Below are 106,234 nucleotides of genomic sequence, written 5' to 3'. Positions count from 1 at the left end.
CTGAATTTAAACGGAATGAGCCCGGTACAATACCGAGCTCATCACACTAATCGTTAATTCTTAAACTCGTCCAACTTTTGGGGTTCAGTCCATGACTACCCAGTTTTTTGAAAAGTGTAACTGGCATTATTGTTTTAAGGCAGATCATTGGTTATAAACCAGTTGATCTGCCTTTTTACATTTAATAATGTCCCAATGACAATCAGAAATATTCCCGCAGTTGCCTGCCTCTGCATATTGCTTACTGCAGTTGGCTGCAATAACAAAGAATCAAAACAGGAAGAAAAAGAAGCGTCGGCGAGCGCCAGCGATACAGTCGTTACTAAAACCGATAGTGTTGCGCTGCCCGCGCCATTTGCCACAGAATCTGCCGACAATCGGCCGGATGAAGCGGGTTGGCCTGACGGGAAAACGCCAGTTGCTCCGGCTGGTTTTACGGTTGAGAAATATGCGGATGAGTTAAAAAATCCCCGCTGGACTTACATTGCGCCCAATGGTGACGTGTTTGTGGCCGAATCCAACACAAAGAAGAGCGCAGACAGAATTACGCTTTTGCGCGACGTAAACAAAGATGGCAAACCTGAGCTGCAAGAGATTTTTATGGAAAAATTGAAACAGCCGCTGGGAATGCTGATCCTGAAAAATTACTTCTATGTGGCAAACACAGATGGCGTTTACCGCTATCCATACAAAGCCGGCGAGACGAAGATTACGGGCAAAGGCGAGCGGATTGTGGAATTGCCTGCGGGAGGATATAACAACCATTGGACGCGGAATTTGCTTGCAAATGCCGATGGTTCAAAGATTTATATTTCAGTAGGTTCGGCTAGCAATGTGGCGGATCACGGCATTGACGAGGAAAAACGCAGAGCCAATATTTTGGAAATTAATCCGGATGGAACAGGCGAAAAAGTGTTTGCGAGCGGACTAAGAAATCCGGTTGGTATGGACTGGGCGCCCGGGACGAACACGCTTTGGAGCGCTGTGAATGAGAGAGATGAGCTAGGCGACGACCTCGTTCCCGACTATGTTACGAGCGTAAAAGAAGGCGGATTTTATGGCTGGCCTTACGCTTATTTTGGCAAAAACGAAGATCCGAGAAGAAAAGGTGAGCGCCCGGACCTCGTTGCTAAGACGATCGTTCCAGATGTGCCTGTGGGTTCACACACGGCGTCATTGGGTTTGGCATTTTATGATAAAACGAAATTCCCTGCCAAATACAGAAACGGCGCATTCGTGGGGCAGCATGGTTCTTGGAACCGTTCACAACTGGCTGGTTATAAAGTGATTTTTATCCCATTCAAGGATGGAAAACCAACAGGTAAACCGGAGGATTTTTTGACAGGGTTTGTTGAAAGTGAAAAGAAAGTTTACGGCCGTCCGGTCGGCATTAATGTGATGGAAGATGGGTCAATGCTCGTATGCGACGATTCGGGAAATACGATTTGGCGCGTAAGTGCAAAATAAAATCGAGTTACAGAAGGAAGCAAAACGGCCTGGTTGTGAAATCAGGCCGTTTTTTTGGTTGATTTGCACACATTGAAAAATTAAACTTAATAATGCTTGCAAAAATATACCAATTGGTATATTTTTGTGTCGTTAATATTGAAGCGCATGAACAAAGCAGAAAAAACCAGACAATTTATCATTGAAAAAACGGCTCCGATTTTCAATGTCAAAGGTTATTCCGGCACTTCGATTAACGACATGATCAGCGCCACGGGACTTACCAAGGGCAGCATTTACGGAAATTTTCGCAACAAAGATGAGGTTGCACTGGCTGCATTTGACTTCAATTTGAAACAAATGTTTAGCGCGGTGCAGGCAGAAATGGCAACCAGAAAAACGGTTAAGGAAAAGCTGCTTGTGTATGTGGAGATTTATGAAAACTTCCTAACCTATCCTTTTCCCGAAGGCGGCTGTCCGATATTGAATACGTCGGTTGAAGCAGATGACACGCATCCGGAATTGCGGGCGAAAGCTGCTGAGGCCATTTTTACATGGAAAACTAAAATTGAAAATTTGATTAAAAAGGGCGTCGCAGATAATGAGCTGAGTGCTGCACTGGATCCCGATGAAGTCGCAATTACACTAATTGCATTGGTGGAAGGCGGCATTATGATAAGTAAAGTGACCGGGAAGCTGCAATACAGAAGGGCCATTATGAAGGCCGTGAAAAAGATGATCGAAGCATTATAGCAAATTTTTTTACACCTAAATATACCGATCGGTATATTATATATTTTATGAATCAATTAAACAAAAGAAAAAATGAAAACGACTGGAAATACAATCCTAATCACCGGCGGAAGCGCTGGAATTGGCTTCGCAATTGCACAAGCTTTTTCTGAAAAAGACAATCAAGTGATCATCACGGGCCGAAATGAGGAACGTCTGCTGCAAGCTGCTGCAAAATTAAAAAACACAACGGCGATCGTAAGTGATGTTTCAAACAAAGCGGATGTTGAAAAGCTGATTACAAAGCTGCAAAGCGATTTTCCGAACCTTAATGTGGTCATCAACAATGCAGGAAAAGCAGAAAGCTATTTGCTCGACAGTGAAAACGATGCTTACCAAATCGCGGAAGAAGAGATTTTGACCAATTATCTGTCAATCGTTGGATTAAACCAGAAGCTTGTCCCTTTACTAAGCCAGCAGGATGATGCTGCGATTGTGAATGTGTCCAGCATTGCAGCTTTTGCGCCCAACCATGTTATCCCGACTTACGCTGCAAGCAAGGCTGCATTGCATTCCTACACCCAGTCATTGCGCCTGACATTGGCCAAATCGACGGGAATTAAAGTTTTTGAATTGATGCCGCCGTTGGTGAATACAGATTTTTCTCAAAACATTGGCGGTGCAAACGGCATTCCTCCGCAGCAAGTGGCTGATGATCTTATCGAAGCCTTTGAGAATGATACATTTGAAATCCATGTTGGCCGGACTGCACAATTATATCAGCTGTTTCTGCAATCGCCGGAGCAAGCACTGTTGGCAATGAACCCGGGCGTTACAGCCTAAAACTGAGCACCAAGATGAAGAAAAAAATCGCCTTCGCAGCCATCATGGGAGTTGTTACTACGGGTATAATTTCTTTCAGTTTGGTTTCTATAAATATTGGATTTGTTGCCAATTTTTTGGTGATTTGGCTGAAATCCTGGATTATGGCCTATATGATCGTTATTCCAGTGATACTCACGGTCGGTCCAATGGTTGAAAAACTGGTGGAAGCCTTATTCAAAGATGCAGTGACTCAGGAGTTTGACGATTAATTTCCTGATGTCGTCGAAAAAATTTCAAAATTGTTTATGAAAAGAGTTGTTGTTACAGGTTTAGGAGTCATTTCTCCCCTCGGAAATTCGGTTGATGAATTTTGGGAAAACATTGTCAATGGTAAAAGCGGTGCTGCTACCATTACGAAAATGGACGTTTCGAAGTTTAAAACGCAATTCGGATGCGAAGTCCGCGACTTTCATCCGGAGGAATTTATTGATAAAAAAGAGTTAAAAAAGTTCGATCTGCACACGCAATATGCCATTGCAGCTTCGGACACAGCGATTAAGGATGCCGGACTCGATTTCAGCACGATTGACATCGAGGACCGTTATGATATGGGCGTTATCTGGGCGACCGGAAATGGCGGAATGGGCACTTTTGAAGACCAGTTGCTTGAATTTCATGCAGGCGGAGGCGTGCCGCGTTTCAGTCCATTCTTTATTCCAAAAATGATCGTGGACATTGCTGCGGGCGTTATTTCTATCCGTCATAAATTGCACGGCCCTAATTATTGCACGGTTTCGGCTTGTGCCTCGTCCAACACAGCGGTTATCAGCGCATTTGATACGATCAAAATGGGCAAGGCGAAGATCATGGTCGCTGGCGGATCAGAAGCAGCAATCATTTACTCCGCATTGGGCGGGTTCGGCGCTGCGCAGGCACTTTCCAAAAGAAACGATGCGCCTGAAAAAGCATCGCGTCCGTTTGATAAAGACCGGGATGGTTTCGTCATGGGCGAAGGCGCGGGAGCATTGATTTTGGAAGATCTGGATTATGCATTGGCAAGAGGCGCGAAGATTTATGCCGAAATTGTTGGAGGTGGAATGGCAGCGGACGCTTATCACTTGACAGGCACGCCACCCGACGGCATGGGCGCAGCATTGGGTATGAACAAAGCTTTGAAGGAAGCGGAAATTTCACCCGATAAAATCGATTATGTGAATGCGCACGCAACGTCCACCGGACTTGGTGATATGAGCGAGTTGAACGGCATTAAGAAAGTTTTTGGCGATCACCAGGTTGCGATCAGTGCTAGCAAATCAATGACAGGCCACTTATTAGGCGCCGCAGGAGCGGTTGAAAGCATCATTTGTGTGCTGGCAGTGAAGCATGACATTGTTCCCGGCACCATCAACACCGAAACGCTCGACGACGCGACTCCATCGGGAATGAACATTATCTTGGGTGATTCTGTGAAGCAAACCGTCAATTACGCGCTGAACAATACATTCGGATTTGGCGGCCATACGGCAACTTCAATATTCAAAAAATACACGGAATAGCAAATCCGCTATTCCGTAATTTCCGAAAGGATTTCTACAACCCCGTTTTCATCGTTGCTTTTGGCGATGAAACGGGCTATTTTTTTGACATCCGGATGCGCATTGGCCATCGCATAAGCATAATGTCCCTTTTGCAGCATTTCCAGATCATTCAAATAATCTCCGAAAACCATGGTTTGGTCAAACGAGACATTGAATTTCTTTTGCAAAACTTCCATTGCTTTGCCTTTATTTGCGTCCTTATGCGAAATATCGAGCCAGATCGGGCCTGAAATTTTCACTTGCAGCGTGTCTTCAAAGTGCTTGTAATGCGGATAACTGTTCTCCTCCGAACCCGCAAGATCACAAAGCGTGAATTTCAAAAATTGGTCATCATCAACTTCCGTCAGGTCATCGACAACTTCGTAACGTTCGAAATACAGTTTGAGATGGTTTAAAAATTCAGGCTCGTCATTTTCAACGTAAGCTTTTTTCTTGCCACAAATAACGGCGTAAGTGCTGGCAATGGGACGCGAAATTTTAACCAATTCCTTCACAATGTCATGGTCAACAGCTTGAATGTGAATTTCTTCATCATTAAAAACGACATAACTGCCATTTTCAGCAGCAAAAATCACCTCGTCTTTAACCGTGTCCAGTGCTTTGGCAAGATTAAAATACTGGCGTCCGCTGGCTGCCACAAAAATGACTCCATGATCTTTTAATTTCCTGAAAACGGGGAAAAAGGATTCATGTATTTCATGGTCGGAATTCAAAAGCGTGCCGTCCATGTCCGTCGCAACCATCCTGATATCGGAAAAAGTCATAAATTTCAATAATGTTAATTACACCAGTCAAGCCAAATATTCCCGCTTAGGTTCCGTTTTTTGCACTATTAAAGCTTCAAAAGGTGAGAATCAAATGATTTTTGGTGCCTCCGAACCTGTAAAAACATTTTGCTGTTCCTTAAAAACATTATATCCGCTCCTGATTGACACATTTTACAAGCTCCATGAAATTTTCAAAATACTATTTAGCAGCCTTCATTTCTTTTGTGATCTGGGGTTTTTTTAGTCTTGCTTTAAAGCCTTTGAAAGCGTACGCTTCGCTTGACATTCTGTTTTACCGCGTTTTTTTGTGCGCAGTGATCATGGCCGTGATCAGTCTTTTTGTTCGGATAAAAGTGTTGAAGGAAAACATCGGCAAATTCAGGCAACTGCCTGCCAGTGAGAAGCGAAGAGTTACAATACTCACATTTTCGGGAGGCTTTTTATTGACTGCCAACTGGTTTTTCTTCATTTACGTCATGAACCACATCAGCGTCAAAGCGGCCTCTTTTGCTTATCTGGTTTGTCCCATCATGACCACCGTGATTGCCTATTTTGTGTTAAATGAAAAGCTGAGCAAATGGCAATGGGGTGCTGTCTTATTAAGCGTTGTGAGCTGTATGTTGCTGTCGTTCAATAACATTTCAGACATTGCATACAGCCTGATCGTCGCTGCTTCCTATGCATTCTATCTGGTGAGCCAGCGGAAAAACACAGGTTTTGACAAGTTCCTGATCCTTACTGTGCAAATTCTGTTCTCCGCATTGCTTCTAGCGCCGTTTTATCCGGTTTACAGCGAGGCGCTGCCCATGGAGTTTTCATTTTACGCGCTCATTTTCCTGATTGCGGTGCTGTTTACAATCGTGCCGTTGTACATGAATCTGTATGCATTGCAAGGCGTGAATTCGTCCACAATGGGCGTTTTGCTTTATATCAACCCGCTGATGAATTTTTCGATTGCATTAATTTATTTCCACGAGCCTATCAATGCGATTCAGATCATTGCATATTCGTTGATTTTGCTGTCGATTATAATTTTCAACGAGCGCTTTATTTTCAAAAGGCGCGCAGCTATGGTGTAACTTTCTGATAAGCGATCGATTGGATAAAGCCTTGAAAGTGAGTGCTTTTGTCGAGCACAATATATCCTTTATTTTGAAAGTGTGATTCCATATCCGGCAATGTGCTGGCCTCCACATTGCACACTGTTTTGAAAAACCAATACATACATTGCAGCAAGGCCTTTTGCCAAATGCCCTTGATTTGGTTTTCAATGTGAAAATCAACGAAAAGCCACGTCCCGCCAACGATTAATAATTTGTGAAGCTTCAAAAAAACTGCTTCTGCGCGTTCCGGCGCGAAATTATCGAATAGGAACGGCGTCATAACGACATCAAACGTTTCATTGGATTCGAAGTCTTCAATCGGCATGTGAATGAAGTGAATTTTGTTTTGCCTGACATTCCTTTTTTTGGCCAGCAAGATCATTTTGGCAGAAATTTCAACATACGAAATATCGAGCCCGGAAACGTGGACTTTTGCCAATTCATCTAATATCCAACCCGTTCCGCCTCCGACAATGAGCAGTTTGCACGGCGCGGAAATCTGGGGAAGCAGTGCCAGTTGTGCATTTACAATGGACTTCCCGAACACGAGCCTGCTGAGCGTGTCATAAATCCCAGCGATCCGGTCGTAGGTGTTTGTCATCAGTTGGATTAATGCTGTCCAAAAACAATGCCCGCAATGCCGCACATCGCCTTTACAAGCAATAATCCGTCAATCACGATTAGATAATATAAAATTTTGCGGGGCTTATTGAGTGAAAACGCGACAATGAGGAGGCAAACGAACGGGAGCATGTTCAGCAAAACCGTAACCGGACTGAAATTTCGATAGGTTGCAAATGTGAGGAATGCAAGCAGGCCAATCAGGAGCAACGGAACGAGGACATAATAAATGGTGCGCTGCAACCCGAATGTCACGGCAAAAGTTTTCAGCTCAATGTTGGCGTCATCTTCATAATCTTTCATGTCAAACATGATGGCATTCACCGTGCAGAACATCCAGTTTTTCAGGAAAAGCCAGAGCATTAATGTTGGCTCGGCAATGGTGATGCCGTGTTCAATGCGGAGCATTGTAACGGGGAAAAGATTGACGCATCCGGCCCAAACGAAACCAATAACAAATGCCTTAAACCAGCCCGTGCGTCTCAGATTAAATGAAATGATTGATTTCGGGAGCAATCCGTAATACAGCATTGCAGCCAACGGAACCGTGAGAATTGCCAGCCAGTAATGAGCGGGCAATGCCAGCATTTTGGAAAAATCTTTTAACAAAAACCAAAATCCAAGCGCTATGCAAACCGATATAAAAAACCATTGACTGCCCTGCACAAACGTGTAATGCATTCGATACCAAAGTGTTCGCGGATTTTGAGAAACCACATTCCCGGCCGGAACGGAATATGCTTTGGTGTAATAAAAAACGGTGGCGCTGAAAAGGAGCAGATAATAAGCAGGGGAATTGAGCGGCAGGTTAAGCTGAAATGCAGTTTCGAATGACAACGCGACCGCCAAAAGGCCGACGAAGTAATTGGCAAAAAACACAAAAGACACCACTTTATTAACCATAATCCTTTAAAAAAACCGACCCGAATGCGGGAACCTGCTCCTTAATGAAACAATGGAAATATCAATTTAGAATTTTCCAAGAGGCTATTTAAACCATCGCGGCTATTTCATACATTGAGAAACAGATCAATTTCTAAACCAACATTTGCATGAAGAAAATCTCCTCGCTTTTCCTTTTGTTTTTTGCCTTGCAGATTCAAATTGGATTTGCCCAAAGTAAAGATCCCGTTGTTGAAAACATTGTTAAAGAAGCAACGGAAAACTCACAACTGGAAAAACTGGCGCATGAATTAATGGATGTCATCGGGCCAAGACTGGTGGGCTCGCCGCAAATGATGCAAGCGCACGAATGGGCCGTTGCCAAATACAAAGGCTGGAATATTACAGCAAAAAATGAAAAATGGGGCGAATGGCGTGGTTGGGAACGCGGCGTGTCGCACATTGATATGGTGGCGCCGAGAGTGAAATCATTGGAAGGAATGCAGCTCGCATGGAGCCCTGGAACGGGCGGCAAAACGGTTACTGCCGAGGTGATTATCTTGCCAGACGTCGCGGATTCGCTGGCTTTTCAAAAGTGGCTGCCGAGTGCGAAAGGAAGATTTGTGATGATCAGCATGAACCAGCCAACGGGCAGGCCCGATTACAACTGGCAGGAATTTGGCACGAAAGAGTCTTTTGAAAAGATGAAAAAGGAGCGTGATGCACAGACTGAGGCTTGGGCAAATCGCGTCAAAAAAACGGGTTATGCAGCCCGAACATTGCCGGTTGCATTGGAAAAAGCAGGTGCAGCTGGGGTCGTAATGTCTTATTGGTCAAAAGGTTTTGGGGCTAATAAAATATTCGGTGCTTACACAAAAGCCATTCCGACAGTTGACATTTCACTTGAAGATTACGGTTTGCTTTATCGTTTGTCGGAGTCAGGCCACACGCCGAAAATCAGTGTGCGTGCGGATGCTAAGGAAACGGGCATCAGCCAGACCTTCAACACAATTGGCGAAATTAAAGGAACTGAAAAGCCAAATGAATATGTGATCCTGTCTGCACATTTTGACTCATGGGACGGTGGAAGTGGTGCAACGGACAACGGAACGGGCACAATTGTGATGATGGAGGCAATGCGGATTCTGAAAAAAGTCTATCCAAATCCAAAAAGAACCATCCTGGTTGGACATTGGGGAAGCGAGGAGCAGGGACTGAATGGTTCGCGCTCATTTGTGGAAGATCATCCGGAGATTGTGCAGAATATTCAAGCGGTTTTTAACCAGGATAATGGAACGGGCCGGGTTATTAACCTTTCGGGTCAAGGCTTTTTGAATTCCTACGAATATTTAAGTCGCTGGCTTTCAAAGGTTCCGGAAACCATTAAAGCGCCAATTGAGTCTAAATTCCCCGGGACACCCGGCGCAGGCGGCTCTGACTTCGCGTCATTTGTGGCAGCAGGCGCGCCCGCTTTTTCACTGAGTTCGCTCAACTGGTCTTACGGCACATACACCTGGCACACCAACCGCGACACGTATGATAAGATCGTGTTTGACGATGTGCGAAGCAATGCGATTTTGGCTGCGATCATGGCCTATCAAGCAAGCGAAGATCCGAATAAGACATCGCGTGAAAAAAGCATATTACCGCTGAACGCGAAAGGCGAACCGACCGCGTGGCCCGAACAAAGGAAAGCCACAAGGCGCGGCGGACTGGATTAATTCGCCCGATACATTTATTCAAAGCAAAGACTTATCTTGTCTTTGCTTTTTTATTTATCCCCGCACAATACAATGTTAATAAAACAAATTTGGGAGCCGCAGGAAGACGTGCTGACAATCCGCTCTTTTGAGCAAGGCTTACATCCTGAAAATCAGGCAATGTTTGATGGCGAAAAAGGCGAGATGTGGTGGTATTCAAGTAAGGAGCTTTGGGTTGGATTGGGAAAATCACCCAGACTGCCCGTGCTGATCAAGATCTTTCGCACTGTATTCTTCAAACGCAAAAACCGCTGGCCTGAGCACATTATTCTCGACGCAAGAGGCCGGAGCGCGGATTGGATCGAAAACGTGATTAATGGCATCATTTTGGGAGGTTATAACATTCAATTATATAAAACTGATTTTCAAAAGCTTAGCGCATTCTTCGAAAGCGGGACACTTTCTATTTTAACCGATAATGATTCTGCTAGTCTGGACCGTTCATCGGAAATTGCGCAGAAAACTGCGTTGGTGCAAATGCGAATTATGAACCTGATGAATGCGCCTGCTAATTACAAAAATCCTGAAATGCTGGGTGAATGGGCCAAAGAATCGGGAGCAATAAACAATTACAAAGTGACTGTGCTGCATAAAAGCGATCTGGAAACGCTGGGAATGCATGCTTTGCTCGCAGTTAGCAAAGGAAGCGAGGCGCCGCCAGTCATGATCGTCACGGAATATGTGCCCGAACATTATACCAAAACAGTTGCCTTGGTCGGCAAGGGCGTGACATTTGACACGGGTGGGATCTCGATCAAAACTTCGGCCAATATGCACTTGATGAAAAGCGATATGGGTGGCGCTGCGGCCGTTCTGGGCGCAGTTGAGCTGGCTGCGCAATTGAAAATTCCGGTGCGTGTGATTGGTGTGATTCCTTCGACGGAGAACAGCGTGGATGGACTTTCTATGAAGCCGGGCGATGTAATTAGCTCTTACTCAGGCAAAACCATCGAAGTGATTGACACAGACGCGGAGGGCAGGCTCATTCTCGCGGATGGGCTGAGTTATGCCGTCAGGGAATTTAAACCGGACGTGGTGGTGGATCTTGCAACGCTCACGGGCAGCGTTATTCAGACGCTGGGATACGAAGCCGCCGGACTTTTTACACCAAACGATGAGTTGGCAGCAGCATTGGCAACAGCAGGCGAGCAAACCGGCGAAAAAGTCTGGCGCTTGCCCGTTTGGGACGCATATAAAGAAGAAATCGCCTCGGACATTGCTGACTTGAAAAATTACCACGGAAAACCGATTGCCGGGGCAATTGTCGCTGCCAAATTCCTGGAAGTTTTCACGGACGAACATCCGGCCTGGGCGCATCTCGACATTGCCGGAACGGCCTTCGGAGACACGGAATATGCACCCGGAAGAGCGGGCACGGCTTATGGCGTCCGCTTGTTGCTGCATTATTTGTCGGCGATAATTTAAATGGCCCTTCCCTTGCCAATTTGGTTCTTTTTAATCAATTTGGAGAAGCAAGTTTTGTAATGACTGTTCAAAATTTGTGTCGTTAGTTTTCACCAAAGCCAAAATTTATGACCCAAACGCTTACATTTCTTTGCATTTCAACGTATTTCAAGGGTAACGATTTTCTGAGAGCCTGCAAAGCTGCCGGTAACACGGTGTTTTTGATCACGGCCAAAAAATTAGAACATAAACCGTGGGCCCGGGAAGCTGTTGACGAGTTTTTTTATGTGCAGGAAGGGGAGGATGGGACTTACAACATGACCGAAATCATCAATGGTCTTGCTTACGTAATGCGCAGTCGCTCCATTGATCGCGTGGTGGCGCTGGATGATTTTGATGTAGAAAAAGCGGCGCATATTCGCGAATATTTCCGAATTCCCGGCATGGGTCAAACGACCGGGAGATATTTCAGGGACAAGCTGGCAATGCGCACCAAGGCGGCAGAATCGGGGATTCTTGTTCCAGGATTTTGTTCGTTGTTCAATGATGATGCAATTAATCAATTTATTGAAAAATATCCTGGCCCATGGATGATCAAACCCCGGTCAGAAGCCTCTGCGACAGGCATTAAGAAAATGCACGACGCCACGGAATTGTGGGAAACCATCCACCAGCTTGGTGACAAAAGGCATGCTTATCTTGTGGAGCAATACAAGCCAGGGAATGTCTATCACGTCGATTCTATTTCTTACAACGGCCGCGTTATATTTTCGTGGAATAGCAAATATCTGGCGCCGCCATTTGATGTTGCCCACGGCGGAGGCATCTTCCGGTCGGTAACCGTGCCATTTGACTCTTCCGAAGAACATGCATTGGAAACATTGGCGGTTGATTTGTTAAAGGCCTTTGGACTGAAACACAGCGCATCACATACAGAAGTGATTCGTTGCCATGACGACGGTAAATATTATTTTTTGGAAACATCCTCCCGCGTAGGCGGCGCAAATCTTTCGGAAATGGTTGAAGCCTCTTCTGGCATTAATCTCTGGAAAGAATGGGCGCGGATGGAGACTGCCGAGGCAAAAGGAGACAATTATAAATTGCCGCCGGTAAGGAAGGACTATTCCGGAATTATCATCTCGCTAGCCCGCTACGAATGGCCAGATCTTTCCGTTTTCAATGATCCTGAAATTGTCTGGCGTATGGAAGAGCCTTATCATGTAGGCCTGGTCGTGCGTTCCAAATCCCGCGATCGCGTCATCGAATTATTGGATAAATACGCGGACATCATTCAATCCGATTACCACGCCTCCGCCCCCGCGTAGGACCGTCCTACGCATTGATTGGCAGGTTTTGGTAACTTGAAGTCCCATAAGAAAAAAAACGAAATATTTTATGAAAGAGCTGTGACCTGATTTTGGTTGGTCCGTCTAAATGCGTGAAAGTTATGTTCTAACCAAATGCATTTATGAAAGAGAAAATAAAATCAGACGAATTGGTCCTGTCAGTCAAGCAGCTTATCCAGGAAAGCAGAAGCCGAGTTGCAGTCGCTGTCAACGCGGAAATAACGACGTTATATTATGAGATTGGTAAAAGAATCAATGACGAAGTTCTGAGGCATGACCGGGCTGAATATGGCAAGCAGGTTATCACCCAACTAAGCGCTAATCTCAGCTTAGAATATGGAAATGGTTGGAGTGAGAAACAGCTACGGCATTGCATGCATTTTGCCAATGTATTTCCGGACAGCTCAATTGTCTCCGCACTGCGGAGACAATTGAGCTGGACACACTTAAAGCTCTTAATTTACATTGAAAACGATCTCAAACGGGACTTTTACATAGAGATCTGTCGCCTTGAAAATTGGTCTTCGAGGCAGTTACAAGAACGAATCAAATCAATGCTCTTCGAGCGGACTGCGATCAGCAAGAAGCCGGAGGAAACAATCATCAATGATCTCAATCTTCTTAAAACCAAACAGAAACTGAATCCTGACCTTGTTTTCAGGGACCCTTATTTCCTTGATTTTCTAGGTTTAAAGGACGCTTATTCCGAGAAAGACCTGGAAACCTCTATCATTGTTGAGCTTCAAAAATTTATTACAGAAATGGGCAGTGATTTTGCATTCCTTGCCCGCCAAAAGCGAATTACTGTCGACAATAGCGATTACTTTATTGATCTGTTATTTTATCACAGAAGATTAAAATGCCTTGTTGCCATCGATTTAAAAATGGGCGCGTTTGAATCGGCCTTCAAAGGTCAGATGGAATTGTATTTGCGTTTTTTGGAAAAATACGAACAGGTTGAAGGTGAGAACGCACCCATTGGTCTCATTCTATGCACCGGAAAAACGGAGGAGCATGTCGAACTCATGCAACTGGATAAAAGCAATATCAGGGTTGCGGATTATCTCACAGAACTGCCTTCGCAAGCACTTTTACAGGACAAGCTGCACCGCGCAGTAGAAATCGCTAAACAAAAACTCACGGCAACTTAAACGCCTGTCGGCCTAGTAACAGCCATTCGCCTTTGCTTTTTTGCCAAACCATGAAGACGCCGAGTTTTACGGGAGCGGGATCTTTGCCCTTGTTGTGCGTGTCGCCGATGAGCTTGTGACGGACAAGGGCAACGTCACCTGAAACAGAAATAGTTTGTTCGGAAAGATCTATTTTGGTGAAGTTCGACTCCTCACTGACCAGTGCGCGAATGAATTCTTTCCGGTCTTCCAAAAGCCCGTTGGAATGTCCGTAAGTTAGTGAAGGCGAGGTGAGTTTGGTTAAATTCTCTTCCGTAGGCTCCAATATTGCAGAACGGAGTTTTTCAACTGCGGCTGCAACGGCTTTTTCATCATTGCTTTGCGCAAACGCAAGCACATTTCCCAGCAAAAGAAACGCAGCCAATAAAAGTGTCTTTTTCATTTGTAAAAAATACTGTTGTAAGTGATTAGGTAAGGCTTTTGCTAAATATCAACACGTTCCATTTTGGGAGCGAACAAATGCATTACACCCCAGGCGAGCAGATAAGCAAAGCCGCAAATGATAAAAATGAGATTATATCCGCCGCCAATATTGCCCGCAGCTTTGTAATTATCAAGGATTATCCCGACTAAAAGCGGAAAAAGAATGCCTCCTACTGATCCCGCCATCCCGCCAATGCCAACCACCGAGCTCACCGCTTTTTTGGGAAACATGTCCGACGCTGTGGTAAAAATATTCGCACTCCATGCCTGATGCGCAGCAGCCGCAAGACTTATTAAAATTACCGCCTGCCAGATATTTGTCGTGTATTGGGCCAGCATAATCGGCGTGACAAGGAATGCAAAAATGAGCATTGACGTCTTACGCGCGCGGAATACAGGCCAGCCTTTTTTGATAAAATAACCAGACAGATAACCGCCTCCAATGCTCCCAATCGTGGTTGCGGTGTAAACGATCACCAGCTCAGGACTTGGTTTTGAAAGGTTAAGTTTGAATGCTTCCGCGAAATAGGAGGGAAGCCAATAAAGGAAAAACCACCAGATCGGATCGGTGAGCATTTTGCCAAAAACGAATGCCCACGTTTGTCTGACTTTGAATAAATCGAGCCATTTTACAGGAGCTTCTTTGCTTGTGTCGGGCTCATTGTCGCTGTGAATGTAATCGAATTCCGACTGGCTGATTCGCTGCTGCCTGGCCGGCACTTCATAATAGCGAATCCAGAAGAATAGCCATACAAAACCCACTGCTCCGGTGATCAGGAATGCTTCCTGCCAGCCATATGCGCCCAAAATCCAGGGAACCATAATCGGCGCGACAACCGCTCCAATGTTCGCACCGGAATTGAAAATCCCAGTCGCCAAGGCGCGTTCTTTCTTCGGAAACCACTCCGCAGTCGCCTTGATAGCGACCGGGAAATTGCCTGCTTCGCCCAAACCAAGCAATGCGCGCATCAATCCAAAGCTGAATGTGCCTGTTGCGACGGCATGCAACATGGCGGCAATGCTCCACACGACGACCGAAATGGTGTAACCCATTTTGGTCCCGATTTTATCAATGATCGCTCCGAAACCGATGAGCGAAATCGCATAAGCTGTTTGAAAAGCCATTACAATGTGGCTAAAATCCGATTCTGACCAATTGAAATCCGCTTCTAATGTTGGTTTTAAAAGACCGAGGACCTGTCTGTCCAGATAATTGATTGTAGTTGCACAAAACAGCAGCGCGACAACCCGCCACCGATATTTGGTCATTTGGTTCTCCATGGGAGGATTACGAATTTAAATTTGGCTGCTTTTAATGATAATCGTATGAATCAAGCATATTCAAGTTTGCCTAAAAACTCTTTCAATGTTTCGAGCGCACCGTTTTCTTTGAGGGATTCAAGATAGGTGACGACATTTTTGTGTAAATCCTCCGATTTTGAAAAATCTTTTTGCCAGATGGATGTGTCTTTCAAAATCGTCCTGACCATTTCCGGCAACGAAGCCATTTGCCATTTTTGGTAAAAATAAGCGGCTTTCTGATCCTGGATGAGATAGTGTTGCCCATTTGCTAAGCCATAGTAATGATCGCCTTCTTTCCTTACGGCCTTCATAAAAAAAATATAAGCGGCAATGCCAAATGTGATCCGGTCCGGAAAAGCGCCTTGCGTTTGCTCAAATTTTATAAAAACAGGCATCACCCGCGAAAGCATTTTGGCAGAGTAATTCTGGCTGATATTGAGCCATTTATGCCGAATATGCGGATTTTGAAAACGCTCCACAACGCGACGGCTGAACTCCAGCGCTTTGTCGGGCGACACGGGATATGGAATCGCTGCTGCAATTTCCGTTTCCATCAGATTGGTCAGATAAGCATTGAAAAGTGGATTTTCCATTGCTTCAAAAACTGTCCTGAAACCGCACAAATGCGCCAATCCGCAGCCCAATGTATGCGCGCCGTTCAGCAGTCTGAGCTTTAATTCGCGATACATTTCAATGTCAGGCTCAATGATCAGCCCCTTATCAATGCCGTAAAATGACAGCTTTTTACGAACCCTGGCATCGCCCTCAATCGCCCAGAGATGATAATGTTCGGTTGTGATGAGCAAGTCATCTTGATAACCAAGCTCGTCGTTCAGTTTTTTCAGAATTGCCTCATCCGGCTTTCCTGGCACAATCCTGTCCACCAGTGAGTTGCAAAATGAATTGTGGTTTTCAAGCCAATCTATGAATGCAGCTTCCAGGCCATTCCGATGCGCCAGTTCGAGCACGATTGATTCCAATTTTTTGCCATTATCCGTGATCAGCTCCGTGGGAATGATGACCACGCCATAGTCCGGACTTCCACTAAAAGCGACGTAACGGGCATATAAAAACGCAAGCAGTTTTCCGGGAAACGAAACCGGCGGCCATTGGTAAATGTCATCTACAACAAGCTGAATGCCAATCTCAGTCGTGTTGGAAATCACAATGCTTATCGCAGGATTTTTGGCCAGGTCAAGCACCAGCGACCATTGTGTTTTTGCTGATAAAACCCTGCTTATAGCCGAGGAAATGATGTTTTCTTCCTTCACTTTCCCGCTTTGAGTCCCTCTCACGCAAATCGTGTAAAGATTATCCTGTCGTTCAAAAGCTTTCAAATCGCCTTCATCAGTGGATTTAACGACAACAATACGGCCATTGAAAACGCCTTCGCGATTGGCCTTATCGATGAAATAATCGGCTAATCCTCTCAGAAAAGCGCCTGTGCCGAATTGTAGCACTTTTTCGGGCAGCTGAAAAATGGCATCATCCGGCACAATCAGCCCCGGCTGGTTTCTTAGCTGACCAAGATTTTCACGAAAAAGACGGCCCATAGGTTTACGGTTTTACTTTTTAACAACCTGTTTCAACAACCATTCGGCCAGATCTTTGCCAGCTTCGAAATTTTCAAAGCTCGTATCGATCCTGCGCCCATCCACATATTCGTTGTAAAGCCATGGGTCACCGACGGCAAAAACAGTTCCTTTTCCATATTTAGCAACGCCGCAAATAACATCTCCCTGATCCGTTAGGGCGGATTTGGCAGGGCCCGACACGAGCAATGGCGAGAGTTCCTTAATGTAGATTTTGTTAGCAGTTTTGAAAATGGCTTTACTATCAGCCGGAATCATCAATTTACCCTGCTCAAACTGCGTTCCTTGCACCATATTGCGGTTTTTACTGCTGAATTGCATGCCGAATTTACCGGCAAGTTCATTGAAATGCTGAATCTCACAATTAGCAGTGTCATTCGCCATCATCACCAGCACGCCGCCCGCCTTAACCCAGTTTTCAATCGCCGTAATGTCATTTGGTTGGATAAAATTGGGTGCCGACGTCTCCTTTTTTGTGTCAGGATCAACAATGATATAAACGTCTATTTCTCTGAGATTTTCAGCCGTCGGAGCCGTCGAAACGGGCACCGTTTTTGCGCCTAACTCTCTGAATGTGTTGCCCCAAAGCCAAAAACCTGAATGCAATTTATCTTCCCAAGTGTAGTGAAAAGGTTCATCCGAACCGTCAGGTTGCTTTTTAAATTCGTGATTGAAGTGATAATCTAATCCGACCGTCTTGTTTTTACCAACAGCATTTTCGGCGGCAATTTCCATTTCAATGCTGGCAAAAATGAATGGGCCAATGCCTTTTAAATCATTTTTACGAATCGGCTCACTAAGATAATAGGCATAACTTCCGTCCCGGTAAGGCGTTCCGCCCAATCCGCCGACGCTGACCGTTTTGTTCAAGCTTAGCAAGCCATCTGCCTCTTTTTCAACAAATTGCTTCAATGCTCCGGCATAACCGCGCTTTGCGTTGGCTGCAAATGACGGGTCAATGTAACCCATTCGCGAAGCTTTTGCCAATGCGTAAATGAACATGCAGGAAGCGGAAGATTCAAAATAGTTGCCCTCCCTGTTTCCTTGGTCAATCACCTGATACCAAAGGCCAGATTCCTTATCCTGATATTTTGCGAGCACTGGCGCCAGCCTTTGCACATATTTGATTAGTTCAATTCTCTTTGGATGGTTTTGCGGGAAATAATCCAGCACATCCACCAATGCAATTGCATACCAGCCGATGGCGCGCGCCCAGAAATTAGGCGAGCGACCGGTCGTTTTGTCAGCCCATTTTTGCTCACGGCTCTCATCATACGCATGGTAAATCAGCCCCGTTTTTTCATCGACCGCATATTTTTCAATTAATGCAAACTGGTTGGCAATGTCATCGAAATGTTCGGGGTGTTTGAAGAGCAAGCTGTATTCGGCAGCGAACGGCTCGGCCATGAAAAGGCCGTCCAGCCACATTTGATTTGGATAGCGTTTTTTGTGCCAATAACCGCCTTCTTTTGTCCTCGGTTGCTCTGATAATTGCTTCCAGAGCAGATCAGCGGCTTTTTTGTATTTTTCCTTATTGGGCTGTGTTTGTTGATAAAGTGTCAGTAATGCTCTTCCAGTGGGAATGTTATCGATGTTGAATTCGTCGAATTTGTAAGTCCGAATGTTGCCATCTTTGTCAACATATTGGTCAATGTCCTTTCTAATGTATTCAAAATATTTGCCTTCGCCCGTCCTTAACCAGACTTTTTCAATCGCTTTCAGCATCAATCCCTGCTCGTAATCCCAGCGGGTAAATGTGTTTTTCCCAACCAGAATAGAATCCTTATGACGCGCCATAAATGAATCGGCCATCTGCCTTGAAAGCGGAATGTCCTGCGCGAACGTTTGCGCCACAACTAGCAGCACAAAGAGAAAAAGTGCAAAATGGTTTACAGGAAGGAAGCGTCGTTTCATCAGGAACAAAGGAATTATATTGTTGGCGTTTTGACAAAATCTGCCCGCATTGGATTGAAAATGTCCACGAGTAAACCTGCTTCCAGGCACAATGCCCCGTGCACCACATCGGGCGGAATGTAATATGCGTCGCCGCCCTTCAGAATGCCCTTCTTTTCACCAATGGTTATCTCAAATTTCCCGCTTTCCACATAACTCATTTGCGTGTGAAAGTGGCTGTGCAAAGTCCCTATGCCGCCTTTTTCAAAAGCAACTTTCACCATCATCAAATTATCATCATAAGCCATAATCTTGCGCTTCAAACCCCCACCAAGTTCCTCCCATGGAATGTCCGCATCATCAATAAACTGCCTGCCTTTTACGTCTATCATTTTAAATATTTCTTTGAATTGTATAGCTGTTTACCGAAAAATTAGTGTGATGCGCCTATTGCTCACTTCCGACATTTGTTATAGATAAAGTCGCTAAACTAGCTCAAGCATCCTTATTATAAATCACATATGACAGAATTTGCAGAGGTAAAAAAATTTTCTATTCCGGCTCCAAATGATTGGACCTGCTTCGGATCACCAGTGCATTTCGAAAATTTACCGCAAATACACAAAGACCAAATTTTTTTCTTAAACATTAATGCGTCGAACCAAGTTTTAGATTTTTTGAGGAATTCCGGTATGATAAATGGGTATGGCCAATCTAAATACCATCCCTTAACATGGCAACCATTTTTGCCGACCTATTTTCAATCAATTAAGAAACTGTTTTTATTATACAATGAAAAGGAAGTTAAAAAATGGTTGTTCGACAGTCACATACGCTTCAAGCAAAATGTGTTTTTAATTACGGACTCAGAATACGTTGTTTTTACTTCTTGGAAGATTATAGTGAAGTATTCCAACATAATCTTTGCAAAAAATTATGCTATCGTTTTTGACGAATCTAGAAATTGGTGTCTCTACAATGGTAATGGTCAACTTTATTTTGGTGAAAATAATATGTCGTACAAATCAGCAAAGGCCAAATCATTTAAAGTCATAGAGTCTTATAATCTTGCAAAAATTGGGCTCTTAGTTTCTTTTGATTGCGGTAATGCTTTATTAAAAAAAGATGATATTCTATTTTCGAATTCCACAGCATCCGAATGGACAGTGATAAAGGAATATAACCCAACTGCCGATCCCTCAACTTTATTTCTGCATACAAACAATGTGAATGCTAGGGGTAAATTTTATTTACTTATGGCAACTGGAGGCAATCACAGGCCGACAAAAGGCGAAATTTTGCTGCTAAAAGATTGATCCAACATAAACCACTTATCTAATTTCACTTATCGCCACCGGATCCATGTCTGTGTAATCGCTGTTTTCGCCAGCCATGCCCCAGATGAAAGAATAACTGGATGTGCCGCAGCCTGAGTGAATGGACCAGGGCGGGGAAATGATCGCTTGTCGGTTGGAAAGCCAGAGATGTCGTGTTTCCGAGGACTCGCCCATTAAATGCAAAACGCGCTGATTGTCAGGAACATCAAAATAGCAATAGGCTTCCATGCGCCTGTCGTGAACGTGGGCCGGCATGGTGTTCCAAACGCTCCCCGTGTTCAAAACCGTCAGTCCCATTACAAGTTGCGCACTTTGAATTCCGGCTGCGTGAATGTATTTGTAAATCGTCCTGTGGTTGGAAGTTTCCATACTGCCCATCGTTGTCGGCGCGGCGTCTTCTTTTGTGAAAAGTCGTGCTGGAAAGGAGGCGTGTGCGGGCGACGACAAAAGATAAAAGACGGCTGGATCGGCTGCATTTTCGCTCGAAAATGTAACTTCTTTGGTCCCTTTCCCTATGTAAACGCAACCCAGTTTGCTGATTTCAAAACTGTCATTTTCCGTTTTGACAAACCCTTTGCCTCCAATATTGATAACGCCAATTTCCCTTCTTTCCAAAAAATACGCTGCTTTCAGCGAATCGTAAGTTTCCAGTTTCAGCTCGCCATGAACTGGAATTGCTCCGCCTATCATGACGCGGTCGTAATGCGTATAGACGAAGCTTATTTTGTCATTTATAAAAATGTTTTCTATCAAAAAATTCTCTCGCAAAGCTTCCGTATTCATCTGGGAAACTTCCTTGCGGCTGCTTTCAAATCTTATTTGCATGGGTTAAATGTTAGCTGCGTTGATAATTTAGATTTTGGGCTAATCACCTACCCATCCATCCGCCGTCCACTGTTAAAATGGTGCCGTTGACATAGCTGGAAGCGTCAGACGCCAGAAACACGGTCGGTCCTTTGAAATCTTCGGGCATGCCCCACCTGCCTGCTGGAATGCGGTCGAGAATGGATTTGCTTCTCACCGGGTCGTTGCGCAAAGCTTCCGTGTTGTCGGTGTTGATGTAACCCGGTGCTATGCCGTTGACGTTCACGCCTTTGCCTGCCCATTCATTGGCCAGAGCCTTGATCAATCCGCCAATGGCGCTTTTGGAAGCCGTATAACCCGGGACATTGATGCCACCCTGGAATGTGAGGAGCGAGGCCGTGAAAATGATTTTCCCATATCCACGCGCAATCATTTCTTTCCCAAATTCTCGGGATAAAATATAAGGTGCATCCAGATTGATATTGAGCACTTTATCCCAATAATCATCCGAATGCGAAGCGGCGGGTTCGCGGAGAATGATGCCTGCGTTATTGACCAGAATATCGATCTGCGTGTGCGCGCTTTTGACATTTTGAATGAATGCATAAATGCTCTCGCGATTGCCTAGATCTGCCTGAAACGGATAAAACTTTCTCCCGGCAGCACCAATGGATTTTTGAATGTCGCTGTTCTCGGAAACTTGTGAAGAGGAAACGCCAATGATGTCTGCGCCAGCTTCTGATAGCGCCTCGGCCATTGCCTTTCCGATTCCGCGGTTATAGCCGGTTATAAGGGCCGTTTTTCCGGTCAGGTCAAATAATTTGGATATGCTCATTTAAATAGATTGGCAAATTGTGTTATTCGGGGTAGACCCTAAAAATTGCGTCGATCTTGGTAGACCCTGGGCCATGGCAGTTTAGGCCGAATAGTTAGAATTATCAAATAATGGATTGTCTTTTTTTGTGCAATCGTTATCGGGAACGTTATCAGTTGCCATGCGGCATCAAACAACTCGGGTTCCGTTTCCATATTCAGGCCCATTTTTGTACATTGACTTGATGTTGGATAAAGTATATTTAATCAAACATTAAGTTGGAATAAACCAATTTTTCTTTGGAGACTATCACAATCAAGGACATTGCCAAAGCGCTGGGACTTTCGACTTCAACGGTTTCACGTGCGTTGCGCAACAGCTATGAAATTAATCCGGAAACCAAGAAACTGGTGATGGAATATGCGGAGCGAATGAACTATCGGCCCAATCCTATTGCGCTGAGTTTGAGGGATAGCAAGAGCAAGTCCATTGGGGTTATCATTCCCGAAATTGCCAATCATTTTTTCTCGCAATTGATCAATGGCATTGAATCGATTGCATATAATTTGGGATATCATGTTGTGATTTTCCAGAGTCACGAATCTTACGAGCGCGAAGTTGCAAACACGAATTATCTCGTTTCCAGGAAAGTCGACGGCCTGCTGATTTCCTTATCGAGTCTTACCACAAATCTCTTCCATTTTCAGGATCTCATGGAGCGGGGTTTGCCCATAGTTTTTCTGGATCGCGTGCCGAATGAAATCGAAACGCATAAGGTCGTTGTTAACAATTTTTCAGGGAGTTATCAGGCGACGGAACATTTGATCAAATCGGGCAGGAAACGCATTGCGCATTTGACGAGCCCCATTTATTTATCCATCACAGCCGAGCGGCTTGCCGGTTACAAGCAGGCATTGGAAGACAATGGCATTGCATTTGACGAGTCGTATGTCAAATATTGCTATCATGGCGGCAAAGTGGTGAGTGAAAATGAAACGGCCGTGCAGGAAATGTTGGAACTTCCGGAGCCACCAGACGCGATTTTTACAGCCAGCGATCGCCTTACGACGGGTTGTATGGCTGTTTTACAAAAAAATAAAATCAAAATTCCGGAACAGATTGCCATTGTTGGTTTTACCAATATCAGTGTTGCCGAGCTTTTGAACCCGCCGCTTACGGCCGTGGTGCAGCCCGCCATGGAAATGGGTCAACAGGCTGTTGACCTTTTGATCAGGCTCATTGAGCATCCGCAGAAAACAAATGTTTTTGAAACAAGATCGCTAAAAACATCGCTGATCATCCGCGAATCTTCGATTGGAAAACAGGAAATTTAGGGAACATTAATTGTTTTAATCAAATGATCAGTTTGGCTATTGATGGTGCATTGTTCAATTATCGGGTGGCCGGGGTTGCTGTGCTGGAAGGGAAAGTGCTTTTGCACAAAACGCCAAGCGATAATTTTTGGAGCCTTCCGGGCGGCCGCGCGTCACTTTTTGAGTTTTCGAAAGACACATTGGTCAGGGAAATGATGGAGGAAACGAGCATGCATATTGAAGTGCAGGAATTGCTCTGGATCTCCGAAAATTTCTTCATTTACAATGGCACGAAGCATCACGAGCTGGGTTTTTATTACAAAATGGCAATCACCGATTTGAAAGATCAGCAGGATTTTATCGGTGTAGAAGGCGACAGCGAGTTGCTTTTCAAATGGCATCCCATTGCCGACATTGCTTCCATTCGCATTTATCCCGAATTTTTAGCAGAAGAATTATCTCAAAATTCGCTTCGGGTAAAGCAGTTTACGTCGGATTTTCAGAATTTGGATCGGCTGTAATTTGGCCAGGGAATGAATTCTTGCATGTTGACAAATCCCGGAGGGATGTGACGACATACATATTGTGGTGGTAAAATTTCCGGGAAACGGTGTCGCTAATCATTCGTAATGCCTGTTATTCTTATATTTGAAGGTTACGGGCAACTGTCCCGCACACATTCATTCACTTTCCTGATCTTTTATGCTTGCAAAGGCTGCGATTCGCTCCAAGCTTCCCCGCGTTGGGACAACGATTTTTACCAAAATGTCAAAACTGGCCGAAGAGCATAAGGCCATCAATCTTGCGCAAGGATTTCCGGAATTTGATTGTGAGCCTGCATTGCAAAGGTTGGTTACCAAATATTTATCCCAAGGCAAAAATCAATACGCGCCAATGGCGGGCGTGATGAAATTGCGGGAAGCCATTTCAAAAAAGGTTTTTACGGCAACCAACAAAGAATATCACCCTGAAACTGAAATAACGATCACTAGCGGCGCGACGGAGGCTTTGTATGTTGCCATAACCGCCGTCGTGCATCCGGGAGACGAAGTGATCGTATTTGAACCTGCATATGACAGTTATGTGCCTGCTATTGAGCTCAATGGCGGAACGCCGGTGTTCGTGACATTGCATCCGCAATATGAGTCGATTGACTGGGACGTTGTTCGTTCCAAAATCAGTCCCAAAACGAAGGCAATAATCATCAACACGCCGCATAATCCAACTGGCAACGTTTGGAAACTGACTGATTTACAGCAATTAGCGGCACTCGCCGAGAAACACGACCTGACTGTGATCAGCGATGAGGTTTATGAGCACATTATTTTTGACGGAAGAGAACACATTTCTGCTGCCTCTATTCCGGCGCTGGCCAAGCGCACATTTCTGTGCGGATCATTTGGGAAAACTTTTCATACAACCGGCTGGAAAATAGGTTACTGCCTTGCTCCCAAAGAAATGTCAGTAGAATTTAGGAAAATCCACCAATTTCTGGTTTTCAGCGTGGTAACGCCCATTCAGTTTGCATTGGCCGATTATCTGGAAGATCCAACGCACTATCTCGGCCTTTCGGCTTTTTATCAACAAAAGAGGGATTTGTTTATTAATGCAATTAAGGACGTTGGATTCACTTTGCGACCTTCGGAAGGAAGCTTTTTCCAGAATGTCACTTACGAAAATCTGACCGATGAGAATGACCGGCAACTGGCTGAAAGACTGACCATTGAAGCTGGCGTTGCATCCATTCCTGTGTCGGCGTTTTATGATCAGGTGACGAATTATCAGACGCTGCGGTTTTGTTTTGCCAAAAACGATGAGACACTTTTGCGGGCAGCTGAATTGCTGGGCAAAGTGACTTGGTAAGTGAATTCGCGTCCCGCTATTTTTTGAATAAAAGCGCGCGGATCGGCTGAATTTTCGTGATAATCAGCGTTGGAATCAGCAGAATTAAGCCGGAAATAATGACCGTTATGACATTGACCATGATAAAAATCGGCCAGTCGAACACGATGGGAACCGTGTCCATGTAATAATTGGTCGGATCGAGCGCAATGACGCTGAATTTGTATTGGATCCAGCAAACGAGCAGACCGACAATGTTTCCGATGATCAATCCGCGTCTCACCATATAAAGTCCAACGCGCAGAAAAACCCTTCTGATTTGCTTGTTTGGGCTTCCCAATGTTTTCAAAAGCCCGATTAACGGCGTCCTTTCCATGATCATTACGAGCAAAATCGAGATCATGTTAAAGCATGCAACGAAGAGGATAAGGCTGAGGAAAACGGCTGTGTTGCGGTCTAACAATAGCAGCCAGTCAAAAATTTGCGGAAAAAGGCTGGTTACGCGCTGCAAATAGAAAGTTGGCGGCAATAACCTTCTGAGTTGCGCCGCGATTTCATCTATTTTTTCAAAATCGTTTAAATAAACTTCATAAGTGCCTATGGTGTCGTGTCCCCAGCCATTGAGCCGCTGAACGAGCGTAATGTCGCCAATGATCAGGTTGTTATCGAACTCTTCCATCTGTGTATCATAAATGCCTGATACAGTGAGCTTACGCGGTCTTGGCGGGTTTTGCAGCGAATACATAATCACGTCGTCACCAGCTTTGAGGCGCAATTGCGAAGCGATTTTTTTACTGATCAGGATTTCCGAGGAATAGCCATATTTGATTGAAGTCGAATCTTTTCCCGATATCAACTTTCCCGAAACCATGCTTTTCCGAAATGTCGCCCAGTCATAATCCTTACCAACGCCTTTGAGCACAACGCCTTTGATTTCATCCGTCGTTTTCAAAATTCCTGATTTGTGCGCCACGGCTTGCCAGCGTTTGACGCCGGGAATGGTGGGCAACAGGTCTGAAACCGGGTTTTTAATGCTGAGCGGGCCCTCTTCGTAAGTGTTCCCTACTGAAAAAGAGGCTATATTAATGTGCGCACCGAAAAGAAAAATCTTCTCCCGGATGGTTTGCTTAAAACCCAGTAAAACCGAAAATGCAATAATCCCAACCGCGACCCCAATGGCAATGCTGGCAACTCCAATGCGTGAAACTGTGGCAGAAAATGACCCCGCTTCGTTATGCCGGATGCGTTTTGCGATGAATGAGGGGAATTGCAAGAGGAATCTGTTGTTTAATTTTTATGTTTGGCAAAAATAGGGAAAAACTTTGCCGGTATGCACACGCATTTTTTTATTAAGTTGCCGGCACAACGTTTGTGGGAAAGGTCGAACGCGTTCCATTAATCAGTACAGTTTTTATGCCATTGATCAAAGTAGCTTCCGGAGTAGTGAATCAAACGCCTATGGCGTGGGAAGGCAATACGAGGAATATCATAAATGCAATAAATGAAGCAAGAAGACAGCAGGTAAGTCTGCTTTGTTTGCCGGAATTGTGCATTTCGGGTTATGGTTGCGAGGACTATTTTTTCGCGCCCGATCTTGTAGAACAGGCGCAGCAATGCCTGCTTGAAATTGTCCAGGAAACAGCGGGAATGCTCGTTGCAGTGGGCTTGCCAGTTCGGCATAATGGCAGCATTTACAATGCGGCTTGTCTAATTTCCAACAAGCAGATCCTTGGTTTTTATTGTAAACACAATCTTGCAAACAATGGCATTCATTATGAAGCACGGTGGTTTCGGCCGTGGCAGCCGGGCATTGTAGAAAGCATTGAGGTGAATCAAATGTTGTATCCGATCGGTGATGTCCTTTTTGATATTGCTATCGGTCCGGTTCAGGGCGGCTCTAATAATGTTAAAATAGGTTTTGAAATTTGTGAAGACGGCTGGGTTTCCAATCGCCCCGCGCGCAGGCTTTACGACCGGGGCGTTGACATCATCCTGAACCCGAGCGCCAGCCACTTTGCGTTTAACAAGTTTTTGACGCGTGAAAAGCTGGTTGTAGATGCGTCGCGCGCATTTTCATGCAGTTATATTTATACAAATTTGCTTGGTAATGAGGCGGGCAGAGCGATATATGATGGTGATTCCATGATCGCGTCCAACGGCGATTTGCTGGCTTCAAGCCCGCGGTTCAGTTATGAGGATTTTTTGATCACGACAGCCATTATCGACACTGAAAATACGCGCCTGAGCCAGGTTCAAAGCAAAATTGCGATTGGCACAAAAGACAGAACGTGGCGCGTTCCCGGGCGGTTCGACTTCCCGGACATTGATCCGATTCTATCACAGGTTCCTGACATTGAGCCTTTTGAAAAAGGCGGCGCTTTGAAGGAAGAGGAGTTTGCGCGTGCAGTTTGTCTGGCTTTATTTGATTATCTGCGAAAAAGTCGCTCCAATGGTTTTACGATTTCCCTTTCAGGCGGCGCGGATTCGTGTGCTTGCACTGCGCTTTGCGGACTGATGATCAGGCTGGCGGATGAAAGCATTGGCATGGACCGGTTCAAAGAAAAGTTATCTTACATTAAAGACATCCAGTCTGCGCAAACGGAAGAAGATCTGGCACTGGTGTTGGTTCACAACATTTATCAAGGAACGGAAAACAGCTCGACGGACACATTGGAATCGGCGCAATCGCTTGCAGAATCTATTGGCTCAACATTCTATAACATCAATATCAATGGCCTTGTCGAGACTTACAAAGGGTTGATTGAAGAGCAGATTGACCGCAAACTGACCTGGGAGCAGGACGATATTGCTTTGCAAAATATTCAGGCGCGGGTGCGTGCGCCGGGCGTTTGGTTGCTTACGAACCTGGCCAATCACCTGTTGCTGGCCACTTCAAACCGCTCGGAAGTGGCGGTGGGTTATGCGACAATGGATGGCGACACGGCTGGGAGCATTAGTCCGTTGGCTGGCATTGACAAGCATTATTTGCGTCAATGGCTTCGGTGGCTGGAAACGGCAGGTTGCGAAGTAAAAGGCAAGCATATCAAAATTGAAGGCCTTAGGAAAGTAAACAGCTTGCAGCCAACTGCTGAACTGCGACCGCTTGCGCAGACACAGACGGATGAAGCGGATTTAATGCCCTATGAATTTTTAAATGTGCTGGAAAAGCTTGCGATTCGTGATAAAAAATCTCCGCTTGAATCTTATCGGAATCTAATCGTTAGATATAAAGGACTTTATACAGCAGAGCAAATTTTGGGTTGGACCGAGCGTTTCTTTAAGCTGTGGAGCCGGAATCAATGGAAACGTGAGCGTTATGCGCCTTCTTTCCATTTGGATGACCTGAATCTGGACCCAAGAACGTGGTGCAGGTTTCCGATCTTATCAGGCGGTTTTGAGAAAGAATTAAATGAGTTGCGCGAACATGCAGGCGGTGGCGCGTCGCAGAACGGTCGGAAGCGAATCGGTTTCTAGTAAGATATATTGCAGAACCGGATTCCGGCCTGCACGCCAACCCAGCCATATTCGGTGCGAGAATTGTTGGGTTTACCGCCAATCCAGATCGGCTTGAAACTGGCCGATTTGTCCGTATCCATCAAGCCGGATTGATCTCCGGCGAGCAGATTAACCGACGGTCCGGCGAATAAGGCGAAGGTTTTCCCAAGTTTTTTCTCAATTGCAATGGTTCCTCGGAACAGGCCGATGCCAACGTCTTCGATTTTCTGATCTTTGAGAATGACGAGATTAGCCGTGAAATCTGCATTAAGGGCCCAGCCTTTGCCTAATGCTTGCGCAGTTCCAAGTCCATAACCGAGCGTTACGAGCGGCTTATTGTCAAGCAAGCCATTGAAACCCAGATTGAAAATGTTGTAAAATCTGCTCACGCCCGTTTTGAATGCTGTGCCGAAATAATTGAATTCATCAGTCGAAAATTCATAACGCCGATAACCGTCCAATCTGACATAGCTGAGAATCCCGAATGGAGCCGTGGCCGAGGATTCAGCATAATTTACAAATCCGATCTGGTGACCGCTCCGCACCGTGTTAGCATAATTGTAGCCGAGCGAAAGTTGGTAACCTTCCAAATTGCCGACAATTACATTTCCTACGCCAGCAACTTGGAATCCTTTGAAATTTTTCCCGACATAATTGATAAAATTGGTGCCTTGAAAACCGTTCACGCTGCCTAGCGTGAGGTTGAGGAAGTTCGCATATTGAAAGCCGCTCACATCTTTTCCAACAATGTTACTGACTCCGGCCAATTGAAAACCGTTGACATTGCCGCGAACGACATTCAGCAAGCTGCCGACTTCTAATTTGTTGACCCCCAGTGAATAACCTGCAATCAAGTTGATTGAATAATCGTTGACAATGTTTCCGCTCAATTCATGGTTTGTTCCCAAAAATGGCAAAATCGATGCCTGGAAATGCCTGTATAACGTGTCTTCAATGTTCCTTGTGTGAATCGCCTGCTTGGCCGACGCAAATGCACTTACGAAGCGGCTTTGCACTTTTCGATAAGTGGTTTTGAACTTCTCTGATTCCCGGGCAACATTGAATTCAGGTCTGCCGCCAGTTTTTTCAGGAATTGTATCAGCCTCTGAGTCAGCCACTGCCACGGCTTCAAATTGCGGAATTGCTACTTTGTGGTGCAGCGAATCTTTCCTCGAAACAGCGCGGGCCGACTTCCCCGAAAGTGGCTTTAATGTGTCTGGGCTGAGCTTGATTTGTAAATATTTATCCTCTCTGCTGGCAATTGAAATGGTTTTTCCAATGTAATCTTCCTTTCTGACTTCGAGCCGGACGGCAGTTAACGAAGCTGGCAAGCGGATTTTGTAATAACCATATTGATTGCTGACGGTGGATGCAAGCGTCGCAGCTTCGTAAATACTGGCATTCGCGAGTTTTTTGCCCGTCTTCGTATCAATGATGTAACCGTTTAGGTTGAAGTTTTCAGGTTTTTCCTCAGCAGGTGCATCAACTTTTTGTAAAATAATATATTTACGACGCTCCTTGAATGTGACTTTATCTTTGAAAATAGCGGTTAAAATTTCTCTAACACTTTGATTATTTGCCTGAATAGAAACTTTGCCTTTCACATCGATCATGTCCGGGCTGTAAGAGAAACTGAACCCACCGAGATCGCCGATTTTTTGCAGCGTTTCATCGAGCGGACGATTGGTAACATTGAGTGAAATCCGCCTTTCTAGCAAATCCTGGCCATTCGTAATGCAGGCAATGCACATTAGACAAAGCATCAGAAGGCTGGTTTTAAAATCCATCGCCTCCCGAAACTTTGTAAAGCTAGAGATTCTGTTGACAACCATTTCCGTCAAGCCAGTAAGTTTTTCCTTCTTTTCTGAGGTCGAGATCCAGCGTTTCGGCAATCACCGAAAGTGTCGCATCCACAGGCTCTTTTTCGAAGCGTATCGTCAGCCTGCATTGCGCAATCTGCTGATTCGACAACCTGACATCAACATGGTAACCGTCTCGAATTGAGGCGATAATCTCGTTAAGGTCGGCTGCCGTGAAGTCGTAAACCTGCGTGCGATAGCTGAGCACATTCATGTTGGCTTCGAAGCTTCTGATCGTGTCGGCGAGCACTTCTGCACCTTGTCCTTTCACAAGCTGAATTCTTTTAGAGGCTTTGCTAACTTGCACCTTGCCCGTGGAAACGTCCACACGAACAGGCGATTTTTGATAAGCCTTAACATTGAATGACGTTCCTAAAACGCGTATTTCCGTTCCATTGGCGTCGATCACGAAGGGATGGGCGGCGTCAGGTTTTACATCAAAAAAAGCCTCGCCCTGCAAGGAGACGGTTCGCAGGTCTCCATCAAAATTGGCCGGATAAGTCAAAGAAGAATTGTAATTGAGAAAGACTTTGGTGCCATCAGGCAGCACTTTTTCACTCGTATTATTTGCCGTTGCGATCCGCTGCTGGTCGTCCGACCCATTGGATTGGAAATAAAACCAACCAAACGAAAGCAGTATTAAAGCAACAATTGCGGCGGCCCAGAGGCTTAAAGGCAGTTTCCGCTGGATGGTTTTGGGTGTAAATTCAATTTCACGTGCTGCTGGTTTGGGAATTTCGGGCAAAGTTGCTGGTGTCGGCTTCGCCATTTTCAGCTTCATTTTATTCCACGCAGCGTCCGTGTCAACAGGAATATTCGTCTTCGCGGCATGAGCAGAATGGTCCCAGATCAGCCTGTAAGTGGCGAGCTCGCGCTCATGCAGCGGCGACTGGGCTAGCCAAAGATTAACGTGTTCAATTTCTTGTTCGGAGGCCGTTTCTGCCAGATAACGTGCTAACAGCTCTTCCGATATGTGTTCATGAGATGGGTTCATGTTTACGATCTGGTTAGCTGTTCAACAATGAAAAAAACTGGCCACAACATTCCAGGAAGATAATCCGCCAATTCTACGCGCAGTATTTTTAGTGCTTTACCAATCTGGTTTTCAACCGTTTTGATTGAAATGCCAAGCTGCTCTGCAATTTCATGATATTTTAATTCTTCGAATCGGCTCAGTCTGAAAGCTTTCTGACATTGTTCCGGCAATGTGCTCACTGCTTTTTCAATTCGCTCTTCCAATTCATTCGCATGGATGACTTCTGTAACCGATTCATAAGATTGCGCGGCAAAATTTAATGTGTGCTCCTTATGAACCTGCCGGACAGACGCGTGCTTGAAGCGGTTCAAGCAATGGTTGTGAACGGCCCGGTAAAGATATGATTTGAGTGAAAGTGTAATTTCAAGATCCTCGCGCTTTTCCCAAATCGTCAAAAAAACGGTCTGTACAACCTCTTCGGACTCTTCTTCGTCTTTGAGCAATGTGCAGGCATAATTACAAAGCCGCTGATAATAATGCCTGAAAGTCTGCTCGAAGGCTGGTTCATCACCGCGCCTTATCGCATTGACAATATCTGGGTCGGAAGCGTACACAGATCTGATATTTTGGTTTTCGGCCAAAAATAAAAAATCTCTGTCGATTAATGGTTCCCGATAAAGAATTGCTGCCGATCCCAATTGATAATGTGCTTTTTCATATGACAACTGGCCGCCTTGATCCCCCTATGTGAAAAAAAGATTTTTATTTGGATAGGGGGATGGATGGGGCCAGTTGTCTCTAACCAAACGAAATCAAGTCGTTTATTAGCCATTTTTAAAATTTACAGTCTATTAGCCATGAAACAAATACTTTTTTCTTTGTCCCTTGCTCTCTTTGCTTTTGTCTTCCAAGCCTGTGTTTATGTTGAGTCGGAGGACGACATTCCGCCCCGCGGACAAAGCACGCGAACCTATGATTTCCGCAATTTTGATGAGCTGGAAATGGGCAGTGCTTTTCATGTGAATGTAAAATCGGGCAGTTCCTTTTCGGTTTCAGCAACGGGCGAACTGAATGATCTTGATGATTTGAATGTGTTCGTTCAGGACGGTAAGTTGGTCGCGCGTTATGATGGTCCGTGGCGCAACCGCAAGAAAATGACCATTGATATTACAATGCCGGACATTGAGGCAGTTGATTTTTCGGGCGCTGTTCGGGCAAGGATAGAAGGTTTTGAAAACCTGCCTGGACTCGACATTAAGTTATCCGGCGCCACCAAATGCGACTTCGAAGGCTCAGGAAGGGAATTTAAATTTGACCTTTCGGGCGCTTCTGAGCTTAATTTGTTCGGTGAAGGCAAATATCTTGACGCCGAAGTTTCGGGCGCTTCTGAATTAAATGCATTCGACATGAAAGTGCAGGAGTCGGAATTAGAAGTGTCTGGGGCGAGCAATGCGAAGGTTTGTGTTTCCGAATTGTTGAAAGTTGACGCAAGCGGCGCGAGCAGCGTGCGCTACAAAGGCAACCCCGATCTCGACAAGAAAACTTCGGGCGGCAGCACAGTCAGACAGGATTAAGCGCTATTTGATCATTCCATATAGCGCACGCGCCTGACTTTTGGACATGCCGTCAAAATGCCACCATTCAGTCGTATTCGTCGTAAATCCAGCCTGATTCATCACTTTTCTGAGAATTTTGCGGTTGCTGATCTGCTGAGACGTAAGCTTTCCTTTTTTCAACATTTCCTCTTCAGAACGCGGATAGGCAAGGGGGCCAAAGAAATCATATTTGGTCCCCATATCCAACGGCTTTCCATTTCCATCCACAACGGTAAGGTCAACGGCACAGCCGAAATTGTGGTTAGAACCGATTTTCGGATCGGCAACGTACATTTTCTTGTCTTTTGCAGGAATTTTCAGCTGATCCAGTGCATTCCAAAGGTCATATTGCACTGAGTTTGGACGTGCTGCGTCATAAATCAACAATGTAAAATTCGGGTGTGATTTCTTTAAAAGTGCATTGGCTTTTACCAGCCTTTTGCCCATTTCTGGTTGTATATAAGCCCGGTTCAGATCTCCATAAACGTCTTTTCCAATGAAGTTGTCAGTCGTAGAATATTTAAGCTCAACTTTGATTGACGGATCTAATGTTTGAATATCCACCAATCCCTGCGCAATAATTTTTTGCTCGACATCGGCAATGGATGACTTTTTGCCTTGTGCTTTCGCGTTTTGTAAACAGGGGAAAAGGGGGCAGAGAATCAGGAATAGGCTTAAATAACGGAGCTTTTGGGGCATAAAAAAATGAATATCTTTTGCGATAAGCTGCAAAGATATTCATTTCTGTAAACGGGGTGAATTAGTATCGTTTGATGTTGATGCTTGTTAAGCCGCCTTCAAAATGGATAACGATCTTTTTATCAGCGCCTTCAAAGCCAGCTGAGCGATAAAGTCCGTTGCTAACTTTTTCCAAATCATCCATGCTTTTTGCGTTCAATGCGCCATCCATATGCATTTCGCAACCCACAGATCTGGGCAATTCAAGCGTTATCGATGCCACTCCAGCTTCAATGTCGATATTGGAATTGGCCACTTTGTCGCCCATTTTAATATCCATATCGGCAACGCCCGTGCTCACTTTCAACTTTTCAACTTTGTAATTACTAAAATCAAAATTGCCTTTTCCTGCGCCAATGCCAAGGTCAATGTTCCAAACCGGCTTCTCGTTCAATTGTATTTTCGCCTGATTTGAAATTTCTCCGTTTTTGATCTTCACATTGCCGTCTTCCATTTTAAGGTTGACCGTTGCAGAGTTGTCCAGCTTGTTAATGGATGTGTTGGACAAAAAGCCTACTACTGTGCTTTTTGTGCTCGCTTCGAACAACTTGGCCGTGTTGCCATTGAGCGTGAAAGATCCCGCGCCTCCTTCAAGATGAAAATTGGCTTTTTGAATAAAATCTTCCATTTCATACTTGTAGTTGCCATTGATAGGCCTGTTTTCACTCCGATTTTCGCTGTCATTTTCGTAGTCCTCGTCTTTGTCCTCGTCATCGTTGTTGTCATTATTATCGTCGTCATTGTCATCGTTGTGATAGCCGAAGTGACGGTCATTATCGTCATCATCCCAATTGAAGTCCCAGTTGTCCGCGTGCCGGTCGAATGCCCTGTCCGTTTTGTTAACAATGCCGCCGAGGACCGCAAGTGAGATCAGCAATCCAACCAAGCCTCCAAATCCTCTGCTCTCATTGCCTGTTGCCAATAACAAAGCTCCCGCAACGATCAGTAATACAGGCCAGTAAGGCAAAATTTCATCCCAATTTACATTGAGGAGGTTCATATTGCGAAGGAGCCAAAGTATCCCAAGTATGACCAGCAATCCACCCCAAACTATACCGCGTGAATTTTTCATCGTTTAAATGTTTGATCGGTTGGAGATATCAGAATTTATAAAATTGCGCAGCAGCAAAAGTCCGCCGGTTGTGATCAGGATAATGGGCCAGAAAAAGCGGCCAAAATCAAATGCAGTGAGTTCTTCGATTAAAAATAAAGAGCCTGCGATAATGAGGATCACTCCCCAGAAAATATTTCGAAAGTTCATGGCTATGTTTAGTTTAATGTGAAATTGATGGTGTTAACAGCTTGATTCTAATTTACTTTAATTACCTGGTCGTCGTCGTTATCCGGCTTTTTGTAATCAGGGTCTTCCGGAAAGTGTGTCGTGGTGACCGTGGACGCCGTTGGTGTAAATGGTGTATATGGTTCGGGCTCCGGATCGGGCGTGATTGGCGTCACAGGCGGCGTTGTCGGATAGACAGTTGTGTGGCCATGTTGTTCTTTGTCACGCTGGCGAAGGATCAAAAACGCACCAATTGCAATGAGAACGATCGGCCAGAAGTATTTTTTAAATTGATACCAAACCGGGAAATCATCCACTAACATGACAGCTCCAAAAAATATCAGCACACCGCCCAAAATCATCACCGTTTGATCCGACCTCTTTTTGTCCGCAGCAGGATCTACTGTTTTGGAAGCATTTGAGTCAAAAATTGGTCTGGACGGATCAGCGTCAAATGAGGTGTTTGTGGTGTAAACGGCTCCGACTGGCCCGGTAGGCAACACTGCCCATAAAATAATGTAGATAAATGCAGTCATTCCGAATGTCGGCGGAATAGGCAAGAGCAGCATTATAACGAACAGCACTCGAACTATAACAACGTCAATTTGAAAGTATTGGGCGATTCCGGAAGCAACTCCTCCAAAAACGGCCTGGTCAGGTATGCGATGCAATCTCTTTTCCATGATAAGCTTAGCGTTTATTTGTATTCAAAGGTAGTAGGTAATACAAGATACTGCAAATCGGAAAATTATTATCGGTAGGAGGGCGTGTTGAGCGGATTTATTTGAGGAGAACTATTAAGATTGCTTGTTTAAAAGGCGTTTTCAGCCGAGTTTATTGCTCTTCCAATGCTTCAAGAATGTCCATCATACTGCCAAAATCTTTGTATCCTGGCCTGATTTCGTCGCTTCCGCGCAAGGCAATGCCAATATTGGGGAATAACTCGGTTAGCGCACTTACGGTGTATTCATTGTCTAATCCAAAGCCAATCAAAATTGGATATTCGCTGCCCAGGTTGCCAAGCACTTGCATCCAATCTTCCGTCAATTGCGCTTCTTTTTCGCTTTCGAGAAGGAAGTGAGAGACTTCGCCATCATAACGGCTCAATATCGAATTGATTTCGTCCGCTTCATAAAGATCTACGCTTATCCTTAAAATCAGCGGCAGATTCAATTCACTTTTGAGATAATTTAAAAGTCCCGGCGCTTCCACCTGAACAGAATGCACAGGATAATTGGCAAGGGTCTGAATGATTTTGCCTGGGTCGGTTTCGGAAGTTTCGGCGACGAGGTTCACGCCAGCCAGCCAGGAACAGATGTCTTCAAACTTTTTTGGAGAAATATAATTTGGAGAATCTTCGTCAATTGAAAAACCAAGCATTTCAACACCCATCCCCGCACAATAACGCGCATCGGACAAATTGGTAACGTTGCTGATTTTTACTGTTCTGGTAAGCATTGGAAAAAAAATTATATCATCTACATTAAAATTGTATGTGTCCGGCGTGCAATTGTTCAACAGGAAAAATGAGGTCCCAGTTCTGTCCCCAAACCAGCGTGCCTTTTTCAATCTTGAATTTTCTGAAATGTTCCTGATTCCTGAACTTATTGTGTTGCGGATGCGCATTAGATTTCAAGAAATCTTCAAAGTCAACGATCTGTTGAGTTCCATCATTGAATTTGACCAGCACTTTATATTCAGAAATATATTCGGCATCAATAACCCTAATAACCAGTATCATAGCTTCTTTGTTATCTTAATTATTGGGACTTTCTTTTTCAATACAAAAAAATCTGTCCAGCGATTCACAATGATTTCCGCATAAACCTCAATCACCTTTCTTGCCTCTTTGTGTTGCATGGCCGGCAGCGGATCAATGCCTGGAACCAACCTTTCCCGTACGTCTTTCAATTTCCCTTCCTCGAAAAAAATCTCGAAGATTGTCTCATACTCGTTATATGAAACGTGCAGATGGATTGGTAAATGATCGTTCGAGTAGAAATAAAAAACAAGTCCAAAATATTCCAGGATCTTAGGCATATCAATATCATAGTGTGTTGGTCAAAATTACTTAAAATTTACAAAAAATAAGGACGATGACTTTCAGACCCGGTGAGTCTGTGTCATTGTCCTTATTTTTTTAACGCACTAGTGTCGGTTACTTAGCCGAAAACCGATATTTGGTTGTTGATTTGTAAGTTTCTCCGGGTTTAAGCTCGGTGGATGGGAATTGCGGTTGGTTTGGGGAGTCGGGATAGTGCTCTGTTTCCAGGCAGAAACCGAAACGCTTTACATATGTTGCGTTTTTCCCTTTTAATGTTCCATCAAGGAAGTTGCCGCTGTAAAATTGAACGGCCGGCTCGGTCGTGAAGGCTTCCAAAATCCGCCCGCTTTCAGGATCTTTTGCCGTTGCAAACAACATTAAGCCTGGTTCTGTGCGTTTTAGCACCCAGCAATGGTCATAGCCACCGCCGTTTTTGATCTGCTCATCTTCCGTTTTATTAATGCCAGCAGAAATTTTAGTGGACTTTCTGAAATCAAACGGCGTCCCTTCCACGGCACGCAGTTTTCCGGTTGGAATCAATGTCGTGTCAACCGGCACAATGCTGTCAGATTCAATTTTGACTTCGTGATCCAAAATGTCCCTTTTCAAACCTGTCAGGTTGAAGTAGGAATGGTTAGTAAGGTTTAAAACCGTTGGTTTGTCCGTTGTGGCAGTGTAATCAATGCTGAGCGAATTGTCGTTATCTAAAGTGTAAACCACTTTTACGGTCAAATTTCCAGGATAACCTTCTTCCATATCCTTGCTTGTGTATTCCAGTTGAAGGCCTACGGTTGAATCTTTGTTGATTTCAGTTGCTTTCCACAAAACTCTGTTAAAACCCTTGGTGCCGCCGTGCAAGGAGTTCGGGCCATTGTTTATGGCAAGTTTGTATTCTTGACCATTCAATTTGAATTTTCCTTTTGCAATGCGATTTCCATAACGGCCAACCAATGCGCCAAAAAACGGATTTTCTGCCAAATAAGGCGCCAGCGAATCGAAACCCAGCACAACATCCGCGAACTCACCTTTTTTATCAGGGGCCATGATCTTTGTGATAATGCCGCCATAATTCGTGATGTTCACTGTCATGCCTTTTGCATTGGTCAGTGTATAAAGGTCTGCCTCCTGGCCGTCAGGAAGTTTGCCGAAGGACTCTTTGGAAATCGTACTGATCATCTCTTCTTTGTTTGATTTGGAGCAGCTGAAAAGGAAAAAACTGGTCAGCGCAGTGAGTAAAACGAATATTCTTTTCATATTCAGCAATTGGATGTTGGTTCTGGTTAAAGGAGTTTAGAGGATTTCCTCGGTTCCTGTCGTAATTTTCACTTTGTAGCACGGAAGGTCAATCTGATATGCTTGCAGATAGGCTGCCTTCATTTTTTGTTCAAAATCATCAACGGCTTCTTTTTTGACCAAATTAATGGTGCAGCCGCCAAATCCGCCACCCATCATTCTGGCGCCAAGTACCGCAGGATCATTGATGGTCTGATCGACCAGAAAGTCTAGTTCAGGGCAGCTCACTTCATATTCATGCTGCAATCCCTGATGCGTTGCATACATTTTTTGACCAAATTCAACAAGATTTCCTTCCACCAAAAGATCGCATGCATCCTGAACGCGCTGGATTTCTTCTGTAATAAATTTGCATCTGCGATTTACAGGATCACCCAATTCATCTTTGTGCTCGGCGACGATTTCAGGCGTAACGTCGCGAAGGCTTTCAATGTCAGGATAATATTTCTTCAAAATAGAAATGCCCTTCTCGCATTCCAGTCGTCTTGTGTTGTATTCCGAGCTGGCCAGAGAATGCTTCACGCTCGTGTCGCAAAGGACCAGCAAATAATCCTGCATTGGAAATGGGAAATATTCATATTCCAATGATCTGCAATCAAGCCGGATAACGGATTCTTCCTTTCCAAATGCAGAAGCAAATTGGTCCATAATGCCGCATTGAACGCCCACATATTCGTTTTCCGCCTTTTGCGACATTTTTACAATATTGAACCGATCAAGTCCCAAGTCAAACAGCTCGTTTAAAGCAAACAAGAGACAACATTCCAATGCTGCAGAAGAGGATAATCCAGCGCCAACTGGCACATCTCCGCCAAATGTTGTTTGAAAACCGCCGATTTTAAGCCCTTTTTTATAAATCTGCTCAATAATCCCAAGCTGATAATGCGACCAGGCTTGATCCGGTTTGGAGAGGTCGTTAACATTGAATGTGTACGTTTCATCAAGATCCGCTGCATGCAAAATGACCTGATCATCTTCCCTCGGTTCAATGACGAAATAAACTGCTTTGTCAACGCTCGCGGGCAGCACAAATCCATTATTGTAATCCGTATGCTCGCCAATCAGGTTAATCCTTCCCGGCGAACGGAAAGTTCTTACTTTATCCGGATTTGATGTTTCACCAAACTTTTGAAAATACTTTCCCTTAATCCCTTCAATGATATCAGCTTGTTGCATTATGTCTAAATCTGGTGTTATTAATAGCCTTTGAGCAAATTCACTTCATTCACAATGTTCCCGCCATTTTCCATCGCAAAGATGTTGTTCAGGAATAAATCCACTTTCCCAATGTGCTCATTATTATGCCCGCCTCCGGTGTGTTGCGTGAGAATTACATTCTCCATTTGCCACAATGGGCTGTCTCCGGGTAACGGTTCTACTTCGGTTACATCCAGAACTGCGCCATCGAGCTGACCAGAATGAAGCACTGCAATCAGCGCTTGCTCGTCTGTTGTGCTGCCTCTTCCCACGCTTGCATACACGCTGTTCGCTTTCATTTTGGAAAAAAATGCCTCGTCCACAAAACGTTGCGCCGTGCCGGGAAGCGTGTTGATGACCAGATCTGCGTAAGGCAATTCATTGTATAAATCCTCTTTGCTGTGCAAATCTGCCTCCGGAGAAGTCCGTGCCATTAAATGCGTAGAACAGCCGAAGCCTTTCAAAATCGTGTTCACTGCCAATCCAATTGTGCCGGCACCTAAAATGATGACATTCTGCTGGTAAAGGATTTTTAGCTCAGCACGAAGCTTAGCGCCCACCCATTCCGATTTTTGTTTAAGCAATGTAAGCGTGTCCAGTCCGCGATACAATGCGAGCACACCGCCTACAATCGATTCGGCGCAAGGCCTTGCAAACCAGTCGCCCATATTGGCAACTTTTACACTTTCATCAATTTTTACGACAGCATATTGGTCAAATCCTGCTGAGTCCAGCTGCCAGAATTTCAGATTGGGCAATGCATCGGAAAACCATTCGATCGGAGGATTACCCAGAATATAGTTCGCATTTTTAAACTCTTCCCGGCTTTCTGCTTCGCTAGTCGTTTCGGTCCGGAAATGAACAATGTTTTGGGGTTGCAATGCCTCGCTGAGTTTGTTTCTGAGCGATTCATCCAGCATGGAATAGCAGTAAATGATCATTTGTTGTTTTTGGTTAAAGAAACAAAGTAAAGAGTTTTACCTGTGTTACGAATGCTTTTGGTTTTTAATCCTGGCCAGAATTTTCTTCCCTCTCGCACGGAATGCGGGTTTTTCAAATTCCATCGCCTCTTCAATAATTATGCCCAGTTCATTTCTAATCTCCGGATAAATTTTTGAGAAATTGTCGAGAATTGTCAGGGAAAATACGCGGATGGCGACAGGAATTTCTCTGTTTTGGATAAATGCAAAACAAATGTCCATCACTTTCCCATGCAGTTCGGCAGGAATTTCAATTTCCTGCAAAATGCGCACGCTGTTGCGGATCACGGCATCGTGGACATCGGTGCGGGGAAGCATGTCAACCAGCGTGTTAATGTGCGGTACAATCATGTCCGGGCGTTGCCGTGCCGCGATGCTCACGCTTAATGCCGCCCGCTGTGCCAGTCTGTAATCATTTGAAAGAAAGCAGTTTATGAGTTGCTGAAAGTGAGCACTGTCAAGGCAGGCATATGCGGCAACTTCCATTGCCCGCCGCTTGGACTGCATGGGATCATTCATTAATGCATTTCGAATGTTCATTTTGACGCTGGCTGGAAAAATCAAATGCTCCACCAAAGCGTGGCGGAGCATTTAAAATAAACGATTTGCAAAGTTTTACTTGTTGTCGCCAACCATATCCTCAGGTTTAACCCAAGCGTCAAATTCATCCGGGGTCACATAACCCAATTCAACCGCTGTTTCCTTCAAAGTCGAACCGTTTTTGTGAGCGGTTTGCGCAATTTCGGCAGCTTTATAGTAACCGATTTTGGTGTTTAGAGCGGTTACTAACATCAACGAATTGTTCACATGCTTTTTAATATTTTCATGCAGCGGTTCAATGCCCACAGCGCAATTATCATTAAAGGAAACACAAACATCGCCGATCAATCGTGCGGAATGAAGGAAATTGTAAGCCATTAACGGTTTGAAAACATTGAGCTCAAAATGGCCATTTGATCCGCCAATGCCGATCGCCACGTCGTTGCCCATCACTTGCGCAGCCACCATTGTCATAGCTTCGCATTGTGTTGGGTTCACTTTCCCGGGCATAATAGAACTTCCAGGTTCGTTGTCCGGAATGTGGATTTCACCAATTCCCGAGCGCGGGCCAGAAGAAAGCATGCGAATGTCATTTCCGATTTTCATCAAACTAACAGCGACCGTTTTCAATGCGCCGTGTGCTTCTACGATGGCATCATGTGCTGCCAATGCTTCAAATTTATTTTCAGCAGTGATAAAAGGAAGATTTGTAAGCGCTGCAATGTGACGGGCAACGTTTCCAGAATAACCTTCGGGCGTATTAATCCCCGTTCCCACGGCGGTTCCACCCAATGCGAGTTCAGAAAGGTGCGAAAGTGTATTGTTGATCGCGCGCAAACCGTGATCCAGCTGCGAGGCGTAACCCGAAAATTCCTGTCCCAATGTCAGCGGAGTCGCATCCATAAAGTGCGTGCGTCCGATCTTAACCACATTCCGGAAAGCCTCGGATTTGGCCTTTAAAGTGTCCCTTAACTTGGTAATCCCGGGAATGGTCACATCAACCAAAATCTTGTAAGCCGCAATGTGCATAGCCGTCGGATATGTGTCATTGGACGACTGCGACTTGTTAACGTCATCATTTGGATGCAGAAATTTTGTCTTGTCACCCAGTTCACCGCCTTGCAGCACGTGACCGCGGTAAGCAATCACTTCATTACAATTCATATTCGACTGCGTTCCCGAGCCCGTTTGCCATACAACCAATGGAAACTGGTCATCCAGTTTTTCCGCCAGAATTTCATCACAAACCTGACCGATCAGGTCGCTTTTTTCTTTTGGAAGAACGCCCGCTTCATAGTTGGTGATCGCTGCGGCCTTTTTCAAATATGCAAATGCCTTAATAATTTCCTTAGGCATCTTGTTGATATCCTGCGCAATAGGAAAATTTTGGATCGAGCGTTGCGTTTGTGCGCCCCAGTATACATGGGAGGGCACCTGCACTTCACCCATGGTATCTTTTTCTATACGGTATTCCATTTTTCGATTAGTGAGAATGAACAATGCGGATTAAGCGGTAAAGTTAGGATTGGGCGCCAAGTTTTTGGTGTTTTTCAAGGATAAATGTTTCTTACGCGGAAAGAATGGCTTGCTTATCTTTTTACAAAACACTTTTTCATTCAAATCATGAAACCAAAACTGAACATTTACCCAAATTATGAAGCGATGAGCCTCGCCGCTGCGGAGCGCGTGATGGCCTTACTTTCCAAGAAACCGAATGCCGTCATCTGTCTGCCGTCCGGCAGCACGCCGCTGGGCATGTTCGAAATTTTGGTTTCCGAGAATCAAAAAGGCGCAACGGATTTTTCGACATGCATTTTTATCGGCCTCGACGAGTGGATCGGTTTCGGTGCGGATGATGATGGCGGTTGCAGGAATTTATTGAACAAAGATTTTTTGAAACCAATCGGTTTACGAGAAGATAAAATCGTCTTTTTTGATGGCAAAGCGCATAATCCGGATGAAGAATGTGCACGCATTAATAAAGTGGTTGCTGGCCTCGGCGGCCTTGATCTGATCATTCTGGGCGTGGGCATGAACGGACATTTGGCGCTTAATGAACCGGGCACGCCGTGGGACACTTACGCGCACGTTTCGGAACTTGAAGACATTACTAAGGAGGTCGGACAAAAGTATTTCAAGCAATCGACCATTATTAATAGAGGAATCACGGTCGGCATCCGGCACATTATGGAATCGAAAACTGCCATTTTGATGGCTTCCGGCAGCGCAAAAGCGCCTGTTGTAAAACGTGCATTGGATTTTCCTGTCACCACGAATTTCCCAGCAACCATCTTGCAGAATCATTTGAATGCTGAGTATTTACTGGATGCAGACGCTGCAAGTTTGATTGAGCAGTGACCATTTTTGTCCAACAAAATACACTTTTGGGCACATTGAATTGCTTTTGAAATAGATATTTTATCCCTTCACTTTATCAATTGAAACGGCTTTCACTTAAATCGGCGGCACTTTTAGCGGTCCGGGAGTTTTGGTTTTAACTTTACAACGTTCTTTGTGAACGCCCGTCAATCGGGGTAGTGGTTTTCGCTTTTGGAGCCCTCATCCAAACAAAGCAGAAATTAAAAAGGAACCGTGTGAAATTCACGGGCAGTCGTGCTACTGTAAGTATCGGTCCTGTAATCGGCAGGACAAATTTTTACCCTCGTGTCCCATTGCCTCACGGCGAGAAGGGCGGTAAAAATGATACAAGCCAGGAGACTTGCCGCTACGCTCAATGGCTATTTCCTCACGGTTGGGAAATGGTTAAGCATTGATTTACAAAATATCACGATGAATTCTTAATGAAGGAGCAGTTCTTCCCTTTGGGGAAGAAATATGCTACGATGTAAGCATTCAAAATGATGTTACGTACTGATCAGCAAGCCTTTATTTTTCATTTTCTGTGTCAGGACGGGGGTGTTTTCAAAGGGTTTTTATTAACTCTTAAACACAAATGTTATGTTATCACACAATCTTGGTTATCCCCGCGTGGGAAGTCAGCGTGAGCTCAAAAAAGCCAGCGAACAGTTTTGGGCAGGTAAAATTGACAGGGACGAGCTTCAAAAAGTTGCCCGCAAAATCCGCCACCAGAATTGGGAAACCCAGAAGAATGCAGGTCTGGACCTCATTCCTTCCAACGATTTCTCACTGTATGACCATGTTTTGGACACGTCGCTGATGGCAGGCGCAATTCCGGAGCGCTATCACCAGTTAATCGACGGCAAATCCAATCGCGAGCTCGACCTCTATTATGCGATGGCGCGTGGCGTGCAGCGCGACGGCCTGGATATCAAGGCAATGGAGATGACCAAATGGTTTGATACAAATTATCATTATCTGGTTCCTGAGTTTGTAAAAGACCAGAAGTTCAGCCGCTATTCTGATAAAGTGATCATTGAATTTGAAGATGCGTTGCACAAAGGGATTTTGACAAAACCTGTTCTCGTTGGCCCTGTTACATATTTGCTGTTGGGAAAAGAAAAGGAAGCGGGTTTTGATAAAATTGATTTGCTGGACAATCTTTTGCCGGTTTACATTTCAGTTTTAAAAGAACTGGCTTCACGCGGCGCGGAATGGGTGCAACTGGATGAGCCTGCGCTTGTGCTCGACCTCACAAACAAAGACAAGCTGGCATTGCAGAGCGCATATGCGCAAATCCGGGAGGCGCTTCCCAAACTGAAAATTCTGGTTGCGTCCTATTTTGGCGCGTTGGAGGATAATTTGAGCATTGCAACCAGTTTGAACATTGACGCATTGCACATCGACCTCACGCGCGGCGCTGAAACTTTGCCTCAAATTTTGGCTGATGAAGCATTTGTAAATTCCACAAAGAAGCTTTCGCTTGGTGTTGTCGATGGGAGGAATATCTGGAAAAACGATTTTGCCAAATCACTTGAATTTGTGAAAAAGGCAATTGAGGTTTTGGGTGAAAACCGTGTGATGATTGCTCCTTCATCTTCATTGTTGCACAGCCCGCACGATCTGGATCTGGAAAAAAACGAATCGGTTTTAACGCAGGAAATCAAAAACTGGATGGCTTTTGCCAAACAGAAACTAAGTGAAGTGACAGCATTATCACAACTGGCTCAGACGGATTGGACAACTGATCAGTCGTTTATCGAAAATCAAAAGGCCATAGCAAGCAGAAGAACATCCACATTGATTCACAAGCCGGAGGTGAAAAATCGCGTGGCTAGCATAAGCCAGCATGATTTTGAGAGGCAAAATGCTTTTCAGGTCCGCCAAACCATCCAATTGGAAAAATTAAAACTTCCGTTGTTTCCTTCCACAACAATCGGCTCATTCCCGCAAACGGACGAAGTGCGCCAGTTGAGAGCTAATTTGAAGAGCGGCAAACTAACATTGGAGGATTACGAAACCCGCATTAAAGAGGAAATCGTCAGCTCATTGCGCTGGCAGGAAGAACTTGGCATCGACGTGCTGGTTCACGGGGAGTTTGAAAGGAATGATATGGTGGAATATTTTGGCGAAAGCCTGTCCGGATTTGTATTTACGCAAAATGGCTGGGTGCAGAGTTACGGCAGCCGCTGCGTGAAACCGCCTGTTATTTTCGGTGACGTTGAACGTCCGGGCGCAATGACCGTTAAGTGGTCTGCATTTGCGCAAGCCAATTCGGAGAAGTTGGTAAAAGGCATGTTGACAGGGCCAGTTACGATTTTACAATGGTCATTTGTGCGCGATGATCAGCCAAGAAAAGACACTGCTTTCCAGATTGGCCTGGCCATTCGCGACGAAGTTGTTGATCTTGAAAAGGCTGGCATTAAGGTGATCCAGATTGACGAACCGGCGATTCGCGAAGGTTTGCCATTGCGCAAATACGCATGGCGGAATTATCTGACATGGGCCGTGGACGCATTCAGGCTTAGTGCGGCGGGCGTTGCAGATCAGACGCAAATTCACACGCATATGTGCTATTCTGAGTTCAATGACATCATTGATTCGATTGCTGCGATGGATGCGGATGTGATTACCATTGAAACTTCACGGTCACAAATGGAGCTTTTGGATGCTTTTGCAAACTTCAATTATCCTAACGAAATCGGTCCCGGCGTTTATGATATTCACTCGCCGCGCGTCCCGACGGTAGACGAAATGATTGTTTTGTTAGAAAAGGCATTGAAGGTGATTCCATCCAGAAATCTGTGGGTTAACCCCGATTGCGGACTGAAAACCCGCAAGTGGCCGGAAACCGAAGCTGCATTGAGAAACATGATCACGGCAGCAAATCTCCTGCGAGAGTCAGTTTCAGTTGAACAATAAATCATGATAAGAGAGAGTCAGGAACCACAATTCCTGACTCTTTTTTTACATTTGCCTGACTAAAAACGTACAATTTTGACATTAGAAGAAAAAATTACCGCCTCCGAAGCCCGTGTTTTCAAAACGGTTTTCCCCAACAACACCAACCACTACGACACACTTTTTGGCGGAACAGCCCTGTCAATGATGGACGAAGTCGCATTCATTGCTGCCACACGTTTTTCGCGGTTACGCTGCGTAACCGTCTCTTCCGACCGCATTGATTTTACGCACCCGATTGCAGCCGGAACCATCATTGAATTGGTAGGAAGAGTGGAAACGGTTGGCAACACGAGCATGAAAGTTCGTGTAGATATATTTGTTGAAAAAATGTACGAAGAAGGCCGCGAGAAAGCGGTTACCGGCATTTTCACCTTCGTCGCTCTTGACGAGGATTTGAAACCGACCAAAATTCTGGTGTAGAAGTGCACAGCATGTTAGTACTAGTTTTAGATATATTTGAAAGTTTTCTACAAAAATATTTGACTATTTAGAGATTTTTCATAACTATACTGTCGGTTTGGTTAGAATGTCTTGGCATGTTGTGTAGGAAATTAGTGCTTTCGTTGTCGTTCATTGGATTGTTGTTGATCTTTTCGGAGTTGATTTTCAGAGTTTCGCTCGTTTGCTTCGGATATCCGTTCTTGCGTCCGGCGCAGTATCTTGAAAAAAAATATTATCCATTCATGCAGTCCATTGAAGAAGCCAGGATGGAACGTGGGGCAGACACCCGGAATATTTTGATTCTTGGCGGCTCAGTGGTTAACACGCATTGGTCAAGATTGGAAATGCGGCTGGACACACTTTTTCAGAGAGCTTATCCGGAAATCAGGAAGTTTAATTTTTACAATGTGGCAATGCCAGGTCACAATTCGCTCGACAATTTGATCAAATACAAATTGTTAAGACATCAAAAATTTGATCTGGTGATTTATTACGAGGCCATCAACGAGAACCGGGCTAACAATATTACAGCTGACAGATTCCGAGGTGATTACGGGCACATCAAATGGTATGACGAGATCAGTTTGCTGGTCAGCCATCCAGAAATGAACATTACGATAATGCCCTATGCCATTCATTTGCTTTACAGGAGTGTGCGGGACAAAGTAAGCAACAGATTATATATCAGTAATGATCAGGTGGATCCCAATTATGCTCGTTTTGGAAAAGACATTAAAACGGCTTCCACGTATTATAACAACATTAAGGATATAGCCAGCCTTGCCAGCCAAAAACATGATCCGTTGCTCCTGGTAAAGTATGCTTCCTATTTTCCCGATGGCGTAAAGCTCACGGGTGGTTCTGATGACAAAAAGTATTTTACGCCTTGCTATGTCACGTCACCGGTCACAACCTGGGGTGAGCCGGAGCACGTAAGGCGAGGCATCCTGACACACAATGAAATGCTCATGAAAGTCCAGCACGCGCATAAAACCTATTTTTTTGATATGGCACAGGCTTTGCCAAGGGACTCTACCATGTTTTGCGATGTGTGTCATTTGAGTGAAGCAGGCGCCCAGTATTTTGCGAAGGAACTTTCCAATTATGTAATTTCACAGGGAATATTCCGTTGAAATACCCACGCCGTTTAATTGATCTCTTTTCATCTCTTTTACGTAGATATGTATAATACCTAAACTTGTGCTAGCTTTGCGGTCGATTTGAGCAAGGGAAATACATTCATATTTCTATATATAGCTAATAATCAGTGTTATGGGAAATTTATTGAGAGCAACACACTATTGCCGTCTTGTATAAATGCCTCCGTAAGATTTTTCGTAATGGTAATTATAATTAGGTAAATGAAAATTTTAGGTATTTCAGCTTTCTACCACGATTCAGCAGCAGCTCTTATTGATAACGGAGAAATTGTTGCAGCCGCTCAGGAAGAGCGCTTTACAAGAAAAAAGCACGACCCCGGTTTTCCGTCCAATGCAGTCGCATTTTGCCTCGAATACGGCGGACTTACAATCAATGAATTAGATGCAATTGTCTTTTATGACAAACCGCTGCTGAAATTCGAAAGACTCCTTGAAACATATTATGCGTTCGCCCCGAAAGGAGTCAGGTCATTTCTCACTGCAATGCCTGTCTGGATCAAAGAGAAGATGTTTTTAAAGCGTTTGATCAATGAAGAGCTCGTTAAACTGGGTTATGACAAGAAGAAAAAAGTTAAGCTGTTATTCCCGGAACATCACCTTTCCCATGCCGCAAGCGCATATTATCCATCTCCATTTGAAAAATCGGCCATTCTTACTATCGATGGCGTAGGCGAGTGGGCAACTGCGTCTATTTGTTTGGGCGAAGGAAAAGACATTAGCATTCTCAAAGAGCTGCGTTTCCCACATTCATTAGGGCTTCTATATTCTGCATTTACATATTTTCTGGGTTTTCGGGTAAATTCAGGAGAATACAAATTGATGGGCCTCGCTCCTTATGGCAACCCAACTTCACCCGATATTAAAAAGTACGAGGACATCATTCTCAAAGAACTTGTTGAATTAAAAGAAGACGGCTCCGTATGGCTTGATCAGGAATATTTTGATTACGCAACAGGCCTGAAAATGGTCAATGAAAGCAAATGGGAAGCACTTTTCGGTTTTAAAACAAGAAGACCGGAAGATCCGCTTGAACCCGTTCATTGCAACCTGGGTCTGGCAATTCAGAACATTACCGAAGAAGCGGTGATCAGGATGGCCAAAGAAGCGAAACGTCTTACAGGAGCAGATTATCTCTGCATGGCTGGCGGCGTTGCGCTGAACTGTGTTTCCAATGGTAAGTTGCAGAAAGCCAATATATTCAAAGACATTTTCATTCAACCTGCCGCGGGTGACGCGGGTGGCGCGCTTGGCGCAGCCCAGGCGGCATATCACATTTTCTTCGGGCAAGAAAGAAATATAACCTGGAAAGCCGACGCAATGCGAGGTTCGTATCTCGGACCAACTTTCTCCGATCTGGATGTTGCGCTGACAGCAAAAAAATACAAAGCCGTTTACACGCATTACGATAATTTCAAAGAACTATCCGTTGATGCAGCAAAGCTACTTTCCGAAGGAAATGTGGTGGGCTGGATTCAGGGTCGCATGGAGTTTGGGCCGCGCGCACTGGGTGGCCGAAGCATTCTTGGTGATCCAAGAAATGCGGAAATGCAGAAAAAGCTTAACCTGAAAATTAAATATCGCGAGTCATTCCGTCCGTTTGCACCCTCTGTTTTGGCGGAAGATTGTGCAGCATATTTCGATTACGAGGGAATTTCGCCATATATGCTTTTGGTGCACCCCGTTGCAGAAGGACGCCGCAAGCCGGTTCCTGCCAATTACGGCGCAATGGACCTCCGTGAAAAGCTTTACTTCGAACGTTCCGACCTTCCTTCAATTACGCATATTGACTATTCTGCACGCATCCAGACAGTCCACAAAGAAACCAATCCGCGTTATTATGAGCTGATTGACGCTTTCAAGGCGCTTACTGGTTATGCCGTTATCGTTAATACAAGTTTCAACGTCCGCGGGGAACCGATCGTTTGTACGCCAAACGATGCTTACCGTTGCTTCATGCGTACGGAAATGGACTATCTGGTTGTTGGTAATTTCATTTTTGATAAAAAGCAACAGCCTGAATGGTTGGAGAAGGACAATTGGAAAGAAGAATTTGTACTCGATTAATGGCCGAATTTCAGTAACACACAATGACGTCTAAAATAGTCACAAGCGTAATCCGCTTATTATTTCTTGCACTGCTTTTCGTTTTCTTGTTTTATCCTGACAGATTTTACATCAAGTTCGAATATCCCGGATTTCCCCAGGCAGACAGTTGGTATGTTCGACTCGCTAAGTTTGCATTCTGGTTTCTGTTCATCATTGAAGTCCTGAGAATTTTCTATTATGGAGTTGTAAAAAGCAAAGCGAAGGGAATTCTTGCAAACATTGTCACCATTACGGTTCCATTAATCGTGACGCTCGTCCTTCTTGAAGTCGTTTTCATGTACATTCCGCAAAGCCATGAAGGCGTGCTTTCCAAAGCATCGCAAATCTGGTGGGAGAAATACTGGAAACCGATCAATTCCCTTGGTTATCACGATAAAGAAATCACGAAAGCCGACGGTAAGAAACAAATCCTGGTTATTGGAGATTCCTTTGCAGCAGGACATGGATTAGAAGATGTTAATGATCGCTTTTCCAATCAATTAGAAACTTCACTTGGCGCAGATAAATATTCTGTTTACAATCTTGGAATGTCTGGCGCAGACACACGCGACGAGGCAAAAAGGCTCGAATCATTTCCTGTCAAGCCGGACGTCATTGTGTTGGAGTATTTTCCGAATGACATTGAGAAAGTCGGCCGCGAAAAGGGCTTATCGCTTTCGGGTGCAGAGCCATATGCCGATTTGAAAGGCCCGATGACCACATTGGTCAAGCGTTTTTATTTGCCAAACTTCATTTACTGGCAACTTCCCCACACCGGTTTCAGCACGTTCGAGAAATTCGTACAAACTGCTTACACCGACACAACAGTGCTTAATGCCCACCTTCGCGATCTTTCAAAAATGATCGATTACAGAGATAAAACTGGTGCGAAAATGTATGCGGTGTTTATTCCATTTCTATTTCAACTTGACAAGAGTGCCGGTTATACTAAACCTGTTGAAGAATATTTGCGATCAAAAGGCGTTACGGTGGTTGGAATTAATGATGGTGTTGCAAAGATTCCTGAAAAAGAGCGTGTTGTAGGAAAGAACGACGGACACGGCAGCGCGACATTGAATAAGCTTATTGCTGAACGATTGGTGGATGCTATGAAAAGGCCACAAAATGCACTTGCAGAATACAAATAAAATTATTGAAATATTTTTTTAGACTTAAAAAAACGAATACAATGGATTTCTTGACAGACTTGTTTGCCTTTATGAAAGAGCGGAAAAAATGGTGGTTAGCTCCTGTAATTGTTGTGTTGCTCCTGATTGGTGTGCTTATTGTAATCGGAGGAGGCTCAGCGGTTGCTCCATTTATTTACACATTATTCTAGTCTGATCAGCAACTAGATTTTTAGCTTTTGCAGTGGTTTTGAATTGATTACTTGGTTTCGAACCACTGCATTTACAATCTTCCAATTATTCAAATGAGTGAATCTGATAAGGCCAAAGCACAATTGGTCATCGTTACCGGACTGGTCGTTCTATTTTTTGTTTTCAAATCACAATATTTCCTGATTGCCGCCGCCGTTGTTGGCGTATTAAGCATTGCAATTCCAGCCGCTGGCGACCTGATCGTAAAAGGCTGGTATAAAATCGCCGAGATCTTGGGTGCAATCAATGGGCGAATACTTTTATCGATCGTATTTTTCGTTGTCTTGTTTCCCGTTGCTATCATCGCGAAATTGGGCAAGAAAAATCCGTTGGCGCTGAAACGCGAAGCGAAAGATTCAGTTTTTGTAGAACGAAATCACAAATATGCAGCGAAAGACCTTGAACAGGTTTGGTAAGCTGATATTAGGATCTTATAGGCCCGGGCTTTGTCTCGGGCTTTTTTTTGCGGCATGCCCTGTCATATAATAACTGCAGCATTCCGTCTTTCAGCCCAACGTCCGGCACGTGGATCACAGTTGCGCCAGCCCATTTCATCGCTGAAGTATATATATCACCGGCGGGCACAATTACATCCGCACGATCCGGATTAAGTTGCAACTTGTTAATGCGCTCTTCCAATGTAAAGGAAGCAATGTAGTCACGCATTCTTTCGATCTCGTCAAGGCTTGTCGAACTTTCGGATAATTTGGATGATAAGTCGAACAGCTTATTAATGTTACCACCCGTTCCGACAGCTTCAATCGGCAGCGTATAATCAACATATTGATTGATCCACTCCTGAATTTTTAGCCAGGAATTTTTCGATTCTTTTCCTTCCAAAAGCCTTACTGAGCCTAATTTGAATGACTTTGCAGCAATTTTCTGTCTGTCTTTATAAACATTAAGCTCTGTGCTTCCGCCGCCGACATCAATGTGAATATATTGTCCGTCAGCGAGTGATTTCACAACGACATTGTTTACGAGCTCAGCTTCCTTTTGTCCGTCAATAATCTGAATATGAATGCCAGTGCGTTGCTGAATGTGCTCGCGAACTTCCAACCCATTCGCTGCTTCCCGCATTGCGGAAGTGGAGCAGGCCATATAATCATCGACTTCGTGGAGTTCCATAAGCAGCTGGTAAGCCAGCATCAGCTTCATCATTCGGTCCTCACTGCTGGGACTGATTCGGCCTTCTGTGAAAACATCATGACCAAGCCGGAGGGGAAAGCGGACGTATTCTACTTTCTTAAACCGGGAAACACCCTCGTCATGCAATACCGAAGATATTTGCATACGAGCACCATTGGATCCAATATCGATTGCTGCGAATTTCAAAAGCTAGGTTGTAATAGGGGAGAAAATAAAGCCAAAAATAGGACTTTAAGGAACAAGATTCTATTTATTATTCCTGAAAGTTCGAGTCAGCCAATTACATTTTTCCTCCTATCTGATACATTAACTTCACTTTTACGCCTGGACCAGTGGTTTGACTTAAAGGGGTGAGCTGATTGAAATAAGTGTATAAATAGCCTTCTGCCTGAACCACAATTGGATACCAGGTTTTTTCAAGGCCCACGGCAAAGTTGACCGAGTTAACAACGGGCACATCGGCTTTTGCTTCGAAATGCTGCGTGAAATATTCATAGTTTGGCGCTTTGCAATCAAACGAAATCTTTTCTTTCGCGGACACAGTGATGTTTGTGCCTGCCGAAGCATAATAGGCCCAATTATCTTTGATGCTGTTCCGGAATGCAACGGTCAGCGGAATTTGCACAACCGTTGGATCGACTTTAATGTTATAAACCTGAAAGGCAATTGGCACTTCTCCCGGATGGGCTCCACGGAAGTCACGACGGCTTTTTTCTCTAAATAATTTTTCGTTGAAAAACTCCATCGGCTTCACTTTGAGCCAGCTTATGCCCGCCGAAATAGAGAACTTCTTGGAAACAAGCACTTCACCCGTGACACTTTTCGTTTTGCCGACCTGATCATTAGAATAACCCACGCCAAAGCGATAAGGCACTTTCAGATTCAGTTTTGGAATCACATTTTCTGCCTGTGCAATCTGCTCCGTTTTCTTTCCGGAAGTTGGCGCTGTGCTTGCTGTTTGCGCATTTCTTGCCATTAATGCTTGTTTGTACTGGCGATGAGAAATGCGATTGACGAGGTTATATTTCATTTTATAAGCCTGCGCACCACCAGCATTAAATGCCAAAGCCCGCTTCAAATCCAGTTGCACGTTGGTCGCCGCATTGTCTTGATCTTGCGTCGATCCAACCTCCTTTGCCACATTGTTAGCATTCGAAATAGACGGATCATTTGTGATCAATGCTGTTCGTTCACGTTCACTGGTTATGTCAGAAACCCGTTGTGAGAGTGTTTCAGCTGTTTGGCCTGTATTTGTTTGATTTACAGTGCTTTCATGTTTTGCAAAAACAGCATTGGACTGAACTGCAATCAGATTCTTGCCAGGCTGCTGTTCCGTTGAGGCAGATTGCTTTGCAAGACTTGCATTGGGCAGATTATCAGCCTGTTGAACCAGATCTGCTTTTGAGACAGCAACCAACTCACCGGTTTCTCCTGCCTTTTGAACCAAATAAACGGTGTCCGTCTTTTCAACGGGCGTGTTTTTAATTGCCTCAATCTGGTGCTGAAGATTTTTTACATCTGCCGTCAAGTTATTGTTTTGGTTGCGCTGGCTTACATACATAAACGCCATCACCGTCGAAACCGAAGCTGCGGCGGCGTACCCGATCCATGAACTATGTTGTTGCCAGAAAGTCGGTGGACTTTGGGCTTGCATATAATTTTGCATGTTAGCCCAGTCTTTCTCCTGAAAGTCAGGTTCAATACTTTCTAATTTCCGGCGTATAGTATCCTCAAATTTATTAGTTTTCATTTCCTCTGAATGACTTTACGGCCCAATCACTTGGGAAGAGATTTGGGTAATATTGTTTGATCAAATGCTGCAAACGTGCCCTTGCACGAACATAATGGGAGCGAACGGTTGCCTCGTTGATTTGCAGCAAATCTGCTATTTCCCGATGGTTATAGCCATCGACTACATATAGTAAAAACACATTTTTGTAAATAGGCTTGATCTTTTGGATCAGTTCAAGGATCTCATCCGCCGTGATCTGACTGATGATGTCCTCTTCAAATTTGGGATAAGGAGCGTCTTCCAGGGCAATCACATCTTCGCTGTGCTTCTTGTGCTTGCGATAATAACTGATCGCCGTGTTCACCATGATCGTTCTCAGCCAGGCTTTGAACGGGTGATTGGAATCATATTTACCTAAGTTATTAAAAACCTTCAAAAAACCCTCATTCAAAACTTCCTCCGCCTCTTCGGTTGTAGATGTGTAGCGCAGACAAATGCTTTTCGAATAGCCAAAAAACTGCTTGTAAAGATGTCTTTGTGCCTGATGATTGCCTGCAATGCACGCAGCAACGACTGTATCAAAGTCGTTTTCGTTAAAAGATATTTTTCTTCCGAAGAGCAAAGTTAGAGGATCAGTTTGTCAGGGATTGATTGCTTAATTAGGATTACGGTTATCCCGATAATTATGTTGCAAAAATTATCAATTTAAATTTTAACCCGCTATAAATCAGTCTTAAAAAACGTTAAGAGCCTTTTTTGTTAAAAAATGAACAGTGAAATGCAACAGCCGTAAATCCGCGGGCGTAATCCTAAAAGAACAGTAATTTACATTCACAAAAACCCGTGGATAAGACTATGAAGAAAATTTCTCTTTTGCTGATTATGTTTGTTGCTGTGTAGATCACAGCATGTCGCCAATTATGCGGGAAGCACAATACAAGTGGCGGCGACGAATGCGGATGGCGCTTACTTTGTCGCGATTTCAGTCGATAATGCTGTGAAGGTTTTGCTGTTCAATGCAGATGGCTCTTTTGATAAAAAATTGGAGAAGCCTTTTAAACGAGGTAAAAAGCATTAAAAGTTTTTGTTAGGGGTGAGTTGGAATACGGCCTGGAATTTCCGGCGCCGTATTTATTTTTTTTGGACGTGCATTTCCAATGCCGACGAATTTTTGATTTCTCCCATTACAAATAAGCTATGCGTGCTTCCGATATTTTCGAGTGAGCCAAGCTTTTGCATTAAAAACTGCTGATACTGAGACATATCGTCGACCACGACTTTCAGTAAAAAGTCGTAATCACCTGAGATATTAAAGCATTCCATCACTTCCGGCATTGCCACCACAGCCTTCACAAATTTTTCTCCCATAGATTTCGAATGCTCTTTCAATGCAATGTTGCAGAAAGCCATCAGCTTTTTCCCAACCTTTTCACGGTCGACCAGGGCGACGTATTTCTTGATGATCCCTTCTTTTTCGAGTCTTCTAACACGCTCATAAACAGGTGTGTATGATAGGTTCAACTTTTCCGAAAGTTCCCTTGTTTTCAGGGTGGCGTCCTGTTGCAGATAATGCAGGATTTTGGCATCCGTTTCGTCGGGATTATACATAGATAGAATATCTTAATTCACTTTTCGAACCGGGCGAATATAGATAAATAATTTATCGATTTAAAAGTCAGTAGACTATTAGTCTGAATTTTTTGATTTTTTTGAACAAAACATCTATTTAGGTTAAATTTGCTTTCCAAGTTGAGATTGGAATAATTCCGCACAACATTATTAGCTAACACAAATACGATAAAATGGTAGCAACGCAAAACGCAAACATCCGTGAAATCCTGAAAAGTCGCATTCTTGTGCTTGACGGCGCTATGGGAACGATGATCCAGCGGTATAAACTGGAAGATCATGATTACAGAGGCGAGCGTTTCAAAGACTGGCCGCGCGATGTAAAAGGCAATAATGATTTGCTTTCGCTAACTCGGCCAGACGTTATAAAAGCCATTCACGCCGCATATTTTGACGCGGGAGCTGATATTGCTGAAACCAACACATTTTCAGGAACGACCATTGCCATGGCCGATTATGGCATGGAAGAGCTCGTTTACGAGCTTAACTTCGAGTCGGCCAGACTTGCCAGGGAAGTTGCAGACGAATTCACGGAAAAAGATCCTGATAAGCCACGTTTCGTTGCGGGTTCGATAGGGCCTACTAACCGGACTGCGTCACTTTCGCCGGATGTAAACAACCCAGGTTACCGCGCAATCAGCTTTGATCAGCTTGTAGAAGCTTATTATGAGCAAATTAGAGGCTTAACGGACGGCGGTTGCGATTTGCTGCTGGTTGAAACCATATTTGACACATTGAATGCAAAAGCAGCGCTTTTTGCAATAGATCAATTTTTTGTTGATGCCAGAAATGGCAAAGTCGAGCGGCTGGAATCGTGGAGAAACACGCCGGGCGAGGCATTGCCTATCATGATCTCAGGCACAATTACAGATGCATCCGGACGGACATTATCGGGACAAACGACGGAAGCATTCTTGACTTCTGTTTCGCATTTGCCGTTATTATCTGTTGGCTTAAACTGCGCATTAGGAGCAGATTTAATGCGGCCTTATGTTCAGATTCTGGCTAAGGAAGCGCCATTTTTCACATCGGCGCACCCCAATGCTGGGTTACCAAACGAAATGGGCGAATATGACGAGTCCCCCGAGCAAATGGGCGAAGTTATTGACGGATTTTTGAGGGACAATCTGATCAATATCATCGGCGGCTGCTGCGGAACAACGCCCGATCACATTCGCGTTATTGCGGACCTGGCAGTAAAGTATAATCCTAGGACTTTGCCATCCAATGAAACGGTCATGAAATTATCTGGTTTAGAGCCGGTTAAGATCAATCAGTTAAGCAATTTTGTGAACATTGGTGAGCGTTGCAATGTGACCGGGTCAAAGAAATTTGCCCGTCTCGTGCGTGAAGGCAAGTATGATGAGGCGCTTGCCATAGCCCGCGAACAGGTTGAGAGCGGCGCGCAGGTGATTGACGTTAACCTGGACGAAGGGATGATCGACGGTGTTGAAGCAATGAAGACTTTTGTTAACCTCATTGTTTCCGAACCCGACATTTCCAAAGTGCCGTTAATGATCGATTCTTCGAAATGGGAAGTCATCGAATCGGGACTTAAATGTGTGCAGGGCAAGTCAATCGTGAACTCCATTTCTTTGAAAGAGGGCGAAGAAAAGTTCAAGGAAGCGGCGAGAACCGTGTTGCGCTATGGCGCCGCGACGGTAGTAATGGCGTTTGACGAACAAGGTCAGGCGGATAATCTGGAACGACGCATTGAAATCTGTTCCAGAGCTTATCGCATTCTGACAGAGGAAGTTGGGTTCCCAGCCGAGGACATCATTTTTGACCCAAATATCCTGACGGTTGCGACCGGAATGGAAGAGCATAATAACTATGCGGTGGACTTCATTAATGCCGTTCGCTGGATTAAAGAAAACCTGCCGCATGCCAAAGTTTCAGGTGGCGTTTCCAATGTTTCTTTCAGTTTCAGAGGAAATGAACCTGTTCGCGAAGCCATTCACACTGCGTTTTTGTATCATGCAATCCGCGCGGGAATGGACATGGGAATTGTGAATGCTGCGCAAATCGGCATTTATGATGAAATCCCGAAAGATGTTCTGGAACTGGTTGAGGATGTGCTGCTTAACCGCCGTGCTGATTCAACAGAGCGCTTGGTTGCTTATGCAGAAACAGTGAAAGATAAGGGGAAATCGCAAAGCGGCCCCGATCTTTCATGGAGAGAATTGCCGGTTAAGGAGCGGATTTCGCATTCCTTGGTAAAAGGCATTTCGGATTACATTGATGAGGATACGGAAGAATGCAGACATTTGTTTACAAGGCCATTGGAGGTGATTGAGGGCCCTTTAATGGACGGAATGAGCATTGTTGGCGATCTTTTTGGAGAAGGAAAAATGTTCCTGCCGCAAGTTGTAAAATCGGCACGCGTGATGAAGAAAGCCGTGGCTTATTTGCAGCCTTACATTGAAGCGGAAAAAAGCGAAGGGAACAATTCAGCCGGTAAAATCTTGCTCGCAACGGTGAAAGGCGATGTCCACGACATTGGGAAAAACATTGTAGGCGTGGTGCTGGGCTGTAACAATTACGAAATTATCGACCTCGGCGTAATGGTGCCGACGGATAAGATCCTGGCAGCTGCCATTGAGCACAATGTGGACATTATCGGTTTGTCTGGATTGATCACGCCGTCGCTGGATGAAATGGTCGGCGTCGCAAAAGAAATGGAGCGCCGGAACTTCAAAATGCCACTTTTGATCGGAGGTGCTACGACTTCGCGTATACACACGGCAGTTAAAATTGACCCCAACTATTCAGGTGCTGTGATCCACGTTTTAGATGCTTCAAGATCCGTTCCTGTTGCTGGAAAACTGATTCAAAATGATCAGAGTCAGGCAGATGTGTTGGCGGATATTAAGGCTGAATACGCAAAACTGCGCGAAGATCACGCAAAAAGAGGCGGCGAAAAAGCGCACGTTGCAATTGGAAAAGCGCGTGAAAATAAAGCGAAAATTGATTGGAGCAGCTTCCAGGCAACGAAACCACAGTTTTTAGGAACAAGGGTTTACGATGATTACAGTCTGGCCGACATTGCCAAATACATTGATTGGACGCCATTTTTCCAAACATGGCAGTTGCACGGAAAGTATCCAAAGATTTTCGAAGACAAAGTCGTAGGAGCAGAAGCAACGCGCTTATATGAAGATGCAGCCGTTCTTTTAGGAGAGATCATTCGTGATAAAACGTTGAAAGCAAAGGCTGTGATCGGTTTTTGGCCAGCAAATGCGATTCAGGATGACATTGTTTTGCATCATTTCGAAGAAGCCACGCGCGAAGTGCCTTGCGAAAGACACGGTTCGCACCAGCATATCGAATACAAAATAAGCCAGCATGCAACTGAAAATCTGAATGCGGGTGAACTGGTTGCGGATACGGCTGCTGTTTTGCATCATTTGCGTCAGCAAAGCCAAAAAGCGTCGAATCTTGCCAATTACTGCTTATCCGATTTCGTTGCCCCGCTTGAAACAGGCCAAACCGATTACATTGGCGGTTTTGCTGTCACAGCCGGAATCGGCATCGAAGCACTTTTGGATAAATATGAAAAAGACCACGACGATTATAATAGCATCATGGTGAAAGCCCTGGCGGATCGTTTGGTTGAAGCATTGGCTGAACTGATGCATGAGCGTGTTCGCAAGGAGCTTTGGGGTTATGCCAAAGACGAGACATTGAGCAACGAAGATCTTATCAAGGAAGGCTATGCCGGCATCCGACCCGCACCAGGTTATCCCGCCTGCCCGGACCATACAGAGAAGCGAATGTTGTTTGACTTGCTCAATGCCGAACAGCTAGGAATTACATTAACAGAAAGTTTTGCAATGTATCCGGCAAGCAGTGTAAGCGGTTGGTATTTCTCGCACCCTGAAAGTCGCTATTTCCCTGTGGGTAAGATATTTAAAGACCAAGTTGAGGATTACGCCCATAGGAAAAACATGCCTTTGGAAGACGTCGAAAAATGGCTTTCTCCTGTTTTGGGATATTAAAAATTTCATAATTAAGGTTCATTGGGAGGACAAGGCAACTTGTTCTCCCATTTTTATTGGCTTTCTATATACTTTTCTTTGTCAAATCCCGTAATAAGGGTGTATAACGTGCTGTAAACAGGTATAACTACGCTATTTTTTTAAGTTTTAACATTGAATATTTGTCTAAGAATTTAAGTAAGCGTTTTAGTTTATTAGCCATGAATAGAAATATTTCCGTTTTCATCTTACTCATCCTCATTGCTTCGTCATTTAAGTACAGAACAAAGACCCGTGAGCAAGTTTTACCATTAAATCCGATCAATCTGCAAACCGTATCCAATATCGGTTTGCAGCAAAAGGCTTCTTTCTCTGACGTTGTTGCAAAGTTGCAGCTTGGCAATCAGGAGTTTGCAGAAGGAAACCCTTCAACCTACAAGTCATTATGGTCGCGGACTGCGGAAGTCACCAACTTTTGTGGAATGAATGCACAGGAATCAAAAGGTTGGGAAGCAGTGGAAAAGAGCCTCGATGCATTCAACAAAAAGATTGCGGGCAACAACCTTTACAATGTTGAGAAAATTGCGAGCAGTGCCAGCGCCGAACAAGGTTATGTGCTGCAAAAAGAACATTACATTTTAGCAGACGGAACCAGCCTCAACCTGCATGTAACAATTGTGTTCCATCGCGAAAAAGACGGGTGGAAAATCATTCATCGTCACTCAGACGAGTTAGCGACTGCACCCGAGCCAGTAATCGCTGCCAAATAATCTCTGGCTTAATCTCCTATATTTTACAGATTTCGCAGCTTCCAATTAATTTGTTGTTATTTTGCACCTTTTTGACAGGGGCGACTTAACAATTTATGGAAAGATTTACGGGACTACTGGGTATCATATTGATCCTCGGCGTTGCATTCGCGATGTCGAATAATAGAAAAGCAATCAATTACCGGACAGTAGGCGTGGGGTTGGCACTTCAATTTGGTCTCGCCGTTTTTATTCTTCGTACAGAAACCGGACAAGCCATTTTTCAATGGTTAGGAGACAAAGTTCAAAAATTACTCTCCTTTTCGGACCGTGGAGCCGATTTTGTTTTTGGAACACTCGTCCGTCCGGAATTAATGCAAAAGGCATTTGGCCCCGGAAACGACTTCGTCTTCTTTTTCAAAGTAATTCCAACAATCATTTTTGTTGCTGTTTTGGTAAACATGCTTTACCATTTGGGCATTATGCAGCGCGTGGTTTCTGTCATTGCACGCGGTGTTTACTGGCTTATGGGCGTAAGTGGCGCGGAGGCATTATCCAATGTTGCGAGCACATTTGTGGGTCAGGTGGAGGCGCAGATCATGATCAAGCCTTACTTGAAAAACATGACCAATTCAGAGCTAATGGCTTCAATGACAGGAAGTTTCGCTTGCATTGCTGGCGGCGTTATGGCCGTTTATATCTCATTGGGCGTTCCTGCTCCTTATCTGATCGCAGCTAGCTTAATGGCGGCTCCGGGCGCATTGGTTATTTCAAAAATCGTTTTTCCTGAAACGGAACATTCGAACACAAAAGGCGTCGTAAAGCTCGAAATTAAAAAAACGCACGCGAATTTGTTAGACGCAATTGCTGCGGGAGCTGGCGAAGGTTTGAAGGTTGGGTTCAATGTCATTGCTATGTTAATCGGCTTTATTGCATTGGTCGCTTTGCTTGATTATTTGCTTGGTTTAATTGGCGGATTGTTTGCTTTTCCTCAACTAAGCTTCAATTTCCTTCTTGGAAAAGTGTTTTCCGTTTTTGCCTGGGCAATGGGCGTTCCGGGAAAAGACATTGAAGCTGCCGGTTCGTTAATGGGGACGAAAATGGTGATCAATGAGTTTGTTGCTTATCTTGATCTCGTAAAAATGAAAGACACTTTGGACCACAAAACCATTGTCATAACGAGTTTTGCGTTGTGTGGTTTTGCCAATTTCAGCTCCATCGCCATTCAGGTGGGAGGAATCGGGGAGCTTGCTCCTTCCCGCCGCGCCGACCTGGCACGACTCGGCTTTAAAGCGCTTATTTGTGGAACGTTAGCATCTTATATGTCGGCGACGCTTGCAGGGTTGCTTTTGTAAAACCGGCTTCATAAACCGCATTGGCATGGATATTTGGGTTTAGCTGCTATATTATCAAATTGCAATAGTCAGAAAAGCAATCATGAAGAAAATAAAGCTGTATTTCTCAATCCTCCAAGAAAGTTTCAGTGAATTTATGAATGACAATGGGCTGAAACTGAGTGCCGCCCTTTCATATTACACCATATTCTCGTTAGCTCCTATGTTGCTGGTCATCATTTCGGTGTTCAGCATTTTTTTTGGACGTGATGCCATTCAGGGCGAGTTGTTTGGACAAATCCGGGGATTGGTTGGAGCGAATGCAGCGATACAATTACAGGAGATTCTCAAAAATGCCGAACTTTCTAACAAATCAGGAATTGCGGCTGCGATTGGGATCGGGACGTTACTGATTGGTGCAACAGGAGTTTTTGCGGAAATGCAGGATTCGATTAATTACATCTGGGCTATCAAATCCAAACCCAAAAAAGGCTGGCTTCAATATCTTAAAAACCGCCTCATTTCCTTTTCCTTAATTCTTACGCTGGGTTTTCTCCTTGTTGTTTCACTGGGAGCAAGCGCCTTGGTGGACGTGCTTAGTAATCGATTGGAAAGATACTTTTCCGAAGGCTCTGTGGTGCTCTTTTACATTGTAAATCTTGCCCTCGTTCTTACTATTATCACATCATTATTCACCGTGATTTTCAAAGTCTTACCGGACGGGGAATTGAGATGGAAGGAATGCATTGTAGGCGCAAGTTTTACAGCCATTTTATTCTTGGTCGGCAAATTTGTAATCACCTTTTACCTCGGCCAATCTGACTTAGGAGCAGCTTATGGCACGTCGGCGTCCATTGTGATCTTGCTAACCTGGATTTATTACTCGTCCATTATCCTTTATTTCGGAGCTGAGTTTACCAAGGTTTATGCAAAACAGGACGGCGTTGGGATTGCTCCAAATAAACACGCCGTCCTGGTTATAAGAAAAGAACTTGACGAAAAAACGGGTAAAGTAATCGTCGATTAAGGTTGCTTACCGAATGACCAATTTGAATGGCATTCTGGTTTGCGTTCCGCCCATATTCATTAATTTTTTATACATTTTGGCATAAGGAGCAAGTTCGCCGAGCGCTTTGGTCGTCGCTTTTTCCTCATTGTCTCCCATTACTTTGGTGAAAAGCTCTTCGAAAGGCTTTTTCTTTTCTGGATAGTAACGAACACGGTAATCACCTTCATTTAATTTTGCTGCTTTTGCGGCAATTCTGATCGCATCATCAACGCCTCCCAGAACATCCACCAAGCCGTTTTGCTTCGCTTCCACACCAGACCAAACGCGGCCTTGTGCAAGGCTTTTTAGTTTTTCAACCGACATTTTTCTGCCAGCAGCTGCTTTTTTGGTAAATGTTTCATAACCTTCATTCACACCTTTCTGGATCATTGATTTCTCAAATTCCGTCATCTCACGCGTTGCAGTTGGCCAATCCGCATGTGGACTTGTGCCGACGCCGTCGAAAGTAACGCCCAGCTTATTGTTCATGAAGTCTGAAACATTGAAAATCAATCCAAATATTCCAATCGAGCCTGTAATGGTGTTTGGCTGAGCAACGATTTTATCACAACCCATGGCCATATAGTAACCGCCAGAAGCCGCAACATCAGACATGGATGCAATAACCGGTTTCTTCTTGGCCGTAATCTGAATTTCTCTCCACATTACATCCGAAGCCAGCGCGCTTCCGCCTGGGGAATTGATGCGGATTACAATGGCTTTAATCTTGTCATTTTCACGGATTGCTTTCAGTTCTTTTACAAATTTGTCTGAACCAATGCTCTCATCGCTGCCGTCGCCGGAAGTAATCTCGCCTTCGGCCACAAGCACACCTATGCGTTTGTTGAAATCGCCATCGTCCACTTTGCTACCGCCTTTGAGATATTTATCGACTCCAACGTAAGCGATTTTTTTCTTCTCCTCCACTTTCAAATCTCTTTTCAAATAGGATTCCAATTCGTCCTGATAACCAAGATTGGTCACAAATTTGTATTTCAATGCAGCTTTCGGATTGTCAACCGCCAGTGAGTCCGCAAGGCCTTTCAGTTCAGCAACCGGAATTTTACGTGATGCAGAAATATTTTTGAGGAAATTATCATTAATGGCTGTAATGAGCTCAACAGACTGCTTTTTGCTCGAATCGCTCATGTCCTTACGAGAGAACATTTCAATCGCACTTTTGAACTCTCCAACCCTGAAAACCAATGGTTTGATTTCCAATTTATCAAATGTTCCCTTGAAGAAGCTGTATTCAGCCGAAAGGCCGTTCCATTCAAGGCCGCCAGCCGGGTTTAGATAAATCTTGTCGGCCACAGAAGCAATGTAGTAGCCTTTTTCAGAGTAGGATTCGCCGTAAGTGACGATGAATTTTTTTGATTTTTTGAATTCCACAAGCTGATTCCGAATCTCTTCCAATGTCGCCCAACCCGCTTCCGGTCCTTCTGTTTTCAAATAAATGCCTTTGATATTGTCATCTTTCTGAGCACTTTTCAAGGCTTCGATAATGTCTTTCAAACCAACTGCATTTTCATTATCGCCAAATGGTCCGCCAATGTCCGCAAACGGATTTTCGACGCCCACTTCCTGAATCGCTTTGTTCAAGTCCAGTTTAAGCACTGACTTCTCTTCAATAACCACTTTTTCCTCAGAGGAAAGCATTGATCCAATGCCAACAAGAATGAAAAATGAAGCAAAAATAAACACGGTTATGCCGACCAGAGTGGCGAGGACATATTTAAAAAATTGTAACATAATATGTTGCTAGTGGGATTTTATTCATAGGTACGTAAGAAACAAAAATACGGATTAATTGTCGCGGATTGTAGAATAATTAATGTCGAAAGGTTGTTTCCAGACGCTAAGTGGCAAAAAATTCCAGCTGATTTTCGAGGTTATTCCAAGGGTTTAAACAGCAGGATTCTGTATTTTTGGTAAAAAAAGAAAAATGAAGAAAACGCTTATTCTCGTTCGTCATGCCACTGCGGAGGATCACAGCCTTCGGATTAAAGATTTCGATAGAAACCTGATTGAGAAAGGTCTCAACGAATCAGCCAAAATGGGCGATTGGCTGGCTGCTTCGAACATTGCCGCTGATGTTTTCGTAACCAGTCCGGCTCCTCGGGCTTACCAAACCGCTGAGATTATTGCGAAAAAATTGGGCATGAATGCAGACGAGTTGGTGCTGGATAAAGACATTTACGATGGAGGACCTACTGCTTATATGAATGCTGTCAATGCTGTTTCAGAGGAATTTTCGAAATTAATGTTGTTCGGCCATAACCCAGATATCAGCTATTTTGCTGGTTATATGTCAGGAACGGATCTGGGTTCGATGAAAAAAGGAAGTGTTGCCGTCATTGAGTTTGAAGGGCTTAAATGGGAAGAACTTTCAGCCAAAACAGGGACGCTGACCTTGTACAAAACACCCAAGCAAGTGAGTGAAGCCGATTAAAATGGACAAACCAAACAAAAACCGCAGTATTTTCATCGTCGTAACCGTTTTGTTCATCGCGCTTTTCGCCTACATTTCTTACGACATGTCTAGCCGCACAACCGCTCCGTGGAATAAACCAAAACAACTGAACCGCGCATTGCCTGGCGCCACGCCAGATTCCGACTCTCTTTTGCTTGATTCCCTTTTGCAAGAGGTTAAATAATTATCCGCGCGGATGAAACTCGGTGATAACCTGCCGCAGATAGTCGCGATCCAGGTGGGTGTAAATTTCCGTCGTCGTAATCGACTCATGACCAAGCATTTCTTGCACGGCGCGTAAGCTTGCGCCGCCTTCAATCAAATGTGTTGCAAAGGAATGGCGGAATGTGTGCGGGCTCACAGTTTTATGAATTCCCGCGTTTTCTACAATGTCTTTGATCATCAAAAAAATCATCACACGCGAAAGCTGCCCGCCTCTTCGGTTTAAAAAAACAATGTCTTCACTATCCTTCTTTGGTGCAATTTCATTGCGGACGTGTTCCAGATAGATTTGCGTGTATTTGATGGCTTCTTTTCCAATTGGAACCAAGCGCACCTTGTCACCTTTTCCCAAAATCCGCAGAAAACCAATGTCGAAATAGCAATGTGTAAGCTGCAAGCCGGTTAACTCTGAAACGCGTAACCCGGAACTATACAAAACTTCAATGATCGCCCGGTTCCGCGTTCCTTCCGGTGTGGAATGATCGATGGCGGATAACATGGTTTCAATTTCTTCATAGGAAAGCACATCTGGCAACTTGCGCGGCAGGCGAGGGGATTCCAAAAGCTCTGTTGGATCTTCTGTAATTTCATTTTCCAATAAAAGATATTTGAAAAAAGCCTTGATTCCAGAAAGCATGCGCGCCTGAGAATGCGCAGCGAGGCCGAGCTCGGATAAATATTTCAGAAAGCCCGTCAAATGCTCCTCATCAATCTTCGCTGGCGGCAATTCAATTTTTGCCAGCACTAAATATTCTTCCAGTTTTTCAACATCCCGGACATAAGCCTCCACCGAATTGCCCGATAGGGAGCGTTCCAGCCGAAGATAATTTTTGAAATGTTTGATGTAGCTTTGCCACATAGAAGAACTGTTAATCTGATTATTGAATGAAAAAGATCCTGATCCTGAACGGCCCTAATTTGAATCTTTTAGGCAAACGCGAACCTGGCGTTTATGGTAATCAATCATTTGAGGATTATTTGGAAACACTAACAGGTCTTTTTCCTGACATTGAACTGCACTATTTCCAATCCAATCACGAAGGTGCATTAATCGATAAAATTCACGAAGTCGGCTTCACATTTGACGGCATCGTGATCAATGCTGGCGGCTACACTCACACATCCATCGCCCTGGCCGACGCGCTATCTGCTGTAACCACACCCGCCGTAGAAGTCCACATTTCCAACATCCACGCAAGAGAATCCTTCCGCCACCACAGTTACCTTACATCGCGTTGTAAGGGGATGATTTGTGGGTTGGGGCTGGGAGGCTATGAATTAGCAGTTCGATATTTTATCTAAACACCGCATTGCTAAACAGAATCTTGCCCGTATAGAGCATGGAGCGAAAAACGGGGTCGTCCATTAGGTAGACGATGTGGCCCCGGCCCATGTCCTGGACGCCCATTACTAATGTGTTTTTGAGTTTTCCGGTCATTTTGTTTCCTACGAAACCTGCCTTGTAGCCGGTGTCTGTCAAGTAACCCACATTCCAGCCCTCTTTTAGGTAATCCATTTCATACGCGTCGCGGACAAGGGTGAAATATTCCTTTCCGCAGCCGAAAGCCAGTGGATGTGTGGTGTCCATTGTGACCTGAAACATGCTGCCCGGCGAAGTGTCTCCTGCATCTTCTCTTTCCTGATCGCCGTATCTTTTGAAATTGTTGGATTCTTTCTTTCTGTCCGTGATCTTTTTGGTCAAATTAAACCCTGATTTTCCTACAAAAGCATCCGTTGCACGCTCCATAGCAATCACTTTTCCACCATTGCGGATCCAATTTTGAAGTGCTTCAAGCTGTTTGTCATTAATAATATCGGAATATTTGCCGTCTGGGAGGATTAATACGTCGATTTCATTCCAAGGCAATGTTGAAAGTCGAGAACCATTAACCAAAGTTACCGGATAACCAATTTGCTGCTCAAAATAATGCCACACAGCGCCGATTGAAGTTGCACTGATGCCTTCTCCCGTCACGGCAACCACTTTTGGCGCTTTAAGCGAAACAATGTAATCGCTGCCAAAGTCTGCACCATTGCTGACATAACCTGTTTGCACCGGTGTTAATTTTACAAAATGTTTGTTTGCAATAGAAGTAACCAGCTTGTCAAATGCCAGATTCTCATTTCCTTTTTTGGGAATAATCAGCGTTCCGGCTTCAAAGGAAGTCTTGTCTATTTCAAAAGGAATGTTTGAGCTTTTTACCAGAATTCCATTTTTCAACAAATCCCCCAGAAACGCAGCATGCTCGACCTCAGACCATTGCGTCAGGTAAGCGTAAGGGGAAGTAGTGGGAATCGGATTCTCAATTTTCTCAGCTTGATAAGTTGCGGGCGAAAGTTTTTCCTTTAAACCATAAGCTTTCAAACCATACAAATAAGCAAGTCCCCAACTCGTAACATCATATGTCACAGAGTCTTCCAGCACAGGTTTTGGTTCAAAAAGGATTCTAAGTAAGTTCGATTTAGGTTGATATGCGCTGATTAATAAGTCATTATTTTCTATTTTAAAGGCTTGCTCATTCAATGTCGTTAATTCCGTCCCTTTTATGGAAGCGGATTTTCCTGCAATGCCATAAACAAAACCCTGGCGGTTCATCCATTCGCTGAATGACCGAATACGTTCTTCGTTTCCTTTGGCTTTTACAATGTATGTTTTGAAATTTCCAGCCGGTGCATTGGCGGCATCTTCGTGAAACTTGATGAACTCAGAAACAATGCGTTCCTTTTGCGAAAGCACTGCTTCAAGCGTGGCCAAACTCGTCGCATAATGATGCGAAATGCGGCTTACGAGCGTCAATGTGTCGTGTTCGTCTTTGCGTTCAATGCCTAGTCCAGCTCTTCCGCCACCTCCCTGTTCATAAGTAACACCGATAGCGCCATTCACCGTCGGCCACGTGTCGCCGTAACTTGGATAGAAAAGATCGTAATTGTAGCGTGTGAAATATGCCCAGTTGTTTTTGTCAAAATATTTGCGGCAATATTCGCCAATAAGATCGTTGAACTGTCGCTGCCAGGCTGTTACATCCTTATGAAAAGGTTTAGCAGCAGGTGGGAAATAATAGCTTCTAGTGTGGCCCATTTCGTGGAAATCTGCGTGGAAATGCGGCATCCATTGGTTATAAAGCACAATTCGCTCTTTGGTTTCCTTTTGCGTTTGCCACGCCCAGTCGCGGTTCAGGTCAAATAAATAATGATTAAAACGTCCGCCAGGCCACGGTTCGTCGTGTTCCAATCCAAAAGGCGTAACATCTGGCGTCGCATTTTGAACGCGGTTATACCATTGCGTATAGCGGTCATAACCATCCGGATTAATGCAAGGATCGATCATAACGACCATATTTTTCAAGAAATCCTGCGTTAATGCATTCTGCTTATTGAGCAATTCGTACACGACTTTCATGCTCGTATTCGCCGACACAGACTCATTTCCATGCACATTATAACTCATCCAAACGATCGGCGGCGTTGCGGCATCCGGTTTTCCGTCAAGCAGCTTAATGCTTTTCAAATGGTTTGTTCGGATTTTTTCAAGGTTGGCAATGTTCTCAGCCGAAGAAATAAACGCCACCATCAACGGCCGCCCTTCGTTGCTGCTGCCGTATTCAACCAGTTTCACGCGATCCGTATTTTGCGATTGCAATAACTTAATGTAATCGACGATTTGATGATGAAATGCGAATTTGGAACCAAGTGGAAAACCGAGAAACTCATCCGGCGTTTTATTTTGCGCGACTGCCATTTGGGAAAAAAGCAATAGCAGTGACCAGCAGAAACGTTTAATCATATAATCCAGGAAGTGAAATTGAAAACGACAGATTCCAAAATTAGAAAGTTACCTCAATTTAACGGCATGGGACATTGAATAAAAAAAGTTTCACTTAGAAGGTTCTGGTTATGAGGATGCTGTAAAATAACTTCATTTTATTTCCGACCGAAGTTTGGAATTTAAAATCGCACCGTGCATCTTTGCACCACGATTTCGGAAAACGGAAACGAAAAGTGAAAGAAAGTGCTTAAAAAACGCGCGAAGTAGGAGACCAGTCGGCCCATTCGTCTAGCGGTTAGGACACGACCCTTTCACGGTTGAAACAGGGGTTCGATTCCCCTATGGGTCACATAACCGCGCGGAATGCGCTTTCAGAAACTACAAAAACCGCTTTACTTAAAGCGGTTTTTTTGTTGTTACATTAAAAAATACACACAACAATGCCATTCCTGACCAACGCCACCACAACCGAACTAGGCAACCCATCCGAATACCCGTTCAGCATCCCAGTCCTATCCAAAGGTCTAGACCTAGAATTCACATCAAACGTAACTTTTTTCGTCGGTGAAAACGGCTCAGGCAAATCAACAATCCTGGAAGCAATAGCCATTAAATGCGGTTTCAATCCAGCCGGAGGAAGCCAAAATCACGCTTATGATTTCTATGAAACAGAATCAAATCTTTCCAATTTCCTGAGGCTTTCCTGGCGCCCAAAACGAATAACCAACGGCTTCTTCATGCGTGCGAAAGCTTCTTCAATTTCGCCACATATGTTGATTCTCTTGACCTTTCGGATGCATATGGCGGCAAGTCATTGCATGCACAATCGCATGGTGAAGCATTTTTGTCGCTCTTTGTGAACAACTTCAACAGAGGCATTTACTTGCTTGACGAGCCCGAAGCAGCGCTTTCGCCGCAGCGTCAGCTTGCATTCATGTCGATTATTAATAGTTTGGAGAAAGCCGGAAATGCACAGTTCATCATTGCAACACATTCCCCAATTCTATTAACTTATCCCGGTGCAGTGATTTTTGATTTTGACCAATCGCCGGTTGAAACGATAAAGTACACGGAAACAAACCATTATCAGTTAACCAAAAGCTTATTAGACAATCCGGAGCGATATTTCAGAGATTTGTTTGATTAATCCCGGCAATTTCCTCCAAAGAAATAGTAACCCGCTCAATCCGGTCCACATCGCCACGGCGTGGATCTGAAAGTGCCTGAGCAACGGAACGCATATATGCTTCACCGGTTCGGGTGTCAAAAAACTGATCGTGTTTAGCAAGCTTGTCCCTCCATTTCGGACCCACCATTCCTTTCGCTTTTCCAAAACGTAAAAGCAGTCGTTGCTTAATTGGTAATGCCGGCTGGCGCGTCGTAGTTGTTTCCATTTGCATAATATGTGTAATTTGCGATAGACAGATAGTGTTTCACAAATATAACTCATTTTGATTTATTTCAAATCATTTTAAGTTTTATTGATTCGTATTATTGGATGTTTAACGTTTTAAGAGTCAAAAAACTTCGGGAAAGTCTTAATCTTAGTGAAACTCAGTTCGCTAAAAAGATTGGCGTATCACAAGCGACATACAATAGAATTGAAAAAGGAACCGGAAGCTTAACAGCAGATGCAATGAGCCAAGTCATTGAGCTCTTCGATGTAAACCCCTATTGGCTGTTGCTTGGTCAAGGTGGAGATGAACCTGTATTCATTAAATCAGATCAATCAAATCAAATAACAATCACCAAAGACGAGTTTATTGAGTTGCAGCGGAAGGCTTTGCGTCAGGAGGATCGGATTAGGGAGTTGGAGCGGGAGGTTAAGGCCTTGCGGAAGGGATAGTCATTTATAAAAAATAATTAATAAATATTTGACAAAGGTCGCAAATTTGCGACCTTTGTTTTTTTAACACACTATATAATCATGGATGCGAAAGAGTTGATCCGGCTGTTAGAACAGCGTGGTTGGGTGGAAGTCAGAAGCCGAGGCAGTCACCGTATTTTTAAGCATCCCGACAGCGAACAGACGATTCCAGTTGCTTGTCATGGCCATAAGGATATTCCAATTGGCACATTAAGAAAGATACTCAAACAAGCAGGCCTCAAATAGGGAAAAAATGAAACTAACGATCATTGTAGAAAAGAGCGATAACGAGTTGTGGGGACGCATTGAAAACGTTCCTAACTATTTGCCTGTGACGAGTGGAAACACATTAGAAGAAATCACGAGCAATTTAAGAGATTTGCTGGAAGACTTCATTCAGCATGAAGGGCAAGCAAGTGGAGAATGGGGCAATTTAAAAGCGAAAAATTTCGAATTTGATTACGCCTACGATTTAAGCGCATTTTTTGAACTCTTTGATGACATTAAGGTTGGAGCATTGGCGAAGCGAGCGGGCCTTAATCCGTCACTAGTAAGACATTACGTTGCCGGAACGAAATTTCCCTCTGAGCAGCAAGCCAAGAAGCTTGAAGATGCGATTCATGACCTCGGCGAAAAATTGAAAGAAGTTGTTTTGGCTTAATAATCCGAACTGAAAATTGAATAATGATTCAATCCACTAACTCAGGATCAAACAAATCAACCAACAATTCAGGATTCCTAACACATAAGTGAATGTGGTCATGCTCGCGAAACGTGCTCCCTGGGTAGACAGGGAAACCTTCTTGAAATGGTGCGCGGACTGTATCGTAATGCACATTAGGTTCTAGCATGTCAGCCAATACCACTGCATTTTCGATGACAACTTTATCAAGATATCTGAGGATAAGGTCGTCGTGATTGCCCTTTCCTTTCGGATGAGGCTCATTTCTTAAAGCTGGCATACTTGCTTTTTCCCATTCAATGAGCAGATCATCATAGGAAAATCGCAGAAGATTTTTTGCAAAGGAGTTGGATAAATCGAAACAGTGTCCCAACTCGATTTTTGCGCCAACAACAGCAGCGGAATTACCATGCATTTCTTTTGCCCAATCGAGTGCTCTTAGGAAGTCATTCTCCCAAAAGTAGACGCCAGCTCCTAACCAATCATAGCTATTGGCGCTTCTCTCAAATTTTATAGAGCCGCTTAAAATTTTGTTTTTGACTTGTGTATTACAGCCGTGAAAGCCGTAAACAGTCACATTACAGTAATGAAAAGGATGCATTATTATTTAATAGTGTGCGAATCAAAAGGTTGAATAGAAGCTCAGGCTCTTTTCCAATTATCAGGAATTCCTTCCTTGTAAACTTCACTTACCTCGTCGTTTTCATCGAGATATCCAATCTTTCGCAAATGTGCTTTTGCCATTTCCGCTGAATTTGGGGCATTTTCCAGCTCGATTTTCCTTGCCGCCACATACGCCCTTACTTTATCCACAAGCTCCTGGGTCATAATCGAAGGTGTTTAGATAATAACAAACCAATCTAAAAACTTCCAACTCAGTTTGCAACTTGAATGTCCCTGCGGTGGCTATGGTTAATTCTGCGGTTGCAACGCTTGGCTTTTCCACCATTCTGTAAACACATTCTCTCCCTTCAAATTAACTTTCTGCCCAATCATGGGCGTTACGAGTGGCATGTTTTGCTTTCTGGCTTCGAGGGTGGCTCTTTGGATGGGTTCGTTCCAGTCGTGGAGGGCAAGGGAGAATTTGGACCAGTGGACGGGCATTAGTTTGGCGGCTCTGAGCTCGTGTGCGGCGGTTACCGTCTCTTCTGGCATCATGTGGATGTATTTCCAGGCTTCGTTATATTGTCCGCATTCGAGGAGCGCGAGGTCGAATGGGCCGAATTTTTCACCAATTTTTTTGAAATGCTGATCATATCCTGAGTCGCCTCCGATGAAAATTTTCATGGTTGGCGTTTGTAGCGCAAATGAGACCCATAATGCCTTATTTCGGTTTAAACCTCTCCCGGAAAAGTGTCTGCCGGGTGTGACATTGACTTTGAAACCGTTGCCTAGATCAGCCTCTTGATACCAATCTTTTTCAATAATTGATTTCGGATTATAGCCCCAGAATTCCAAATGTTCGCCGGTTCCAAGGCCGGTAACGACGGTTTTGACTTTCGATTTCAATTTTAAAATTGTCGTATAATCCAAATGATCCCAATGGTCGTGCGAGATCAGGAGATAATCGATGGCGGGGAAATCTTCGACATTATAAACGTCTGTTCCCTTGAAACTTGGTGTAGTAAAATGAACGGGAGAGGCGCTGCCGCTGAAAACCGGGTCGACGAGGAATGTCTTGCCATCGATCTGCATGAAATAGGATGAATGTCCAAACCAGACGAGGACGTTTTCCGTAGGATTCAAATGCAGCAAATTGGTTTTTTGCGAAGGGATTGTTGCGGGCGGAATGTTGTATTTACTTTTCCCAAAAAAGAACTTGGTCATCACTTTTGCATAACTGTAACCCTCGGCCAAATCCGGCGTAAAGCTCTCATTCTGGAACTTTCCATCCCTGTAATTGGGTGAATTTTTGATCAATTCCAAACGTGCGCCGGAAGGTTGTTTGCCGAACTGCGGCCGATTTATAAAAATGTAACCGGCAAAGACTAGCAATGCCAGCAATATAAACAATATCATAAGGGATTTTTTAAGAATTCGGATCATTGAAAAACGTGTAGGGCAAATATTTGGGAAGGTAAAAAGTTTTACGTTTGACAAACACTTTCTTCTGTATTTTTGATCACTATATTTTCAATCATTTGTCGTCTGCCATGAATAAACCTTTCCTATTGCTGTTGTTAACGCTTTTCTCATGCATTTGTCAGGCACAAAATACGGCAGCTCCGGACTCAAATTGGATCAAAGAAAACTATATTAAAACTGAGCAATACATTGCGATGCGTGATGGAGTAAAGCTTTTTACGGCCATTTACTCGCCGAAAGATTCGTCTCAAACTTACCCGATTCTCATGCAGCGCACGCCATATTCGGTGCGGCCTTATGGTGTGAATAAATATCGCCGCAGCCTCGGGCCGAATGTGTATCTGATGCGTGAAAAATACATTTTTGTTTATCAGGATGCGCGCGGGCGTTACAAAAGCGAAGGGAATTTTAGGGAAATGACGCCTGCAATTGCGAAGAAATCGGGTAGCAAGGATGTGGATGAGTCGAGCGACACTTATGACACGATTGAATGGCTTTTGAAAAACACAAAAAACAATGGTAATGTGGGCCAATCGGGCATTTCGTTTCCTGGATTTTACTCTTCTGCCGCATTGCCTGACGCGCACCCTGCATTGAAGGCCGTTTCGCCGCAAGCGCCTATGTCAGATGAGTTTATCGGGGACGATTGCTATCACAATGGTGCATTTTTCCTGATGGATAATTTTGGTTTTTACAGCGGTTTCGATGGCCCGAAAAGTGCGAATGGAGAAAATTACAAGCCGTTTTTCAATGCTGAATATAAGGACGCCTACAAGTATTTTCTGGACTTCGGCCCTTTGAAAAAAGCAAATACGGACGCTTATTTTTCCGATCCAAACAGCATTTGGAGGCAGACTGTGGCGCATCCGGTTTATGATGAATTTTGGGAAAGCAGGAACATTAAAAAGCATTTGAAAAACATAAGACCTGCTGTTTTAGTCGTTGGCGGGTGGTTTGATGCTGAGGATTTATACGGAGCATTAAAAACTTATTCGGCCATAGAAAAGCAGTCGCCTGGGAACAATAATCGCCTTGTAATGGGTCCGTGGACGCATGGTGGCTGGGCCGCGCCGCAGTGGAAGTCATTTGCCCAATATCATTTCGGCGGCGATTTGAATAAGTATTTCCAGGAAGAGATCGAGACGAAGTTTTTTAATTTTTATCTAAAAGGAAAAGGCAATTTCGACCAGCCGGAAGTGACGGTTTATGAAACGGGCTCAAATCAATGGAAACACTATGATGTATGGCCGCCCAAAAACAGTCAGCCGACGCCTTATTATTTGAATGCAAATGGCACATTATCAACTTCCAAGGCTGCTGCAAAATCTGGTGAAACAGCTTATGAAAGCGATCCCGCAAACCCAGTTCCTTACACAAGTGTAACGGGTAGCCACAGGAATAACGCTTACATGGCCGAGGATCAGCGATTCGCTTCAAAACGCCCGGATGTGCTTAGTTTTCAAACAGATTCCTTAACCGAAGACGTTACATTGACCGGTGAAATCATTGCAAATTTAATGGTTTCCACAACCGGTTCTGATGCGGATTTTATTGTAAAAGTGATGGATGTTTGGCCTGCTAACACAACGGTTTCGGGTGCAAAGGAAGGCGATAAGGCATTGGATATGAGTGGTTATCAGCAAATGGTTCGGGCAGAAGTGCTTCGCGGTAAGTTTCGGAATAGCTTTTCAAAACCAGAGCCTTTTGTAAAAGATAAAATTGAAAAAGTGACAGTGAAACTGAATGAAACGGCCCACACATTCAAAAAAGGACACCGCATTATGGTGCAAATTCAGAGCAGCTGGTTTCCATTGGTGGACCGGAATCCGCAGAAGTTCTTGAACATTTTTGAAGCCAACGATGCGGATTTTCAGAAATCGAAAATTACGATTCACCACAATGCACAATATAGCAGCAGCATAACATTACCTGTTCTGAAATAAGGATGGTTTTTGATTCCTAAACACCTGAAATCATGAAACTTTTTACCGGGAAATTTTCCGTTTATCTGCTTGTGGGCTTGCTTTTATGGGCCTGCACGGTAGTCTTGGCTCAAACTAAAACACCGCAATTCAAAGTTCTCGCGATGGCTGAGCCGGGTGGGCATCATATTGAATATTCAAAGCGGGCGCGGCTTTGGCTGGACTCATTGGCCGCAAAGGAGAATTTCGCCATTGATTACATTGATAAAACAGATGCGATCAACGAGGCTTATCTGGCTAACTATCAACTCATTATTCAGCTGGATTACGTGCCTTATGCCTGGAAACCAGAAGCATCTGCGGCACTTGAAAAATACATTGATGAAGGGAAAGGCGGCTGGATTGGATTTCATCATGCCACATTATTGGGCGAATTTGATGGTTATAAAATCTGGCCGTGGTTTTCGGACTTCATGGGCGGAATCCGTTACAAAAATTACATCGGCGACTTTGCGGCTGGAACCGTTAATGTTGAGAAGAAAAATCATCCTGTAATGAAGGACGTTCCGGCTTCTTTTCTGGTCAAAAAAGAAGAATGGTATATTTATGACAAAAGCCCGCGGCCTAATGTGGATGTGATTGCGAGCGTCGATGAATCGACTTACTCACCTGATTCAAAGGTCAAAATGGGCGATCATCCGGTTATTTGGTCCAACCCGCAAAAGAAGGCAAAGAACATTTACATTTTCATGGGACATTCACCGGTTTTGTTTGAAAGTGATGCTTATAAAACCATTTTTAAAAACGCCATATTCTGGGCTGTTAAGAAATAAATGGGTATTATTTTAGCCCTTTTCTGCTTTTATACTTCTGAAAACGCTCATTATACTCCCTTAAATCAGCCTCCTTGAATGTTTTAAGATAATGTTCCGGCAGTTCCAGTCTCTCCTTCATTTGCAGCATTCCCTCCAGTTCCACCAGCGTATTTTTACCATTTTTATCTTTATTCAATTCAAAAGAATCATACAAATCGCCATTCACGGTAAAAGCTTTAAACGCAAGCTTGCTAGAATCCACGGTAATAACCTGATAAAGCTGTGTGTTAGAGGCAGCGCGATCCATCCAATCTTGTAAGCCAATGTCATACATTTTTGGACCGCTTACGGACACAACATAAATGGGACCGTTCGGTGTTTGTCGGCTTTGCCCGATTGGCATATTGAGGCCGCGGCCGTATGAATGATCATGTCCTTGCAGCACGATATCCACATTGTATTTCTTGTAAAGTGGCTCCATTTTCCTGCGCCAGCGATCATTGCTGCGGCCTTGTTTCGTGGAATAAACCGGATGGTGATGCACGACAATTGTCCAGCGATTTGGGTTGTCTTTTACAACGGTTTCAAACCAATCGGCTTGTCGGTTCATCGCCCGAATGCTGTTATCAGCTTCTTCGGAGTTTAGGAAAATGAAGCGATTGTTTTGATAATCAATGTAATATGCAGTTTCAATCATGCCTTCCGGGCCATTTTCCGGCAATGCAAATTGCGGTCGCCAGTGCTGAGAGACTTTCAGATCATTGTCTGTGTCTTTAAAATATTCATGATTTCCGGGAGTTGCCAGGTTTGGAATCATGCCATTGATCCAACCGCCTGCTTCAAACCATTCACCCCATTCGTGATCGGCATTGGAACGGTTGATCAAATCCCCTGCATGAATCATAAAATCAGCTTTGGGCAATGTTGCGTAAGCACCCCGGATCGCCCGCGACCAAAGTGACCGTATTTCCGTTTGAGCATCCCCAAAATAAAGGAAAGAAACCGGCTCATTTTTATCCGAAGCCGTCGTAAAATGAAACCATTCACTCCAATTTCCCCCATCGCCAACCCGATAAACATATTGTGTTGAAGGTTTCAGATCCGTAAAATTCACTTCATGATAATGTATTTGCTTTCCATCCAGCTTAACGGATTGCGTCAATGCATTCACAATCTTAGCATTAGGCACAAAATCCGGTGAAGGATCTGCTTCATGGATTGCGGCAACGCCTTTGGTTACGGTTGAATCCGTGCGCCAGTTAACGGCCTGAGATGTTGGAGGAGCGCCTTTGTAGCCGAGAATGATGCGGTCGGGGAATTTTGATGGAGGGTAAGTTTTATTTGTTTGGGCAAAAGCAGCCGGATTGCTTAAAAGCAAGAGAAGCCATAATGTGATAACCTTCAAAAGTGTACTTGGGGAAGCGATAGGCATGTGAGAAATTAGGGTTGAGGTGTTTAAGATACTAGAATCATCGTCAATCGGGCGATAAATTATTGACGATCTTTTTCTGTTACAGTCGTACCTTTGTATCCATAAAATCACTTCGTCTTGCATCAGAAAACACTTTTCATCACCCCACCATTCACCCAGCTTAACACGCCTTATCCTGCGACGGCTTATTTGAAGGGGTTTTTGAATACGCTGGGAAGGGAATCTTATCAGGCGGATTTAGGAATTGATGTGATTTTGGAGCTGTTTTCTTCCAAAGGTCTGCGGACGCTTTTTGATAATCTAGACGCGTCAGACATTGAGCTTTCTGAGAACAGTTTCCGCATTTATTCACTCAAAGACGATTACATTTCGACGATTGACCAGGTTATTCGTTTTCTTAAAAATATCAATCCAACCTTAGCCCACAGCATTTGCGACCGCAGTTATTTGCCGGAAGCCAGCCGTTTTCAGCAGTTGGAGGATATGGACTGGGCTTTTGGGACGATGGGAATTCATGATAAGGCGCGGCATTTCGCGACGCTTTATCTCGAAGATCTGGGCGATCTCATTCAGGAAGCCGTTGACCCGCATTTTGGTTTTAGTCGTTATGCGGAGCGATTGGGAAGGTCGGCCACGAGTTTTGACGAAATGGAAGCGGCATTGGAAGCGCCTGATACGCTTTTGTCCCAAACATTGACCCATGTTTTGGAACAAAAAATACAAAAATACCAGCCCGACATCGTCTGCATATCTGTCCCGTTTCCTGGGAACCTGTACGGCGGTTTCAAATGCGGGCAATATTTGAAAAAGCATTATCCCGACATTCAGATCGTCATGGGCGGCGGTTTTCCCAACACGGAATTGCGCACATTGAAAGAGCCGCGCGTTTTTAATTACATTGATTTCATTTGTCTCGATGACGGTGAAGCGCCTTTGCTTTCGCTTCTGGAATATCTGGATGGAGAAAGGGAAATTTCGCAGCTCAAACGCGTTTACTCGCGGGTTAATGGTGAGGTCATTTATCACAATGGCGCGAAGGAAAAGGATGTGCCGCAGCGCGATACGGGCACGCCGGATTACAGCGATTTGCCATTGCATGATTACTTGTCGGTGATTGAAATTGTAAATCCGATGCATCGGCTCTGGAGCGATGGTCGGTGGAATAAGCTAACCTTGGCGCATGGCTGTTATTGGGGGAAGTGCTCATTCTGTGACATTTCGCTGGATTATATCAGACGTTATGAGCCTATGACGGCGGCTTTGCTTTGCAACCGCATTGAGGAGATCATTGCGCAAACACAACAAAACGGCTTTCATTTTGTAGACGAGGCTGCGCCGCCCGCATTGCTTCGCGATCTTGCGCTTGAAATTATCAGAAGAAAACTGACTGTTGTTTGGTGGACTAACATTCGTTTTGAGAAAAATTTCACGCATGACCTTTGCCTGTTGCTGAAAGCTTCGGGATGCATTGCCATTTCGGGCGGTTTGGAAGTGGCTTCCGACCGGCTCTTGGAACGCATGAAAAAGGGTGTAACCGTTGCGCAGGTCGCACGCGTTGCGGATGCATTTACGCAGGCAGGCATTATGGTGCACGCGTATTTAATGTATGGTTTTCCCACGCAAACGGCCCAGGAAACGATTGATTCATTGGAAATGGTCCGGCAATTGTTTCAGGCTGGCATTGTGCAATCAGGGTTTTGGCACCGGTTTGCGATGACGGCGCATAGTCCCGTTGGTCTGCATCCGGAGGAGTTTGATGTGATGCGGATTGGGCCGGATATGGGCAAGTTTGCGAACAATGATTTGGAGCACAATGATCCAACGGGCGCCAACCATGACCTGTTTGCTGAGGGTTTGCGCAAGTCGCTTTTCAATTACATGCACGGTATTTGCCTGGATTTTCCACATTCCAGGTGGTTTGATTTCAAAGTGCCGCCGACTTCTATTCCTCCGAACTACATTGAAAAGAGCATCAGCGAGCTTCCTGATCTCGCAAACAGGCCCCATGCAGTTGTAACCTGGCTGGGAAGTTTGCCGGAAATGTCTGTGTTCGAAGAAAAACGAGGCAAGAAAATTTATGAAATAGCAGAATTGGTTTTTTACAACAAGAAAAAGGAGTGGGCAATTGAAACCGAAGTTGCTGTTGGTGAGTGGCTTGTGGAGGTTATGCCTAAGTTATTGTCTTCCAATGCCGAGGCTTATCCTTTGGAAAAACTAAAAAATGAATTCGAAGCCGCCGGACTGGGCAGCTTCGAAACGTTTATGACTTCTATGACGTGGATTCAACTTCGGGCAGGCGGCATGCTAATCTTGTAAGCCAAATCACATTTTCAGCACCGAGAAATTTTCAAGATTATTGTCGAAAGTTGTGAATGTTGCCGGGTAACCAATGGCAATGCTGCCGATTTCTTTCTCCAATCCCAATGCTTTCGCTGGCCTGATTGTGGCCATTTCAATCGCTTCCTGCAAGGGAATGCCGATCACATTCACGGCATTACGAACTGCATCTGGCAACGAAATGGTTGCTCCGGCGAGGTTGCCGTCAGAGTTGGTGTAACGTCCATCCTTCAAGTAAGCGTCAAATTCTCCCCATTTGAATTCTGTCACTTTTTCACCTAAAAACAATGCATCAGAGATCAGGAACAGCTTGTCTTTCTTGATTTTGTAAGCCACGCTGGCTGCACCAAAATCACAATGCACACCATCAATAATCAAAGGTGCGTAAACGGATTCATTGTCAAATGTGGCACCAACCAAACCCGGAGCGCGGTGACCGAATGCCGACATGGCGTTATACAAATGCGTCACAAGCTGGATTCCCTGATTAAATGCGGCCGTTGCTTCGTCATAAGTCGCGTTAGAATGTCCTGCGGAGACGGTTATGCCGGATTCCAGCAACATTTGGATCTGCTTGGTTGTGAACATTTCCGGCGCAATGGTGATCAGCTTGATAATGCCTTTTCCGTGACGGATAATCTCTTCCAAATCTGCATTCGTCGGTTTGCGGACATAACCAGCCAAATGTGCACCGCGTTTAATCGGATTAAGGAAAGGACCTTCCAAATGCATCCCTAACACGCCAGATAGCGGGTTTTTGGCAATGTAATTGCGAATGGCCTCAATTCCTTTGAGAATGTTGTCTTGCGGAGATGTGATAAGCGTTGGCAGCACGTAAGCCGTGCCGGTTTTGAGACTGGCCTGATAAATGTCGTTAATGGTTTCTTCGTCGGCCCGTTCTGTGAAATAGAACTTTTCGCCGCCGTTAATGTGACTGTCAAAAAGTCCGGGGGCGAGATTGGCCACACGCGTTACAGAAGGATCTGGTTCCGCGTATTCCATGCCGGCAATTTGCCCGTCCAGGATTTGTATGCGTTGATTTCTAAGAATTTCCTGACCGGTGTAAACGGTTTCGGCAAACAAATGAATTGACATAAATGTTAAAGGTCGGTTTGGAGCCGTCAAGAAACGAAAAATGCCAGGGCGGTCAAAATGCTACTTGATAATAATGTCGAATTTGGTCAATAATCCGGCGAGGTCGGAGGATAAGAACTTGGCTTTGCGGATGTTGTTGTTGGTGGGGTCGATGGTGAAATTCTTGCTGTTGGAGAAGTCGACGCCAGCTAAATTGGTGTTGTCGAAAACAGCGTCCCAGAAATCGCAATTGAACAATTTGGATTTGGAAAGATCGGCTTGGGTGAAGTCTGCGCCGTGAATTTTGCAATTGCTGAAAGTGGATTTGTTCAGTTTCTTGCGTTCAAAAATGGCATAGTCAAGAATGCAGTTCTCAAATTTTGCTGCAAATGCAAAATCCTTGCTTTCAGAAAAATTGATTCCTAACAACTTGCAGTTAATGAACTCAATGTCTGAGATTTTGCAATTTTTAACCTGCGCATTGCTCATGTTGCAATCCTGAAAGATGCAGTCAAGAAAGTCAATGCCTGAAAGATTTGAAAATGTGCAATTGAGAAATTTTACTTGTTCGTAACTCGTTTCAGCCAGATCTTCAATGCTAAAATCTTTGTTTTCGATAACTTCTAAATCGCTGCTTCTCAAAACTTTCAGGGTTGATTTTATTAAATGTATTTCTTGATAATCGATTTGAGCTGATCGGCCTGCACAACGCCGGATTGTCTCCACATCGGTTTGCCATGTTTGAAGACGATCAATGTGGGCACCCCTTGAATTTTATATGCGTTAGCGGCCGATTTGTTCTTGTCAACATCCACTTTAATTATCGTCGCCGAGTCACCCAGTTCGGATTTTACTTTTTCCAAAATGGGCTTCATCATTTTACAAGGACCACACCATTCAGCCGAAAAATCGACGAGGACGGGCTTGTTGCTGTTGATAAGTTCTGCGAAAGTAGCCATAATTTCTGCTTTGGTTTTTAAGGATAACCCTTCAAAACGCCGAAAGGTTTACCCTTATCATCAAATTTCATTCCAATATTTCCTTTAAAAACTTGCCGGCTCTTTTCTCAATAAATTCGTAAGTAAAGTGTGAATACAGAATTGTCAGCGAAATGGAAGTCACCAGTGAAATAGCGATTACGCCTTCATTAACAGGCGATTTCAATGCGCGGAACAAAATCACATTGACCAAAATCAAGATAATGGCGTGATTTAGATAAATGGAATATGAGATTTTTCCCAGATATTGAAATGACTCACTTTTAAGCAATTGTGTGACAAGTCCTCTCGAACTGGCAAAAATGACAATCCCGACCGCAAATATGAATGGAAAAACGAGTTTCCACAAATTAAGCTCCCAGTGATGAACCACATACATTGCGGCAATCAGGAATAACAAGAACGGCATTTCAAATGCTGACAAACTGAATGTGCGCTTGCTCAGGACAAGATTCGTGAAAATGCCGAGGGAAAAACAAAGCATTCCACGCACGAAACCATAATCGTAGGCGAGTAAATATTCACCCCTTGATATGATAAAAAGACCTGATAAAAAGGCAATTATTGCAAAAGCGACATACTTGATTTTTGGTAAAAACAAAATGACGAGTCCAAACACAGCATAAGAGACCATTTCGGCGGATATGGACCAGGCTGGATAATTGTTGCTGATCCACGAGCCAAATACGGGCGTAGAACCCATGAATGTAAGCGTGTCTAAGGCGGTGTAGGCGTAATAATCCAAGCCGAGGCCACTTGCGTTTTTCATCGGGCTATTTTCTCCGATCAGGTTGGCAATGATGAATATGATTTCTGTGAAAAATAACAGCGGGAAAAGTCGGATAAACCGCTTTTTCATAAATAAGCCGAAATCCTTCGCTGTTTTCACTTTCCCTACATAATTCATTGCGATTACAAAACCGCTTAATACGAAGAAAAAGTCAACAAAAAGGCTGGAATTGATGACGAAAAAGTTGTTGTAAATGATCGATTCTTTGAACGCATTGTGATGGTGGGCGATTACCAAAATCGAAAAAATGCCTCTTAATCCATCTAATTGTTCAACGCGGTCTCTCATGAGCAGGGTTTCTCGCTGGTTGACTCAAAAAGGCCAAACGAGTTGTTGTAATAGGGAATGGGGTTAGCTGGTAACCGTTGTAAGTTGCGGCTGGACCGGCCTTCTTGAAATGTTGTCGAGGTATTTTATTCCCAAAAACCGGATCATGACCAGGTAAGGAAACCAAAATGCAATGTCGTAAGGCCTTCCACCGGTAAAAAGCAGGACAGTTAATGACAAGAAGAAATAGGCAAGGAATGTGGTTAGCGGATTAGTATATCGCCGAATTTCACGCATGGCGAAGAGGAATAAAAAGAAGTTGAATCCTGCGAAAAACACAAATCCAAATATTCCGTGACTTACCCAGGATTCCAGAATCGGGACGTCGAGATAATCGGATTTGTAACCTCTTCCGAGGAAAACGTCCCATGAAAATATCGTCTCCGTAAATTCACCAAAGCCACCAACACGGCCCATCGCCGACGCATCCGTGTCGGCTGTGTCTGTAATTCTCACCCCGGTTGACGTGAAAATTACGTCCATAATTCTGTTTTGGAAAATGTCCCAATAACCGAGCAACATGTTAAAAACGTTGCCATATCGGCTTAAAAAATATCTGATTCCGATCAAGATGAGCACAATGAATGCCATGTTTCTCATCTTAAAGGCGCTGCCGATTGCAGAGAAAACATTGGACACCTTAAAATGCAATATGAAATAAGCGGCAATCATAAGGCCGACGGCCAGATAGCTGGATTTTGCAAGGGAAATAACGATAACGCCTACGCTGAACAGCGCCGAGAAGAAAAGGAAGAGCTTGGTTACAATGCCTGGTGTCCTATTGAGCATTACCATGGCTGATAATAAGCAAATAATCCCATTTCGCGCGGTAATGTGCGGATTACCACCGGGTTGTGCGCTTTCGTTGGCAAAATTTACCGCAGCACGCATCCCGGGCGTCCAGTTCGGGTCATTTAAAATGGAATAAACGAGTGTTATATTCGTAAACAAGGACATCAGGAAAAGCATCATTACGAGCGTGTCCTTGACATCATTGGGCACATGCAGCAGCAAAACGAGAAAGCCAAAAATGAAGACATAGTTACCAATGTCAGCGACGGATTTGCCCTGCTTATTGATAAACATGAAATAATAAAGTGTAAGCAGCAGAAAGCCAAGGCCCAAATTAAGCAGGATTACATTTGGCTTATAAAGTCTTTTGAAAAGGTGCATCGGCACCATCAATGCAAGCGCCAAGCCGAAAAATATGGCTGTGAACACACTGCTGGCCGGCCCGATTCCCAGCGTGTCCCTAATAAAAAATATCAGAGGGAAACCATTGAACATCATGGCGATGCCAACAGCATATCTGAGATTGGTAAAATTAGTAGCTAGGTTAAGTAGACTCCAATTCATCTGGAAAATCTGTAACGGATGTATTTCAAATCCAAGCGCAGCACGAAATATGCTATTTTACGGACCCGGCACCAAAGATACCTTATTTTGTTGAGAGGATCTGAACCGTTCGTTGAAATGTACAATTTTTGAATCTTCGCATGCTCTTCTTTTCCAACAGATGCAATCGTGGATGACTTCGCGTCCGGATGCACACGCAATGCGCCCGCCAGGCCATCGACCTTCCTGACTTTGGTCGTTTTTGGATGCGTGTAACGTGTTATGAATTCATAGTCGAATGCAAACCGGTAAGACTCGTCAAATTTGCCGTATTTTTCAACAAGCGAACGTTTGAAAAACAATGATTGATTGTGAATCTGCATGCCCTCTAATAACTGGCTTTGCAAGCTGTAAGACGTTGTTTTTAAAACTTCCGTCACCTCGTCATCTGGCGTGATCATGTATAAATCGCCGTAAATGACATCGTCAGGCTGGTTTTTCACTGCTTCTCCAAAACGAGCAAATGTGTCTGGAAAATATACGTCATCGGAATTTTGGAAGCCGATATATTCGCCAGTCGCTCGTTCAAGCGCTTTATTGATTGCATGGACCTGGCCGCGATCTTTTTCAGAAACCCACCAGCTAAGATATTTCTCATATTTTTTAATAACCTCAACACTGTAATCCGTCGAGCCGCCGTCGACGATCATGTATTCCAGATTGGGATAATTCTGGTTCAGAACGCTTAAAATTGTTCTTTCCAGATAATCTGCCTGATTGTAGGATGGCGTAATGATGGTCAATTTTGGGAAGTTTCCCCGGCTAGCGGACTGAGCGCCATTAATTCTCAGTTCAGATATAAAACTCCGCAAGTCCTGCGTATTTTTTTCAAGGAAGTGCATATAGTTTTGGTTCCGCTGTAAAATGTTAAAATTGGTCAATGAATGCAGTGAACGATTTCAATCTGGCTGCAATGTTGTTTCTCAGAATCCTGTTTTTTTTGATGTCTGGGATTTTACCATATCCATTGTCAGTGTAAGCAGGAAGCGTTTTTTTGTATTTGCTCAAAATGCTTTTATAATTTGTATAAAGCGATTGGAATGCATTATTGTGCGAAAGTAAAGCCGCGTGATCGGACCAAACCGGATCATAATAGTCCAGGCCGGCAAAATCGAGTGATAAAAGCGGCTGACCTTCAACAAGATAAGCGCCATTTTTTATCTGCAAATCATTATTTAAAACCGAATGGAGGCCGTAATGCCATCCGGCATGCGCAATTTGGGTTGTTTTTGGAATCCAGACGAGCGTATAATTCAGCCAAAGCTGGTCCATATTTTTTCCGTTGCAAAGATCAAATGCGGCCCTGTCTATCGTGCGTTCTGCCCACCAGTTGAGCATTCTGCCAGTTTTTTCACCCGGTTTTAAAATCCAGCTTCCGGAATGAAACATGCCAATGTTTAAAATGCGCTTATCATCCAGAAGCTTCGAAGGCGACAACGGTTTTCGAATGTTCGGTGTCAAATGCATGTCTGAATCTGGATTGACGACGTCTTGAAAAGGCTTGATCAGCCAGACCGTGGGCGCCAGAAAAACAAGACTTTCACAGTTTTCATGCAATTGTAAAAGCTTCAATGCAAACCAGGGACGACATGCTGTCAACAGCTCAAAATTGAAATAATTGGCTTCCATGCGTTTCCATTCCGGAATATTAGCCTGTTCAATCGTAAGCAATTTGATGTGCGCAGGCAATTCTAATGGCGTCGTGTCGACCCAGCAGAGATAAAAAGTGTGATCCGGTTGATGAAGCAAGACGGAATCCGCCAGAGCTAGTGCATGGGCAAGGTTAATCCTGTTACAAACCGTGTAAATAATATTCATGTGCAGTTAACTCGCTTCCGGCAATGATTTGAAATAAGGCAGATCATGGATATTTTCTTTCGAAATGCCGGTTAATGCAAAGGGTAACGTCTTTTTTAGGTTGACATTTGCCGCGTCCGTGGCAAAATGATTGCGGACAATTTCGGTTGGTTTGCGCAAATGCGGCCAGAATCTGTTGGCTTCAAGCTCCCAGAAAACGGAGTCAGCATTGTCCAGATTGTCGTTATGCCGATAACCGTAAACCACTTTTCGCTTCGCTTTTATGGAATTGATCATCCGTTCAATGCGACAAAGATAAATTCCATTATTCGTAAATGCACGCCCGACCACTTGTTTTTCGTCGTTGGTTAAGCCTTTCAGTCTTGAAAAAATACTGGACAGATGCTTTGAATCATTGCCCAAAACCGGTCCTGCCTTTAAATAATCATAGCCTTGCTTGCACCAGTAATACAATTCGTCTTTCACGATCCAGCTGTTCAGCTCGTGAATGAGCAGGAAATCGCACCAGCTGAAACGGTCGTAAAAATCTTCCATCAGAAACAATGCCGCCAAATGGGCACGCGACTGAAAGTATTTTTGTGGAAAATAAATGACGTCAATGTCCTCGTTGTGTTCCTTCACAATGGACAGATCGGCTCCTTCGTAAGTGATAAAAATGATCGGATATTTTTCCAGTGTGTTGAGGCAATGATGCAAGATCCGCTCTTCTGTGGGATTGATCTGCGGGTTCAGAATGGGGACGATGACGGATACAAGCTCTTTCATCAGGTCGTTTCCAGCTGATCAATGATGTAGTTAAAAGGCAGTTTAAGCAGTTTTCGCACGCGCTGGTAACGACGAACCGGGGTGGGTTTGATATACGCGCAATGGAATTTCCTGTAATATGCATTGCCATTCCGGATCAGACTTTCGCGATAAAGGTCAAATAATGCTGTGAGATCTGCCCGCGCAGACAGCTCGAAACGATCCTGATATTTGGATAAAACCGACGGCTTTTGCGGATCGTAGCCGCTATAATGGAAGAAAATCAGCGGATTTGTCTCATTTACAAGGAATATCCCGTCCGGCTCGGAGAACACTCGCTCGTGCAGGTTCCAATATGCTGCGTTATAACCGGGATTGCGTTCAATGTGGGTGTTAGACACAAAAATTGGCAAAAAATTCATCCAGTTTTGGTCAACAAAAAGGCCATTGCATAAGTCAATCAAACATTCATATCTCAATTTTTCTTCCCACCATGCAATGAATTGCATAATTTCTGGCGTCCTATGAAAAGCCACGAAACCAAGATTATAAACACCCGTATTTAAATGATGCAGTTCATTCGGCGTTAACTGATCGTCAATAGGCGTGTTAATGTGCGGAGTCAGCACGGCGCTATGCGTTGTAAGTGATGCAAGCAAACCAGTTAATGGCTGGAAAACAATGATGTCAGGATCAAAATAAATGACATTCTCTGCTTCCGGATAATGCTTGAAAAAATAGGTGAAGTAAAATGGCTTAACCGCAGTGTTAAGTTCTGTAATGTTATAACGGTCAGCCATTTCCTGGAATTTCTGGATCTCAATCTTGTCGATCTCGATCATCGGAAATTCAGGGGCATATCCATCTTCAAATACAACACCATTCAATGCATCGACCAGCCCGATAAAAAATAAAACGTCGGGATTGGTGGATTTGAGTGAATCGCCTAATGTCCTGGCCTGCGCTAAGTAATTGATGGAACAAATTGTGAAGGCAATAGTCATTGATTTTGCTTTTCCGAAACCTGTAAAGGTAAATACTTTTGAATAATGGCTTCGAAGCTGGCAACACTTTTGTCTGTATTGTGCCTTTCCAACACTTTTTGTCTGCCTTTGCGACCCAATGTTTCTCGCAATGTCGGATCGAGCACCAGTTGAATAATCGCCTCAGAAGCTGCGGAAATGTCCATATATGGAACGACAAAACCAGCATCTGCTTCGATTAATTCGGGGGCACCGCCTGCATCCTCAAAGCATACAACGGGAATCTCCTGCAACGCCGCCTCCAAAACCACAAGCGGATAAGGGTCCTCGCGTGAGCTCAACATAAGCACGTCGAAACGATTGATATAATCCAATGCAGCCGGCGTCGGCGGAATCAGGATAATCCTGTCGCTGAGGCCCATATGGCGGATATCACTTTCTATCAACTCGTAAATTTCATGCTGCGGACCGGCGCCAACCCATACAAAATAAACGGGTAACGGGCTGGTTTTATGAATAACCCTTTTTGCAATCCAATTGAAAATATCATTTCCTTTCCGCCATTCAGCATTGCCGCAACCGCCTATGACGATGGCGTCATGCGGAATTTTGTGCGTCTTTTCGAGAATGTCGCGCTGAACCGTTTTTAGTTTCTGGTCAATGTGTTCATGGTCAATCAGCGTAAATGTGCTGACACGTCTTTCAGGGAAGTCGTATTTTTTGACATAATAATTGGCAACTGCTTTGGAAACAGCAATGAGATGATCCGTCTTCCTAAGCATGAAATTCAAATGCCTTTCATGCGTGTAAATCTTGACAGACATGCCGAGCTCGTGTACAAAAAGCACCAGCGGAATGTGGTGCAGAAATTTCAGGAAATCGTAATAAACGCCCGCGTTGGCAATTGAATTAACGAAAACCAGACCAATGTTCTGATTTTCAAGCTCGCCTGCAAGGCGCTCGTGGATTTTTTGAGTTGAAAGGTGCTGATAATATTTGTAGAGGTGTACTTTTTTGAGCAGCTTGCCCGTGAACGGCCTTGGCGTTATCGTGATATTTTGATAGAGACGCGTTACTGTGACGATTTCTTCAAAATCTTTTTCAAGTTCGCCACCACTGCATAACAACAAATGCATGGGAACGCCGCGTTCTTTCAAAAGTCTGAGCAATTGCAGCAGCAGCAGCTGGCTTCCTGCCCGGTTTGCGTCATGACATACAAATAATATTTTCTTCTTCTGCTCCATTACCCAGTCAATTACTGTCTCAAATTTCGGTTAACCCGATTACATTCTTCTCCCGGATATCGACTGCTTAATAAGCCTCAAAACTTTTCTTACCAGGGACTTTTTTCGCTGGATTTCCAATGTAGATGCCCCATTCTTCGGTTTCTCTGGTTATGGCCGAAGCCATTCCCACCAATGTGCCCTGCGCAATGGGTGTATAATCACGAATTGTGCTGTTAACACCAAAAAATGAATAGGATTCTACAACGCAATGACCCGAGAGCACGACGTGAGAAGTGAAAAATACGTGATCCTTGATTTGTCCGTGGTGACCAATGTGATTGCCGCTCCACATGACAACATTGTTGCCAACAGTTGTGAAAGGCTGAATGGTGTTGTCTTCTAATATAAAGCAATTGTTGCCAATGACATCCCGGTCAAAAATGGTGGCGCGGGAGCTGATATAGGAAATGAATTGGTAACCCTTGGCTTTTGCCTCGTTGTAAATATTTTCGCGGTTGCGGTTCATATTGCGGCCAGTCATGGGAGCAAAGAACGAAAATTCCGCTGGTGGAAAGAAGGTTTCGACATCTTCAAAAGCTACAACTGGCAGCCCCTTAAAAGACTCGTCCTCAATATATTGGCGATTGATTGTAAAAGCGACTATTTCGTGTTCTGAATCGTGGGTCAGATAATAGTGTGCCAGTTCCGCAGTGTCGAGTACTCCAAAAACGATAACCTTAGCCATTCTTAAATCAGTTCGTATGCCTTTAATTGTTCCCTAATTGCTTCGGGGTCGTTAAACATCAGAATATCTATAATCGACAACCAAGGTACGAAAGCATTTTTGAATTGGTTATAAGGGGATGAGACACTTTTAATAAAGTTGAGCTTTATCCCTTCCTTTTCAAATTTCCCTTTGTCGTACAATTCCATTCCACCAATCGGATTAATGTAATGGTCAGCGCCTTTTTGTTTACAGATATCCAGGATTCTGTCCGGACCTTTGAGGTGTGTGTTTTGATAAATGGATGATGAGGCAACAATTTCAGTCTTGATTTCCATGTAATTACACGTCCTAACCAAGGCTTCGAAGGTCAATTCATATATTGTTTCAACATCTAAATTTACAATTTCTTCGATCAGAACAAAAACCTTTTGATAATAGGGAGCTTTCTGATAGGATTGCTGAAGCGTTTTCAAAAACTTTTTCTGCCACGGCTCGCCCTTCAACAGCTGGACCTCATTGATGAGTTTATTCTGACTTGCGTCTTTCAGGGGAATGGTAAAAAGGTGCGCCTGACCGGAAACCAAAAGGTTGTTTCTGTTAATCCAGCCCTTGTTTATAAAGTTGACATCATCATAAATAATGAATTTATCAACGGCATTGATCAGCTGAAAATACCCTATATACGGAAATATATAAGGCTGCATAATGGCGATGGTCATGGACTGCTATTTAAGCTTTCTGAGATAATAATCTTCCCCTCTGACTGCCACATTGGTCAGCGTTGTGTCGCTCCCTAAACGGATGTCACTGGGTAAAGATTTTATGCGGCTGGTGTCATTAATAACGCTCTTCGCGTAAAAGAGATAATCGGCATCTTTTGGAATGGGCCTCAATCCCTGTTCAAAAGGATTAATTGAGATCAATTTGCGAGTGAGATCTTCGCCATATAACGGATATTCAAAGTCATCGTTAATCGTCGCAAGCGCCACTGTGGCGTCTTTTGGGACGATAGAATCAAAGGTTTCGTAAGCCTTTGTGATGTCTGGTCGTGCGAAAGTCTGCAACTTGATCCGTTCGGTGTTAAGTGCTGATTTATAGCCATATGCCGCAATTGGCAAGCATCGAATATTGAGATAAACAGACATGACAGCGGAGACACAAGCCAAAGAAACGATGATCAGTACATAACCTTTCCAAATATTTCTTCTGGGTTTGAGAATGGAAAGTCGGTGATGGGAAAATAAGAGCAACAGAAACAAGACTCCGAAAATCCCAGTTTCAATGAAATATCGGCCCTTGAACGGGTCATAAACGGCTGAATAAGAAATAGCTGCAAAATGAAGGCAAAATGCAAGCGCAAGAAACCAATGCACCCGAGATCGGAAAACCCGAATTAAAACCAGAAATATCAATGGCAGAATCAGGGCAAACCCGATAACTCCCCAGAAAGGATTCGCGTTAAAATTGTCAAAACGGCGTTGAAAAGCGAAGGGAACAATGGCAAATTCGGTTTCCTCATCCAGTCGCATGTGCAGTTTATCTTCAAGAACAACCAGCGGTTTGCGAATGACCGTATTCAGGTCATATCCCCATTGCGCATTGCGAATGCCATCCAGATTGCAAAATTCATACGTGTATCGAACAACATTGCGGCTGCCTTGCTCGAAAAGATTCGACAAAGAACCAAAACGCTCAACAGATTGATGTTTTAGTGCAGTTGGCGGACCAATCGGATGGCCAAAAACCATGATGTTTTTGACATAACCCGTTGGAAGCGTATAAATCAGCACAGCGATGAAAATGGCAATTGCCAACTTGATGAACCGGTTGAAAAAAACTTTCAGATCCGGCGCGAGAAACACCGTGTAAATCATGATCACGAAAACCGAAGGCATTAATAGCGCAAAGGTTATTTTGTGTCCAAATACGACTCCGAACGCCAAACCCGACAAATACAAATATTTGTTATTCCTCGTGCTGTAATAAGTGAACAGGAAATAGAGCAAGCAGCTCAGGTAAGCGGTTAAAACAATGTCAGTTTCCGTAGTTACGGCCTGCATCAGGAAGTTCAGGAACATTCCGTAGGCTAATGCACAAAAGAAGCTGGCTGATAAATTCCTTCCAATGCGCTGCGCTATTCCAAAAACGGCAACAAGTGTGATGTAGTAAGAAGCGTGGTGAATTAATTTAAATGCATTTTCAATCTTTCCGGAGATTAAATAGCTGTAAATCTGAATGGTGGTTAAACTTTTGGGATATGTGTCCATATTCCAGTTTGTTCCGCCAAAATGCGCCATTGTCCCTCGCTGAATGTAGCGGATTGCCCTATTAAGGTGGCCGGTCATGCTATCCCACTCGTTTGGAACTGTAAAAAGGACGAGAATTAGATTGGTCACTGCAATAACTGCAATGGTGCCAAACATGATAATGAAGATTGTTTTGAGATAAGGGGATAATTCCTTCGTCCAGGCTTTTAAGGTTTCAATTCGCTGTTTGGCGATTGATCTGATGGAGTAGGAGGGCTGGCCTTTATTCAGATATGACCACAGCACATAATGTATACCAAGCGCAATGTATGTTCCGATGATCCATGCGAATGTTTGGGCAGTTAAATCGAGTCCTGAAAGCAGAAAACCTGTGGGAATTATGCTTCCAACAAAAAGCATAAAACAAACGATAATCCACTCTGTAAAAGACGGTTGAGCTATTTTTTTTGCAACAAAACTGATGCTGTAAACAAACAGTAAAAAAGAAAGCCAGTAAACGACAACCATGCTATTCTGGTGATAAATGACCATTAATAATGTGGGAAATCCGCTCAATATCCGAATACGGAAGGCCTACATATAATGGCAAACTTAACACTCTTACTGAAATATCTTCTGAAACCGGGCAGGCAATTTGCCGCGGCATAAATGAAAGTGTATTTAAAGAAGGATAAAAATATCTTCTTGGTATAATTTCCTCTTCCCGCAAAGCGTCCATCACTTTGAACATCGCCTGCTCGGAAGGAAATACAACCGGATAGTATGCATAATTATACTCAATGTCCTTGTTGATGACCGGTTTATAAAGAATATCCCAGTTTAACAGGCTGTCATATGCGTCGAACACATCCTTACGAGCCTGAATAATGTCTTTTACATGAGGCAGATTGACAAGTCCCATCGCTGCATGGAACTCAGAATTTTTTCCATTGATGCCTGCATACAAATAATGCTCATCACCCTGGTGACCAAAAGCGCGCAAAAGATGCAGTTTTCTGTCCAGTTCAGGATGATTGGAAATTAATGCTCCGCCTTCAATGGTGTGAAAAACCTTGGTGGCGTGAAAGCTGCAAGTGCTTAAATCGCCATAAGAAAGGAGGGATTTCCCTTTATAAGTAACGCCAAATGCATGCGCAGCGTCATATATCACTTTTAAATTGTGCTTTTTAGCAATGACTTCAATGGCATCAACATCGCATGGATTGCCGTAAACGTGCGTCGCAAGAATGGCAGTCGTGGCTGGCGTGATGGAAGCCTCAATCAATGCAGGATTAATGTTGAATGACGCTGCATCGATATCAACGAAAACGGGCGTGCAGTTTTCCCAAAGGATTGCATTTGCCGTGGCGACGTAAGAAAATGGTGTTGTAATAACCTCCCCCGTGATTTCAAGTGCCTTGATGGCAATTTGAAGCACAATGGTGCCGTTTCCGCAAAAATATAGATGATCGACTTGAAGATAATTTTTTAATGCAGCTTCAAGTTCTTGTAAAACAGGCCCATTGTTGGTAAGATATCCGCGTTCCCAAATCTCCCGAACATATTGCAGATATTTTTCCTGGTCTGGTAAAAAGGTTTTAGTGACGTTAATCATTCACTACGTGTTCAGTTTGGCGAATGGAAAAATTAAGTTGAGGGCGAATGTATCCGGGCCATTTGCCATACCAGGTTACATTTTCACGATAATCCTCTATATCAAAAATAAGTGCCTCTTCCATGTTGTAAAGCACTGTGCTCGTATCTTTTACGATCATCATGGAAACGACGTATGAACCGTCATTCAAGAAGTGGCCGGGAATTTCACAAACACCGCTTACGAGGCCTTTTGAAAAAGTTTCTGCCTGTGTGCCCACATTGAATATACACTCACCTGTAAACGTATATAAATGCATACTCAGGTTCAAACTTGCGCCTTCGACAAGATTCCAAAATTCAAACTGGAAATTGATCGGCGTGCGGACGTCAATGTGGTTCAGATCATCCTGATACTCCGGGAAAAGCTTGAATCGTTTCACGCGGACCTGATCATTGCCGGGCGCGTTATCGATATTGTCCCAGTGTTTTTCAAGGGTTTTATGAGAAACCTTGCTCAGATAATTCGTAACAATATGCGTTGTTTCACCTTGGTCGATGAGCATTCCTTTTTCAAAATAAAAGGACTTATTGCAAAGCGCCTGGATCGCGGTAAGGTTATGGCTTACGAAAAGCAATGTTCTGCCGCTTTCCGAAACGTCACGCATTTTACCAAGACATTTTTTTTGAAATTCTGTATCACCAACGGCTAAAACCTCATCAACAATGAGAATTTCAGGATTAAGGTGTGCTGCAATAGCAAAACCCAACCTCACATACATTCCCGATGAATAGCGCTTAACGGGTGTATCCAAAAACTTCTCAACACCTGCGAAGTCAACGATTGCGTCAAATGATTGCCTGATTTCGCTTTTGGCCATGCCAAGGATGGCGCCGTTCAGGAAGATATTTTCCCGACCTGTAAGCTCGGGGTGAAACCCGGTTCCTACTTCCAGCAAGCTGGCAATGCGGCCGTCAATTTTGATTTGACCGGTTGTAGGCTCCGTGATGCGGCTGAGAATCTTTAATAAAGTTGATTTCCCCGCTCCGTTATGGCCAACGATGCCAATGCGGTCTCCCTGATCGATGGAAAAGTTAACGTCCCGTAATGCCCAAAATTCTTCTTTCTCAGCAAAATCGGAATTGCCCTGCTTGCGTGAAAATAGTTTGTCAACCTTTTCGGTAACAATATCACGCAGGCTTGGAGCACCACTTTTCCGTTGATGGTCTATAATATATTTCTTGCTGATGTTTTCAGCTACGATTACCGGCATGCCCAAATGTAATTATTTCAGATATGATCCACGAATGTATTTTCTTTCTTCCGGAAATAAATCAAAGACAATATCAATATCACAAATGAAATTATTGTCGTCGAGTAAAGACTTTGGGGATTGAAATACGCTTTGTCGCCCAACAAACACCACCGAAAACCATCGATAATGCCAACGAGCGGATTTAAGTTATAATATTTTTCAAACCATGTTCCTTGCGCCAGCGTGCTGCTGTAAGCAACCGGCACAGCATACATTCCAACTTGTACTAAAAATGGAATTAACTGACCGATATCCCGAAAACGAACATTTAATGCCGCAAAGAACAATCCAAAGCCCAAAGATGTAATAAATGTAAGTAAAATGAAGCAAGGAAGAAACACGATGTGCCAGCTAATCGGTTGCCGGAAGAAAATCGTCATGATCAGGAAAATCCCGAAAGTGATCAGAAAGTCGACAAATCCAACGGCTATTGAGCTCAGCGGCATCAGCAAACGAGGGAAATAAACTTTCGAAACGAGATTGGAGTTGATCAGGATGCTGCTGCTGATCTGCGTAAATGTATTGGAGAAAAATGTCCAGATTGTAAGTCCGCTCAACACCATTAATGGGTAAGGAACCCCGGGATCACTTTTGACTTTGGCAAGATAGCTGAAAACGAAAACCATCACCGTCATGGTCATGATTGGTCTCAATACGCTCCAAGCAACACCAAGCAAAGTTTGTTTATAACGAACGGAAATGTCTCGTTTTGACAAGATCCAGAGTAATTGCCTGTTTAGCCAGAGATCTTTCCAATAATCTTTTTCAGATCCACCTGCCTTTATCGTAATTGAGTGTTGTGATGCCATTGTTATGCCCTAACTTCTACTTTGGGAGTTGAAAAGATTGTTCGGAAATAGGTGAAGATAAGCGCGAGCATTAAACCAACCAATGCTCCGATTTTTGCATTTCTCTTATCCTCTGCTTTAATGTCCAAAGGAACCTTAATGCCCTCAATTTCTGTGAATAATGGTGCTTCCCGCACAAGCGATACACGCATCTTCTCTGCATTCGCCATCGCTTCGTAGTACAATGTTTGAAGAAACGAAGATTTTCTCTCCATGCTGCTTGCACTAACTTTCGCTTCTGGTAACATGATTTGTGCGCTGTAATCCAGCTGTCTCGCCAGTTTATGTTCAGCAATACCGAGCACTGCTGCCAGTGAATCCGCGCGATGTTGAAGTAAACGAAGTGTTTTACGCGTTTTCTGCGTTTGATTTTCCGTATACATTTCCTCTACTGTTTCCAGAAGCTTCGTTACCCAAAGTCCAGCAAGCGTTCCGTTTTCCATCGAAGTTGAAAGAGAAATAAAGGAAGACTTGCGATCTAATGCAGCAATTTCAGTTGATCCGCCCGCTTTTTTAACGATTTCGTTCAAAATCATCCGCGACCTCATGTCAAACTTCTTGATGTCATTGTGTGGGAAATGGAATTTCTGGTTATCCGGATTTTCCTCCCATTCTTTCGTCTTGATTCCACTCGAATCAATGTAGAAATTTGCGAGGATCATCTTTTGACCATTGATCTCCACTTCCTTCATGAGGTTTCTCTCAAGAACAGGACGTGACTTAACGAAATAAAAAAAGTTTTCACCAGTGAAAATATTCGCATCCGGCGCTGATCCAAGCCCTAGCAGTCCCGCCATGTCTCCAAGACCGGAGGCTTGACTTCCGCCACCGAGGTTAAAAACGACCTCAGCTTCATACGTATTTGGTGTTTTAATGTAAGCGTCCAAAGCGTAGCCAATTCCAAAACCAAGAATCGGTAATAACAACAGCATTTTCCAGTTACGAAGAATTGCCGTTTTGACGACCAGAACTTTTTCGATAACCTCTTTCGGGGTCAACTCGTCTTCTGGCACTTGTTGTTGCGGATGTAGCGTCGTTGTTGACATTAGTTGATTGATCGGAAAGCCAAGACTGCTAAAATTAAACTCATTACAGAACCCAATATGCCAGTTGCTGTTTGAAGGGCTTGCTGCGGGTTAATGGCAGGTGCAGCTCTAAGGGGAACGAAAATTTCAGACCCCGGTTCAACTTTTGGATAAACATTGAAAAATAAGAATCTTCTCGTGCGATCCACATTTCCATTTGGATACTTGATATATGAGCTCTTTTTAAGCGATTGGACTGTAAAACCGCCTGATTGCGAAATGTAGTCAGAAAATGCCATTCCTTTGCCATATTTCACTGTCGTTGGATAAAGCACTGCTCCGTTAACCTGCACAGTTTCCAATCTTTTCGGAATCCGAATAATGTCTCCTTCCTGCACAATAAGATCTTCAAATGAACCCGGGCTTTTCAAGATATTTTTCAGCTTGATCCCGATGGATTCTTCTTTTACATTCGGCACGTCACCTATAATAGTCCCGCTCTTGATGCTTTTTTCTGTTTGCTCTGCCTGATCAAAATCGGTTGGTTCATCTAATTCTCTAACCAATGTTCTTCTAAGCAGCGTTGCGCCTTCTGGGTAAGCTAATTCAGTTAATCCGCCGGCTCTTTTGATAACGTCGCTGATCTTATCGTTTTTGTTTACAATCGTGTAAGGACCAGCGATGAGGACTTCGCCTTCTACAAATACACTTTGCTGCTCAACATAATTTGGCGCTTTACGAACCGTAACCTGGTCAAAAGGCATTAATGTGAAGTTGCTTTCTTTACTATTAAGCGACAGATCACGGTTTACATTAAATTTGAAAACCTCCGATATTTGTGCGTTTGCAGCACCAGCGATGCTGTCTCGCTTTCTTCTAATCACTTCGATTTCAGAAGTGTATGCAGATTCCTTCATGCCGCCAGCTTGCACCAGCAGATCCTCCAATGTCATATTGACCGTGTAAGGAAATTTACCTTCGTTCTCGGCGAACTTCGGATTATTTACTTCTCCCTCCACACTCACGAAGGCCGTTTCAGCCATGTCGAATTTCGAAGGAATGATAACCCGGTCCAAACGTGTCAGAATCAGATCTGGCGTAACATTGTTTAAAATATCAGTGTAATTCAGTGAAATGCTTTCCAGCACCAGATCCTGACGCGTTCTCAAAACGCTCACACGGCCCACGAATGCATCTTCGCGTAAACCTTGCGCGTTTTCGATCAACTGTTTTAATGAAGGACTGTTGTCCAAAGAATAATCGCCCGGACGCATTACCGCACCTTCAATAGTTACAATATTTTCAAAACGGTCTAAAACTGTCTCAACATTGACTGAGTCACCCGTTACAATATCAAATGTGTCATAGGAAGTTTCGGCAACGTCAAGGATCTTACGTTCTTTTGGCGTGATCCTTTGCACTTTAAGCCTTGCGCGGTAAGCTCTGTCATTGAAACCGCCTGAATAGCGAAGCATATCGCTTAATTTTTCTTCTGCTTTCAATTCATAGATCCCAGGACGTTTAACCATCCCGGTTATCTCAGCACGCTTCAGATAGTAGCCAACTACAACGTTATCATTGTCCTGAACGCGAATGTCGCCGTCAATTTTTCCGTTGACCAGGTAATCATAAATGTCAAAACGCGAAACGACTTTACCATTCCTTACTACACGCACATCACGGAAAGATCCAATTTCATTCGGTCCGCCAGCTTTGTAAAGTGCATTGAAAGCGGAGGAAAGCGATGACAATTGATAAGTGCCAGGATTAATTACTTCACCTGTTACGAAGACTTTTACCGAGCGAACGTCACCTAATGTCACCATCAGCTTGGTTCTGGCCGTTTCACCGCCTGTTCCAATCAAACCCGGGGTGAATTTGGCAAATTTGTCAATTAATATTTTGCGAACCTCCTCCACCGTACGGCCCGTTACGTAAACGTTTCCTACCCTTGGGAGCGAAATGAAGCCGTCTTTAGTAACTTCAACCTCGTAAGTGCTTTCTGCGTAATTGTAAATGTAAATTTTTAGCTCATCACCTGGCCCTACAACGTAGTTGGTAGGCGTTGCGATTTGCGCATCTGGAATTGGATCCAGATTTTTATTAGAAAAAATGGAGTAACCGTAGATTTTCTGACGCAATGCTTCTTTTTGCTGATCCTCAGGTCTTAATGTGGAAGTGGTCGAGTCATTTACTTTACTTTGCTCGCCGCCTTCGCTATTTTGACTGTTCTGGTCGCCGCCCGCTTTTCCTTCGGAATTCTGTTGATTTCCCGAATTTTGCTGGTTTCCAGATTGTTGTTGATTGTTTCCGCCAGGTTGATTTCCTTGAGTGTTACCCGTGTTTGCTGGTGCGTTACCCGTTGTTCCTGCATTGCCTCTGGGTGTTGCCGCGTTGTTTCCACTTTGCGGAGCGCTTGCAGGCGCAGATGGAGCGCCGGACTGGGGAACAATCTGAGACAGGGAAGGCAGTGAAATGAATAGACAGAGGAGATAGGGGAGTAAACTTTTATAATTTTTTGCCAATTTGAATCTGTTCATATGAAGTATTATTGTACTATTGAAATGCTGACAATTCATTAAAACTATGTATCTGACTAGTATTTTTGAATTTTGAGTAGGAGCATATTTAATTTTGTGATGTGTATATCATGGCAAAGTAAATTAGATTTTTCCTATTTTTAAAGGATTTCTATTAATCGGCCCTGACCTATTTGGCTGTAAAGTTATAACAGGGTAACGACAAATGTCTTAAATTATTAAAATACAATATTTAAAATCAGAAATAGCCTCTCAGGAGGACATCATTTATGGAAAGTATCAATGTGCAATATGATGAGAGTAGTATAAGGTCGCTGGATTGGAAAGAGCACATTAGATTGCGACCAGGCATGTATATCGGCAAGTTGGGTGACGGCTCATCGGTGGACGATGGCATATATGTTTTGGTCAAAGAAATCGTCGATAATTCCATTGACGAACACATGATGGGCAATGGAAAAACCATAGAAATTAAGATTACCGAGCATCGTGTGGAAGTGCGCGATTATGGACGCGGAATTCCGCTAGGCAAGGTTGTAGACTGTGTTTCGAAGATCAATACGGGAGGAAAATATGATTCTGGGGCATTCCAGAAATCAGTGGGTTTGAATGGTGTTGGAACCAAGGCGGTTAATGCACTTTCCCAATATTTCAAGGTGCAATCATTCCGTGAGGGCAAGACAAAAAATGCTGAATTTGCCCAAGGCGCATTGGTGCACGAATCCAAAGAAGGCGCTACAAACCAGCGCAATGGAACGCACATTGCATTCGAGCCGGACGGGGTGATCTTTAAAAATTTCAGATATATCCCGCAATATTTGGATAACATGATCTGGAATTACTGCTATTTAAATGCAGGGCTTACGATCAATTTTAACGGTCAAAAATACATTTCTCAAAACGGTTTGCTCGATCTTTTGCAGAGCAAGTCTGATGCGGAATCATTGCGTTATCCTATTATTCATCTCAAAGGAGAGGATATTGAATTTGCAATGACACACAATAATCAATATGGAGAAGAATATTATTCCTTCGTTAACGGCCAGTATACAACGCAGGGCGGAACGCACTTGGCAGCATTCCGGGAAGCTGTTGTAAAGGCAGTTAGGGAACATTTTAATAAAGATTATGCGCCAGAAGATGTGCGTTCGTCCATCATTGCCGCGGTTGCGATCCGTGTGCAGGAGCCGGTTTTTGAATCGCAGACAAAAACAAAACTGGGTTCTAACACCATCACGCCCGATCCGAACAGCACGACCGTAAGGACATTTGTTAATGATTTCATAAAAGAGCGGCTCGACAATTATCTGCATATGCACCCTGAATCGAGGGATGCGTTGAAAAAAAGGATTGAGCAGTCTGAAAGAGAGCGTAAGGAATTGGCAGGAATTAAGAAGTTAGCCAATGACCGTGCTAAAAAGGCAAATTTGCACAATAAGAAGCTGAGAGACTGCCGCCTGCATTTGACGGACTTGAAAAATGAATTGCGTTACGAAAGCACGCTTTTCATTACAGAAGGAGATTCGGCGAGTGGGTCTATCACCAAATCAAGGAACATTCAGACGCAAGCTGTTTTCAGTTTAAGAGGTAAGCCATTGAATTGCTTTGGATTAACGAAGAAAATTGTTTATGAAAACGAAGAATTCAATTTGCTGCAACACGCCCTGGATATTGAAAATGGCGTAGAAAATCTTCGTTTCAACCGAATCGTGATTGCGACCGACGCTGACGTGGACGGAATGCACATTCGCTTGCTTTTGATGACTTTCTTCCTTCAATTTTTCCCTGATCTTGTGCGTAACGGGCATCTTTTTGTTCTGGAAACACCGCTTTTCAGGGTTAGGAATAAAAAAGAGACGATTTATTGCTACAGTGAGGAAGAGAAACAGGCTGCGGTTGGCAAACTTGGTTCGAAACCTGAGATTACGCGTTTCAAAGGTCTGGGTGAAATATCGCCGGATGAGTTTGGAAGATTCATTGGTGAGGACATGCACGTTGAGCCGGTCATCTTGCAAAAAGAAACTTCCATTCAGAAATTGTTAAGTTATTTCATGGGTAAAAACACGCCTGAACGTCAACGTTTTATCATTGATAACCTGAAAGTTGAAAAGAACATTGAAGAACTCGCGCTGGCTGTGTAATATCTCATTTAGCTATATTTGACAACATAAAAATAATATTCGGAGCGTAGAGTTTTTCTCTCTTTGCTTGACCTCCTAACACATTTTAAGATATTTTGGTGGATTTACAGGACCTTAGAAATAGAATAGACGCGCTTGACGATCAGCTGCTTACCGTTTTGAATGAGCGCATGGAGCTCGTGAAAAAGGTGGGTGAGCTTAAACGTTCGTCGCAATCCATTATTTACCGGCCGGAACGCGAAAAGCAAATTCTCGACCGCCTTGAAAAACACAATAATGGCCTGCTAACAAGGCAGGCCATTGATGCCATATTTTTTGAAATCTTCGCTGTTTCCCGCAATTTGGAATTGCCGGAACGCGTCTCTTATTTGGGTCCGGAAGGAAGTTTTACGCATCAGGCCGCTGAGAGTCGCTTTGGCGGAATGAGTGAATATCTGGTGTTGCCGACCATTCACTCAGTTTTCGAAAGTGTGGAAACGGGACGGGCCAAGTTTGGCGTCGTGCCCATTGAGAATAATCAGGAAGGGATTGTTATTGAAACGGTTGACTTTCTTCGGGAAAAAAATCTTTCCATCGTCGCGGAAGTGTTGCTGCAAGTGCATTTCACTTTTGCGTCACAATCCGATTCATTAAGGAACATTCGCCGCATTTATTCCAAAGACATTGCTTTTCGGCAATGCGGGAAATTTATCAGCGAATATCTGGAAGGAATGGACATTGAACTGATCCCCGTTGAGTCTACATCCAAGGCTGCGAAACTGGCTGCTCAGGAAGCGGATTCCGCGGCCATATGTTCGTCAATTTCAGCCCGACTTTTCGGCGTGCCCATTCTTTTCGACAACATTGAGGACAGTGATCAAAATAGAACGCGGTTTTTGATTTTGGCAAAAGACTTTGTGAACATTAAAAGCGACGACGACAAAACAACCATCATCGCCAATTTGCCCAACACAAACCGTCCCGGCGTTCTGTACGAGTTTTTGAAAGATTTTAATGACAGAGGGATTAACCTGACAAAAATTGAAAGCCGACCGCTGAGAGGCACAGCAACATTCAGAGCGTGGTTTCTCGTGGAGTTTCTTGGACACGTGGACGATCCGCCGGTGAAGGAAATTATGCACAAGTATGGGACGCACCTGAAAGCGCTCGGCAGTTATATCAGGATCTCTTAAAACAAAAAAAACATTGCCGGGGGCTTCAGCCCCCGGCAATGTTTTTTTTGTTTTATTTTAAGATGCCTCTGTAAAGCGAAGGCCAGTTTCCGTAAAGCTCGATGGAAGTTTCCGAGCCGTCGGGCAATTTCACTTTTACAATGCGGCTGGCGGTCGGATTTTGAAACGAATCTACGCCTAACACAACAATTTGATTTCCTTTGACAACCGACGTGATAAATGGCTGTTTTTTGTCAATTGCCAATAAAACTTGCTCCTTTTTAGGCTGTATCCAATTACCGTTGAGCTGAAAAGGCAAATCCTGATTTGTGCCACCAACGATCACATCTTCCACTTGCTTCGCCATCCAATTTCCCAGGGAATAAAACTCCGTCGGAAAATCCCAATAAGGCGGCGCACCGCGTTCCTGCGACTTTTTTCCAACCTCGCTTTCAGGTGTTTTGCCATCTGCGGGATACCATTCATAGCCCCAGCCCGGCGCATTGCTCGCTACTTTGTATGCGTTGGGATCATTGCTGCTTGGCCCACCGTCGTGCCACAGATAATAACCGTCAAACAAGATTAGCGAGAATAGCGACATGCTCAAAGCCTGGCTGGCTGGCATCATTTCAAGCTGATTCATGATCAACTCGCCCTTAGGTTCGGTAAGCTGATAATTCCAGGGCACGATCGGATCATTGTAAAGCGGCATATAACGGTTCCAGCCGAAAAAAATGAATTTGTTGTTTTTTTGATAAGAAATCAGCTTATTGATCCGCAGCGAATGGACCGCTGAAAGAAGCACAAAATTATTAGGCGTGTTGCCGTTGTCATCTTTTGCAAACATCGGCTTGGGATACACATCAATCGGCGTCGCATTGAAGAGATCGTGAAAGTTTTCGCCGCTGGGCAGCGGCTCAAAATTGGAATTGTTTGGCTTTGGATCATTGTAATCATTCATCAATTCCTTCGGATCTTTTCCGCCTACGGTGTTGATGTGCGGGTTCGTATATGCGCCTCCGCCCCAGTAATCCATCAAATACATATCCGGATTATTCTGACGGATTTTTTTGGCAAACCAAATTAACCGCTCCTTCACCTCGGGAATGTAATGCTGGTTCCAAAACTCAAAATCAAGCGCATAAACGCCAAAATTCGGCACGGCCGCCCAGGTCTCAACCTCTGATTTAGACAAAGTCGAAAACCACTTCTCGTCCTTATCCGCAAAATAATTGGGCGTAACCGTGTAATGCATCTTTGGCGCAGGTGTGTCCTTTCCGCCAGAGAGATAATTGATCCCACGCCTGTAATAATTTTCCGTCGGAACATAATCGTTCAGCCGATATTGCATCACCAGTTTGCCCTTAATCGGCTCGAATTCAGGGAATTTTGTGTCAAAATCGACGTTGATCGTCCGCGAAGGTGAGAACCATTCCGGAATGGCAATTCTCGTGAGTTTTGTCTCTTCTTTTTCGCCTAACGAGCCTGATAACCAAATGTTTTGCTGCCTTAGCGACCGATTACGCATCTTGTTCCACCAATCATTATAAGGTGCGTCAATCCATCGGGCAGTGACAGAATACAAATAACCGGGCTTTACGGGAATCCCATTTTCCAATCCTTTCACTTCAATTCCGTCAATCATGACAACCTTCGTGCGGCTGTCTTCATAATTGCCGAAATCCTTCAAGTGCAGTTTTCCATTTATTATAATCGGCCGGACATCAAGCCAATTATCCTTGCTTCCCTGCCTGATCCAGGTTTGCGCATCGGGAACTGCACTCATTTGACGCGCGTCAAAATCAAAAGCAGCGGTCGTTTCACAGCCCGCCTGACCGAGGCTCACCACTTTTATTTGAGCCGAACCCGATTCCAGATTTAGTTTAGGAATTGCAAGCCAAATGCCGTAGCGATGAGGAATCTCATTGAAATGCAGCACTTTGCCTTTCTGAGAAATTTCAATATTATAGGGAGAAAGGCCGCCTGCATTGGCTGCAAGTTCGAATTGGATTTCATCACCAACTTGCCTGTAACGCCTCACAACCAGGTCACAAGCCGAAGATGCAGAGTCTAATGTGCGGGCGATAGGGTAGGCTTCCAGCTTCTGAGGATAGGTCCGGCCGGTGGAAGGCCCGAAGCGGTTCCAGAGCCAAAGGCCGGACCCAGTCAGAAAAATAACTAATGCGGTAATCCAAAAGAAAGTTGATTTTGACAAAATACTGTTGTTATTGGGCACAATTACTTCGGTTGATGAAAGAATCGAACAAACTTACCACCACCGATAGAATAAACCAATTGACCCGTTGACAGATGAAATTCCTTTGTCAATGTATTCATGCTTGTAAGAAACGCCATTATACTTCACACGCACGTCGACGCCGAGAGAGCCATCGCGCTTAAAAAGGAACTTGGAGCCCAGTCCGACGCCATATTTTGGTTTCACTTTTTGGTCTTGCGAAGCCAGGTTACCATAATATAAGGTGTAATCCAGAATGCTAACCCCGCCACTCACTTGTACATAAGGCTGCACCGTCGCATTCTTCCCGAGGAAATGATAGTTTCCAAAAACTTCGATGGGAATTTGGGAAATGGTGCGCGTCTGAACCGCAGAAATGGTTTCATCAGCGCCATCGTATAATGCACGGGGGATTCTTTTTTCAAAATAATAAGATCCTAGTTCCCCGCCCACTGAAATC

100 protein-coding genes, 1 tRNA gene and 1 riboswitch (1 of these 102 cut by a window edge) are annotated in these 106,234 nt (G+C 44.1%); of the genes, 43 read left to right on the top strand and 58 right to left on the bottom strand.

Annotation, left to right across the window (positions count from 1 at the left end):
- The first annotated feature begins 195 nt into the window (after positions 1-195).
- From LZG73_RS04470 to fabF, 5 genes are all read left to right on the top strand, one after another.
- A complete protein-coding gene (locus LZG73_RS04470) occupies positions 196-1,467 on the top strand; it encodes a sorbosone dehydrogenase family protein (RefSeq protein WP_233846454.1) in 1,272 nt (423 codons plus the stop codon).
- A gap of 147 nt (positions 1,468-1,614) precedes the next feature.
- Positions 1,615-2,199, top strand: a complete 585-nt coding sequence (locus LZG73_RS04465) for a TetR/AcrR family transcriptional regulator (RefSeq protein ID WP_233846453.1) — start codon at positions 1,615-1,617, stop codon at positions 2,197-2,199.
- A 72-nt stretch (positions 2,200-2,271) separates the two neighbouring features.
- Positions 2,272-3,021, top strand: coding sequence for an SDR family oxidoreductase (locus tag LZG73_RS04460; protein ID WP_233846452.1), 750 nt, complete (start codon positions 2,272-2,274; stop codon positions 3,019-3,021).
- A gap of 14 nt (positions 3,022-3,035) precedes the next feature.
- Positions 3,036-3,272, top strand: coding sequence for a DUF2798 domain-containing protein (locus LZG73_RS04455; protein WP_233846450.1), 237 nt, complete (start codon positions 3,036-3,038; stop codon positions 3,270-3,272).
- 36 nt (positions 3,273-3,308) lie between these two features.
- Entirely contained in the window at positions 3,309-4,559 is a 1,251-nt protein-coding gene (gene fabF, locus LZG73_RS04450; protein ID WP_233846448.1) for a beta-ketoacyl-ACP synthase II, read from the top strand.
- Between the two features lie 8 nt (positions 4,560-4,567).
- Here fabF and LZG73_RS04445 read toward each other — a convergent pair whose 3' ends face one another.
- Complete coding sequence (locus tag LZG73_RS04445) at positions 4,568-5,365, bottom strand: HAD family hydrolase (RefSeq protein WP_233846446.1); 798 nt, start codon at positions 5,363-5,365, stop codon at positions 4,568-4,570.
- 185 nt (positions 5,366-5,550) lie between these two features.
- Here LZG73_RS04445 and LZG73_RS04440 point away from each other — a divergent pair, with 185 nt between their 5' ends.
- Positions 5,551-6,447 carry an EamA family transporter gene (locus tag LZG73_RS04440; protein ID WP_233846444.1) on the top strand — a complete coding sequence of 299 codons (897 nt, stop codon included), beginning with the start codon at positions 5,551-5,553 and terminating at the stop codon, positions 6,445-6,447.
- On the opposite strand, the gene LZG73_RS04435 is transcribed toward LZG73_RS04440, so the two are convergent.
- Together LZG73_RS04435 and LZG73_RS04430 are read right to left on the bottom strand one after the other, a co-directional pair.
- Positions 6,437-7,072 (bottom strand): class I SAM-dependent methyltransferase, encoded by a 636-nt coding sequence (locus tag LZG73_RS04435; protein ID WP_233846442.1) that lies wholly within the window; start codon positions 7,070-7,072, stop codon positions 6,437-6,439. The genes LZG73_RS04440 and LZG73_RS04435 overlap by 11 nt on opposite strands.
- Positions 7,073-7,080: 8 nt before the next feature.
- Positions 7,081-7,995 carry a UbiA family prenyltransferase gene (locus LZG73_RS04430; RefSeq protein ID WP_233846440.1) on the bottom strand — a complete coding sequence of 305 codons (915 nt, stop codon included), beginning with the start codon at positions 7,993-7,995 and terminating at the stop codon, positions 7,081-7,083.
- 149 nt (positions 7,996-8,144) lie between these two features.
- Between LZG73_RS04430 and LZG73_RS04425 the strand changes: the two genes are divergently transcribed.
- The 4 genes from LZG73_RS04425 to LZG73_RS04410 all read left to right on the top strand — a co-directional run bounded on the left by LZG73_RS04425 (position 8,145) and on the right by LZG73_RS04410 (position 13,635).
- Complete coding sequence (locus tag LZG73_RS04425; RefSeq protein ID WP_233846439.1) at positions 8,145-9,695, top strand: M20/M25/M40 family metallo-hydrolase; 1,551 nt, start codon at positions 8,145-8,147, stop codon at positions 9,693-9,695.
- Positions 9,696-9,767: 72 nt separating this feature from the next.
- A complete protein-coding gene (locus tag LZG73_RS04420; protein ID WP_233846438.1) occupies positions 9,768-11,159 on the top strand; it encodes a M17 family metallopeptidase in 1,392 nt (463 codons plus the stop codon).
- A 107-nt stretch (positions 11,160-11,266) separates the two neighbouring features.
- Positions 11,267-12,463 (top strand): acetyl-CoA carboxylase biotin carboxylase subunit family protein, encoded by a 1,197-nt coding sequence (locus LZG73_RS04415; RefSeq protein ID WP_233846437.1) that lies wholly within the window; start codon positions 11,267-11,269, stop codon positions 12,461-12,463.
- Positions 12,464-12,606: 143 nt separating this feature from the next.
- Positions 12,607-13,635 carry a YhcG family protein gene (locus LZG73_RS04410; RefSeq protein ID WP_233846436.1) on the top strand — a complete coding sequence of 343 codons (1,029 nt, stop codon included), beginning with the start codon at positions 12,607-12,609 and terminating at the stop codon, positions 13,633-13,635.
- Here LZG73_RS04410 and LZG73_RS04405 read toward each other — a convergent pair.
- From LZG73_RS04405 to LZG73_RS04385, 5 genes are read right to left on the bottom strand one after another with little or no spacing between them, the layout of a single operon-like run.
- Positions 13,622-14,056 (bottom strand): nuclear transport factor 2 family protein, encoded by a 435-nt coding sequence (locus LZG73_RS04405; protein ID WP_233846435.1) that lies wholly within the window; start codon positions 14,054-14,056, stop codon positions 13,622-13,624. The genes LZG73_RS04410 and LZG73_RS04405 overlap by 14 nt on opposite strands.
- A 41-nt stretch (positions 14,057-14,097) precedes the next feature.
- Positions 14,098-15,378, bottom strand: coding sequence for an MFS transporter (locus tag LZG73_RS04400; protein ID WP_233846434.1), 1,281 nt, complete (start codon positions 15,376-15,378; stop codon positions 14,098-14,100).
- Between the two features lie 50 nt (positions 15,379-15,428).
- Entirely contained in the window at positions 15,429-16,952 is a 1,524-nt protein-coding gene (locus LZG73_RS04395; protein WP_233846433.1) for a tagaturonate reductase, read from the bottom strand.
- 12 nt (positions 16,953-16,964) lie between these two features.
- Positions 16,965-18,905, bottom strand: coding sequence for a glycoside hydrolase family 88 protein (locus LZG73_RS04390; RefSeq protein WP_409014307.1), 1,941 nt, complete (start codon positions 18,903-18,905; stop codon positions 16,965-16,967).
- A gap of 14 nt (positions 18,906-18,919) precedes the next feature.
- Positions 18,920-19,276, bottom strand: coding sequence for a cupin domain-containing protein (locus LZG73_RS04385; RefSeq protein ID WP_233846431.1), 357 nt, complete (start codon positions 19,274-19,276; stop codon positions 18,920-18,922).
- A gap of 129 nt (positions 19,277-19,405) precedes the next feature.
- Between LZG73_RS04385 and LZG73_RS04380 the strand changes: the two genes are divergently transcribed.
- Positions 19,406-20,200 (top strand): hypothetical protein, encoded by a 795-nt coding sequence (locus tag LZG73_RS04380; protein ID WP_233846429.1) that lies wholly within the window; start codon positions 19,406-19,408, stop codon positions 20,198-20,200.
- Positions 20,201-20,215: 15 nt separating this feature from the next.
- Here the strand turns inward: LZG73_RS04380 and kduI are convergent, their stop codons facing one another.
- The gene (kduI, locus tag LZG73_RS04375; protein WP_233846427.1) at positions 20,216-21,046 is read right to left on the bottom strand and encodes a 5-dehydro-4-deoxy-D-glucuronate isomerase; all 831 of its coding nucleotides are present in this window, start codon (positions 21,044-21,046) and stop codon (positions 20,216-20,218) included.
- Positions 21,047-21,089: 43 nt separating this feature from the next.
- A complete protein-coding gene (locus LZG73_RS04370) occupies positions 21,090-21,860 on the bottom strand; it encodes an SDR family oxidoreductase (protein ID WP_255697004.1) in 771 nt (256 codons plus the stop codon).
- Between the two features lie 278 nt (positions 21,861-22,138).
- On the opposite strand from LZG73_RS04370, the gene LZG73_RS04365 reads away from it, so the two are divergent.
- The 3 genes from LZG73_RS04365 (at position 22,139) to LZG73_RS04355 (ending at position 25,015) form a co-directional block, all read left to right on the top strand.
- Positions 22,139-23,173 (top strand): LacI family DNA-binding transcriptional regulator, encoded by a 1,035-nt coding sequence (locus LZG73_RS04365; RefSeq protein WP_233846425.1) that lies wholly within the window; start codon positions 22,139-22,141, stop codon positions 23,171-23,173.
- Between the two features lie 23 nt (positions 23,174-23,196).
- The gene (locus tag LZG73_RS04360; RefSeq protein WP_233846423.1) at positions 23,197-23,673 is read left to right on the top strand and encodes an NUDIX hydrolase; all 477 of its coding nucleotides are present in this window, start codon (positions 23,197-23,199) and stop codon (positions 23,671-23,673) included.
- 181 nt (positions 23,674-23,854) lie between these two features.
- Complete coding sequence (locus tag LZG73_RS04355) at positions 23,855-25,015, top strand: methionine aminotransferase (RefSeq protein WP_233846421.1); 1,161 nt, start codon at positions 23,855-23,857, stop codon at positions 25,013-25,015.
- A 16-nt stretch (positions 25,016-25,031) separates the two neighbouring features.
- Here the strand turns inward: LZG73_RS04355 and LZG73_RS04350 are convergent, their stop codons facing one another.
- Positions 25,032-26,267 carry an FtsX-like permease family protein gene (locus LZG73_RS04350; protein ID WP_233846420.1) on the bottom strand — a complete coding sequence of 412 codons (1,236 nt, stop codon included), beginning with the start codon at positions 26,265-26,267 and terminating at the stop codon, positions 25,032-25,034.
- Positions 26,268-26,407: 140 nt separating this feature from the next.
- Here LZG73_RS04350 and nadE point away from each other — a divergent pair, with 140 nt between their 5' ends.
- Positions 26,408-28,468, top strand: coding sequence for an NAD(+) synthase (gene nadE, locus LZG73_RS04345; RefSeq protein WP_233846418.1), 2,061 nt, complete (start codon positions 26,408-26,410; stop codon positions 28,466-28,468).
- Here nadE and LZG73_RS04340 read toward each other — a convergent pair.
- The 3 genes from LZG73_RS04340 to LZG73_RS04330 are packed head-to-tail and all read right to left on the bottom strand — an operon-like array spanning position 28,465 to position 31,938.
- A complete protein-coding gene (locus LZG73_RS04340; protein WP_233846416.1) occupies positions 28,465-30,252 on the bottom strand; it encodes an STN and carboxypeptidase regulatory-like domain-containing protein in 1,788 nt (595 codons plus the stop codon). The two genes, nadE and LZG73_RS04340, sit on opposite strands and share 4 nt — an antisense overlap.
- Positions 30,253-30,298: 46 nt before the next feature.
- Positions 30,299-31,342, bottom strand: a complete 1,044-nt coding sequence (locus LZG73_RS04335; protein WP_233846414.1) for a FecR family protein — start codon at positions 31,340-31,342, stop codon at positions 30,299-30,301.
- Between the two features lie 2 nt (positions 31,343-31,344).
- Positions 31,345-31,938 (bottom strand): RNA polymerase sigma-70 factor, encoded by a 594-nt coding sequence (locus LZG73_RS04330; RefSeq protein ID WP_233846412.1) that lies wholly within the window; start codon positions 31,936-31,938, stop codon positions 31,345-31,347.
- Between the two features lie 243 nt (positions 31,939-32,181).
- Between LZG73_RS04330 and LZG73_RS04325 the strand changes: the two genes are divergently transcribed.
- Entirely contained in the window at positions 32,182-32,898 is a 717-nt protein-coding gene (locus LZG73_RS04325) for a head GIN domain-containing protein (protein ID WP_233846410.1), read from the top strand.
- 3 nt (positions 32,899-32,901) lie between these two features.
- Here LZG73_RS04325 and LZG73_RS04320 read toward each other — a convergent pair whose 3' ends face one another.
- The 12 genes from LZG73_RS04320 to fumC form a co-directional block, all read right to left on the bottom strand.
- On the bottom strand, positions 32,902-33,618 hold the full coding sequence (locus LZG73_RS04320) for a M15 family metallopeptidase (protein ID WP_233846408.1): 717 nt from the start codon (positions 33,616-33,618) through the stop codon (positions 32,902-32,904).
- A gap of 61 nt (positions 33,619-33,679) precedes the next feature.
- Complete coding sequence (locus LZG73_RS04315) at positions 33,680-34,729, bottom strand: LiaF transmembrane domain-containing protein (protein WP_233846406.1); 1,050 nt, start codon at positions 34,727-34,729, stop codon at positions 33,680-33,682.
- A 3-nt stretch (positions 34,730-34,732) separates the two neighbouring features.
- Complete coding sequence (locus LZG73_RS04310) at positions 34,733-34,918, bottom strand: LiaI-LiaF-like domain-containing protein (protein ID WP_233846404.1); 186 nt, start codon at positions 34,916-34,918, stop codon at positions 34,733-34,735.
- A gap of 47 nt (positions 34,919-34,965) precedes the next feature.
- Complete coding sequence (locus LZG73_RS04305; RefSeq protein WP_233846402.1) at positions 34,966-35,619, bottom strand: PspC domain-containing protein; 654 nt, start codon at positions 35,617-35,619, stop codon at positions 34,966-34,968.
- A 151-nt stretch (positions 35,620-35,770) separates the two neighbouring features.
- Positions 35,771-36,394, bottom strand: a complete 624-nt coding sequence (locus tag LZG73_RS04300) for a hypothetical protein (RefSeq protein WP_233846400.1) — start codon at positions 36,392-36,394, stop codon at positions 35,771-35,773.
- A gap of 25 nt (positions 36,395-36,419) precedes the next feature.
- Positions 36,420-36,677, bottom strand: a complete 258-nt coding sequence (locus tag LZG73_RS04295) for a DUF2442 domain-containing protein (protein WP_233846398.1) — start codon at positions 36,675-36,677, stop codon at positions 36,420-36,422.
- Positions 36,674-36,976, bottom strand: coding sequence for a DUF4160 domain-containing protein (locus LZG73_RS04290; RefSeq protein ID WP_233846396.1), 303 nt, complete (start codon positions 36,974-36,976; stop codon positions 36,674-36,676). Before LZG73_RS04290 ends, LZG73_RS04295 begins: the two co-directional genes overlap by 4 nt.
- A 118-nt stretch (positions 36,977-37,094) precedes the next feature.
- Positions 37,095-38,234 (bottom strand): aldose epimerase family protein, encoded by a 1,140-nt coding sequence (locus LZG73_RS04285; protein ID WP_233846395.1) that lies wholly within the window; start codon positions 38,232-38,234, stop codon positions 37,095-37,097.
- 36 nt (positions 38,235-38,270) lie between these two features.
- The gene (locus tag LZG73_RS04280) at positions 38,271-39,449 is read right to left on the bottom strand and encodes a galactokinase (protein ID WP_233846393.1); all 1,179 of its coding nucleotides are present in this window, start codon (positions 39,447-39,449) and stop codon (positions 38,271-38,273) included.
- Positions 39,450-39,469: 20 nt separating this feature from the next.
- Positions 39,470-40,411, bottom strand: a complete 942-nt coding sequence (locus LZG73_RS04275) for a D-2-hydroxyacid dehydrogenase (protein WP_233846391.1) — start codon at positions 40,409-40,411, stop codon at positions 39,470-39,472.
- A gap of 45 nt (positions 40,412-40,456) precedes the next feature.
- Positions 40,457-41,041 (bottom strand): hypothetical protein, encoded by a 585-nt coding sequence (locus LZG73_RS04270; protein WP_233846389.1) that lies wholly within the window; start codon positions 41,039-41,041, stop codon positions 40,457-40,459.
- Between the two features lie 24 nt (positions 41,042-41,065).
- A complete protein-coding gene (gene fumC / locus LZG73_RS04265) occupies positions 41,066-42,466 on the bottom strand; it encodes a class II fumarate hydratase (RefSeq protein ID WP_233846387.1) in 1,401 nt (466 codons plus the stop codon).
- 147 nt (positions 42,467-42,613) lie between these two features.
- On the opposite strand from fumC, the gene LZG73_RS04260 reads away from it, so the two are divergent.
- The 8 genes from LZG73_RS04260 (at position 42,614) to LZG73_RS04225 (ending at position 51,793) form a co-directional block, all read left to right on the top strand.
- Complete coding sequence (locus LZG73_RS04260; RefSeq protein ID WP_233846385.1) at positions 42,614-43,348, top strand: 6-phosphogluconolactonase; 735 nt, start codon at positions 42,614-42,616, stop codon at positions 43,346-43,348.
- Positions 43,349-43,511: 163 nt separating this feature from the next.
- Positions 43,512-43,732, top strand: a riboswitch (cobalamin riboswitch).
- 216 nt (positions 43,733-43,948) lie between these two features.
- Positions 43,949-46,270 carry a 5-methyltetrahydropteroyltriglutamate--homocysteine S-methyltransferase gene (gene metE, locus LZG73_RS04255; RefSeq protein ID WP_233846383.1) on the top strand — a complete coding sequence of 774 codons (2,322 nt, stop codon included), beginning with the start codon at positions 43,949-43,951 and terminating at the stop codon, positions 46,268-46,270.
- A 75-nt stretch (positions 46,271-46,345) separates the two neighbouring features.
- On the top strand, positions 46,346-46,732 hold the full coding sequence (locus tag LZG73_RS04250) for an acyl-CoA thioesterase (RefSeq protein WP_233846381.1): 387 nt from the start codon (positions 46,346-46,348) through the stop codon (positions 46,730-46,732).
- Positions 46,733-46,848: 116 nt separating this feature from the next.
- Positions 46,849-47,886: a hypothetical protein gene (locus tag LZG73_RS04245; RefSeq protein ID WP_233846379.1), complete on the top strand. Its 1,038-nt coding sequence runs from the start codon at positions 46,849-46,851 to the stop codon at positions 47,884-47,886.
- Between the two features lie 228 nt (positions 47,887-48,114).
- Positions 48,115-49,977 (top strand): carbamoyltransferase, encoded by a 1,863-nt coding sequence (locus LZG73_RS04240; protein WP_233846377.1) that lies wholly within the window; start codon positions 48,115-48,117, stop codon positions 49,975-49,977.
- A 23-nt stretch (positions 49,978-50,000) separates the two neighbouring features.
- Complete coding sequence (locus LZG73_RS04235) at positions 50,001-51,146, top strand: SGNH/GDSL hydrolase family protein (protein ID WP_233846375.1); 1,146 nt, start codon at positions 50,001-50,003, stop codon at positions 51,144-51,146.
- A gap of 41 nt (positions 51,147-51,187) precedes the next feature.
- On the top strand, positions 51,188-51,337 hold the full coding sequence (locus LZG73_RS04230) for a DUF5989 family protein (RefSeq protein WP_169719989.1): 150 nt from the start codon (positions 51,188-51,190) through the stop codon (positions 51,335-51,337).
- A 93-nt stretch (positions 51,338-51,430) separates the two neighbouring features.
- Positions 51,431-51,793, top strand: coding sequence for an SxtJ family membrane protein (locus LZG73_RS04225; RefSeq protein ID WP_233846373.1), 363 nt, complete (start codon positions 51,431-51,433; stop codon positions 51,791-51,793).
- A 7-nt stretch (positions 51,794-51,800) separates the two neighbouring features.
- On the opposite strand, the gene LZG73_RS04220 is transcribed toward LZG73_RS04225, so the two are convergent.
- The 3 genes from LZG73_RS04220 to LZG73_RS04210 form a co-directional block, all read right to left on the bottom strand.
- Positions 51,801-52,712: a Ppx/GppA phosphatase family protein gene (locus LZG73_RS04220; RefSeq protein ID WP_233846371.1), complete on the bottom strand. Its 912-nt coding sequence runs from the start codon at positions 52,710-52,712 to the stop codon at positions 51,801-51,803.
- Positions 52,713-52,806: 94 nt separating this feature from the next.
- The gene (locus LZG73_RS04215) at positions 52,807-54,276 is read right to left on the bottom strand and encodes a hypothetical protein (RefSeq protein WP_233846370.1); all 1,470 of its coding nucleotides are present in this window, start codon (positions 54,274-54,276) and stop codon (positions 52,807-52,809) included.
- Complete coding sequence (locus tag LZG73_RS04210; RefSeq protein ID WP_233846369.1) at positions 54,266-54,880, bottom strand: RNA polymerase sigma factor; 615 nt, start codon at positions 54,878-54,880, stop codon at positions 54,266-54,268. The genes LZG73_RS04215 and LZG73_RS04210 overlap by 11 nt, the downstream gene beginning before the upstream one ends.
- Positions 54,881-55,144: 264 nt before the next feature.
- On the opposite strand from LZG73_RS04210, the gene LZG73_RS04205 reads away from it, so the two are divergent.
- Positions 55,145-55,336 carry a hypothetical protein gene (locus LZG73_RS04205; RefSeq protein WP_233846368.1) on the top strand — a complete coding sequence of 64 codons (192 nt, stop codon included), beginning with the start codon at positions 55,145-55,147 and terminating at the stop codon, positions 55,334-55,336.
- Between the two features lie 53 nt (positions 55,337-55,389).
- On the opposite strand, the gene LZG73_RS04200 is transcribed toward LZG73_RS04205, so the two are convergent.
- Entirely contained in the window at positions 55,390-55,866 is a 477-nt protein-coding gene (locus tag LZG73_RS04200) for an Lrp/AsnC family transcriptional regulator (RefSeq protein WP_082215697.1), read from the bottom strand.
- A 194-nt stretch (positions 55,867-56,060) separates the two neighbouring features.
- Between LZG73_RS04200 and metH the strand changes: the two genes are divergently transcribed.
- The 4 genes from metH (at position 56,061) to LZG73_RS04180 (ending at position 62,974) form a co-directional block, all read left to right on the top strand.
- Positions 56,061-59,885 (top strand): methionine synthase, encoded by a 3,825-nt coding sequence (gene metH / locus LZG73_RS04195; RefSeq protein ID WP_233846367.1) that lies wholly within the window; start codon positions 56,061-56,063, stop codon positions 59,883-59,885.
- 200 nt (positions 59,886-60,085) lie between these two features.
- Positions 60,086-60,634, top strand: coding sequence for a nuclear transport factor 2 family protein (locus LZG73_RS04190; RefSeq protein ID WP_233846366.1), 549 nt, complete (start codon positions 60,086-60,088; stop codon positions 60,632-60,634).
- A gap of 95 nt (positions 60,635-60,729) precedes the next feature.
- Positions 60,730-61,968 carry a NupC/NupG family nucleoside CNT transporter gene (locus LZG73_RS04185; protein ID WP_233846365.1) on the top strand — a complete coding sequence of 413 codons (1,239 nt, stop codon included), beginning with the start codon at positions 60,730-60,732 and terminating at the stop codon, positions 61,966-61,968.
- An 82-nt stretch (positions 61,969-62,050) separates the two neighbouring features.
- Positions 62,051-62,974, top strand: coding sequence for a YihY/virulence factor BrkB family protein (locus LZG73_RS04180; protein WP_233846363.1), 924 nt, complete (start codon positions 62,051-62,053; stop codon positions 62,972-62,974).
- 6 nt (positions 62,975-62,980) lie between these two features.
- On the opposite strand, the gene sppA is transcribed toward LZG73_RS04180, so the two are convergent.
- Complete coding sequence (gene sppA, locus LZG73_RS04175; RefSeq protein ID WP_233846361.1) at positions 62,981-64,747, bottom strand: signal peptide peptidase SppA; 1,767 nt, start codon at positions 64,745-64,747, stop codon at positions 62,981-62,983.
- A 193-nt stretch (positions 64,748-64,940) separates the two neighbouring features.
- Between sppA and LZG73_RS04170 the strand changes: the two genes are divergently transcribed.
- Together LZG73_RS04170 and LZG73_RS04165 are read left to right on the top strand one after the other, a co-directional pair.
- A complete protein-coding gene (locus tag LZG73_RS04170) occupies positions 64,941-65,447 on the top strand; it encodes a histidine phosphatase family protein (RefSeq protein WP_233846359.1) in 507 nt (168 codons plus the stop codon).
- Complete coding sequence (locus LZG73_RS04165) at positions 65,434-65,652, top strand: hypothetical protein (protein WP_233846357.1); 219 nt, start codon at positions 65,434-65,436, stop codon at positions 65,650-65,652. The genes LZG73_RS04170 and LZG73_RS04165 overlap by 14 nt, the downstream gene beginning before the upstream one ends.
- Here the strand turns inward: LZG73_RS04165 and xerD are convergent, their stop codons facing one another.
- A complete protein-coding gene (xerD, locus tag LZG73_RS04160) occupies positions 65,653-66,549 on the bottom strand; it encodes a site-specific tyrosine recombinase XerD (RefSeq protein ID WP_233846355.1) in 897 nt (298 codons plus the stop codon). It lies immediately after the preceding gene.
- A gap of 26 nt (positions 66,550-66,575) precedes the next feature.
- Here xerD and aroQ point away from each other — a divergent pair, with 26 nt between their 5' ends.
- Positions 66,576-66,992, top strand: a complete 417-nt coding sequence (aroQ, locus tag LZG73_RS04155) for a type II 3-dehydroquinate dehydratase (RefSeq protein WP_233846353.1) — start codon at positions 66,576-66,578, stop codon at positions 66,990-66,992.
- Here the strand turns inward: aroQ and LZG73_RS04150 are convergent.
- Positions 66,985-69,474 (bottom strand): M14 family zinc carboxypeptidase, encoded by a 2,490-nt coding sequence (locus tag LZG73_RS04150; protein WP_233846351.1) that lies wholly within the window; start codon positions 69,472-69,474, stop codon positions 66,985-66,987. The two genes, aroQ and LZG73_RS04150, sit on opposite strands and share 8 nt — an antisense overlap.
- 259 nt (positions 69,475-69,733) lie before the next feature.
- On the opposite strand from LZG73_RS04150, the gene LZG73_RS04145 reads away from it, so the two are divergent.
- The 3 genes from LZG73_RS04145 to LZG73_RS04135 all read left to right on the top strand — a co-directional run bounded on the left by LZG73_RS04145 (position 69,734) and on the right by LZG73_RS04135 (position 70,603).
- A tRNA-Glu gene (locus LZG73_RS04145) sits at positions 69,734-69,805 on the top strand.
- Positions 69,806-69,896: 91 nt separating this feature from the next.
- Positions 69,897-70,316: an AAA family ATPase gene (locus LZG73_RS04140; RefSeq protein ID WP_233846349.1), complete on the top strand. Its 420-nt coding sequence runs from the start codon at positions 69,897-69,899 to the stop codon at positions 70,314-70,316.
- Positions 70,313-70,603, top strand: coding sequence for an AAA family ATPase (locus LZG73_RS04135; RefSeq protein ID WP_233846347.1), 291 nt, complete (start codon positions 70,313-70,315; stop codon positions 70,601-70,603). The genes LZG73_RS04140 and LZG73_RS04135 overlap by 4 nt, the downstream gene beginning before the upstream one ends.
- Here LZG73_RS04135 and LZG73_RS04130 read toward each other — a convergent pair.
- Positions 70,584-70,850: a hypothetical protein gene (locus LZG73_RS04130; RefSeq protein ID WP_233846345.1), complete on the bottom strand. Its 267-nt coding sequence runs from the start codon at positions 70,848-70,850 to the stop codon at positions 70,584-70,586. The genes LZG73_RS04135 and LZG73_RS04130 overlap by 20 nt on opposite strands.
- A gap of 104 nt (positions 70,851-70,954) precedes the next feature.
- On the opposite strand from LZG73_RS04130, the gene LZG73_RS04125 reads away from it, so the two are divergent.
- The 3 genes from LZG73_RS04125 (at position 70,955) to LZG73_RS04115 (ending at position 71,984) form a co-directional block, all read left to right on the top strand.
- Positions 70,955-71,302: a helix-turn-helix domain-containing protein gene (locus tag LZG73_RS04125; RefSeq protein WP_233846344.1), complete on the top strand. Its 348-nt coding sequence runs from the start codon at positions 70,955-70,957 to the stop codon at positions 71,300-71,302.
- 81 nt (positions 71,303-71,383) lie between these two features.
- On the top strand, positions 71,384-71,569 hold the full coding sequence (locus LZG73_RS04120; RefSeq protein WP_233846343.1) for a type II toxin-antitoxin system HicA family toxin: 186 nt from the start codon (positions 71,384-71,386) through the stop codon (positions 71,567-71,569).
- 7 nt (positions 71,570-71,576) lie between these two features.
- The gene (locus LZG73_RS04115; RefSeq protein ID WP_233846342.1) at positions 71,577-71,984 is read left to right on the top strand and encodes a helix-turn-helix transcriptional regulator; all 408 of its coding nucleotides are present in this window, start codon (positions 71,577-71,579) and stop codon (positions 71,982-71,984) included.
- Positions 71,985-72,012: 28 nt separating this feature from the next.
- Here the strand turns inward: LZG73_RS04115 and LZG73_RS04110 are convergent, their stop codons facing one another.
- The 3 genes from LZG73_RS04110 to LZG73_RS04100 all read right to left on the bottom strand — a co-directional run bounded on the left by LZG73_RS04110 (position 72,013) and on the right by LZG73_RS04100 (position 74,024).
- On the bottom strand, positions 72,013-72,606 hold the full coding sequence (locus LZG73_RS04110) for a hypothetical protein (RefSeq protein ID WP_233846341.1): 594 nt from the start codon (positions 72,604-72,606) through the stop codon (positions 72,013-72,015).
- 41 nt (positions 72,607-72,647) lie between these two features.
- Positions 72,648-72,833, bottom strand: coding sequence for a hypothetical protein (locus LZG73_RS04105; RefSeq protein WP_233846340.1), 186 nt, complete (start codon positions 72,831-72,833; stop codon positions 72,648-72,650).
- Positions 72,834-72,917: 84 nt separating this feature from the next.
- A complete protein-coding gene (locus LZG73_RS04100; protein ID WP_233846339.1) occupies positions 72,918-74,024 on the bottom strand; it encodes an MBL fold metallo-hydrolase in 1,107 nt (368 codons plus the stop codon).
- 134 nt (positions 74,025-74,158) lie between these two features.
- Between LZG73_RS04100 and LZG73_RS04095 the strand changes: the two genes are divergently transcribed.
- Both LZG73_RS04095 and LZG73_RS04090 read left to right on the top strand, forming a co-directional pair.
- Positions 74,159-76,033, top strand: coding sequence for a CocE/NonD family hydrolase (locus tag LZG73_RS04095; RefSeq protein ID WP_233846338.1), 1,875 nt, complete (start codon positions 74,159-74,161; stop codon positions 76,031-76,033).
- 32 nt (positions 76,034-76,065) lie between these two features.
- Positions 76,066-76,845, top strand: coding sequence for a ThuA domain-containing protein (locus tag LZG73_RS04090; RefSeq protein ID WP_233846336.1), 780 nt, complete (start codon positions 76,066-76,068; stop codon positions 76,843-76,845).
- Between the two features lie 7 nt (positions 76,846-76,852).
- Here the strand turns inward: LZG73_RS04090 and LZG73_RS04085 are convergent, their stop codons facing one another.
- Positions 76,853-78,259 (bottom strand): FN3 domain-containing metallophosphoesterase family protein, encoded by a 1,407-nt coding sequence (locus LZG73_RS04085; RefSeq protein ID WP_233846334.1) that lies wholly within the window; start codon positions 78,257-78,259, stop codon positions 76,853-76,855.
- Positions 78,260-78,376: 117 nt separating this feature from the next.
- On the opposite strand from LZG73_RS04085, the gene LZG73_RS04080 reads away from it, so the two are divergent.
- Positions 78,377-80,575, top strand: a complete 2,199-nt coding sequence (locus LZG73_RS04080) for a radical SAM protein (protein WP_233846332.1) — start codon at positions 78,377-78,379, stop codon at positions 80,573-80,575.
- A gap of 6 nt (positions 80,576-80,581) precedes the next feature.
- Here LZG73_RS04080 and nagA read toward each other — a convergent pair whose 3' ends face one another.
- The 18 genes from nagA to LZG73_RS03990 form a co-directional block, all read right to left on the bottom strand.
- Positions 80,582-81,691, bottom strand: coding sequence for an N-acetylglucosamine-6-phosphate deacetylase (nagA, locus tag LZG73_RS04075; RefSeq protein WP_233846330.1), 1,110 nt, complete (start codon positions 81,689-81,691; stop codon positions 80,582-80,584).
- 60 nt (positions 81,692-81,751) lie between these two features.
- Positions 81,752-82,312: a pentapeptide repeat-containing protein gene (locus LZG73_RS04070; RefSeq protein ID WP_233846328.1), complete on the bottom strand. Its 561-nt coding sequence runs from the start codon at positions 82,310-82,312 to the stop codon at positions 81,752-81,754.
- A 20-nt stretch (positions 82,313-82,332) separates the two neighbouring features.
- On the bottom strand, positions 82,333-82,629 hold the full coding sequence (gene trxA, locus LZG73_RS04065; RefSeq protein WP_233846326.1) for a thioredoxin: 297 nt from the start codon (positions 82,627-82,629) through the stop codon (positions 82,333-82,335).
- 67 nt (positions 82,630-82,696) lie between these two features.
- Complete coding sequence (locus tag LZG73_RS04060; RefSeq protein ID WP_233846325.1) at positions 82,697-83,746, bottom strand: acyltransferase; 1,050 nt, start codon at positions 83,744-83,746, stop codon at positions 82,697-82,699.
- Between the two features lie 63 nt (positions 83,747-83,809).
- Positions 83,810-85,141, bottom strand: coding sequence for a hypothetical protein (locus LZG73_RS04055; protein WP_233846323.1), 1,332 nt, complete (start codon positions 85,139-85,141; stop codon positions 83,810-83,812).
- Positions 85,138-86,022 (bottom strand): glycosyltransferase family 2 protein, encoded by an 885-nt coding sequence (locus LZG73_RS04050; protein ID WP_233846321.1) that lies wholly within the window; start codon positions 86,020-86,022, stop codon positions 85,138-85,140. The genes LZG73_RS04055 and LZG73_RS04050 overlap by 4 nt, the downstream gene beginning before the upstream one ends.
- 25 nt (positions 86,023-86,047) lie before the next feature.
- A complete protein-coding gene (locus LZG73_RS04045; protein ID WP_233846319.1) occupies positions 86,048-86,998 on the bottom strand; it encodes a hypothetical protein in 951 nt (316 codons plus the stop codon).
- Between the two features lie 6 nt (positions 86,999-87,004).
- Entirely contained in the window at positions 87,005-87,763 is a 759-nt protein-coding gene (locus tag LZG73_RS04040; protein WP_233846318.1) for a DUF5672 family protein, read from the bottom strand.
- Positions 87,763-88,746, bottom strand: coding sequence for a glycosyl transferase (locus LZG73_RS04035; RefSeq protein ID WP_233846317.1), 984 nt, complete (start codon positions 88,744-88,746; stop codon positions 87,763-87,765). Before LZG73_RS04035 ends, LZG73_RS04040 begins: the two co-directional genes overlap by 1 nt.
- Positions 88,743-89,969: a glycosyltransferase family 4 protein gene (locus LZG73_RS04030; RefSeq protein ID WP_233846316.1), complete on the bottom strand. Its 1,227-nt coding sequence runs from the start codon at positions 89,967-89,969 to the stop codon at positions 88,743-88,745. Before LZG73_RS04030 ends, LZG73_RS04035 begins: the two co-directional genes overlap by 4 nt.
- 67 nt (positions 89,970-90,036) lie before the next feature.
- Positions 90,037-90,696, bottom strand: a complete 660-nt coding sequence (locus LZG73_RS04025) for an acetyltransferase (RefSeq protein ID WP_233846315.1) — start codon at positions 90,694-90,696, stop codon at positions 90,037-90,039.
- A gap of 2 nt (positions 90,697-90,698) precedes the next feature.
- On the bottom strand, positions 90,699-91,397 hold the full coding sequence (locus tag LZG73_RS04020) for a WbqC family protein (RefSeq protein WP_233846314.1): 699 nt from the start codon (positions 91,395-91,397) through the stop codon (positions 90,699-90,701).
- Between the two features lie 6 nt (positions 91,398-91,403).
- The gene (locus LZG73_RS04015; protein ID WP_233846481.1) at positions 91,404-93,452 is read right to left on the bottom strand and encodes a glycosyltransferase family 39 protein; all 2,049 of its coding nucleotides are present in this window, start codon (positions 93,450-93,452) and stop codon (positions 91,404-91,406) included.
- Between the two features lies 1 nt (position 93,453).
- Complete coding sequence (locus LZG73_RS04010; protein ID WP_233846313.1) at positions 93,454-94,539, bottom strand: DegT/DnrJ/EryC1/StrS aminotransferase family protein; 1,086 nt, start codon at positions 94,537-94,539, stop codon at positions 93,454-93,456.
- Positions 94,532-95,791: an ABC transporter ATP-binding protein gene (locus LZG73_RS04005; protein ID WP_233846312.1), complete on the bottom strand. Its 1,260-nt coding sequence runs from the start codon at positions 95,789-95,791 to the stop codon at positions 94,532-94,534. Before LZG73_RS04005 ends, LZG73_RS04010 begins: the two co-directional genes overlap by 8 nt.
- Before the next feature lie 17 nt (positions 95,792-95,808).
- Positions 95,809-96,642, bottom strand: a complete 834-nt coding sequence (locus LZG73_RS04000; protein ID WP_233846310.1) for an ABC transporter permease — start codon at positions 96,640-96,642, stop codon at positions 95,809-95,811.
- Between the two features lie 2 nt (positions 96,643-96,644).
- Positions 96,645-97,727: a hypothetical protein gene (locus tag LZG73_RS03995; protein ID WP_233846308.1), complete on the bottom strand. Its 1,083-nt coding sequence runs from the start codon at positions 97,725-97,727 to the stop codon at positions 96,645-96,647.
- On the bottom strand, positions 97,727-100,246 hold the full coding sequence (locus LZG73_RS03990; protein WP_233846307.1) for an SLBB domain-containing protein: 2,520 nt from the start codon (positions 100,244-100,246) through the stop codon (positions 97,727-97,729). Before LZG73_RS03990 ends, LZG73_RS03995 begins: the two co-directional genes overlap by 1 nt.
- A gap of 269 nt (positions 100,247-100,515) precedes the next feature.
- Here LZG73_RS03990 and LZG73_RS03985 point away from each other — a divergent pair, with 269 nt between their 5' ends.
- Positions 100,516-102,387 (top strand): DNA topoisomerase IV subunit B, encoded by a 1,872-nt coding sequence (locus LZG73_RS03985; protein ID WP_233846306.1) that lies wholly within the window; start codon positions 100,516-100,518, stop codon positions 102,385-102,387.
- 98 nt (positions 102,388-102,485) lie between these two features.
- Entirely contained in the window at positions 102,486-103,559 is a 1,074-nt protein-coding gene (gene pheA / locus LZG73_RS03980) for a prephenate dehydratase (protein WP_233846305.1), read from the top strand.
- 52 nt (positions 103,560-103,611) lie between these two features.
- Here the strand turns inward: pheA and LZG73_RS03975 are convergent, their stop codons facing one another.
- Both LZG73_RS03975 and LZG73_RS03970 read right to left on the bottom strand, forming a co-directional pair.
- On the bottom strand, positions 103,612-105,753 hold the full coding sequence (locus LZG73_RS03975; RefSeq protein WP_233846304.1) for a hypothetical protein: 2,142 nt from the start codon (positions 105,751-105,753) through the stop codon (positions 103,612-103,614).
- Between the two features lie 54 nt (positions 105,754-105,807).
- On the bottom strand, positions 105,808-106,234 hold the 3' portion of the coding sequence (locus LZG73_RS03970; protein ID WP_233846303.1) for an OmpW family outer membrane protein. The gene runs 236 nt beyond the window's last position; 427 of the gene's 663 nt are visible here — the last part of the coding sequence; its start codon lies off the right edge, out of view; it ends in the stop codon at positions 105,808-105,810.

The sequence above is a fragment of the Dyadobacter sp. CY326 genome, assembly GCF_021390515.1.
Taxonomy (GTDB): domain Bacteria; phylum Bacteroidota; class Bacteroidia; order Cytophagales; family Spirosomataceae; genus Dyadobacter.
Note: the sequence above shows the minus strand (reverse complement) of the source record. Positions and strands in the feature narration are given on the sequence as shown.

Excerpts from the sequence above, each read along its gene's own strand:
- LZG73_RS04470 (WP_233846454.1), top strand. The coding sequence starts at position 196 with ATGACAATCAGAAATATTCCCGCAGTTGCCTGCCTCTGCATATTGCTT.
- LZG73_RS04465 (WP_233846453.1), top strand. The coding sequence starts at position 1,615 with ATGAACAAAGCAGAAAAAACCAGACAATTTATCATTGAAAAAACGGCT.
- LZG73_RS04460 (WP_233846452.1), top strand. The coding sequence starts at position 2,272 with ATGAAAACGACTGGAAATACAATCCTAATCACCGGCGGAAGCGCTGGA.
- LZG73_RS04455 (WP_233846450.1), top strand. The coding sequence starts at position 3,036 with ATGAAGAAAAAAATCGCCTTCGCAGCCATCATGGGAGTTGTTACTACG.
- fabF (WP_233846448.1), top strand. The coding sequence starts at position 3,309 with ATGAAAAGAGTTGTTGTTACAGGTTTAGGAGTCATTTCTCCCCTCGGA.
- LZG73_RS04445 (WP_233846446.1), bottom strand. The coding sequence starts at position 5,365 with ATGACTTTTTCCGATATCAGGATGGTTGCGACGGACATGGACGGCACG.
- LZG73_RS04440 (WP_233846444.1), top strand. The coding sequence starts at position 5,551 with ATGAAATTTTCAAAATACTATTTAGCAGCCTTCATTTCTTTTGTGATC.
- LZG73_RS04435 (WP_233846442.1), bottom strand. The coding sequence starts at position 7,072 with ATGACAAACACCTACGACCGGATCGCTGGGATTTATGACACGCTCAGC.
- LZG73_RS04430 (WP_233846440.1), bottom strand. The coding sequence starts at position 7,995 with ATGGTTAATAAAGTGGTGTCTTTTGTGTTTTTTGCCAATTACTTCGTC.
- LZG73_RS04425 (WP_233846439.1), top strand. The coding sequence starts at position 8,145 with ATGAAGAAAATCTCCTCGCTTTTCCTTTTGTTTTTTGCCTTGCAGATT.
- LZG73_RS04420 (WP_233846438.1), top strand. The coding sequence starts at position 9,768 with ATGTTAATAAAACAAATTTGGGAGCCGCAGGAAGACGTGCTGACAATC.
- LZG73_RS04415 (WP_233846437.1), top strand. The coding sequence starts at position 11,267 with ATGACCCAAACGCTTACATTTCTTTGCATTTCAACGTATTTCAAGGGT.
- LZG73_RS04410 (WP_233846436.1), top strand. The coding sequence starts at position 12,607 with ATGAAAGAGAAAATAAAATCAGACGAATTGGTCCTGTCAGTCAAGCAG.
- LZG73_RS04405 (WP_233846435.1), bottom strand. The coding sequence starts at position 14,056 with ATGAAAAAGACACTTTTATTGGCTGCGTTTCTTTTGCTGGGAAATGTG.
- LZG73_RS04400 (WP_233846434.1), bottom strand. The coding sequence starts at position 15,378 with ATGGAGAACCAAATGACCAAATATCGGTGGCGGGTTGTCGCGCTGCTG.
- LZG73_RS04395 (WP_233846433.1), bottom strand. The coding sequence starts at position 16,952 with ATGGGCCGTCTTTTTCGTGAAAATCTTGGTCAGCTAAGAAACCAGCCG.
- LZG73_RS04390 (WP_409014307.1), bottom strand. The coding sequence starts at position 18,905 with ATGAAACGACGCTTCCTTCCTGTAAACCATTTTGCACTTTTTCTCTTT.
- LZG73_RS04385 (WP_233846431.1), bottom strand. The coding sequence starts at position 19,276 with ATGATAGACGTAAAAGGCAGGCAGTTTATTGATGATGCGGACATTCCA.
- LZG73_RS04380 (WP_233846429.1), top strand. The coding sequence starts at position 19,406 with ATGACAGAATTTGCAGAGGTAAAAAAATTTTCTATTCCGGCTCCAAAT.
- kduI (WP_233846427.1), bottom strand. The coding sequence starts at position 21,046 with ATGCAAATAAGATTTGAAAGCAGCCGCAAGGAAGTTTCCCAGATGAAT.
- LZG73_RS04370 (WP_255697004.1), bottom strand. The coding sequence starts at position 21,860 with ATGAGCATATCCAAATTATTTGACCTGACCGGAAAAACGGCCCTTATA.
- LZG73_RS04360 (WP_233846423.1), top strand. The coding sequence starts at position 23,197 with ATGATCAGTTTGGCTATTGATGGTGCATTGTTCAATTATCGGGTGGCC.
- LZG73_RS04355 (WP_233846421.1), top strand. The coding sequence starts at position 23,855 with ATGCTTGCAAAGGCTGCGATTCGCTCCAAGCTTCCCCGCGTTGGGACA.
- nadE (WP_233846418.1), top strand. The coding sequence starts at position 26,408 with ATGCCATTGATCAAAGTAGCTTCCGGAGTAGTGAATCAAACGCCTATG.
- LZG73_RS04340 (WP_233846416.1), bottom strand. The coding sequence starts at position 30,252 with ATGCTTTGTCTAATGTGCATTGCCTGCATTACGAATGGCCAGGATTTG.
- LZG73_RS04335 (WP_233846414.1), bottom strand. The coding sequence starts at position 31,342 with ATGAACCCATCTCATGAACACATATCGGAAGAGCTGTTAGCACGTTAT.
- LZG73_RS04325 (WP_233846410.1), top strand. The coding sequence starts at position 32,182 with ATGAAACAAATACTTTTTTCTTTGTCCCTTGCTCTCTTTGCTTTTGTC.
- LZG73_RS04320 (WP_233846408.1), bottom strand. The coding sequence starts at position 33,618 with ATGCCCCAAAAGCTCCGTTATTTAAGCCTATTCCTGATTCTCTGCCCC.
- LZG73_RS04315 (WP_233846406.1), bottom strand. The coding sequence starts at position 34,729 with ATGAAAAATTCACGCGGTATAGTTTGGGGTGGATTGCTGGTCATACTT.
- LZG73_RS04310 (WP_233846404.1), bottom strand. The coding sequence starts at position 34,918 with ATGAACTTTCGAAATATTTTCTGGGGAGTGATCCTCATTATCGCAGGC.
- LZG73_RS04305 (WP_233846402.1), bottom strand. The coding sequence starts at position 35,619 with ATGGAAAAGAGATTGCATCGCATACCTGACCAGGCCGTTTTTGGAGGA.
- LZG73_RS04300 (WP_233846400.1), bottom strand. The coding sequence starts at position 36,394 with ATGCTTACCAGAACAGTAAAAATCAGCAACGTTACCAATTTGTCCGAT.
- LZG73_RS04295 (WP_233846398.1), bottom strand. The coding sequence starts at position 36,677 with ATGATACTGGTTATTAGGGTTATTGATGCCGAATATATTTCTGAATAT.
- LZG73_RS04290 (WP_233846396.1), bottom strand. The coding sequence starts at position 36,976 with ATGCCTAAGATCCTGGAATATTTTGGACTTGTTTTTTATTTCTACTCG.
- LZG73_RS04285 (WP_233846395.1), bottom strand. The coding sequence starts at position 38,234 with ATGAAAAGAATATTCGTTTTACTCACTGCGCTGACCAGTTTTTTCCTT.
- LZG73_RS04280 (WP_233846393.1), bottom strand. The coding sequence starts at position 39,449 with ATGCAACAAGCTGATATCATTGAAGGGATTAAGGGAAAGTATTTTCAA.
- LZG73_RS04275 (WP_233846391.1), bottom strand. The coding sequence starts at position 40,411 with ATGATCATTTACTGCTATTCCATGCTGGATGAATCGCTCAGAAACAAA.
- LZG73_RS04270 (WP_233846389.1), bottom strand. The coding sequence starts at position 41,041 with ATGCTCCGCCACGCTTTGGTGGAGCATTTGATTTTTCCAGCCAGCGTC.
- fumC (WP_233846387.1), bottom strand. The coding sequence starts at position 42,466 with ATGGAATACCGTATAGAAAAAGATACCATGGGTGAAGTGCAGGTGCCC.
- LZG73_RS04260 (WP_233846385.1), top strand. The coding sequence starts at position 42,614 with ATGAAACCAAAACTGAACATTTACCCAAATTATGAAGCGATGAGCCTC.
- metE (WP_233846383.1), top strand. The coding sequence starts at position 43,949 with ATGTTATCACACAATCTTGGTTATCCCCGCGTGGGAAGTCAGCGTGAG.
- LZG73_RS04245 (WP_233846379.1), top strand. The coding sequence starts at position 46,849 with ATGTTGTGTAGGAAATTAGTGCTTTCGTTGTCGTTCATTGGATTGTTG.
- LZG73_RS04240 (WP_233846377.1), top strand. The coding sequence starts at position 48,115 with ATGAAAATTTTAGGTATTTCAGCTTTCTACCACGATTCAGCAGCAGCT.
- LZG73_RS04235 (WP_233846375.1), top strand. The coding sequence starts at position 50,001 with ATGACGTCTAAAATAGTCACAAGCGTAATCCGCTTATTATTTCTTGCA.
- LZG73_RS04230 (WP_169719989.1), top strand. The coding sequence starts at position 51,188 with ATGGATTTCTTGACAGACTTGTTTGCCTTTATGAAAGAGCGGAAAAAA.
- LZG73_RS04225 (WP_233846373.1), top strand. The coding sequence starts at position 51,431 with ATGAGTGAATCTGATAAGGCCAAAGCACAATTGGTCATCGTTACCGGA.
- LZG73_RS04215 (WP_233846370.1), bottom strand. The coding sequence starts at position 54,276 with ATGAAAACTAATAAATTTGAGGATACTATACGCCGGAAATTAGAAAGT.
- LZG73_RS04200 (WP_082215697.1), bottom strand. The coding sequence starts at position 55,866 with ATGTATAATCCCGACGAAACGGATGCCAAAATCCTGCATTATCTGCAA.
- metH (WP_233846367.1), top strand. The coding sequence starts at position 56,061 with ATGGTAGCAACGCAAAACGCAAACATCCGTGAAATCCTGAAAAGTCGC.
- LZG73_RS04190 (WP_233846366.1), top strand. The coding sequence starts at position 60,086 with ATGAATAGAAATATTTCCGTTTTCATCTTACTCATCCTCATTGCTTCG.
- LZG73_RS04185 (WP_233846365.1), top strand. The coding sequence starts at position 60,730 with ATGGAAAGATTTACGGGACTACTGGGTATCATATTGATCCTCGGCGTT.
- LZG73_RS04180 (WP_233846363.1), top strand. The coding sequence starts at position 62,051 with ATGAAGAAAATAAAGCTGTATTTCTCAATCCTCCAAGAAAGTTTCAGT.
- sppA (WP_233846361.1), bottom strand. The coding sequence starts at position 64,747 with ATGTTACAATTTTTTAAATATGTCCTCGCCACTCTGGTCGGCATAACC.
- LZG73_RS04170 (WP_233846359.1), top strand. The coding sequence starts at position 64,941 with ATGAAGAAAACGCTTATTCTCGTTCGTCATGCCACTGCGGAGGATCAC.
- xerD (WP_233846355.1), bottom strand. The coding sequence starts at position 66,549 with ATGTGGCAAAGCTACATCAAACATTTCAAAAATTATCTTCGGCTGGAA.
- aroQ (WP_233846353.1), top strand. The coding sequence starts at position 66,576 with ATGAAAAAGATCCTGATCCTGAACGGCCCTAATTTGAATCTTTTAGGC.
- LZG73_RS04150 (WP_233846351.1), bottom strand. The coding sequence starts at position 69,474 with ATGATTAAACGTTTCTGCTGGTCACTGCTATTGCTTTTTTCCCAAATG.
- LZG73_RS04140 (WP_233846349.1), top strand. The coding sequence starts at position 69,897 with ATGCCATTCCTGACCAACGCCACCACAACCGAACTAGGCAACCCATCC.
- LZG73_RS04130 (WP_233846345.1), bottom strand. The coding sequence starts at position 70,850 with ATGGAAACAACTACGACGCGCCAGCCGGCATTACCAATTAAGCAACGA.
- LZG73_RS04125 (WP_233846344.1), top strand. The coding sequence starts at position 70,955 with ATGTTTAACGTTTTAAGAGTCAAAAAACTTCGGGAAAGTCTTAATCTT.
- LZG73_RS04120 (WP_233846343.1), top strand. The coding sequence starts at position 71,384 with ATGGATGCGAAAGAGTTGATCCGGCTGTTAGAACAGCGTGGTTGGGTG.
- LZG73_RS04115 (WP_233846342.1), top strand. The coding sequence starts at position 71,577 with ATGAAACTAACGATCATTGTAGAAAAGAGCGATAACGAGTTGTGGGGA.
- LZG73_RS04110 (WP_233846341.1), bottom strand. The coding sequence starts at position 72,606 with ATGCATCCTTTTCATTACTGTAATGTGACTGTTTACGGCTTTCACGGC.
- LZG73_RS04105 (WP_233846340.1), bottom strand. The coding sequence starts at position 72,833 with ATGACCCAGGAGCTTGTGGATAAAGTAAGGGCGTATGTGGCGGCAAGG.
- LZG73_RS04100 (WP_233846339.1), bottom strand. The coding sequence starts at position 74,024 with ATGATATTGTTTATATTGCTGGCATTGCTAGTCTTTGCCGGTTACATT.
- LZG73_RS04095 (WP_233846338.1), top strand. The coding sequence starts at position 74,159 with ATGAATAAACCTTTCCTATTGCTGTTGTTAACGCTTTTCTCATGCATT.
- LZG73_RS04090 (WP_233846336.1), top strand. The coding sequence starts at position 76,066 with ATGAAACTTTTTACCGGGAAATTTTCCGTTTATCTGCTTGTGGGCTTG.
- LZG73_RS04085 (WP_233846334.1), bottom strand. The coding sequence starts at position 78,259 with ATGCCTATCGCTTCCCCAAGTACACTTTTGAAGGTTATCACATTATGG.
- nagA (WP_233846330.1), bottom strand. The coding sequence starts at position 81,691 with ATGTCAATTCATTTGTTTGCCGAAACCGTTTACACCGGTCAGGAAATT.
- trxA (WP_233846326.1), bottom strand. The coding sequence starts at position 82,629 with ATGGCTACTTTCGCAGAACTTATCAACAGCAACAAGCCCGTCCTCGTC.
- LZG73_RS04060 (WP_233846325.1), bottom strand. The coding sequence starts at position 83,746 with ATGAGAGACCGCGTTGAACAATTAGATGGATTAAGAGGCATTTTTTCG.
- LZG73_RS04055 (WP_233846323.1), bottom strand. The coding sequence starts at position 85,141 with ATGAATTGGAGTCTACTTAACCTAGCTACTAATTTTACCAATCTCAGA.
- LZG73_RS04050 (WP_233846321.1), bottom strand. The coding sequence starts at position 86,022 with ATGCACTTCCTTGAAAAAAATACGCAGGACTTGCGGAGTTTTATATCT.
- LZG73_RS04045 (WP_233846319.1), bottom strand. The coding sequence starts at position 86,998 with ATGAATATTATTTACACGGTTTGTAACAGGATTAACCTTGCCCATGCA.
- LZG73_RS04040 (WP_233846318.1), bottom strand. The coding sequence starts at position 87,763 with ATGAAAGAGCTTGTATCCGTCATCGTCCCCATTCTGAACCCGCAGATC.
- LZG73_RS04035 (WP_233846317.1), bottom strand. The coding sequence starts at position 88,746 with ATGACTATTGCCTTCACAATTTGTTCCATCAATTACTTAGCGCAGGCC.
- LZG73_RS04030 (WP_233846316.1), bottom strand. The coding sequence starts at position 89,969 with ATGGAGCAGAAGAAGAAAATATTATTTGTATGTCATGACGCAAACCGG.
- LZG73_RS04025 (WP_233846315.1), bottom strand. The coding sequence starts at position 90,696 with ATGGCTAAGGTTATCGTTTTTGGAGTACTCGACACTGCGGAACTGGCA.
- LZG73_RS04020 (WP_233846314.1), bottom strand. The coding sequence starts at position 91,397 with ATGACCATCGCCATTATGCAGCCTTATATATTTCCGTATATAGGGTAT.
- LZG73_RS04015 (WP_233846481.1), bottom strand. The coding sequence starts at position 93,452 with ATGGTTGTCGTTTACTGGCTTTCTTTTTTACTGTTTGTTTACAGCATC.
- LZG73_RS04010 (WP_233846313.1), bottom strand. The coding sequence starts at position 94,539 with ATGATTAACGTCACTAAAACCTTTTTACCAGACCAGGAAAAATATCTG.
- LZG73_RS04005 (WP_233846312.1), bottom strand. The coding sequence starts at position 95,791 with ATGCCGGTAATCGTAGCTGAAAACATCAGCAAGAAATATATTATAGAC.
- LZG73_RS04000 (WP_233846310.1), bottom strand. The coding sequence starts at position 96,642 with ATGGCATCACAACACTCAATTACGATAAAGGCAGGTGGATCTGAAAAA.
- LZG73_RS03995 (WP_233846308.1), bottom strand. The coding sequence starts at position 97,727 with ATGTCAACAACGACGCTACATCCGCAACAACAAGTGCCAGAAGACGAG.
- LZG73_RS03990 (WP_233846307.1), bottom strand. The coding sequence starts at position 100,246 with ATGAACAGATTCAAATTGGCAAAAAATTATAAAAGTTTACTCCCCTAT.
- LZG73_RS03985 (WP_233846306.1), top strand. The coding sequence starts at position 100,516 with ATGGAAAGTATCAATGTGCAATATGATGAGAGTAGTATAAGGTCGCTG.